Raw genomic sequence first — 112,291 nt, forward strand, 5'->3', positions numbered from 1 at the left:
TGAGGGTTATCGTCGCGGGGCAGCCGCGTCAGGATGGTCATCACCAGCGAACGGACGGACTCGACATGAGCGAGAACACAGGATCCGCGAAGAAGTCGCCGGCGATGTCACCGTCGGACGTTCCCGTCGAGGTGGCTCTCGAGAAAGCGACGGGTGCCCGCCGCGACGAAGCCGACGAGCTGCTCGAGCTGTTCGGCGAGATCACGGGCGAGCCGCCGGTGGTCTGGGCCGGTCGCATCGTCGGCTTCGGGACATACGAGTACCGCTACGAGAGCGGGCACAGTGGACAAGCGCCTCTCCTCGCCTTCGCCTCGGGCGCGGCGCACCACACGATCTACTTCCTCACCGATTTCACGACGCGGTGGCCCGATCTTCTCGACCGACTGGGCAAGCACCGCGCCAGCAAGGCGTGCCTGTACGTGACGCGACTGTCGGGTGTCGACCGCGACGTGCTCCGCGAGCTGCTCGAACTCTCGCTCGCGGCGACCGGGGTGTCGGAGGCGCAAGGATCTCATCCCCCCGCTCCGCGCGTCGAGGCCGCAGGCTCTCAACCGCCCGCGAGAGATGGCGCCGCGGCATCCAGATGACGGCGTGACGCGGCGATCGCGAGCCGCGCGTGCTCCTTCGCTCCGACCTGGGCGACGAGGGTCGCACGGGGGATCTCGAGCGCCAGGGGCAGGTTCGGTGGAAGCGCGTCGAGGATGCCGGCGATGTCGAGGTCGCCTTCGCCCGGAAACAGCCGTTCGAACCGGGCCGTGTGGATGAGCCCTTCGGTCGTTGTGGGGATCTCTCCGGGTGCGTCGCACACGTGCACGTAGTGGAACCACTCGCGCGGCAGCGCGCGCAACTCGTCGAGCGTCGATCCGGATCGCCAGAAGTGCAGCGCATCGATGAGGAGCCCCGCGTTCGGCTGATCAGCGGCGCGCAGCACGCGAACGGCCTCAGAGAGGTTCGGCGTCTCGGTCCACGAGGGGAACTCCAGATCGAGCGTGAGCCCGAGGGGTCGCGCGAGCTCGCACAACTCGGCGAATCGGTCGGACTTGCGCGCGAAATCGGCGTCGGGGAGCTGCGTGATGACGTGGCGGGCGCCGAGCTCGGCGCCCGCTTCGAGAAAGCGCAGGTAGTCGCGTGGGCTGTCACTCGAGGTCATGCGGGCGAGCTCGATGTCGAGCACTTCGACCCCCATGGCCGCCAGGTGCGTCTTCGTGGCCCGCATCAGCTTCGGGTCGTACGAGAGGGGGTAGTTGGGCTCTTGCGCCGTCACCTTCGTCATGCGCAGGCCGACGTAGCGGTAACCGGCGGCGGCCGCTGCGTCGACGAGTTCGGGTGGCGTCAGGCTCAGCGCGGTCAGGTGCGCGAGCGAGTAGTCGTAGCGGTGGTCGGTCGGAACCTCCGATGACGTGACCTCGAGCATCCGCATCCGCTGGCGGCGATGGGCCGACATGCGGAGGGGGACGCTGTGCGGATCACCGAAGCCGTCGTAACCGTCGATGCGCTGCACGATCTCGAAGAAGACCCGCGATCCCACCATCTCGGTGAAGAAGTGCAGGTACTCGCCGTGTCGATCGCGGTCGTAGACGATGTCGTTCTCGCGAAGCACGGCGATCATGTCAGCCGGAAGGCCGACCCGCGCCTCGAGATCGTCGTAGTAGTTGCCGGGGATGCGCAGGATCGATGCTCCACTGTCGTGCAGCGCCCGCGCACACGCGACGACGTCGTCGGTGCGGAACGCGATCGACTGCGGGCTCGAGATGCTCGGAGCCCAGTCCCCGCGGCGCAGCGGAGATGTGCTCAGCGCGATTCGAACGCGGTGAGCCGGGTCGGTCGCAGTCCACCGGTGCACGACGCCGAACGGCGCATTGACCTCGGTCGGCTCACCCGCCGACAGGCCCAGCACGGTACGGAGGAAGAGAGTCGACGGCTCGAAGTCGTCGACGGAGTCCGTCATCGACACATGATCGATGTCGTGCAGGAGCGGTGACGTCGATGCGGAAGCGCCCGTCGGCTCGAAATCTGCGAGCCAATCCCCCTCGCAGAAGAACAGCGCCGTGCCGTCGGGAGTGGCGACGGAGTTCAGGTCGGCTTCGCCCTCGCCGAGCTTGCGGGCGAGCTTGGGCGCGAGCAGGCTCTGCGCTCGCCGGAAGGACGCGCGCGCGTCTGACGTGTCGACCCCCAGCGCGATGATCGACGCCGTCGCGGGGTCGATCGATCGGTCGGGCGCGAGGTCGAGAAGGACGCGCGCGTCTCCCTGCTCCCACAGCTCGACAGGCTTCGAGCGGTGCTGCCCGGTGTGGGTGAAGCCCAGCCTGCCCAGCAGGCGCGCGAGGAGGGGGCGCGACAGCGCATCGACCGCGAACTCGACGAACGCGTACCCGTCGAGGCGCGGAGCAGGTGGAAGGGTGCTCGATGCGGACCGGAGGGCGGCCGGGCCGCGCTCCCCCACAGCTTCGGCCAGCGCACGCACCGACCGCATGGCATCGATCGCGGCGTGGCGTGGATCTTCCTGCTGATAGACGTCGTTGAACACCTCGAGCGCGATCGAGCCTCGATACCTCTTCACCGCGAGCTGCTCGAGGAATCCGTGGACATCGAGCACGCCCTGCCCCGGGAACACCCGTGAGTGCAGACTCCATTCGCGCACGTCCATGCCGACGCGCGGCGCGTCGGCGAGCTGCACATGGAAGATCTTCGCGGGATCGAAGGCGGCAAGCTCCACCTGCGGATCGTTGGCGTGCGAGAGCACGTGGAAGCTGTCCAGGCACATTCCGAGAGCGGCATGATCGGCCCGCCGGACGATGCGCCACGCGTGCTCGTGCGTGCGGACGCGGCCCCACGGCACCGCCTCGAGCGCGAGTCGAACACCTCGCTGCGCGGCCAGGTCGGCGATGCGCGACAGCTGCTCCGCGGCGAGCTCGTCGTCGTCGATTCCGTCGTCCGAGGTCGTCGAGCAGCAGACGAGCACGCGCGCGCCGAGCTCGCTCACCAGATCGAGCTTGCGTTCGGCGTGGCGCAGGCGGGCATCGAACAGGCCGGGCCGGACGGCTTCAACATGCAGCGGCTGGTATACATCGATCGAGAGACCGAGGTCCGCGGCCTCTTCGGCGACGCGACGGGGCGACCACGGTGACACGAGGAGGTCGTATTCGAGCAGTTCCACCCCACCGAATCCGGCCGCGACGGCAGCCCGCATCTTGTCCTGGAGCGTGCCCGCCAGCGACACCGTGGAGATCGAGACAGAAGACTCGTCACTCATGGGCGTCACCGGTCATCCGACGTGAGCTGGGCATGTCACGAGGTCGCGACGTGTTCGATCTTCTCGTCAGGCGAGTAGATGTCGAGGATGTTCCAGTGGCCGGTCGTCGGTGTGGGGACGTTGACCATCGAAACGTCGATCACGACGGGACCCTCATGCGCGATCGCACGCTCGAGCGCCGGTCTGAACTCCGCGGCTGACTCGACCTTGATGCCCGTGACGCCGTATGCCCGCGCGATCGCTGCGAAGTCGGTATACATGGGGTCGTCCGCCGTGCCGAAGACCGTTCCGTACGTCGTGCCGAACGCCGCCTTCTCGAGCCCGGCGATCGTCCCATACGCGTTGTTGTTCATCACGACCCACACGACGGGCGTGTTGTGCTCGCGGGCCGTCGCCAGGACGGAGGGATTCTGCCCGAAGCCGCCGTCGCCGACGAGAGAGACGACGACGCGGTCGGGGCAGGCCATCTTGGCTCCGACGGCGGCCGGACCGCCGAACCCCATCGTCGCGAACCCGCCGGGTGTCAGGATCGAACCGGGCGTCAGGATGTCGAACTGCTGACCGACGCCGTTCTTGTTCCAGCCGACGTCGGTCGTGATGATCGCGTCGGCGGGCAGCACGGCGCGCGCCTCGGCCAGGATGCGCTCGGGCCGCATGGGCCACGCCTCCGACACCTGCGCCGCCGCATTGCGGCTCTTGAGATCGTCGCGATTCGCGGCGATCCTGCCGATCAGCTCGGCGCGATCGATCGTTTCGGGAGCGAGCCGGCGCGCGATGCGCACGAGCGTCTTGAGCGCGGACTTCATGTCGGCGAGCGCGCCGATCTCGAGCGGATAATTGCGCCCCAGCTCGGCGGGATCGATGTCGATCTGCATCAGCTTGGTCTTCGGGATGTCGAATGTGTACTCGGGATACCACGAGCTCGAGTCCGCTTCGGCGAAGCGCGTGCCGAGAGCGAGGATCCAGTCGGCCGTTCGGGTCATCTCGTTCGTGAACGCCGTACCCCAGAATCCGGTCATGCCCAGCACGAGCGGATTGTCGTCGGGGACAGCGCCCTTGCCCATCAGGCTGTGCGACACGGGCAGCGAGAGCAGCTCGGCGAACTCCAGCAGCTCGTCGGTCGCGTCGGCGCTGATCACGCCGCCGCCGACGTAGAGCACGGGGTTCTCCGCCTCCAGCAGATTGCGCACGATCTGTTCGGCGACCTCTTCGTCGAGACCGGGCTTCGCGAGCGTGCGCGTATTGCTGATCGCCTTGTCGAACGTCGCGACGTCGACCTCGGCCGAGAAGACATCCATCGGCACATCGACCAGGACGGGGCCGGGTCGCCCGCTCTCCGCAAGCGTGAACGCCTTGTCGAGCACTTCGGCCATGAGGTGCGGCTGGTCGACCCGCCACGCCCGCTTCACGAACGGGCGGTAGATCTCGTATTGGGCCGCGTCCGCGTGGAGATTGACCTCCTGATGCGGATGCTTCCCGTAATAGTGCGTCGGGATGTCGCCGGCGATGACGACCATCGGAATCGAATCGAGTGCGGCGTTCGCCACCCCCGTCGCGGCGTTCGTCAGGCCCGGCCCGAGGTGCGACAGCACGACACCTGTCCGCTTGCCCGCTCGCGCGTAGCCGTCGGCGGCGTGCGAGGCGATCTGCTCGTGACGCACATTGATGAAGGAGATCTGCTCGCTCTTTTCGAGGGCAGCCAGAAGTGCGATGTTGGTGTGCCCGCACAACCCGAACACGTGCTCGACGGCACGCGCCTCCAAGTACCTGATGATCTGGTTCGACACCAGGTCTTTCATGTCGTTCTCCTTCATTGGTCGGTCTCTTTCGGGACGGCGCGTCGGGCCGGTCCGGTGTAGGTGTATCCGAGTGATTTCGGCAAGGGTCCCTTGATCCGTCCGCCCTGCGTCATCTGCTCGTAGGCATGCGCGAGGATGCCGACCGACCGCGCCAAGATGAAGACACCTCGACCCAGCTCCGGCGGAAGACCGAGCTCGCAGTAGATGACGGCGGTCACTCCGTCGACGTTCATGGGGATGCGTCGTGTCCGGCCGTGGCTGATCTCGTCTTCGACGGCCCGGCCGATCTCGGCGAACCGCCCATCGATCTCGCCCTGCGCGACGGCGTCGTCGACGAGCGAGAGAAGGCGCGGAGTGCGCGGGTCGAGGGGGTGGAAACGGTGCCCGAACCCCGGCACGTACGTGAGTCCCGCGTCGCGGTGTCGCTGCAGAACGCGGCGCGTCGCTTCGCGGACGTCGCCCGCGCTGTCGAGCTCGGCGTCGATCTCGAGGTAGATCTCCATGCACTGCTGTCCGGGTCCGCCGTGGATGTCGTCGAGAACGTTGATCGCCGACGCCATCGCGCCGTTCACGGGCGCTCCGCACGTCGTCGCCATCCGCGCGATCGCGATCGACGGCGCCTGCGGACCGTGATCGACGGATGCCACGAGTGCGGCCTCGAACAGCGCAGCGCGAGCCCGAGTGGGCAGTTCGCCCTGAACCATGAGCCAGATGGTGTCGACGAAGCCGGCGTTGCCGATCAGGTCCTGAATGGGATACCCGCGCAGCGCGATCTCGCCGGGATGGATGTCGATGATGTCGGTATGCCACCACCCGCGCGCTTCGGCGACGAGGGCCTCGGCGGATTCGCCCGTGGTCGACTCATCGATCGTGCTCACCGAGCGACCGCTGACGGTTCGGCCGCTTCGAGAGCAGCGTCGTAGAAGTCACCGAAGAGCTCCTCGTCTGAGGGCCGGTCTTCGGCGATGACCCGAGAGACCCAGGTCGTGTTCATGTAGTGCTTCAACGACACGTTCTCGGACGTGATGTTGCCGCCCCACGTGCCGCACCCCATCGACGAGGTCATCGGCATCCCATTCGTGAACGCACCGGCGTTCGCCTTCGAGTTGGGCTGCCGCACCATGATGCGCGAGACCGGCATGTGCCGGGCGAAATAGTCGACGTGGGCGTCGTCCTTCGACGCGATGCCGCACGAGTGACCCTTGCCGCCGATGTCGTAGAGGCGCTTGGCGACCTCGACTCCGTCTTCGAAGCTCCCCTCGTATGCGTGGACCGCCATGAGCGTCGTCAGCTTCTCTTTGCAGAACGGCCGGTCATCGGCGATGCCGTCGCCCTCGACGAGGATGAACTTCGTGCTCGCCGGCACCTCGAACCCGGCGGCTCGGGCGAGCGCCTGCGGGGACACCGCGACGGTGTCGGCGAGGCGGTGGCCTTCGTCATCCCACATCACCGCCTGCAACGCAGCCCGCTGGTCGGCGGTCGCGAGGTGACCGCCTTCGTCCTGCAGTGCGGCGAGCATGTCCTGGTACCGCGACGCGGGCACGAGGACGTTTCCGTCTGCCGAACAGCCCGAGCCGAAGTCCGATGTCTTGGAGAGCATGCAGTTGCGCGCCGTCTCTTTCAGATCGGCCGTCTCATCGACGAACTCGGTGGCATTGCCGGCGCCGACGCCGTAGGCGGGAGTACCCGAGCTGTACGCGGCGCGCACGAGACCCTGTCCGCCGGTCGCGATGACCAGATCGGAGCGGCGCATGATCTCCTGCGATGCGGTGAGGCTCGGCAGCGTGATGCACTGCAGGATGTCGGCGGGAGCGCCTTCTGCCTCGAGCGCTTCGCGCATGAGACGCACGGTCTCGAAGGTGGTGTCCTTCGAGCGCGGATGCGGCGAGAAGACGACGACATTGCGCGCCTTGACGGCGTAGATCGCGTTCCCCGCGGGAGTGAGATCGGGGTTCGTCGTCGGCACGACGCACCCGATCACTCCGACGGGCTTGCCGTACTTGACGAGACCGCGCTCTTCGTCGGTTTCGATGATGCCGACGGAGGGGCTGCGCAACGCGTCGCGAAGGACACCGCGGATCTTCATGCGCTTGTTCATGCGGCTGTCGAAATCGCCGAGGCCGGACTCTTCGATCCCCATGTCGACGAGTCGGTGAAACGACGAGCGATTCGCGACGGCCCAGGCGATGGCCTGAATGAGGCGATCGACGCGCGCTTGATCGTACGTCTCGATGACGGCGAGCGCCGCCTGTGCCCGCGCGAACACCTCATCGAGTTCTCGAGTCTGTTCGCTCGTGAGGGTTTTGGATGCTGATGCAGCCATGACAACTCCGTCCAGGGCTAGGTGCCGGTCGTCGCATGCTAAGCAGGCGCACTGATCCCGACCAACCGTTGTCCCACTGAGCAGAAAGGCAACGCGGTGTACCACTCGATGGGCCGATCGGTTGCCCCCTCGGAGCGGGCGGTCTAGCGTCCGGAGCGCTGACCGGCGCCGATGCCTCCAGTTCGGCACTTCGGTCGGCATACCCCCAGGGACGTGAGGCGGGCACGCACCGCCCTCCGTCTGATCGATGACGATCAAGGAGCACGCACATGCGCAAGACATTGAGAAAGAGGCTGGCAGTAGTGGGGGTGGGCGCGCTCGCGCTGACCCTCGCTGTCGCCGCCTCACCCGCCACAGCGGTGGGAACGGGTTCAGACCCCGTTCCCCCCGCCGGTCTGACCGGCCTCGAACCCACGGGTGTCGACATGCCCACGGTCGGCGGAAACCTCGGAAACCAGCACTACTCCGGACTGACGCAGATCAATAAAGACAACCTCGACCAGCTCGCGCCGGCGTGGCGCACGCACGTGTCGGCTGTTGCACCGGCGACCAACCACACCGGACAGCAGACGACCCCCATCGTCGTGGGAGGCGTGATCTACCTGGACACGCCCCAGGGCGGCGTGATCGCCGTGGACGGCGCATCCGGCGACCCGATCTGGAAATGGAACGGTGGCGGCTTCGGGCTGTCCGGAACGCGTCGCGGCGTCTCGGCCGGCGACGGCAAGATCTTCACGTTGGCAAGCGGCAGCAACATCATCGCGCTCGACCAGGAGACGGGCGAGCAGGTGTGGGCAGTCCCGGCGCGGGGCCCGGAAGGCCAAAGCCTCGGCGGGTTCGGCAAGGTCGCGACCGTCTACAACAACGGCATCGTCTACGCCCACGCGGCGGACGGCAACCGCGGAGCGGTCGCCGCATTCGATGCCGATGACGGATCGTATCTCTGGCACTTCTTCGGCGGGCCGCAGCGCGGTGAAGAGTTCACCGGCCTCGACGGGATCACCTTCGACGCGTCCGAGACGTGGGGCCCCGTCCTGGACAACGGCACGGACTGCGCCGCTGTGGCCGGTGCCGCTCCCTGGATGCACGGCTCGGTGGATCCCGAGCTGAACATGTACTACATGACCTTCGGCAACGCCCGCAGCTGCACCTCGTCGCAGAACGGCTCGCAGCGTCCTGGAGACAACCTGTTCTCGAGCACGATGGTTGCCGTGGATGCCACGACCGGCGCGTACAAGTGGCACTACCAGTCGATCCGCCACGACGTGTGGGACATGGACAACGTCCACCCGCCGACGCTCGCGGACATCGAGGTCGACGGCGTCGAGCGCAAGGTGGCGTTCTACGGCAGCAAGTCGGGTCACCAGTTCGTGATCGACCGCACGAACGGCCAGCCGGTCACCCCCACGATCGACAAGCCCATGATCGTCGACTCGCGCCAGAACCAGCCTGACACGCAGCCGTTCCCGGTAGAGCGTCAGCTGCCGGAGTGCGTCGTGTGGGAGAAGCTCGATGCCGACAACGTGCCCGGCAACCCGTGGCGCGCGGTGCCGAACTACAACGGCTACCAGGCCGACGCCGAGGGCAACCTCGTCTTCAACCCGGACAGCTACGTCGCCGCCGATGAGCCGTTCCTCACGTACCCCGAGGGTCACTCAGGGCACCGCGAGGGCTGCATGTACGACCCGCAGTGGGATATGCCGATCCTCTCGACGACGAGCCAGAACGGCGGCGGCGACTGGTCGAACCAGTCGTACAGCCACAGCACGAACATGGTGTACTTCCCGTACGGCACGAACCCCGTCGCTCACTACAACGGAGCCGGCTCGAACGGACTCCGCGCGATGGGTCAGTACCAGACCGGCGGCATCCTCGCCTATGACGCCTCGACGGGCAAGGTCGTGTGGACGAACCACCTCGGGACCGACATGTCGCACGGCCAAGGGCCGCTGACGACGGCATCGGACCTGCTCGTGGTCGGGCAGATCGACGGCCGCGCCCTGATCATGGATGCCGTCAACGGTGACGTCCTCTGGGACTTCCAGACGGGGTCGGGCATCGCTGCCGCTCCGGTCACCTACGAGGTCGACGGCGAGCAGTACATCGCCGTGTTCGCCGCCGGGTCGACGAACCCGTACGGCGGATCGGTCACGCAGGGCGACTCGCTGTGGGCCTTCAAGCTCAACGGTGCCTACACGAACGCGACGGGAAGCCAGGAGGGGCCGAACACCTCTCCCTTGACCATGCGTCGCCCCGTGAGCGGTTCCGCCGTCGCGGGCGAGACGGTCGACAACACCGTTCTGCTCGCGCGCAGCAGCCGCACGGCGGACACGGCAGCGGCGCAGGACAGCGTCGCGACGAACGCCATGCAGCCCACGCACCTGCGGGTGCCGGTCGGCACGACGGTCACCTTCCGCAACCCCGGGGCCGAGACGTTCCCGAACTTCCCCAACCTGAAGGAGCACTGCGCGACGCAGTACTTCGAGGGTGAGTTCAACGCCAGGCTGCAGCCGGGCGAGACGTACCAGCACACCTTCACACGTGCCGGTGAGTACTTCTTCAACGACTGCACCGACCCGCGCCCGACCGGCAAGATCGAGGTCGTCCTCGCACCGCAGGATCAGCCGGGCGCTCTGCGATTCACTCCGGGTCACCTGCGATTCGGCACACCCTCGGGCGTGTTCTCGCAGGTCGACGGGACGATCGACGCACAGTTCGACCTGCCCGCCGGGTACACGTACGACAGCGCGGCCGAGCTCATCACTCCGCTGTCGGCGACGCCCGTCGAGCCGTCCGACGTCACGGCCGAACCGAGCCGCGTCACGCTGCAGTTCGATGCGGCCGACGTCGACAACAACGTCCCGGCCGGCGCAGTCGACCTCACGGTGCGATTGAACGTCCTGAACGCCGACGGTGAGCAGGAACAGCTCACCTCGACGGCCACGGTGACCGTCTCGAAGGGTGTCGCAGCGCATACGACACCTCGCACGCTCGCGGGCAAGGCGTACGTGTCGGTGACCGCGACGAACTACACGGGCGCAGCCGCGGACATCACGGTGACGACAGAGTTCGGCAAGAAGGTCTTCCCGAACGTCGCTCCCGGAAAGTCGGTCGCCGTGTCGTTCAACACGCGAGCGACGTCTGTTCCGGCCGGCGAGGCCACGATCACATCGACGACGATCGTCGACGGTGAGTCCGTGACCGAGACGAGAACGGCGCCGTACCGGGCTATTCCCGCGGGCGGCTGACACCGGGCGTGTGGGGTGCGAGCACCCGGCTCGCACCCCACACGTCACCCGAGCCTCGGTCACACGATCGAGGCAGAAGCGATCACACAGAAAGAGATTCAATGATGAAGAGATCAACCCTCACCCGCGCGGGCGGCATCGCGTTCGGCGCGCTGCTGCTGGCGTCAGCCGGCACGGCTGTCGCGACCGCTGACGAGATCGACGATGGCACCGTCGACATCAACGTCGAGATCACCGACCGCTACCCGTCGGGCGTGCTGGCTCTCTCGGTCGCGGCGAACGACACCGCGCTCGAAGAGGTCGACTCGGGCGACCCGCTGGTCCGCGAGTTCACCGGCGTCCTCCCGACCGTGACCGTCACCGACACGCGCAGCACTGTTCCCGACAGCCCGTGGTTCGTCCTCGGCACGGCGAGCGCTTTCGTCTCGGGCGACGACTCGATCTCGGCCGACCATCTCGGGTGGTCGCCCGCTCTGGCCGCGGACTACGGCACAGCGATCGAGGTCGGCGGCGACATCGAAGGTGTCCTGGACGACGAGGACAGCGAAGGCCTCGCCTACGCTGACGGCGAGCTGCTCTACCTGAACACCGACCAGGTAGCGACATACGACCAGGGTTCGTGGTCGGCCAACGCAGCCCTCAACCTCAAGGTCGCCGCCGAGAACGCGGCATCCGGTTCCTACACCTCGGTGCTCACCCTCTCGCTCTTCGAGTAGGACTGTCGAACCCCGACGAGGCGGGGGATGCCGGCACGACCGGCGTCCCCCGCCTTTCGCTCGTCATCTGCGGCACCCGGACGTGCAGAGGATGTCCCATTCGGCGAAACTCGACTTTGCGCGGCCACCTGCGCAGACCAGAGTCGCAGGGGCAGTGAGCGCGGTGCCCGACCCGCAGCAACAGAGAGGTTGACCATGCAGCCCGAACGAGTGGCGACGACGCCATGACGACGAACGGTCCCGAGGAGGTCACTCCCGACGACCCGGCCGCAGCCGCGAGCGCGGAGGAACTCGGCGAGTCGATCTTCCCGCCCACGCGAACGTTCTTCATGGAGCCCGACCTCAACAAGGGCGTACCGCCCGACCCGTGGTTCATCAGGGCGCTCTCCGGTGTCGAGATCGCCGTCGGCGTCACCCTGTTCGCGTTCGTCATCTTCGGCACCATGTACCAGGTCGTCGGGCGCTACTTCCCCCAGATCGGCTGGGTCGGCTCGGGCGAACTCGCACTGCTGTCCATGATCGCGCTCACCTTCACGATGGCCGGCTACCTCGTGGGTCGGAACGGACACATCGTGCTCGAGATCTTCGACCAGTTGCTGGCGGGAAAATGGCTCTTCACCGCGTTGCGAATGATCTCGGCCGTCATCATGGTGGCCGTCTGCCTCGCGCTGACCTATGAGGCGTACGTCAAGCTCGAAACCGAGTGGGTCCGCCTCAGCGCCGCCATGAACCTGCCCCTCGGCATCCTCTACATCTTCGCGCTGGTCGGCTTCGCCTCGGCCGCCGTGCAGTCCGCATACAAGATTCGTTACGCAAACCGCCCCGAGCGCCAGCTCGACATCGGTGAGATGGAAGGCTGATCGATGGAACTCTGGCTCTACATTCTGCTCTTCGTCGCGCTCTTGCTGCTGCGCGTCCCGGTCGCGTTCGCGATGATCGGGTCGAGCATGCTGTACTTCTACACGAACGGTCTCTCCGCCGGGTATGCCCTCTCGTCGACCGTCAACGGCATCAACAGCTTCCCCCTGCTCGCGGTCCCGCTGTTCATCTTCGTGGGGTCGATCGCCAACAATCTCGGCATCGCCACCCGGCTCTACGACCTGGCGCGCGCGCTCCTGGCGCGGCTTCCCGGCAACCTCGCCTACGTGAACCTCGGCACGGCGATCGGCTTCTCGTGGATCAGCGGATCGGCCCTCGCCGATGCCGCATCGACGAGTAAGGTGCAGATCCCGCAGATGCTCAAGGCCGGGTATCCCTACGGGTTCTCGTCAGGTCTGACCGCATCGGCGTCGCTCATGAGCACGATCATGCCGCCCAGCATCCCGGCCGTGCTCTTCGCCGCGACGGCATCGATCTCGACGGGGGCGCTGTTCGCCGGCTCGATCATCCCGGCCGTGCTCATGGCCCTCGGGTTCGCCATCTACATCTTCATCTGGGTGCGCCTGCACCCCAAGATCGCCGTGAAGAGCACGTTCGACGGCAAACTGCTCGGCAAGGCGACCGTTCGTGTCATCGGGCCCGCGATGCTGCCGGTCATCATCCTCGGCGGAATCTTCAGCGGAATGTTCACACCGACCGAGAGCGCAGGCATCGCGTGCGTCTACATGCTGCTGCTCGGTCTCATCTATCGCACGCTCACGTGGCAGGTGTTCTGGAAGTCGTCGAAGGAGACGATCATCATCTCCGGCGGCATCCTTCTGATCCTGGGAGCTTCGAACCTCATGGGTCAGGTGCTCGCCCGCGAGCAGGTGTCGCGCAACCTCGGCGAGTGGCTCGTCAGCTTCACCGACAACCCGCTGGTGTTCCTGCTGATCCTCAACGTGCTGCTGATCCTGCTGGGCATCCCGCTCGAAGCCCCGCCGGTCATCCTGGTGCTCGTGCCGATCCTGATGCCCATCGTCGCCCAGTTCGGCATCGACCCCCTGCAGCTGGGCGTCGTCATGATCCTGAACCTCATGATCGGCTCTCTGACACCACCGGTCGGTGCCGTGCTGTTCGTCGTCGGGTCGATCACGCGCAGACCGATGGGCGAGCTGTTCCGCGGCGTCCTGCCGTTCCTCATCCCCCTCGGTACCGTTCTGCTCCTTCTGACGCTCTTCCCGGGCATCATCACGTTCCTGCCGTCGCTGATGGGACTGTGACCCCGCGTCGCGCCTCGGAAAGGACTCGTCGATGGCGAGAAAGCTGTTCGTCCTGAACGGCCCGAACCTCAACATGATGGGACTGCGTCAACCGGAGCTGTACGGCACGGCGACGCTCGATGATGTTCGGGCTCTCTGCGAACGGGTCACGGACGAGCTGGGATTCGACCTGTTCTTCGCCCAGTCCAATGCCGAGCACGAGCTCGTCGAATGGGTGCACGAGGCGTTTCGCCAGGACGCGGTCGTCGTCATCAACCCCGCCGGCTTCAGCTTCACGTCGATCCCGCTCTTGGATGCGCTGCGGATGCTCTCGACGCCGATCGTGGAGCTGCACATCACCAACATCCTGGCACGGGAGTACGAGCCGTCTCTGGTCTCGAAGGTGGCTCACGCGGTCCTCGCAGGAGCCGGCATCTACGGCTACGAGCTCGCGGTCCGCGCCGCCCACCGCCTGTCGGCGGACGAGGGTCTGGCGCGATGACGACGCGCGATGTTCCACTCGCCGGGACATATGTTTGTCACCGCGGTGAAGTCCGTCAGAGTCGGCACTGCCACCAACCGAACCTTGGCATTCCGGTCGAGTCGAGCAGTGCCCGAAAGTCCTTTCGTCGACCGATTGTCATGACCCGGTGACGAGTGTCTACAACCCGTACGACGACGTGCGAAGCCAGAGGAGAATCCCATGAGCACAGCCCATTCAATGCGTCGCAGCATGTTCGCAGCGACGGCGCTGGCAGCGACGGCGCTGATCGTCGCCGGTTGTTCCGGCGGCGGAACGCCGAGCGGCTCGGCCAGCGAACCCGCGGCAGACCAGGACAACCCGGTCACGCTGACCGTCGCGACGAGCCAGAACGAGCAGACGCCGAACTACTTCTGCGGAGTCGAGCTGCTCAAGGAGCGCCTCGAGGACGCTGACATCGGCTTCACCGTCGACCTCTACCCCGCGAGCCAGCTCGGCCCCGACGCCGACCGCTTCCCGCTCGTTCAAGCGGGCGACATCGACATCGATCTGCAGGGTGCGTCGGCCCTGAGCGCGACGTACGAGCCGATCGGCGTCATCGACGCGGCCTACGCGTTCAACGACATCGACCACGCTTTCCAGTGGATCGACGAAGGGTCCGACGAGCTCTTCACGAACTTCCACGACGCAACGGGCGTCCGGGTCGTGGACGGCTGGTTCTTCGGCAACCGCACGCTGACGACGAAGGACGTCGAGGTCCGCAGCCCCGACGACCTCGCCGGGGTCCCCATCCGCTTCCCCAACTCGCCGCAGTTCCTCGCGAACGCGGAAGCGCTGGGTGTCACCAACCCCGTCTCGGTCGCTGTCGAAGAGGTCTACTCGGCGCTGCAGCAGGGCATCGCGGTCGGACAGGAGAACCCGATCGTCGCGACCCACTCGTCGAGCTACGACGAGGTCCTCGACACCATCGTGCTGAACGACCACAACGCGGGCATCCACTGGCTCATCGTCAGCGACAAGACCTACGACAAGATGAACGACGAGCAGGCCGCGCTGCTCGAGCAGACCATCCACGAGATCCGCCCCGAGAACCGTGACTGCGTCGAGACGGAGACCGAAGAGATCCTCGACACCTACCGCGGCGATGACACCTACACCGTCATCGAGCGGGAAGAGATCGACATCGACGCCTTCATCACGAAGGCCGAGGAGTACTTCGAGAACCGTTACCAAGGCGACAACCTCACCGCCTACCAGGCCATCCGCGACATGGCGGGCTGACACGACACATCGCACGGTGATGGGGCGGGTGCATTGCGCACCCGCCCCATCACTTTTCGTCCTCAGTGCGCGGCGACCGTCGCGAGTCGGCGACTCAGCGTGAGCGCCGCGGCACGAACGGCCGGAACCACCGAATCGATGAGGAACTCGCCCGTCGGGCCGGCGACCGAGATCGCCGCCACCGGGATCCCGGCCGCACCGAGCACGGGACTGGCCGTGCCGGTCACCCCGGGCACGTACTCTTCATGATCGGTCGCTGCACCGCGGTGGCGAACACCAGCCAAGTCACGCAGGAGCGTCGGCTCGTCGGTGATCGTCTGCGGCGTCCGCGGCTCGAACCCCGCCGCGACGACGCGTGAGACGACGTCTCGCCGCGAGACGGCGAGGACGGCTTTACCCATCGCGGTGGCGTACGCGGGAAGGCGTGCGCCCACCCGCAGCGGGGGCGGCAACGTCATCGATGCTCCCGGCAGAACGGCGATGACGACGACGTCCGCGCCATCGAGGACACCGAGGTTCACCGTCTGGCCCGTGACATCCCGCAGCTCTCGCAGGACCGGAAGCGCCTGCCGGCGCAGCACGCGCGGCTGCTGCACCGTCTGCCCGAGCTCGAACAGCCGGACCCCGAGGTAGAGCTTGTCGCCGTCACGGTCCAAGAACCGCTGCTCGACGAGGTCGGCGGCGATCCGCGACACCGTGGACTTCGGCAGCCCCGCCCGACGCGCGAGCTCTGAGACTCCCAATCCCTCATCGTGCTCGCCGAACGCGTCGAGCACCGCCGACAGCCGGTCGAGCACGCTGACAGAGACGGTCCAGTCGGCTGTGCGCACGGTCTACGCCGCCGCCAGACGCCGGGCGATGGAGGTGCCGGCGGCGCGGATGAGCGGCGCCGCCTGTTCCGGGTCCATCGATCCACTCGGACCGGCGATCGACACGGCGCCGATGACCGCGTGGCCTGTCGACAGCACCGGACTGGCGACGGCCGTGATTCCGGGGTAGGACATCTGAGCGTCCACCGCCACCACCGCGGTGCGCACGTGCGCGAGCTCATCGCGGAAGACCTCGGCGTCGACGTCGCCCAGCGTCGCGCTGATCCGGTCGAGGACCGCGACGTCTCCGCAGAAGGCGAGATACGCCTTTCCACTGGCGGTCGTGAGAGCGGGCGAGCGCATTCCGGCGCGTGTGGGGAGCATGGACAGCTGTCCCGCCACCGCGATCGACACCATGTCGGTGCCCTGCTGAACCCACAGCCCGACACGTTCACCGGTCGTGGTGCTCAACCGGCGCAGAACGGGCGCGGCCGCGTTGATCAGTCGCCGCGGCAGGTTCGCTCGCGATCCCAGCTCGAACAGGCGCAGTCCCAGTGTGACGCCGGCATCGGTGCGCTCGAGATATCTGTGATCGGCGAGATCGGCGACCAGTCGCGACACCGTCGATTTCGGAAGGCCCGTGCGACCCGCGATATCGGTGATCGAGATCGAGCCATCGCCGTCTTTGACGGCGTCGAGGATCGCGAAGATCCGGTCGAGCACGGCGACGGGCGCCGTGACGGCGCTGGGGGTGGTGTTCCATTCGGCGAGACTCGACATCGAGCGTCCCCTTCTACGCAGTTGAATCATCGGTGATTCTCCTCGCCTCTCGAATGTACTAATCAGTACGTTTGGGCACAAGGGCTCGTCCCGGTACACACAACGGAGGCGCGGAATGCGTTACCTGATCGGCCTCATCGGCGAGGGCATCTCGGCCTCCCTGACCCCGAGAATGCACGAAGCCGAGGGCAGGCTTCTCGGCTTCGACTACGAATATCGCGTCTTCGATGTGCTGAAGCCTGCGTACATCGATGAGCACCTCGGCGGACTGCTCTCCGCCGCGCGCGCCCAGGGATTCTCGGCCGTCAACATCACGCACCCGTTCAAGCAGCGGGTGCTCGCCCTGGTCGATCACCTCGACGAGCATGCGGCGGCGCTCCAGGCCGTCAATCTCGTCGTCTTCGATGAGGGCCGCCTCGTGGGCTACAACACCGACTGGAGAGGCTTCGGCTTCGGTCTCGAGACCGGGCTTCCCGGCGCATCTCTGGACCGTGTCGTACAGGTCGGCTGCGGCGGCGCGGGGGCCGCAACCGCATACTCCCTGCTCGCCCGCGGCGCCGCGCGAGTGGACCTGCACGACGCCGACCCTCGACGGGCCGAGGATCTCGCCCGACGTCTGGGCGCGCATTACAGCGAGCAGCAGGTCTCCGCTCTTGCCTCGGACGACCTGGCGGCGGCGCTCTCCTCCGCCAGCGGCGTCGTGCATGCGACTCCCATGGGCATGGTGCATCATCCCGGTGTAGCCGTCGATCTCGACGCGCTCGGGTCAGGCGCGTGGGTATCCGACATCGTCTATCGTCCCTTGGAGACTGAATTGCTTCGACAGGCGCGGCGTCGGGGTCACCCGACGATCGATGGCGGTCGAATGGCCGTCGGGCAGGCATACGTCAGCCTTCAGATCATCACCGGCGCCGAGCCTGACATCGACCGGATGCAACGCCACTTCCGCGCCCTCGTGAGGGCCGAAGAACAGTCAGGAGGAGCCGGCTTCGATGATCGATCACACAGGTGAGGCGAAGTCTGCGGTCACAACGACTCGGGCCGTGCGTACGCGTGCAGACATCCTGCGGGCCGCGACGTCGGAATTCGCCTCCAAGGGATACACCGGCGCACGTGTCGACGAGATCGCGGAGCGCACGCGCACGACGAAGCGGATGATCTACTACTACTTCGGATCGAAGGAGGGCCTGTATGTCGAGGTGCTCGAGCAGGTCTACGCGCAGATCCGCCGCGTCGAGAAGGGTGTCGACATCGACCGCCTCGCTCCCGACGAGGCTCTGCGCGCCATCGCAGAGGTCACCTACGACCACCACACGACGCATCGCGAGTTCATCCAGCTCGTGAGCATCGAGAACATCCACCGCGCAGAGCACCTCGCCCGGTCGAGCACGATCCTGCGCGAGAACAAGACGGCGATCACCCTGCTCGAGCAGGTGATCGGTCGCGGGGTGCGCGAGGGGACCTTCCGCGACGATGTCGATGCGATCGACGTGCACATGATGATCAGCGCCTATGCGTGCTTCCACGTCGCCAACCGGCACACGTTCAACGCCGTCTTCCAACGCGACATGCTGGATCCCGCACTGCAGGAGTCGCATCGACGCCTCATCGGCGACATGATCGTCGCAACCATGACATCACGCCGCGAGATGCCCTGACGCTCGCGCGATCAGCGCGGCGGCGCCGAGAGGCGGCGGCAGAGGGCCGCTGCCGCCCCTCTCAGGACAGGTGCGATGCCCTCGATGTCGAACTCGTCGGCGAGTCCCGACACCGAAAGCGCCGCCGCAAGCCTCCCCGGAGCAGTGAACACGGGAACCGCGATGCCGGCGGCATCCGAAGCGAACTCGCGCTGCTCGATCGCGAGCGCACCGGCGCGAATGTCGGTCAGCTGCCGACGCAGCCTCGCGTCGTCGGTGATCGTGTACGGCGTCAGTGACGCCAGCCCGGCGGCGAACGCATCCTCGACGACCTGCGGGGGCGCATACGCCAGAACGGCCTTGCCGAGGGCCGTGGCATGCAGGGGCAGTCGCACTCCCATTCCGACGCGCGAGAGTGCGTCGGTGCGTCCGCGCACCGCTGCGACGCACACGAGTTCCCGTCCGTCGGGAATCGCGAGGTGGACGTTCTCGCGCGTCTTGTCGCGCAGCTGCACCAGGATCGGCAACGCGACCATTCGCAGTTCCCGCGGTTCGCGGGCGAGCTGTCCCAGCTCGAACACGCGCAGACCCAGATGAATGCGCCGCCCATCACGTTCGAGGTAGCGCTGCTGCACGAGCGTCGCGACGAGGCGTGACACGGTCGATTTCGGGAGTCCTGACCGGCGGGCGAGGTCGGACAGCGCGATGCCACGGTCATCATGGTCGAACGCCTGCAGGATCTGGGTCATCCGATCGAGGACACTCACGGTGTCGTCGGCGGATGGGCCCGTCATCCTCCCGCCAGCGATGCCAGCCGGCGGGTGAGCACGAGCGCTGCGTGCCGCACGAGGGGGGCGATGCGCTCGAGGTTCATGTCGTTCACGGGTCCGGCCGCCGAAATGGCCGCGACGGGCAGACGGTCGGGTGAGAGGACGGGGCTGGCGATCCCGACGACGCCGGGGAACGTTTCGCAGTGGTCGACGGCGATCGCATCGGATCGGATGCTCGGAAACTCCCGCTCGAGACTGTGGCGTCGTCGCACGTCCAGATCGACCATGACCTGGGTCAGGGACAGGTCATCTTCAGAGAACGCCAGCACGGCCTTTCCGAGCGCCGTCGTCGCCGAAGGCACGCGCACGCCCGCCCGGGACGGTGCCGGAACGAGGCGTCCCCTCACCGAGATCACCGAGAGCATGTCGCAGCCCTCGTGCACGGCGACATTCAGGTGCTCGCCCGTCGCGTTGTAGAGCTCGGCCAGAACCGGCATCGCCGCCCTGCTGAGTCGACGCGGTGTGAGCGCCTGGGCGCCGAGCTCGAACAGCCGCAGGCCGATCTCGACCTTCCCGCCATCGCGAGTGAGGTACCGCTGGCGCACGAGATCACCGACGAGACGCGACACCGTCGATTTCGGGATGCCTGTCGTCATTGCGAGCCGGGTGATGGTGCTGGAGCCCTCTGCCTCGCGCACGGCGTTGAGAATTGCGAGGATGCGATCAAGCACCGACACGCGCTCGCCTCCGGGAGCGGAACGCATGTCTGAAGTATCCGCCGGGGCTGGAGACCAGGCAAGGCGCGTCCGCTCGAGCATCGGAATGTTCCCGCTGAGTGGGACGCACGAAGGTCCGGGCAGTCACCAGACCTGCCCGGACCTCCGTGTGCGTCAGCGGACGAGCCGCATCACCGTCACGCGGTGCAGAAGGGCTTGACGCCCATCGTGCTTTCGATGCCCGCGACGACGTGCTGCTTGAAGAACTCGTCACCGGCCAGTTCCGCATCCGTCCACGCGGCGACATCGTGTCCCAGCGTCGTCAGCCACGACTTCGCACCGTCGTAGTACTGGCACCAGCTGACGGGGTGGAAGTCGCCGTGACCGTTGCCCCGCACCTCACTGGTGTCCCGGTCGACCTTCAGGAGGAAGTTCACGTTCGTCGGGAACGGGTCGAGGTTGTACCACTCGTCCTTGAACGCCCAGGTGGCCGGCATGAACGACGTCGACACGTCGCGGTTGTTGAGCACCTCGACCGTTCCGTCACGGTTCGGCCCGTGGTTGCGGAAGTTCGCGTTGCCGAGGAGTCCCTCATAGTAGGGCCAGTCGTACTCCGCACCGAAGGCGTTGTGGATGCCGACGAAGCCGCCGCCGCCGTTGAGGTAGGCCGTGAGCTGGGCCTGAGCGGCGTCGTTGAACGTGTCGCGGTTTCCGCTGAGGTTGATCACCGTGTGATACCGCTCGAGGTCCTTGAACTCCGCCAGATCCTCGGTGTAGTCCACCGCGATCCCCCGCTCTTCGACCCACGACTTCAACGCGGCCTGCGCCACGTTGTTGGCAGCCAGCGGCGGGTTCAGGCCTGCCGGCAGTGCCGTGCCGAGGTGCGCGTGACGGGGACCGGCGGTGCGGCTCCAGATCAGGACGCGCTTCTGCTCGCCCTCGGTCCAGCCATTTCCGCCCTCACTGTTGAAGCACTCGACATCGGTGCCGCGGCACACGCCGTAGTAACCCTCGTAGGGCGTCGTCGTCGTCGCGGTGAACGCTTCACCGTCGCGCTCCCCCGTCGAGGTGGCCGTCACCGTGCCCGCGAGCAGCGGCAGCGACCGCGAGTTGAACGACACCGACACCGTCTGGCCGGGCTTGACGTTCGTGAACGTCTTCTTGCCGAACTCGTTCGTCGAGGTGTTGGTGGAGTTCGCGGCGGAGAGGTTGATCGTCACGGGAACGTCGGAGGGGTTGCGAACCGACGCCGACACGTACACGTTCTTGCCGAGCACGCGTTCGGTCGTCGTCACTTCGGGCTCGTCCGAGGCCGGGGCGCAGAAGTCCGACACGCCCATCGTGCTCTCGATGCCCGCGACGACGTGCTGCTTGAAGAACTCGTCACCGACGAGTTCCGCATCCGTCCAGGCGGCGACATCGTGACCCAGCGTCGTGAGCCACGACTTCGACCCGTCGTAGTACTGGCACCAGCTGACGGGGTGGAAGTCACTGTGACCGGCGTCGCGCACCTGGCTCGTGGCCTTGTCGACCTTGAGCAGGAAGTTCACGTTCGTCGGGAACGGAGTGAGGTTATACCACTCGTCTTTGAACTCCCAGGTCTCCGGCATGAACGAGGTCGACACGTCCTTGTCGTTGACGACCTCGACCGTGCCGTTGCGGTTCGGACCGTGGTTGGAGAAGTTCGCGTTGCCGAGGAGTCCCTCGTAGTAGGGCCAGTCGTACTCCGCGCCGAAGGCGTTGTGGATGCCGACGAAGCCGCCGCCCCCGTTGAGGTACGCGGTCAGTTCGTCCTGAGCGGCGGGGTTGAACGTGTCGCGGTTGCCGCTGAGGTTGATGACCGTGTGGTACCGCTCGAGGTCCTTGAACTCCGCCAGATCCTCGGTGTAGTCCACCGCGATCCCACGCTCCTCGACCCATGACTTCAGGGCAGCCTGCGCGACGTTGTTCGCGCCCAGCGGCGGGTTCAGCCCCGGGGGCAGCGCCGTACCCAGGTGTGCGTGACGGGGACCGGCAGTGCGGCTCCAGATCAGGACCCGCTTCTGCTCACCCTCGACCCACCCATTGCCGCCGTCGGTGTTGAAGCACTCGGGATCGATGCCACGACACACCCCGTAATAGGGGTCGACGGCAGGCTCAGACGAGGGACTGCTCGCCGCCGCCGCTCCGCCGGTCAATAGACCGGCCCCGAGGGTCGCCGCAGCGAGAAGCGCGACCCCCGAGAGTTTGAGGGATTTCATGTGATCTCCTTTGATCGATCGGGCTGACGCCTCGGGCGCGTCCTGCGCTGGGCCCAGGCTCGACGCGAGAGTATGACGCGCCGCGCGAGGCTGGCAAAGGTCGTTCCACCCAGTAAGCCGACGGGATGCGTCGTCCCCGGCGTTCAGGCTCCCGCGTGTGCCCGCCGGCGATCCGCACGGAATCGCTCGAGATCGACGACTTGGCGCGTCGTGGCCGAATGGTGCACGGCTTCGATCAGCGCGAGGGTGCGCGCGGCATCCTTGGCCGAGACGAGGGGCTCCGCGACTCCGTGCGCGACGTCGATGAAGTGGTCGAGCTGCGCGTCGAAGGTGTTCTTCGGCTCGACGGGGAGGAACGTGCGCGACAGCGGAGAGTGCCAGTTCGGTGAGACGTCCGCTCCGTACGAGTACTGCGCGAGATCGGGCACCGACAAGGCTCCGGTCGTTCCTGTGACGCGATATGCCACACCGCCGGGCAGGAAGGGGAACTGCTTCGACTCCTCGGTGGACTGATCCCAACCCCACGGAGAGACGCCGGCATCCGTCGCGAGGAAACTGCCGAGCGCGCCGTTCTCGAATCGCACGGTCACCGAGGCGGAGTCCTCCACGTCGAGTCCGCGTGTCGCCGAGCTCAGCATCGCGTGCACCTCGACGATCTCGCCGCACACGTGACGCAGCAGGTCGAGATCATGCACGAGGTTGATGAACGTGACGCCCGCGCCGGGGCGGCGGTGCCATTCGATGTCGGTGAAGTACTCGTCTTCCTTCCGGGCCGCCCACATCCCGCTCACCCCGACGAGGTCGCCGACGGCCCCGCCCCTCAGAGCATCGCGGGCACGGGTGATGGCCGGATGATGCCGACGGTGGTGGCCGACGAGGAGCCGTGCCTGGGTACGTTCGACCGCCTCGATCAGGCGGAGCGACTCGACATAGCTCGTCGCGACAGGCTTCTCGAGCAGAACGGCCGCTCCCCGCTCGATGCACGCGATGGCGGAGTCGACGTGGAACCGGTTCGGAGTGACGAGGATGACGGCCTCGACATCGGCGTTGCCGAGCAGTCCCTCGAGATCGCGGTAGGCCGCGCATCCGACGTCATCGAGGTCGGCGACCGGATCGGCGACCGCGACGAGCTCTGCCCGCTGCGAGCGGCGCACGAAGTCGATGTGCTGGCGGCCCATGAATCCGACCCCCGCAATGCCGATGCGCAGGGGAGATGGTGGGGTCGTTGTGCTCATGGCAGCTCCTCTATCCAGCAGATTCCGTCAGGGTTGCGACCGACGGCGATCTCGCGCGTCACCTCACCCCGGTCCAGGTCGACTTCGACGACGACGTCGTCGTGCTGACAGGCCGAGTAGGCACGGCGAGTGTGCGGGTCGAGCACGACCATCTGGGGACCTCGCGGCACGGCGACAACGCGCTCGATCTGGCCGGAGACGGGGTCGAGCACCGCGATCGCGTTGTCCCGCCGCAGCGCGATGACGATCGCTCCGCTCTTCGTCATCGCGGCGCCGAACCCGATTCCCGGCAGGTCGATCCAGTCGCGCACTTCGGCCGACGCGGTGTCGACGACCGCGAGACGCGGACGGTGCTGGTCGGCACTGTATGCGGTGCACCCGTCGGGCGAGAGCACGATGCGGTTGATGCGTTCGGCGACCGGAACGACGGCGCGCAGCCTGCGATTCTCGAGATCGAGGATGCTGATGCTTCCGGGTTCGACGTTGGCCGTGCACCCGATCGTGGAATCGGCCGAGAGCGCGAGCATGTGAGCTTGCGGTGCGCCCGTCGGGATGCGGTCCCTGACCGCGAGGGTGTCTGCGTCGAGGGCGAGCACCTCGTTGCCGGTCTCGGCCGTGACGTACAGTGTCGAGCCGGCGAACTGCGGACAGTGCGGGCGCACGGGCGCACCGAGGTCGACCGCGGCCACGCGCGTGCGCGCGGCGAGGTCGATGACGTCGACGGTTCGACCATCGGTGCCCGCTACGCCGACACCCGCGTTGCCGTAGATCGGGACCACCGCCCGGCGGCCGTCGGGAGCGACGGCGACTTCGTGCCCCGTCGTCCCGCTGAGTGGAACAGCGGCGACCATCCGCTCCGAGGACAGGTCGACGAACCCCAGGGTCTCGTCGTCTTTGTTGACGACGAGGATGGCACCGGCGCGCGGGGAGGAACTGCTCATCGCCGCGGAATCACGCGGGTACGATCGGCGCGCCGGCGGGTGGAGCGACGTCTCATGGCACTCGTCCTCTCGAGCTCGGGGGTGCTCCGCACGATAGCGCCGCAGCCACCCCTACCCGCGCCGCGGCAGGCGAGCGGCGTGTCCGGCATCCTCGCGAAGCGTCCGCCGCTGCGCCCCGTGACCCAGGGTCGGCGACAGCACGATGACGCCGAAGCGTCGGCGATCATCGTGCTGCCCCGTCGCCCAACTGGCCTGCTCGCGAACCGCGCGCAGCCTCGACCTCGGCTAGGACCGCGAGCCGCTCAGTTGTAGAGCATTCCGCCGTCGACGAGAAGCACCTGACCGGTGACGTAGTCCGAGTCGGGGCCGGCGAAGAACGACACGACCTTCGCGACGTCCTCGGGGGTCTCGATGCGGCCGAGCGCGATGCCCTCCACGTTCTCCTTGAGGTTCTGGCCGAGCGGCTTGCCGTTGATCTTGCTGAGCTCGGCGTCGATGAGCTCCCACATGCCGGTGCCGACGATGCCGGGCGCGTAGGCGTTCACCGTGATGCCCTTCGGAGCGAGCTCCTGCGCGGCCGCCTGGGTGAACCCGCGAACGGCGAACTTCGAGGCCGAGTACGCGCTGAGAATGGGGAACCCCTGGATCGCCGCGATGGATGCCGCGGAGATGATCTTTCCACCGTGACCGAGCTGTTCGAACTTCGCTGCGGCTGCCTGGATGCCCCAGACCACACTGTCGACGTTGATCCGGAAGATCTGATCGAGCTCTTCGGCGGTGATCTCGAGGAGGGGCTTGATCTGAGCGATGCCGGCGTTGTTGACGATCACATCGAACCCGCCGAGCTGGTCGGCGGCGGCGTCGACAGCGGCAAAGACCTGGTCGCGCTTCGACACGTCTGCAGCGACGAAGATCGCCTTTCGGCCCAGCTGCTCGATTTCGGCGACGACCGAATCACCCTTCTCGCGCTGCGGCTCGATGTCGGCGACGGCGATGTCGAAGCCGTCGGCGGCGAGACGAAGCGCGATGCCGCGCCCGATCCCCTGTCCGGCTCCGGTGACCAGTGCAACCTTGTCCTGAATAGCCATTCTCGTACTCCTTTTCAGATGCGAACGGACGCCCAGCAGATTGGATGTTCGCGGGCCTGGCGCGTCGTACAGTGCAGGGCCAGCAGAAGTGGCTGCCCGCCTCTTACTTCAACACAGCGAATCGATTTGTATTCCTTCGCATGCAATTCCGGGCACTCGATCACCGCCCATGCCGATGACGGTCTTGTACGTTCAGGCGCCGCCCGCGTCCATCCCTGAGCCGACAACGCGTGATGCGGGGTCGCGTCTGGTCGAGGCCGCGAGTAGCGGCCTTTGAGGTGACCTTTCGCTCGGGCGACTGCCATTCCTTCCTTGGTGCGCATGCTGATCAGGTCGCGTTCGAACTCGGCGACCATGGCGAGTACGTTGAACAGCAGCCGACCCACTGGGTCTGTGGGGTCGTACCTGCTGCCGCCGAGGTTGAGCGCGACGCCTTTCGTCGTCAACTCGTCGGCGATGTCGCGTGCGTCCTTCACAGAACGGGCGAGCCGGTCGAGCTTGGTGACGACGAGCGTGTCACCTGTCCGGACGGCGGCGGGCGCTTCGCGCAGTCCGGGCCTGGCCGGTTGGTGCCTGTCAGTCCGTGATCGGGTAGATGTTCGAATCGGGGACTCCCAGCCGTAGCAGCGCGTCGCGCTGCGAGGTGAGTCCTGATCGGTGGAGACCCTGGCATAGCCAATCTGTATTCGGTTCATGCCGCCGACGGTGCCACCGTCACGGCAGAGGCGCACCCGGGTTGGATCCATATACGGGCAGTGCCCACTGAGGGGCGTTTGCGTGCACCGAGCCGATCGTCGCGCTAATACTCAGAGGCCGTGGCCGCTCGACGTTCGGAGACCAGGTGAGTGACCTGCGTCACGAACTCTGCGGCGATCTCGGCGTCGCTGGCCGACCATCCCAGGGAAAACGGGTGGACGGTCTCGTCTTGATAGGTTCGCCCGCGGTACTCATAGATGAAGATGCTCGGGTACTCGGGTTTCACGGACAACTTGAGCTCATAGCTCCAGTCGACGTCTGGGAGGTGGTAGGCGTTCCAGGCGACGCCCTTTGATCCGCTGTGCGACTCCCAACCGACGACGAGCCCAGCGTTCTTGAGTTGTGTATCGATCAGCGGCTCTAGCCTTCTGATGCGAGCGCGAAGCGTTCGCTCGACGTTGCTCCGTGCCGTCAGGAACTGACTGACAGCCTCCCCGTGTTCCTCAAGCAGCGCTCGCCATTCATCGATGCGTGCTGCCTCGACTGTGTTGTCCGTCATGCTCCACCCTTCAGTTCGAGCTTCCATGAATTGCTGCAACAGATCGAGGCTCCGCCGTTGATCGGTGTCGACAGGGCTGAGCAGGTGATCGACGAGGTCCGTTGAGGAGCGGATCTGGGCGCGTAGTTCCGCGTAGGTGATTGAGCGAGAGTGCCAGGAAGCTTGCGACTCCGGAGCAACGCGGTGTTCAGGCGCGAGCGTCGCCACCAGCGCTGCGTCGACGCCCTCCTCGGAGAGGGCGCGCCGGGCGTAGGCATCGAGGGGATTATTGAGTTTGTGACCGATCTTGTTCTCGACAACGACTGCCAAGCCGCTCGTCCGGTTTACGGCGAGGACGTCGATGTAGTCGACCTGGCTGCCCAGCTCCCACTCGTCGGATCCAAGGTGGCTTCCGGCGTCGAATGGGACTCCGGTTCTGCCGCGGGCGCCGACGAGATCGGCACCATCCAAAAGAGCAAGCAGCGCGTCGATGACCAGCGACCCGAGGCCGTGCCGCTCGTTCGGGTCAAGGAAGAAGAGCAGGGTCATGTCTACCCGCGTCTCTCGCCAGCCCTCCCGAAGGATGTCGTAGACATTCACAGGTCGGGCTGGCGGCGTCGTTACCCCCAAAGGAACGGTGAGGAACGAGATGTCAAGCGCCACAAGACCACCGTATCCAGTTGGGTCAACGAGCGTGCCGCTCGCGATCCCCGTACGGACGGTGCACGCAGAGGGCGCCGCCGATTCACTTGATTCAGATAGCTGATATCGCGCGAATGCCGGATGCCGGATGCAGCTGGAGGGCTAGCGCGGCTCGAGGCGTCGTGCGTTCTCATCGCGCACCATGGATGGCAGCACAAAGAGATCGACGAGTAGCCAGATTCCGCCTGCGATGAGAAGCGGGACACCGACAGCGACGCCGACCAGGAACCATCCTGCCCACCAGATGCATAGCAGCGCGATCGCGGAACCGATTCGACCGAGGTAGAACCGATGCGCGGCGAATCCACCGAGCAGAAAGAAGAAGAGGTACGCGATACCCACTTCCTTCTGCGGCTGGGCTGTTTGCGGCGCAAAGGGACCCCACGACCTGCCGTCCCACCATTGGAGGAGACCTGTCGGACCCGGATACCAGCCTGCGGGCTGAGCAAACGAACCGGCCTGCGGTTGTACATAGGCGGGAGGCAGTTGTTGTGGAGGGATCACGACTGTAGGTGCAGGAAGCGTGGGAGACAGAGCCGCCCACTCCGCCTCCGGGGTCGGGGCGCCGATGACATCGGTCGTCCACTCGTATCCGTTCCAGTAACGTTTCCCGCCGCTGGCCACGGAGTACCAGCCTGGCGTTGCCGCCGGAGCGTCGTTGGACATCCAGTTCCTCCCCAGAACAGACCCGATGCTGCTCAACATAACGCGACGTACGCGGGAGTGAAGCTCCCGCGACCTGCCGCATCTCAGATGTCGGAGGTGTGCGGCACAATCGTCTAGATCGGCGATTCGCCGTGGGACTACTACTTGGGGGACTTATCATGCGCCCGTCTCGGCGACGGAATTCACATGATCGGTAGCGCCACATACTCGTGCGCACCCGGCTCGTTCTACGTCAACTACGTTCGCTAGATCCGGGCGCAAGTCGGTCTGCCGGCGCCCGGAGAACGGTCCCTCACCGCACACGGACCGGGCTAATGACGATCGTCTCTACGGGAGCAGATCCAGCATCTGGGGTCGGGCCTTCATCGCGTGGATCACGAGTTCGTTGCCGCTGTCGAAGACGAGCACGACGAGCTCAAGAAACCGTCCTTGCGCGTCGAAGCCGAGCCGTAGTTGACGGACAGGTGAGCCTTCGTCGAGATCGTCGATCCACAGCGGCCACGACGCCGCCTGGATGATGTCCTCCGTTGCGATGCCGTGCTTGAGAGCGGAGTCGTGGACCTTCACGCGGCGTACGCGGCGATTGCTTCGCGGATGAGCTCCGAGCGGGACTTGTGCTCGCGTTCAGCGCGGGCATCAAGAGCGGCGAGCTCGTCGGCGGTGAGTCGGAGCGCGACGACCTGGGCGGGCGCCGCTCCTCGGCCGGGTCGTCCGCGTCCTCGCCGTTTGAGAACCTCGACGTCGTAGCCGGCCTCAGCCTCGGCCGCCCACGCCGCGATCTGCTCCTCCGTCACTGGAGCCCCGTTGATCGTCTCTTCGCCACCCATAGCGGAATCGTATTACGAAATTACGATCGCGTCCACCGCTGCACGCGCGCCGGTCCCCGCACGAACGCGAGAGCGCACCGCTCAGACGACGCTGGACGCGGCGCGGCGCCCTCACAACGGACAACTACTGCTGTTCCATCTCCACAGTCATCGTCACACCCATCGCGGCTAGTTCGTACTTGAGCTTCCCACCCTCGTACGTGAACGTCTTCGTCGAGTCACCGGAGGCGAGAATTGCCGTGTCGGTCTGGCTGGTGTCGTTCACCGAGTCCCACGTGTACATGTCGGTGGCCTCCATCGGCGCGTTGTACGTTCCCGCCCAGTACAGGGCGGTGGTCGACTCGGCTTCGTTGACCCAATTGATGACGATCTCGTCGCCAGAGATGGTGGCTTCCTGGTACGAGTCCTCCGAGCTTGAGTTCGTCTGCGTCCATTCGCCGGTGAGATCCAACGGCTGCGCGGGCTCTTCGACGGCCGACTGCGGCGCTTCCCGCTCGGTCGAGGTCGTGGTGCCGGCGCTTGAGGAGCATCCGGCGAGGAGCAGAAGCGCGGCCAGTGCGGCCCCTGCTGAGGCAAGGCGGAGGTTCATGCTCGAAGCCTATTGGACTGTCTGCCACGGCCCACCCTGCTGAACCGCCCAGGCAGGGTCCCCCAGCGCGCCGAGAAGTGCCTCCCTCGAGATGATGTCGTCGTAGGCCGCGCGCGAGTCCTTCGAGGCCAATCACATTGATGCCGGGTAGGACAAGCGACAGCAAGTCTTCCGCTCGCGCGTTCGAGATGCATGACCAGTTGACATGACTAACCACAGGGTTAGGCTACTAACCATGAGGTCAGCAAGCGTCACTACCGAACCCCGACCGGCGACCGGCGACCAAGTCATCACGGGCGCGCCCGACACCACGCCCGACCACCTGTCGCGCCCGGCCCGCCCACGCCGCCGGCGGTGGCCCCGCGTGCTGCTCGCTCTCGCTCTCGTCGTCGCGGGGATGATCATGGGCGGCGTCCTGTTCGACGGTGGCGCACCGGTCGGCCACTTCCGCAGCGCCGACGGACACGACGCCTACCTCGCGGCCTACGACGCCGCCCTGGCCGAGGGCCCCGCCGTGTCGGAGGCGGTCTCGGTTCCCACTTCCGCCGGCGACGTGCACGTGTTGCGCTACGACGCGACCGACCCGTCCGCGCAGGACGCCGATCCGCTCCTTCTCCTCCCCGGTACTCAGTCCGGGGCGCCCATGTGGGTCGACAACGTTCCGGCGCTGAGCGCCGAGCGCCCCGTCTACGTGATCGACCTGCTCGGCCAGCCGGGACGCAGCATCCCCTCACGCCCGATCGAGACGCACGAAGACGACGCGCGCTGGCTGGCCGAGGTCGTCGATTCGCTCCCCGGGGAGCCTGTCGTCATGGGTCACTCGCTCGGCGGGTGGATCGCCATGAACCTCGCCGTCCACGAGCCCGACGCCGCCGACCGCGTCATCGTGATCGACCCCGTGCAGACGTTCGGCGACCTCTCGCTTGCCGCCGTCGTGCGATCGCTTCCGGCATCCGTGCCCTGGACGCCTCGCAGCTGGCGCGACGACTTCGCGAGCTGGACCGCGAACGACGCCCCCGTCGAGGACGAGCCGGTCGCCGACATGATCGAAGCGGGGATGCAGCACTACGCACTCGGTGCGCCGGCTCCGGCCCGTTTCTCCGACAAGCAGCTCGCCGCCGTGGACGCGCGCGTGCTCGTGATCATGGCCGGGGAGTCGCGGATGCACGACGCCGCCGCGGCGGGCGAGACGGCCGAGCGCGTGCTCGCCGACGGCACCGTCCTCACCTACGACGGGGCGTCGCACGCGATCACGGGCGAAGAGCCCGACCGCATCGCGCGCGACGTGGAGGCGTTCCTGGACCAGGATTGAGGAATGCCCACACGATCCCGCAGCGTGCGCGAAGCCGCCGGCCGGCCGCCCACCGCGGCCGAGCTGGCGCGCCGCCGCGAAATCCTCGACGCCACGATCGCCGTGATCGCACGCGGCGGCTGGGCCGCCTGCACGCTGCAGAGCGTCGCCGACGAGATCGGCGTGACCAAGGCCGCGGTCATCTACCACGTGGGCACCAAGGCCGGGCTCGTCGAGCAGGCGTACTCGTTCGTGATCACCGCCTTCACCGAGGCTGTGCAGGCGCGGGTGGAAGCGGCGACCGATCCAAGCGACGCGCTCGTGCGGTTCGCCCACGCGCACCTCGACTACATGCGCGACCACCGCGACCACGCTCGGGTCATCGCGGAGGCCCTCGACGACGCGCATCCGAACGAGCTTGACGACCGCCCCACCTCGCCAGACCGCGCGCTTCCCGTAATCGCCCTGATCGAGGCGGCGCGCGCCGCCGACACCTCCCCCGCGCCACAGGAGGGCCCCCGCGTCGTCGCGACCGCGCTCGGCGGCATGATCGATGCGGCGGTCGCGGCCTGGCTGCAAGATCCCGCCTTCGACCTCGACGCAGCAAAGCGGCTGCTGACGACCTTCCTCGCCGCCGCAGTCTGAGCGCGGCGGCAAGGTCATCGATGCGCTCCGCGTGCCGGCCCGCGCGGCGTACCGGCCTTTAGCGCGGCCGAAATGCGCGATAGGCGTAGCTCCCCGATCACCACGCCGTCCGCTGTGATCAACTCCAGCGGTGCACGCATTCAGGTGGTTTGTCGGGCGCCGACTGTAGGTTCGTCGCATGGTCTTTGCGAACGTCGGAACACTCGACGCGGCCCCTGGCAAGCGCGACGAACTCGTCGCTCACTTGATACGGAGGAGCAGCGTCCTTTCGGAAGTCGGCTGTATCGCGTACGAGGTGGGTACCAACGATGCCGAGCCCGACACGGTGTTTGTCGTTGAGCTCTGGAAGGATGCCGCTGCCCATCAGGCGTCCCTTGCACTTCCCGAGGTCGCAGAAGCCATTGCGGAAGCACGCCCACTCCTGTCCGGGGTCTTCGGGGGATTCCACTTCGAAGTGGTTGGCTCGCCGCTACGCGACTGACTCCCGACTGCCCGCCGCCCGGTCGTCTGCCGAGCGCAATTCACTTGTCGTTCCGGGGCGCCAACATGGGCGTTGTGTCAACATCGATCTATGAGTTCGCGCCAAGGTCTCTCCGCCGGAGAAGTCATCTTCGTAATCTTGGGTGGCATCTCGATCGTTGGCGCGGGCGTCTGGCTCTACGCCATCGTGAGCGGCGGAGCAGCTGGCTGGTGGGGATTCGTGGGATGTCTGGGCACAGCTGTTGCCATGGCGATCCTCTTTATCAACGGGCGGCGCGAGCGTCGTAACAAGAGTTCAGCGGGACGGAGCAGGGATCAGAAGAAGCGCCGGGGCTAGCCCACAGTCCCACAAACGCGGGCCATCTTGATCGACGTTGCTCGCGGGGGCGAGTCATCACGGCGCGGCAACCGGATCGTGTCTTGCTTCAAGGAGAGCTTCGTCGCTCAGGAGCCCGAGCTCGCGAGCGGGTCGCCAAGCGTGCGACGTAGAGCCGAGAATCGGCTCGGGACCGGTGAAGACCGAAGCCGGTGCGCACCGATGCCTCGTCAGGCCTCCAGGAGCCCGGCGGCGAGGGTGGCGCCAAGGTCGGCGGCGGCCTCGAGATACGAGGTGTCTGCGTCCCCCGTGAACACGAGTGGGGCGGCGGCGAGCCGCAGACCGTAACCCGTCGTGATCGTGCGCATCGCTTGCTCGGCGCCGGTCGTATCGTGGCCGCCGTGGATCCAGTAGCCGAAGGGTCGGCTCGCGATCACCTCGCGCGTCTCGTAGTACGTCGTGTCGAAGAAGTGCTTCAGCGCACCCGACAGGTAGCCGAAGTTCGCGGTCGTGCCGAACACGTAGCCGTCGGCGGCCAGCACGTCGTCGACCGTCGCCTCGAGTGCAGGACGCTCGACCACCGCCACACTCATGAGGTCCTCGTGCTGAGCTCCCGCGAGCACGGCATCGGCGATCGCCCGCACCCGCGCGGTCGGCGAGTGATGCACGATGAGGAGGCGAGGCACGGCGACCAGTATGCCCGTTGTGTGCGTGGTGAATTCAGGGCGGGCCGGGAATCTGCAACAGGTCGGCGTCGCGCGTCACGGCGGCTTGGCCCTGATCAGACAGCAAGTGTTTCGATGATGACTTCGATCCGCAGCGACGGCCAGTTGACCTAAATGTTGCATCTGACCGCGGCACCGATGTCGAGATGAGTTCGGATGCGGTCCTCCACCGCACGCGAATCCGTGGGAATGCCGATCGTCTCTACGGGAGCAGATCCAGCATCTGGGGCCGGGCCTTCATCGCGTGAATCACGAGTTCGTTGCCGCTGTCGAAGACGAGCACGACGAGCTCAAGAAACCGTCCTTGCGCGTCGAAGCCGAGCCGTAGTTGACGGACAGGTGAGCCTTCGTCGAGATCGTCGATCCACAGCGGCCACGACGCCGCCTGGATGATGTCCTCCGTTGCGATGCCGTGCTTGAGAGCGGAGTCGTGGACCTTCACGCGGCGTACGCGGCGATTGCTTCGCGGATGAGCTCCGAGCGGGACTTGTGCTCGCGTTCAGCGCGGGCATCAAGAGCGGCGAGCTCGTCGGCGGTGAGTCGGAGCGCGACGACCTGGGCGGGCGCCGCTCCTCGGCCGGGTCGTCCGCGTCCTCGCCGTTTGAGAACCTCGACGTCGTAGCCGGCCTCAGCCTCGGCCGCCCACGCCGCGATCTGCTCCTCCGTCACTGGAGCCCCGTTGATCATCTCTTCGCCACCCATAGCGGAATCGTAATACGAAATTACGAATCGGGTCTACCACTGCACGCGCGCCGGTCCGCCAGTGCACGGCTAACAAGGGCGCACTGGCAGGGCACGGCCGTGAGTGCGCACCACGTGCGGCGAGGCGCGGGGTTACGCGGCCTGCACGGGACTAGGCTTCCGGTGACTTCGTCACGCGTAGCGCCTCCAGCCGGAAGCCTAGTCCCGTGCAGGTTGGGTTCTAGATATAGCTGTAGAAATTGCATTTGCAAGTGCAAACTTCTATGGTGGATCCAACGACGTATCCCACCACTAGGCGTCGTACGCATGGGAGTCCATCATGACCGTGCTCTTGACGAATGGAACAGTCCTCGTCGACGAGACGCTGCGCGCGCAAGCATCCGAGCTTGTGCGGCAGGCGCACGACCGAAGCTTTAGAGGCGTCAAGCTGGTGACCGACGATGGCTCGGAGGTTGAGCTGTCCGAAGACCTCGGAGCCTTTGTTGGGCACGTGCTTGAGGGCCTTGCCCGCGGCCCGGTGTCTGTGACCACTCTTCCCGATGAGTTGACGACGACTGTTGCGGCGGAACTTATCGGAGTCTCGCGCCCGACGCTAATGAAGCTGGTTCGCGACGGAGAGTTGACGGCCAAGAAGGTTGGCAGCCACACGCGGCTCAGCACGACTGATGTCTTGGCGTTCCGCAAGACACGCGCGCGTTCGCGTCGAGCCGCTTTTGCAGCACTCCGCGCGTTGGACGACGAGTTTGGCGAGGACTAAGGTCGCTCCTCAGTAGTCTGAATGCGTGCTCCAACGCGTGTTCGTCGACTCCAACGTGCTCGCGTCCCGCACGCAGTATGACTGGCTCTTCATGTTGCGTAACGAGACCGACAGTATGTTTCAGCTGCATTCGTCGTTCGACGTCTTGGTGGAAGCGGTTCGGGTGTGGCGCAGACGAAATCCGACCGCGCGCGGGGCATCATCGAAGCGACGGTTTGACCACCTACTCGCGAACCTTGATGAAGTCGTCGACGATTTCGACGCCGACATTGACTTCGACGGTGAGGACCCAGGCGACATTCACGTCAACGCGGCGGCGGTCGCCAGCGGCGCCCACAAGCTGCTGACCATGAATGGACGAGACTTTGGCGATCCCGATCTCCTTCAATACGAGATCTATAGGCCGGATCAGTTCTTCTGCCTGGTGGACGACGGCGCCGACGCGTGCGTCCGCCGCGTGACGATGGAGCAGGTCAATTACTGGAAGAGGCAACGAGAAAGGGGGCGTTCAACGAAGCCCCTGGCGGACGCACTGAGGGATGCTGGCTGCCCCACTTTTGCGACACGGGTGTCCAGGCATCTGCGCGTGCTCGGCGGTCAGTAGTTCGCAGGTTGAACGCGACATGGCTTCCGCGCGAGATCAGTGACCGCGCGTCGAGGCGGAATCAACAAGCACGGGTTCGCATCGTTACTGCATAGCTCTGCCGAGCGCGCGACTGCCGCGTCGCTCCGGCCCGCTCGACGGCGCTGCCTCGCACCGACCGTACGCCGGTCCCTCAGCGGACGCCAACCAGCGCTCGTCTGGATCGAGGTCGTCCCTGAGCTACTCGCGAGGTCTCCGGCCGACCACCCGACCTGCGAGGAAGGCGAGCGCAACCAGCGCCAGAGCGAAGATGACCCATCCTGCGACAGCGATGCGCGAGAGGATCACTGCTGATCCGCCCGGGGAGAAGGTCGCGTCGGTCAAAGGCTGGTAGGCGAACCAACCGAATGAGGCGACCCCCGTTGGTGTGAACATTCCGATCACGATCATGGTTGCGCCTACGAGCGCGATCAGCGCCGCACCTCCCCAGAGGAGCACCGCTCGACTACGTCTGCCCGCCACACCTTGACACTAGCGAGCCGCGCAATGAGGACAGGTCGCTTGCGGGTCCTCCAAGAGGCCGGCAACGTCGCAGACCGGATCTCGGAGAGCGGAACCGGCCGATACCAGGCACAACAGGCGAGCGCCGGGGATCCTTCCCCGGGATGACCGCCGCCCGCGACCCCCACGCGTTGTCTCAGCGAGGTAGTACGGCCCCAGAGCGTCGCCCCGAGGTTCGAATGTGAGGTCAGGCGACAGGTTGTGCTGTATGACGCGAGCGTGAACAACAGCGCGCCGGGACACTCCACGCGCCTCTCGGTGGTCAGCCGCCCACAGGCCGGTCTGACCACCGCGACGCTTGTCGATTCCGAGGCTGATCCGGCCGTAGCTACCGGTGCCGTGCGAAGGCGGTTCTCGTTGGACCCGCCCGCAAAGATGCCCGGTGAAGGCCCGTCAAATGCAACAGCGAAGCGCATCCGCGATTGGACATCTTCAACCGATGCCTAAATCAGCTGCTCGCTGCTGCTACCCGAAGTCGCCCGGTGCCATGTCGGCAAAGCGCGAGAAGTGGCCTTGGAAGGCGACCGTGATCGTGTCGGTGGGGCCGTTACGGTGCTTGGCGACGATGAGGTCGGCCTCGCCGGCACGTGGGCTGTCCTTCTCGTAGGCGGCCTCGCGGTGCAGGAGGACGACCATATCGGCGTCCTGCTCGATCGAGCCTGACTCACGCAGGTCGGACAAGGCGGGCTTCTTATCGGAGCGCTGCTCGGCACCACGGTTCAGCTGCGAGAGGGCCACGACCGGCACACCGAGCTCTTTCGCGAGGAGCTTGAGCGCGCGTGAGAACTCCGAGACCTCTTGCTGGCGCGACTCGACGCGCTTGCCCGACGTCATTAGCTGCAGGTAGTCGATGACGACCATCTTGAGCCCGACGCGCTGCTTGAGACGGCGGCACTTCGCGCGAATCTCGACGAGAGTCATATTCGGGGAGTCATCGATGTAGAGCGGCGCATCGTTGATGCGACCCCGTGTCGCGGCGATCGTCGTCCAGTCGCGCGAATCGAGCGTGCCCTTGCGCATCGCCTGCAACGGGATCGCGCCCTCGGCGCTCATGAGACGCATGGCGATTTCGCTGCGACCCATCTCGAGCGAGAACAGGATGGTCGGCATGTCGTGCTTGATCGCCGCAGAACGCGCAAAATCCAGAGCGAGCGTCGATTTTCCCATAGCAGGGCGCGCCGCGATGATGATCATCTGTCCGGGGTGCAGCCCGTTCGTCAACTGGTCGAGACCTGCGAACCCCGTCGGGATGCCGGTCATCTGACCGTCGCGCCCGCGGGCGGCCTCGATCTCATCGACAGCCGCATCGACGGCGATCGTGAGCGGGACGTAGTCTTCGGCCACCTCGGCGCCGGTCACCGAATAGATCTCGGCCTGCGCGCTGTTGACGACGTCGACGGCTTCGCCCTGACCCGAGTAGCCCATCTGCACGATGCGGGTGCCGGCCTGCACGAGGCGGCGCAGGAGCGCTCGCTCGGACACGATCGAGGCGTAGTACCCGGCGTTCGCGGCCGTCGGCACGATCGACGTGAGGGTGTGCAGGTAGTCGGCGCCGCCGGCGCGCTGGAGCTCACCGGTCTTGATCAACTCGTCGGTCACGGCGACGACGTCGGTCGGCTCGCCGTGCGAGTAGAGCGTGAGAATCGCTTCGAAGATCAGCTCATGCTTGGGGATGTAGAAGTCGGCGCCGCGCAACGTCTCGATGACATCGGCGACGGCATCCTTCGACAGCAGCATGCCGCCCAGCGCGCTCTGTTCTGCGAGCAGGTCGTGCGGCGGGGTGCGCTCATGCTCACGGGGGCCCCCGAGACGTTCCTCGGAGATGTCCGCGATCGACATGCGCTCCCCCTTCTGCGCAAGATCGCGCGTCGTCCCCAGATGGCCGCTCACCACGCTAGGGAGGGCCTCCGACACTCGCAAACCAGCCTGTGGATAACTGTGTGGAGAGTCAGCGTGAAACGCCGACGCACCTGTGCACAAGTCCTGTGGATAAGATCACCACCCTCTCGCATGGTCGTCCAATAAATGCCCATTGACCTGGGCTTACCAAATCCACACCCTGTGGATAAGGATGTGGTTTAAGTAGGCGTTGAAGGTTGCGAGGTTGTACACAGATCACCCCGGATCGCAACTCGAAGACGCGCCGGGTCAGACGGGATTTTTCGGCGCGCACAGCACGCGCCACTCGCAGACACCACGCGCACGAATCGTGCACGCCATGGACAGCTGCCGCACTCTGGAGTACCGTCGGACATCCAGGCACCCTCAGACGCGTTCAACCGGACGCGCAACGTTCTTATCTCGGGAGATGAACGTGGAGACCGTTACCTGGAGTGAGCCGCGAAGGCTCGCTCGCGCAGCGCTGATGGGCATCAGCGTGGCGTTCGCGGGCACCGTGGTCTCTGTGATCCTCGGGCTCGGCGCATCCGATGCGCACGCGGCCACCGATGACGAACGCGGTCTGACGGGTGCCGTGACCGGACTCATCGGCGGCACGACCGATCTGCTCGGAGCGACTGTATCGAGCGTGACCTCGACGGCATCCAACGCCGTCGAGGCGATCGTGGACGTTGCACCCGAGCCCGTGCAGAAACCTCTTCAGACGGTGGGCGAGGTGATCGATTCGGCGGTCAGCACGGTCACGACGCCCGTGCAGCAGGTCGTCTCCGGCGGCGTGGTGAGCGCCGTGACCGCGCCGGTCGTCGAGGTGCTGACCGAAGTTCCCGTCGTCGGCGCCGTCGTGTCGGGCCTCGGCGTCGACGACGTCGTCACGAGCATCGGCGCCGGCATCGACGACACCCTCGCAAACACGGTCGATGCCGTCTCGGACGTCGGCGCGATTCTCGTGCCCGCCCCGACGTCGCTCTCGCTCGACGAGGTCGAGCCCGCCGCATCCGTCTCGGATGCCGTGAACGCTTCCGGCGCACTGACCGCTCCGGCCCACCACCTCACCTCGATCGTGCCCGCAGCCGGCACGGTCGACGCGCTCGTTCGGCACGCGGCATCCGCGCAGCCCTTCTCGCCACCACCGTCGACCTCGTCGGCCGTGTCGTCGGTGACGGACGGCGGCCTCGCCGTGCCCGTGTTCGCGGGTGACCCCTGCCCTTCTCTCGCCACTACTTCGGGACCCGCCGGTGCGGGTTCCGGCGCCTGGGCGCTTGCCGCCCTCCTGCCTCTCGCCGCACACCGTGCCTGGGTGCGCCGAGCCGGGCCGGGGGACGACGACGCGCCGCCGGCGCCCGCAGACCCCACCGACGCTTCCCCCGATTGAGTCGAGCTCTGCCGCCCTCGGCGGCGAGCATCCTCGCGCGCATCTTGCGTGCACCATTCGACTCAATCGAAAGAAGACATCATGAACACCCTCATCAAGCGCGCCCTGTGGGGCACGCTCCTCGCCGGCGGCATCACGCTGCTCGGCGCAACGGCCGCCCACGCGGCCGAGACGACGGGAGAGGACGGACTGCTCTCGGGCACGCAAGCCCTCGTCGACATCTCGCTCCCCATCACGATCGACGGCACGTCGCTCTCGCTTCTCGGCGACGCGACGAGTTCGGGTGCGACGGCCCCCGCTCCGGCCGCTGCCGAGCCCGTCGCGGCCTCGACGAGCGGTTCGGATGCCGCGGCATCAGGCACGCAGGCCCTCGTGTCCGTCGACGTTCCGGTGACGATCTCGGGCAACGCGATCTCGGTGATCGGCGACAGCGGATCGACGGGGTCAGAGCCCACAGTCGAACCCGAGGTGGCGGAATCCGCTCCGGCAGCACCCGCTGCATCGGAGACGACGAGCGGTGACGACGGGATACTGTCCGGAACGCAGGGCATCGTCTCGCTCGATCTGCCGATCGACGTCACCGGCAACGCCATCTCGGTCCTCGGTGACAGCTGGTCCGACACCACCACGGCACCCGCCGCACCGGCCACGACCGACACCACACCCGCGGCAACCACCGACGGAAACGACGGCATCGCCTCCGGCACCCAGGTCATCGCATCGGTCACCGCGCCGATAGACGTCACCGGCAACGCCATCTCCGTCCTCGGCGACAGCTGGTCCGACACCACGACGGCACCCGCACCGGCGATGACCGACACGGCACCCGCCACACCGGGCATGACCGACACCGCACCCGCCGCGACCACCGACGGAAACGACGGCATCGCCTCCGGCACCCAGGTCATCGCACCGGTCACCGCACCGATCGACGTCACCGGCAACGCCATCTCGGTCCTCGGTGACAGCTGGTCCGACACCACCACGGCACCCGCCACACCGGGCATGACCGACACCGCACCCGCCGCGACCACCGACGGAAACGACGGCATCGCCTCCGGCACCCAGATCGTCGCACCGGTCACCGCGCCGATAGACGTCACCGGCAACGCCATCTCCGTCCTCGGCGACAGCTGGTCGACCGGTTCGGCGGCCTCCGACGTGGGCACCTCCACGGGAACGGCCCCGATGCCGATGACGTCAGGGCTCGACTCGGTGCTCAGCGGGACACAGCTCGTCGCGCCGATCGCGCTGCCGATCACGCTCGGCGGCAACGCGATCTCGGTCGTCGGTGACAGCACGTCGGACACTCCGTCGACGCCGACCGACCCGGGAACGCCTGGCACCCCCGGCACACCCGGAACGCCCGGAACCCCCGGCACCCCCGGTACGCCGGGAACACCCGGTACGCCCGGAACGCCCGGAGCGCCCGGAACCCCGGGTAACCCGGGAACACCTGGCACCGCTGGCACGGCCAGTACGCCCGTCGTAGGCGCGGCGGCTGCGGCCGACGGCCACATGCTCGCCGAGACGGGCGGCGGGTCGCTGCTGCCCTTCGCGGGCGCAGCGTTCGCGCTCTTCGCCGCGGGAGGCATGCTCCTCGCCGCGCGTCGTCGCAGCGCCTGAGTCGTGAGGGCGGGCCGACCCCAGCGGCCCTCCCTCCACACCTCGTCCGCGGAGTACGGGACCGTGCCTGGACCGTGCTCCGCGGCCGACGGACCGGGCGGGCGTCGCTCTCAGGGGGAGAAGCGGCGCCCGCCCCTCGTCATGTCCGGAAACGACGGATGCCGCGGACCCGATGGGCCCGCGGCATCCGTTCTACGCTTCGACCCTTCGACAAGCTCAGGGACCGGAGACAAGCTCTCGACCCTTCGACAAGCTCAGGGACCGGAGACAAGCTCAGGGAGCGGAGAGTGCTACTTGGCTGCGACCACCTGGAGGGTGATCACGGCGGTGAGGTCGTCACGCAGGCGGATCGTCGCCTCGTGCTGGCCCACCGACTTGATCGCCGAGGTGATGTGGATCTTGCGCTTGTCGAGGTCACCGAGACCGGCGGCCTTGACGGCGTCTGCGACGTCACCCGTCTTGACCGAGCCGAACAGTCGACCTTCGGCGCCGGCCTTGACGGGCAGGCGCACCGTGTTGGACTCAAGGGCGTCCTTGAGCGCGACGGCCTCTTCGTGGTCGTGGATCGCGCGCGACTCACGGGCCGCGCGAATCGACGCGACCTGCTTCTCGCCACCGCGGCTCCACGCCACAGCGAAGCCCTGGGGGATGAGGTAGTTGCGGGCGAACCCGTTCTTGACCTCGACCACGTCACCGGCGCTACCGAGCCCGGCGACCTCATTCGTGAGAATCAGCTTTGCCATCGGATGCCCCTTAGCGGCCAGCGCCGGCGTAAGGCAGGAGCGCCATTTCGCGCGCGTTCTTGATCGCCTTGGCGATCAGACGCTGCTCCTGCACCGAGACACCGGTGATACGACGGGCACGGATCTTGCCGCGCTCCGAGATGAACTTGCGAAGAGTGGCGACGTCCTTGTAGTCAATGACGCCGACACGGATCGACTTCGCGGGGGCCGCGTTCTTCGCGCCCTTCCGCGGCTTCCGGCGATCGCCGGTTGCCTTTCCAGCCATGGTGTTTCCTTTACAGAGTGAGAAAAGTTGTTGCCGTGACCCGGTCTCGACGCTCTAGCGAGCTCAGGGACCGGAGGTCGGCATCAGAACGGGGTGTCGTCGCCGTAGGACGCACCGGGCGTCGCCCAGGCGTCTCCACCGCCGGCGTTGGAGGAACCGGGGGTAGCCCACGGCTCCTCTGCCACCTGCGCGGGACGCGACTGTCCGCCGCCACCGCCGCCGCCGAAGTTGCCTCCGCCGCCACCGCCGCTCGCGGCGCGCGTGACCTGAGCCGTCGCATAACGCAGCGACGGTCCGATCTCGTCGACCTCGAGCTCGATCGCGGTGCGGTTGTTGCCCTCGCGATCCTGGTAGCTGCGCTGCTTCAGGCGGCCGGTCGCGACGACCCGCATGCCCTTGGTCAGCGAACCGGCCACGTGCTCGGCGAACTCGCGCCACACACTCGCGCGGAGGAACAGCGCTTCGCCGTCCTTCCACTCGTTGGTCTGGCGGTCGTAGTTGCGCGGCGTCGACGCGATCGTGAAGTTCGCGACGGGGAGCCCGTTCTGCGTGTACCGCAGTTCGGGGTCTGCCGTGAGGTTGCCCACGACGGTGATGATCGTCTCGCCGGCCATGTCGTTACGCCTTCGCAGCCTTGGCGGGAGCGGCAGCCTTCGCGGGAGCAGCAGCCTTCGCGGGAGCAGCGACCTTGGCGGGAGCAGCAGCCTTGCGGGCGGCCTTCTCGTCGGCGCGCTGCTTCTCGGAGGCGACCATCGCGATGGCCTCTTCAGCGCGGAGGACCTTCGTGCGCATGATGCGCTCGTCGAGCTTGAGCTGGCGGTCCAGCTCGTGCGTGGCCTCGCTCGTGGCGGTGAAGTTGACGACGGCGTAGACGCCTTCGGTGTGCTTCTGGATCTCGTAGGCGAGACGGCGGCGACCCCAGATGTCGACGTTGTCGACAGAGCCACCGTCGTTCGTGATGACCTTGAGGAACTTCTCGAGGTTCGGAGCGACCTGGCGCTCGTCGATCTCGGGGTTCAGGATCACCATGAGCTCGTACTGGTGTGTGTGCGTCACTAACCCACCTCCTTCGGACTAGAACGGCTGCGGGGAATCTCCCCACAGCAGGAGGGTGTGGTGCACGTCATCCGGCTTACCGCGCATCGAACGCGAACGGACAACCCTCCTATGATACCGGATGCCGCGGCGCGGCGTGGTGCGCGCTCTTCGGCACGCTCAGGGATCGAGTCAGGGGGCTCGGCGTCGGCGGGTAGCGTGGGCTCGGCATGACCCAGGGGAGGACGGATGTCGCTGCATCAGGAACAGGGGTCGACCTCGTTCGACCCGCGCCCTCTCGTCGAGCCCGTCGACCGCGCCGACGTGCGCGCGTTCACGCAGCGGCTGCGCGCGACCGGGGCGCTGCGCGGCAGCGGAATCGGCAACGTGATCGGCGTCGTCGTCCTCATCGCCGTAGCGATCATGATCCTGATCTCGGTGTCGACGGCCGCGACCGCCTTCCTCACGGCGGCCGTCTCGGGCACAGCGCCGCCGTGGTTCGTCGCGATCGGTGCGACGATCTTCATCCTCTTCGTGCTGGGCATTCTGGCGGCGGTCATCACGGCGGTCGTCCGTGCGGTCGGCGGAGGAGCGGCGACCCGACGGTTCAGGCTCGACCGCTTCGCGCAGGCGAACGGCATGGGCTACCTGCCGACGCTCGCGAACCCGCGCCTGCCCGGGATGATCTTCGGCCTCGGCTCGTCGAGACAGAGCCTCGACCTCGTGCGCGGCACGCGCCCGAGGTTCGTCGAGTTCGCGAACTACCGGTACACGACCGGTTCCGGCAAGAACCGCACGACGCACTCGTGGGGCTACGTCGCCGTCAAGCTCGACGTGCCCCTCCCCCACATCGTGCTCGACGCCCTCGGCAACAACGGCCTGTTCGGATCGAACCTTCCGACCTCGTTCGACCGGGATCAGCGGCTCAGCCTCGAGGGTGACTTCGATCGCTACTTCTCGCTGTACTGCCCCACCGGGTACGAGCGCGACGCGCTCTATCTGTTCACGCCCGACATCATGGCGCGGTTCATCGACAACGCCGCGGCCCTCGATGTCGAGATCGTCGACGACTGGCTGTTCCTCTACGCCAAGCGCGACTTCTCGACCCTCGACCCCGCGACCTGGAGCTGGCTGTTCTCGGTCGTAGGCGCCCTGCTCGACAAGCTCGCACAGTGGGAGCGCTGGCGCGACGACCGGCTGACCGCTCCGGCCACGACGCATGAGGGACTGCCCTTCGCCGCGCCGTCGACCGCGCTGCGCCCGCCCCCGGGCGTGGCCGCGCCGGGTCGCCGGCTGAAGCGCGGCATCCCCTGGGCGGTCGTCATCGTCGTGGGCATCATGCTGCTGATGTGGTCGCTGCCGCAGATCATGGGCTTCGTCTGGTCGATCCTCGGACGCTGAGTCTCACCCGATTCCGAAGTGCTGCAGCTCGGGCCCGTCCAGCATCCTCGAGCGCACGATGAAGCGCATGCCGGTCGGAGACTCGACGCTGAACCCCGCACCCCGACCTGGCACGACGTCGATCGTGAGGTGCGTGAACTTCCAGTACTCGAACTGCGCTTCCGAGATGTACACCTCGATGGCCCCGTCGAGCCCGACGTCGAGATCGCCCAGCAGCACGTCGGACGGACCCGTGATGAACATGCCGACGGGATAGCACATGGGCGCGCTGCCGTCGCAGCATCCACCCGACTGATGGAACATGAGCGGACCGTGCTGCGTCGTCAGTTCACGCAGCAGCGCGGCTGCGGCATCCGTGACGGCCACGCGGCTGTGGGTGACCATGAGTGTTCTCCGTTCGCCGAGGGGGAAGTCAGAGAGGCGGAGTGAGACGCGAACGTCTGGGGAACGTCGTGGTGCGTCTCACCCCGCCACCCGATGCGCGGGTGCCCCTGGCTCACCCGGCTATCGAGCCGTCCCTCCAACCGGCTGGGGTCCGGTGGCAGCGGAGGGACGAGTCGGATCAGAAGAAGCCCATCGCGCCCTCGGCGTACGACACGAGCAGGTTCTTCGTCTGCTGGTAGTGGTCGAGCATCTTGAGGTGGTTCTCGCGACCGATGCCGGACTGCTTGTACCCGCCGAACGCGGCGTGCGCCGGGTACTGGTGGTACGTGTTCGTCCAGACGCGTCCGGCTTCGATGGCGCGTCCCGCCTTGTAGGCGATGTCTCCCGAACGGCTCCACACCCCGGCACCGAGGCCGTAGAGGGTGTCGTTCGCGATCGAGATGCCGTCGTCGAAGTCGTCGAAGGACGTCACCGAGACGACGGGGCCGAAGATCTCCTCCTGGAAGATCCGCATGTCGTTCGTGCCCTCGAACACGGTCGGTGCGACGTAGTACCCCCCGCTGAGGTCGCCGCCCAGGTCGACCCGCTCGCCACCGGCGAGCAGCTTCGCGCCACCGGCCTTGCCGATGTCGATGTACGACAGGATCTTCTCGAGCTGATCATTGGATGCCTGTGCGCCGATCATCGTCGCCGGGTCGAGCGGATTGCCCTGCACGATCTTGGACACCCGATCGAGCGCGTCGCCCATGAATCCGTCGTAGATCGAGCGCTGGATGAGAGCGCGCGAGGGGCACGTGCACACTTCGCCCTGATTGAGCGCGAAGAGCGTGAAGCCCTCGAGCGCCTTGTCGTAGTAGGCGTCATCGGTCGAGCGGGCGACGTCTTCGAAGAACACGTTGGCGCTCTTGCCTCCGAGCTCGAGCGTCACGGGAATGAGGTTCTGCGACGCGTACTGCATGATGAGCCGGCCCGTCGTGGTCTCACCCGTGAACGCGACCTTGCGGATGCGCTTGTGCTGCGCGAGCGGCGCCCCCGCCTCGATGCCGAAGCCGTTGACGATGTTGACGACCCCCGCGGGCAGCAGATCGCCGATGATCTCGAACAGGAACAGCAGCGACGCGGGCGTCTGCTCGGCGGGCTTGAGCACGACGCAGTTGCCGGCGGCGAGCGCGGGAGCGAGCTTCCACGTCGCCATGAGGATCGGGAAGTTCCACGGGATGATCTGCCCGACGACACCGAGCGGCTCGTGGAAGTGGTAGGCGACGGTGTCCTCGTCGAGCTGGCTGAGCGTGCCCTCCTGCGCGCGCAGCACGCCGGCGAAGTAGCGGAAGTGATCGACCGCGAGCGGGATGTCGGCGGCAAGTGTCTCTCGGACGGGCTTGCCGTTCTCCCAGGTCTCGGCGACCGCGATCTTCTCGAGGTTCGCCTCGATGCGGTCGGCGATCTTGTTGAGGATGACGGCGCGCTCGGCCGGCGTCGTGCGCTTCCACGACTCGAACGCCTTCCACGCGACGTCGACGGCGCGGTCGATGTCTTCGACGGTGCCGCGGCCGACCTCGGTGAACGGCTTGCCGTTGATGGGCGAGATGTTCTCGAAGTACTGGCCCTTGACGGGTTCGACGAACTCGCCGCCGATGTAGTGGCCGTATCGCGGGCGGTACTCGGCGACCGAGCCGCGCTGGCCGGGAGCGGCGTAGACGCTCGAGACGCTTTCTTCGACGATGGTCATGACGTGGTCTCCTTCGACGGTTTCGCGACGTCGGTGTCGCGTGGGAACGACGGTAGGCGCCGCAACGTTGCAAACCGTTGCGCGGGGGATGCGGCGCCCGCGCGGGCTCACCGCCGGGTCAGGACTCGAGTCGGTCGAGGCGGGCGACGAGGTGGGCCCGCTTGGGCGAACGGGCGGGGAGCATCTGCAGACACAGGCGGAGGAGCTCGACGTCGTCGGGCGCGGTGTCGGCGTAGGCGAGCAGGACGTCGAGGGATGCCTCGGCCATGAGCGCCTCACGCAACGTCGTGCGCACCGTGTCGCGGAACTCCTCGACGCCGGGCGCCGTCGAATCCGGCAGCACGTCGCCGCGGTAGGCGGCGAGCGCGACGCGATGCGCACCCCGGTCGAGCAGCGACAGCACGTGGTGCGCGTCGGTCTCGAGGGGAACCGTGAGCCGATACGGGCGCGACGCGGGTGCGAGCTGCGGCGCCGTGCGTTCGAGCACCTTGCGCAGGCGCACGAGCTCGGGTCGCACGGTGTCGGCGGCGGACGGGTCGCCGTAGACCAGCTCGCCGAGCCGGTCGGCGGACAGCCCGCGGCGGTGAACGGCGAGCATGAGCAGGATCTCGGCGTGCCGCGCTCCGAGCTCGCTCACCGTCTCGACACCCTCGCCCGCGAGCTCGAGCAGCGCCCGGTCTCGGCCGAGCACCCGAAGCGTCGCCCGCGTCATCTCGGGGCGACGCGACGGCTTCGCGGGCGGAGCGGACTCGGCCCGAGCGCGCAGTCGCGTGACGAGCAGTTCGGCCTCGATCGCGCGGGCGGTCGCGGCGACGAGCAGCTGGGCCTGCGCCGTCGCGGCGGGCGACTCCCCGGTCACGTCGACGACGCCGAGGATGCGACGCGTCTCCGGATCAGTGACGGGAGCAGCGGTGCAGGACCACGGCTGCACGAGCCGGTTGAAGTGCTCGGCCCCGCGGATCTGCACCGAGCGCCCCAGCGCGAGCGCCGTGCCGGGGGCGGAGGTTCCGACGGCGTCTTCGGACCAGTTCGCGCCGGGCACGAAGCCCACATCGCCCGTCAGGCGCCGCACGGCCCGGTCGCCCTCGACCCAGAGCAGCCGACCCGCGGCATCCCCCATCGCGACGACGACCCCGGAATCCTCGGCGCCTCCGGGAAGCAGGAGTCCGCGCACGATGTCGACCGCAGCGGCCAGCGGATGCTCCCGGCGGTACGTGTCGATGACGTCGGCACCGAGTTCGAGAGGCGGCAGGCTCTCGACGCCGACGAGGGAGGCGATCGAGCGGCGCCACGAGTCGCGCACGAGCGGCCGGACATTCTGCAGCCGCTCGTCGGCTTCATTGCCCGCAACGAGCTCGTCGTGGGCGCGCTCAATCAGAAGGCGCGCGCCCTCCGGTGAGACGTCGCGCTGCGGGGACCATGGCGAGGACATGGGGCTCCGATCGACGCCTGACCAGTGTAGGTCGACGGCGCGCCGCACGGGAGGGTCTGCTCAGGCGCGGTCGGCCCACCACGCGCGCAGGCGCCGCTCGGCTTCGTCTTCGCCCAGCACGCCCTCGTCGAGCCGCAGGTCGAGGAGGAACCGATAGGCCTCGCCCACTTCGCGCCCGGGGGTGAGGCCGAGGATCGCCTGGATCTGATTGCCGTCGAGGTCGGGGCGGATCGCCTCGAGCTCCTCCTGCGCCGAGAGCTCGGCGATCCGGCGCTCGATGTCGTCGTAGGCGTTGCGCAACCGCGTCGCCTTGCGCCGGTTGCGGGTCGTGACGTCGGCACGAGTGAGGATGTGCAGGCGCTCGAGCTGCGAGCCCGCGTCGCGCACGTACCGCCGGACGGCGGAGTCGGTCCATGCCCCCTCGGCGTAGCCGAAGAACCGCAGGTGCTGCTCGATGAGCTGCGTCACGGCCGAAATCGTGTCCGAGTCGAACCGCAGCGCCTGCAGTCGTTTGCGCGCGAGCCGGGCGCCCTTGACGTCATGGTGGTGGAACGTGACGCCGCCGCCGGGCTCGAGCCGCCGGGTCGCCGGCTTGCCGATGTCGTGCAGCAGCGCCGCGAGCCGCAGCGCGACGTCGGGGGCGGCATCCGGGTGCCGCTCGTGCTCGAGGTCGATCGTCTGCTGCAGCACCGTGAGGGAGTGCTCGTAGACGTCCTTGTGATGGTGGTGCTCGTCGACCTCGAGCTGCAGGGCCGGGATCTCGGGGAGGAACTCGCCCATGAGGCCGGTCTCGACGAGCAGCCGGATGCCGCGTGTCGGATCGTCGGTCTGCAGCAGCCGCACGAGCTCGCTCTGGATCCGCTCGGGGCTCACGATCTCGAGGGTGGCGCGCAGCTCGGTGATCGCCTCGACCGTCGCGGGGTCGACCTCGAAGCCGAGCTGCGACGAGAACCGCGCGGCACGCAGCATGCGCAGCGGGTCGTCGCCGAAGCTCACGTGCGGGTCGGCCGGTGTGCGCAGCACGCCGCGCACGAGGTCTTCGACGCCGCCCGTCGGATCGACGAGCGTCTGCGACGGCACGCGCAGCGCCATGGCGTTGACGGTGAAGTCGCGGCGACCGAGGTCGGCCTCGATCGTGTCGCCGAATTCGACGGTGGGCTTGCGGGTCACGCCGTCGTAGCTGTCGGCCCGATAGGTCGTGACTTCGACCTGGGCCCCCGCGCCTCGAGGCTCCGCGGAGCGCGAACGCGATCCGTGGAGAAGGAGTGGGGAGGCGCCAGCGACCTTCGCACCGATCGTGCCGAAGGCACGGCCGATGTCCCACTGCGCCGTGCTGATGGGCTTGATGATCCGCAGGATGTCGTCGGGCCGCGCGTTCGTCGTGAAATCGAGGTCGTGGGTCTCGCGGCCCAGCAGCGCGTCGCGCACCGGGCCGCCGACGATCGCGAGGTCGAACCCGGCGTCGGCGAAGGCGCGCGCGAGCGTCGCGACGACGGGAGACTCCGCGAGCGCGGCCAGGCGCGCGACGCCGTCGGCCATATTCAGCATGGGTTCGAGCCTACCGAGCGCTGTGGGGCGGATCCGGCGTCCACTTCTCCGGACGGATCGTCGGTTCCCGCTCCCCTGCCCCCGAAACGCCGTTTCTGTCCGGAGAACTCGACGCCCCACCGACGAGACTCAGGAATCCGGTGAACACGAGTTCGCGCACGCGGGGCAGCAGGTCGGCGCGCAGCGCGACGGCATCGACCTCGAGCAGCTCCGCGATGGCGTCGATCAGCACGCCGAGCGGCAGGTCGCCGTCGCACGCGCCGACGAGCGCCGCCAGACCCGGGTCGACCGACAGCGACCGGCCGAACCTCGCACCCTGGCGCAGCTCGATGACGGTCGGCGCCTCGGCTCCCGGCAGCTGGTGCCGGGCCTCGGTGACATCGGCCGCGACGAGCGCGACGCAGGCGGCCAGCGCCGCATCGTCGAGCCGCGCGAGCGCGTCATGCGCATCGAGCGCGTCGGCGAGATGCCGCCCGAGCCCGCCGTCGGGCAGCGCCTGGGTCACCCGCTCGTACCGTGACAGCGTCGCCTCGCCCGCCGCCGGGCGCCGCAGCAAGACGTAGCCGAAGCCGATCGATGACACGGCGCGGGCGTCGAAGTCCTCGAGCCAGGCGTCGATGAGCCGCGCGTACTCGGGCGTTCCGGGCAGGGTGCCGCCGTCGCGCACCCACAGCTCGGCGTACGACAGCGGGTCGAGCTGCTCACGCTCGACGACCCACGCGTCGAGGGCGACCGGCGCCGCCGCGACCCACTCCCGAACGCGCTCGAGACCGTCGACGCCGTCGCGGGTCTCCCAGTTGCCGAGCAGCTGCGCGACACCGCCGGGCGAAAGGTGGGCCCCGACGCCCGAGACGACGGCCGCGACGAGCCCGTCACCCGTGAAACCGGCGTCGCGGTACTCGTAGGCGGGCACGCCCGCGACACGCGGCGTGATGACGAAGGGCGGGTTGGACACGATCCGGTCGAACTGCTCGCCCGCGACGGGCGCGAAGAGGCTGCCGTGCCGCGTCTCGATGCCGTCGACGCCGCACAGCGCGGCGTTCAGGCGCGTGAACCGCAGGGCGCGCTCCGAGATGTCGGTCGCCACGACGCGATCCACGGCGCGACGTGCCCGCAGCGACTGGATGCCGCACCCGCTGCCGAGATCGAGGCCCCGCTCGGCGGGCGTCGGCAGCTGCAGCGACGCGAGCGTCAACGACGCGCCGCCGACCCCGAGCACGTGGTCTTCGGGCAGCGCACCCTGCAGGGCGCTCTCGTCGAGGTCGCTCGCGACCCACCATTCCCCGTCGCCGCGCTCGTCCGCGAACGACTGCGGACGCACGATCGCCACCGGTTCGATCTCGTCCCCGGACACGACGGCGAGACCGAGGGCGACGAGACCCGTGCGCCCCGTGCGCGGAAGGCTCCGATCGACGGATGCCGCGGGTTGCGGCATCCCGAGCACCAAAAGTCGTCCCAGCACGGAGAGGGGGTCGTCGCGGCCGGTGAGCGCGCGCAGCGCCGGTGAGCGCAGGCCGCGCGCGATCGCCGTGTCGGCGGTCTCACCCCACGCGGCGCGCAGCGCGGCCGACGTGAAGCCGGCGTCGCGCAGGTCGTCGGCGAGCGCGCGGCACAGGGCAGGATCGGGCTCGGGAAGCAAGGGTCGAGAGGTCACGTCCTCCATTCAACCGCGTGCGCTGTCGGAGGTCTCCGAGGGGCGGACCGTAGAATCTGTTCGGTCGTGCGGTCCGCAATCGCACAGGAGCGAACCCAGAGCAATGATCGACACCCCCCTGAGGAAGAGCCGGCCCCGGCGCGCGCTGTCGATCCTCACGGCGCTGACGGTCGCCCTCGGGCTCGGGATGCCGCTTCCCGCGGCCGCCGACGCACCGAGCCCGTCGCCCACGCCCACCGCCACGGATGCGGCGCCGACCGGCACGACCTCGTTCACGCTCGCGCCGCTGCGCAACGGCATCCTGAACGCCGGCGAGACGCTCACGGTGTCGGTCACGCTGCACAACGACACGACGGCGGGGATCGCCGCGACACCCGTGACCCTCGCGCTCGGCACCGCTCCGCTCGCGGGGCGCGCCGAGCTGACGGCGTGGCTCGCGGGCTCGTCCGATGTCACGACGAGCGCCGTCGCCACCGGCACGATCGACCCCGTCTCCGCCGGCGAGCAGCAGACCACGGCGATCCTCGTGCCGCCCGAGACCCCCGAACTCGTCGAGCTGCGACCGGGCGTGTATCCGCTCGAGGCCGCGTACGACTCGCCCGACGGCGCCGTGGTGTCGACGAGCGTCATCGTCGTGCCCGCACCCGACCGACCGCTCAGCGCGTCGTTCATCGTGCCGATCACGGTCGACGCGCGCGCCGACGCGCTGCTGACGGCGAGCGAGCTCGAGCGACTCACGGCGCCTGACGGAGAGCTGACGAGCCAGCTCGAGGGCGTCTCGGGCACGAGCGCGATCCTCGCGGTCGACCCCGCGATCCCGGCCGCGATCCGCGTGCTCGGAATCGCCGCTCCGGAGAGTGCGACGAGCTGGCTGGAGAGTCTCGAGGCCCTCGGCAACACGCGCTTCGCGCTGCAGTTCGGCGACGCCGACCCGGCCGTGCAGCTCGAAGCGGGGCTCTCGCGCCCGCTCGAGCCCACGTCGTTCGCGGCCTCGATGACGGCGGCCGACTTTCCGCCCGTCGCCGAACCCACGCCGACGCTGCCCGTGGCACCGACGCCGGCCCCGACCGAGCCGGCCGACCCGCAGGCCCCCGTCTACCCCACGGTCGACGACCTGGTCGCGATCGGGACGGTCCGCGGCACGGTGTACTGGCCCGACGCCGGCAGCATCACGCGCGACGCCGTCGCGAAGCTCGGAGCCCTCGACGACGGCGCTGCGCTGACCGTCGTGCCCTCGACGGCGACGACCGCCGGCGCGAAGGGCGACGCGGTCGGCGCCCGCGCAGCCACGGGCGACGCGGGGCTGCTCGTCACCGACGCCGAGATCTCGCGTCTGCTCTCGCAGGCCGCGGCGATCGACGAGTCGGCGCTGCGCGGCTCTCCCCTCGCCGCCGCGACGGGCTACCTCGCCTTCGCCGCCGCCGCCGATGCTCCCCTCCTCGTCGCTCTCGACCGCACGACCGCCCGGTCCTACATCGGGATCCGCACCGTCCTGAGCGCCGTCGCCGACTTCCCCGGCGTCATCACGCAGTCCCTCACGAGTGTCGCCGGCACGGCCGCCCAGGCGGTCGAGCTGGTCGACACCGAGCCTCCCTCCGAGCGCGTCGCCGCGGCATCCGCTCTCTTCGGCGACGAAGACGAGCTCGGCCGCTTCGCGACGATCCTCGACGATCCGGGTCTGCTGACCGGCATCGAGCGGGCCGAGATCCTGCAGCTGCTCGGCGTCGGCTGGGCCGCGCGGGCCGGCGACTTCACGACGGCGGTCGCGGAGCACCGCCTCGCGACGCGCGAGACGCTCGGGGCCGTGCGGCTGCTGCCCAACAAGACGATCAACCTCTTCGCCGCCGGCGCAGGCCTGCCGTTCACGGTGCGCAACGACCTTCCCTACGCCGTCAACCTCGTGCTCTACGCCAGTCCCAACGACCTGCGACTGAACGTGCGCCGCGCGAACGACATCGTCGCGACGCCGCAGAGCAACACGCGCGTGGAGGTTCCGGTCGAAGCGCGCGTCGGAAACGGCGAGGTCACCCTCGAGCTGCAGCTGCGCAGCCCCTCGTTCGTCGCGATCGGCCCATCCGAGCGGGTCGAGGTGAACGTGCGGGCGGAGTGGGAGACGGTCGGCCTCGTCGCGCTGGCCGTCATCGTCGGCGGACTCCTCGTGCTCGGTGTGCTGCGCACGATCCTGCGTGCTCGAGAGCGCCGCCGTGGCGAAACACCCTCGAGCGAGGATGCACCGTGAGCGTCGGCAGGGCGAGCGCCCTCATCGGCGCGGGCACCCTCGTCTCGCGCGTGACGGGCCTCATCCGCACGATCGTGCTCGTGACGGTGCTCGGTGCGGTCTTCAGCCGCGCGGGCGACGCCTTCGCGATCGCGAACCAGCTGCCCAACACGATCTACGAGATCATCTCGTACGGCCTGCTCACCGCCGTCATCGTGCCGCAGATCGTGCGCGCCAGTGCGCACGCCGACGGGGGTCGCACGTTCATCTCGAAGCTGTTCACGCTCGGCACCGTCGTGCTGCTCGTGACGAGCGCCGTGGCGACGCTGTGCGCTCCCCTGCTGGTCGAGTTCTTCGCCCCGGGGTTCGCGCCCGATCAGAAGGCGCTCGCGACGGTGCTGGCCTACTGGTGCCTGCCGCAGATCTTCTTCTACGGCCTCTACGCCCTCGTGGGCGAAGCGCTCAACGCCCGCAAGGTCTACGGGCCCTTCACCTGGGCGCCGATCGTCAACAACGTCGTGTCCATCGCCGGCTTCGGGCTCATCGGCGTGGTCTTCGGCACGGAGCTGACCGCGGTGTCCGACTGGACACCGACGATGGTCACGGCACTCGGGGCCACCGCGACCGGCGGGATCGTCATCCAAGCGCTCGTGCTGCTCTTCTTCTGGCGGCGCACAGGACTGCACCTGCGGCCGGACTTCCGGTGGCGTGGCGTCGGCCTCGGTCACATCGGACGCCTCGCGGGATGGACCTTCGCGATGGTCGTCGTCCGCACGCTCGCCGGGCTCGTGCAGACCCGCGTCATCACCGAGGCATCGGGCGACGGACCGTCCGCGTTCGCGATGGCCAACGCGTGGCTCGTCTTCATGCTGCCGTACTCGATCATCGTCATGTCGATCGGGACGCCGTACTTCACCCGCCTCTCCGAGCACGCGCACGCCGGACGCGACGACGACGTGCGAACCGACCTGTCGGCCAGCATCCGTGTCACGGGGATGCTCATCACGATCGCCGCCGCAGCCCTCATCGCCGCCGCCGTTCCCGCGACCCGGGTCTTCGCCGACAGTGCCGGGGCGGCCGTCGCTGCGGCTCCCGTCCTCGTGGCCTACCTCGTGGGGCTGATCCCGCTCTCGGTGCTGTTCGTCGTGCAACGTGCCTTCTATGCCTACAACGACACCCGCACGCCGTTCGTGTTCACGGTCATCCAGTGCGGGCTCTTCGTGATCCTCGTGCTCGTCGCGCAGGCGACGCTGCCGCTCGCGCAGCTTGCCGCGGGAGTCGCGCTCGGCCAGTCGATCTCGACGCTCGTGCAGGTCGTCATCGCCACGACCCTCCTGCGGCGGCGGCTGGGTGCGCTCGGCGCGGGCGCGTGGTTCGTCGCGTACGGGCGCTTCCTCATCGCCGCCGTCCCCGCCGCCGCGGCGGGGTGGCTGACCTTCCTGCTGCTCGGCGGCGATGCCGGCTGGGCCGTCGCCGACAAGCTGCTCGGCGCCGTCGCGACGGCACTCATCGGTCTGGTCTCGTTCGCGGTGTATGTCGGGGTGCTCGCACTGCTGCGCGCGCCCGAGCTGCGCCCCGCTCTGGATCTCGCACGCCGCGTCATCCCCCGCCGTCGCTGATCGCCGCGGGTCCCGCCGGCGGTGGAATGCGGCGTGGTTAGCATGGGTTGATGTCAGCGGATGCCGCAGCATCCGTCATCGAGAAGGAGTCTTCGTGCGTCACGTCATCGTCATCGGTTCCGGACCGGCCGGATACACCGCCGCCATCTACGCGGCGCGGGCCAATCTCGAGCCGCTCGTCGTGGCGAGCTCGGTCGAGGCCGGTGGTGAGCTCATGAACACGACCGATGTCGAGAACTTCCCCGGTTTCCCCGAGGGGATCATGGGCCCCGACCTGATGGCGAAGATGCAGGCGCAGGCGGAACGGTTCGGCGCAGAGGTGCTGTACGACGATGTCGTGTCGCTCGATGTCGACGGACCTGTCAAGCGCGTGGTCCTGGGCTCGGGTGGCGTGCACGAGGCGGAGTCGATCGTGTTCGCGACCGGTTCGGCGCCGCGCAAGATCGGGATCGAAGGCGAAGCCCGTCTCGCCGGCCGTGGAGTGTCGTACTGCGCGACCTGTGACGGGTTCTTCTTCCGCGAGCGCACGATCGCCGTCGTCGGCGGAGGCGACTCGGCGATGGAGGAAGCCACGTTCCTCACCAAGTTCGCCTCGAAGGTCTACGTCATCCACCGCCGCGACGAGCTGCGCGCATCGAAGATCATGCAGGACCGCGCCTTCGCCAACGACAAGATCGAGTTCGTGTGGAACAGCGAAGTCGCCGACATCCTCGGTGAGGACGCCGTCACGGGCGTCGTGCTGAGCGACACCCGCACGGGTGAGACGCGCGAGCTCGCGCTCGACGGCGTCTTCGTCGCGATCGGCAACGACCCGCGCACGCACCTCGTGCACGGCAAGCTCGACCTCACCCCCGAAGGCACGGTGTGGGTCGACGGTCGCACCTCACGCACCTCGGTGCCGGGCATCTTCGCCGCCGGCGACGTCATCGACCCCACGTACCGGCAGGCCGTCACGGCCGCGGGCAGCGGCACCGTGGCCGCGCTCGACGTCGAGCACTACCTCGCCGCACTCGGCGAGGCGGGGACTCCGGCCGCCGAATCCTCCCCCATCGACGGGCTCGCCGACGTCGGCGTCGCCTGACACCCTCGGAACAAACCCGGCGTCTCGCACGTTTCCCCCATCCAGAGACGTCCCACAGAAGGAGATACACATGACCGCCAAGGCGACGACGTCGGCCACCTGGGAGCAGGACGTGCTCCAGGCCGAAGGACCCGTGCTCGTGGACTTCTGGGCCGCATGGTGTGGACCGTGTCGCATGGTCGCTCCCGTTCTCGACGAGATCCAGGCCGAGAACCCCGACAAGATCACGATCCTCAAGCTCAACGTCGACGAGAACCCTGATCTCGCGATGAAGTACCAGATCACCTCGATCCCGGCGATGAAGGTCTTCAACAAGGGCGAGGTCGAGGCGACCATCGTCGGCGCCAAGCCGAAGTTCGCGCTCGAGCAGGACCTCGCCAAGTACATCGGCTGACACCTAGCATCCGAAGCCCCCGGTGATGTTTTCCTACGTCATCGGGGGTTTCGTGTTCTATGAGGCGTCTGCGCGCACCGTGGCATCCCAGAGGCGGTGCGTATTGGCGTCACCGAGCAGCCGCCAGACCGCGGGCGTCAGCTGCGGATAGTCCTCGGCGATCTGACGCAGCACGCGGTAGTGCCGGGCAGCCGTCGGACGCACGCCGCCGTCGGCCTCGATGTTCTCGGCACGCAGCGTGAACACGACGAGCTCGTCGACCGTCGGCAAGTCCTCCATGAACTCCCACGGGTCTTCACCGGAACGCAGACGCTCGTCGATGACGACGGAAAGTTCGTCGGTCGCCTCGGCACGCAGCAGTTCCAAGCTCGCTCGGCGCCGGGGCGTCTGGTCGTCGTTCCTCACCTATCCAGGGTACGTCGGTACGGCGACGCGGGTGCCGACGCCGACCGGGATGTTCTCGAGGCGGATGCCGCGTGCTCGACGCTTCGTCAGCTCGCGCCGAACGGCGTCTCGCCGAGTTCCTCGAGGATGCGGTTGAGATCCTGGATGCTGGCGAAATCAATGCTGATCTGGCCTTTTCGGGCGCCTAGTGCGATCTTGACGCGCGTATTGAGGCGATCCCCGAGCCGTCCCGCGAGGTCGTCGAGGTGTGCGCGCCGGGACCCGGCCTGCGGCTTCGGACGGCGTGTGCCGGCGGCATCCGTCATCTTCGCGGCAGCTTCGGCGGCGCGCACGGAGAGGTCCTCGTTGACGATCTTGTCGGCCAGCCGCTGCATCGCGTCGGTGTCGTCGACCGACAGGATCGCGCGGGCATGACCGGCCGTGAGCACGCCGGCGGCGACGCGCTGCTGGACGGGCACGGGAAGCTTGAGCAGGCGGATCGTGTTGCTGATCTGCGGGCGGGAACGGCCGATCCGGCTCGCGAGCTCCTCTTGCGTGATCCCGAAGTCGGCGAGGAGCTGTTCATAGGCCGAGGCCTCTTCGAGCGGGTTCAGTTCGGAGCGGTGAAGGTTCTCGAGCAGAGCGTCGCGCAGCAGGTGCTCGTCGGAGGTCTCGCGGATGACGGCGGGGATCGACTCGAGGCCCGCCTCGCGGGCGGCGCGGGTGCGGCGCTCGCCCATGATGAGCTCGTACGTGCCCTCACCCGTGTCGCGCACGACGACGGGCTGCAGTACGCCGAACTCGCGAACGCTGTGCACGAGCTCGGCGAGGTCGTCGGCATCGAAGTGCGTGCGCGGCTGGCGCGGGTTCGGAACGATCGTGTGCGGATCGATGTGCGCGAGGTGCGCGCCGGGGACCGCGACGAGCTCAGGCGACGTGGGAGCCGCTGTCGTCGTGGTCGCGTCGTCGGGCGATGCGGCGCCTTCGGGCGAAGGAGTCCCTTCTGACGGGGTCCCCCGCGGGAAGAACACGTCGGCGGGACGAGCCTCAGTGGGTTCGCTGGTGGGAATGAGGGCGCCGATGCCGCGACCGAGGCCTGTGCGCTTCGCCATCAGGACTCCTCTTCTTCTCGTGGGGGTTGAGGGGCGCCGTCGCGCCGGATGATCTCGACAGCGGCTTCGCGGTAGGCGACCGCGCCGGCGGATTGGCCGTCGTAGGCGATGACCGTCTGTCCGAAGCTCGGCGCTTCCGAAACACGCACCGAACGTGGGATGACGGTGTCGAGCACCTCGTTCGGAAAGTGCTGTCGTACTTCTTCGGCGACCTGCTGAGCGAGCCGGGTGCGCCCGTCGTACATGGTGAGCATGATCGTCGACAGGTTCAGACGCGGATTGAGGTGCTTCTGGATCATCTGGACCGTGCCGAGCAGCTGGCTCAGGCCTTCCAGCGCGTAGTACTCGCACTGGATCGGGATGAGCAGCTCGGTGGCGGCGGTGAAGGCGTTGATCGTGAGCAGACCGAGCGAGGGCGGGCAGTCGATGAGCACGAAATCGAGGCGATGCTCCTCGCTCGCGAGGTAGCTGTCGAGCGCGGTGCGCAGGCGATGTTCGCGGGCGACCTGCGAGACGAGCTCGATTTCGGCACCCGCGAGGTGGATCGTGCTGGGGGCGCAGAACAGTCGGGGTGATTCGGGGCTCGTCTGGATGACGTCGGCGAGCGGAAACTCGTCGATCAGGACGTCGTAGATGCTCGGAATCTCCGCGCTATGAGGGACGCCGAGCGCTGTCGATGCGTTCCCCTGCGGGTCCAGGTCGATCACGAGCACGCGGGCGCCGGCAGCCGCGAGCGCGGCGGCGACATTGACCGTCGTGGTGGTCTTTCCCACCCCGCCCTTCTGGTTCGAGATCGTCAGGACGCGCGTGCGACCACTGAACTGAACTTCCGCGCTCTCGAGGACTCGTCGACGGGCATTGAGATCCGCGAGTTCCCGGGCGATCGGCGAGTCGTCGAGGCTGAAAGAGGATGCCGTCGGCGCCGGTTCGTCGGGATGTTCCACGTGAAACGGTCTCCTGGATGGGGTCGTCGGACAACGCATCCCACTCTAACCTGCCCCCTCCCCACGCGGTGCTTCCGCGCAGGTGTGATGATCTCGATACGCGCCTCCGGCGCTACTCGACCACGACCAACCCCCGGTGGTCGAGTAGGCGGCCCCGCCGCCGTATCGAGACCCCCCACATTTCACGTGAAACACCCGCACCCCGATCTCGATACGCGCCTCCGCACTACTCGATCACCGGAGCTCCGCCCCGCAACACCGCGGTGGTCGAGTAGGCGGCCCCGCCGCCGTATCGAAACCCCCACGTTTCACGTGAAACAAGAGATCTCGATACGCGCCTCCGGCGCTACTCGATCACCGAGGGGCGGCGGCGCTTCTTGCTCAGCTCCGGAAGCCGTTCGGCGCGTTCCTTCACGAGGGCCAAACGCTTCGCGCGACCCCAGTTTTGAACTTGCTTCTCGCGGCGGAACGCGTCTTCTACTCGCTCGTACTCTTCGAAGTACAGCAGCCTGACCGGCAGGCGACATCGCGTGTACGCCGATCCCTCGCCATTGTTGTGTTCCCACAGACGCCGCTCTAGATCACGGGTGCTGCCGACGTAGGTAGTTCGGTCGCTGCACTCGAGGATGTACATGTATGCCATCGGTCCACGTTGACGTACGCGTGCGACTCTCAAGCACCACGGTCGGGCATTCGTGGTGAATGCCTGACGGACATGCTCTGTGGAGGACGCGTATGGACATGATCTCGATACGCGCCGGAGGCGCTACTCGATCACCGAGACCGACGCACCCACCGATGGTCGAGTAGTCGGCGAAGCCGGCGTATCGAGACCAGTTCGCCGCAGAGATCGCGTTTCACGTGAAACGAGTGAAGATCTCGATACGCGCCGAAGGCGCTACTCGATCACCGGGTACGTGCAGCTATCCGGTGGTCGAGTAGACGGCGAAGCCGGCGTATCGAGACCAGTTCGCCGCAGAGATCGCGTTTCACGTGAAACGAGTGAAGATCTCGATACGCGCCGGAGGCGCTACTCGATCACCGGGTACGTGCGGCTATCCGGTGGTCGAGTAGACGGCGAAGCCGGAGTATCGAGACCAGTTCGCCGCTGAGAGCGTGTTTCACGTGAAACGTGGGGAGGATCTCGATACGCGCCGGAGGCGCTACTCGATCACCGGGGTTCGGCGTCTCACCGGGGTTCTGCGTCCCCACCGGTGGGGAGTAGACGGCGAAGCCGGCGTATCGAGACCAGTTCGCCGCTGAGAGCGTGTTTCACGTGAAACGTGGGGAGGATCTCGATACGCGCCGGAGGCGCTACTCGATCACCGGGCAGGCGCACCCCACCGGTGGTCGAGTAGGCGGCGAAGCCGGCGTATCGAGACCACGAACCTCACCACGCGGGTGTTTCACGTGAAACGTGGTGGATCTCGATACGCGCCGGGGGCGCTACTCGATCACCGGGGTCTGGCGCACCCCACCGGTGGGGAGTAGACGGCGAAGCCGGGAGGATCTCGATACGCGCCGGAGGCGCTACTCGATCACCGGGACCGCGCGCCCACCCGGTGGTCGAGTAGACGGCGAAGCCGGCGTATCGAGACCACGCGCCGCAGGCGCTACTCGATCACCGGCGTCCGGAGGTCAGCGAACGGTGGCGCGGACGACGCGGGTCGGTTCGTCCAGGAGGTCGGCGCCGACGATCTCAACGCGCACGTCGGTCACGTGGAATCGGCGCAGCTGCTTCTGAGCCGCGTCGATCTCTCCCGGCGCGGAAGCTCCCTTGAGGAGGATCAGTTCACCGCCGTCCTTAACAAGAGGTGCGGTGATCGGCACGAGGGTGCGCAGCGCACTGACGGCTCGCGCGGTGACGACATCCAGCACGCCGCGATCCCAGTCCTCTGCCCGCGTGCGCAGCACTTCGACGTTGTCGAGGCCGAGGTCGGCTACCTGTTCCGTCAACCAGGCGACGCGTCGCTCCATCGGCTCGATCAGCACGAACTCGACGTCAGGACGCGCAATAGCCAGGACGAGCCCGGGCAGTCCCGCACCTGATCCGACGTCTCCGACGCGCCCAGAGAAAAGGGGAGCAACCACCGCACTGTTCAGAATGTGCCGCGACCACAACCGCGGCGGTTCGAGAGGACCGATGAGCCCGCGTTCTTCGCCGTGACGCCCCAGGGAATCGGCGAACCGGCGCGCCAGGTCGATGCGGTCGCCGAAGATCTCCGTGGCTGCGGCCGGTTCGATCTCGATGTCACTCATGAATGTTTCACGTGAAACGCGTCAGGCGCGCCGGATCACGGTGTGACGATCCGCGGCCTCGCCGTAGGACTCCGACACGAATCCCCGTTCCGCCACGACGTCGTGCACGAGCTTGCGCTCATAGCTCGACATCGCCGGCAGGGATGCCTGGGATGCGCCCTCGTCGAGCCGCTCGATCGCCCGGTCGACGAGCGCCTCGAGCTCGCGCTGGCGCGCATCACGGGATCCGCCGATGTCGAGGATCAGGCGTGAGAACCGACCGGTCTGGTTCTGCACGACGATGCGGGTGAGTTCTTGCAGCGCGTGCACCGTGTCGGGGTCGGACAAGAGGTCCACCGAGCCACCCTCCGGCGGCTCCACCGAGACATAGGCTCGACCGGACCGAACGTCGAGGTCGAGATCGCCGTCGATGTCAGCGATATCGAGGAGGCCCTCGATGAAGTCGGCGGCGATGTCGCCTTCCTGTTCGAGCTGCTCGACCGTCGCCGGCGCGCGCTCAGGCCGTTCCTCGGCGGAGACGTCGGGGGAGATGCTCATGGTGTCCTCGTTATCGTTCTGGTTCGGGTGTCAGCTTTTGCCGTCAGCGTCCGGCTTCTTCTGCGGTCCGGCACCGCCCTGCTTCTTCTTGGCACGCTGCTTGCTGACGGGCTGCTGGCGCTTCGGGGCCGCGGCACGAGCGCGCTCGGCCTCTTCGAGCAGACGCTGCTGCTCTGCGAGGTACTTCTCCATCGGGACGACCTTGCCCGACGAATCGATCGCCTTGCCCTTGCGAGCGAGCCGCTCTTCGCGTGCCTTGGCGGCATCCGAACCGGGAGTGGGCATTTCGCGGATGACGAGGAACTGCTGGCCCATCGTCCACAGGTTCGACACGAACCAGTAGATGACGACACCGAGCGGGAAGAACACACCCGAGAAGACGAACGCGAACGGCAGCACCCAGAGCATGATCTTCTGCATCTGGTAGGCCTGGCCGGTCTTGGCCTCGGGCGACAGGTTCTTCGAGATGATCTGCAGCTGCGTGAAGAACTGCGACCCGATCATGAGCACGACGAGGATCACGAGGATCACGATCGCGACGGTGTTGCTGCTCTCGACGGCGTTGATCAGCGTCTCGTGCAGGGATGCCACACCGAAGAGCTTCGCGTCATAGAACTCCTGTGTGAGCTCTGTGTTGAGCAGCCCGACACCGCTGAAGTTCGGATTGTCGCGGATCTTCTGCACATCGTTCAGCACGCTGAACAGGGCGAAGAAGACCGGCATCTGCACGAGCAGCGGCAGACAGCTCGACACGGGTGTCGTGCCGTGCTTCTTGTAGAGGGCCATCGTCTCGCGACTCATCGCCTCGCGGGAGAGCTGATCGCGCTTCCCGCGGTATTTCTCCTGAACTTTCCGCAGTTCAGGAGCGATTTCCATCATCTTCCGCTGGCTCTTGATCTGCTTGACGAAAAGCGGGATCATCGCCGAGCGCACGACGATGACGAGACCGACGATCGACAGAACCCAGGTGATGCCCTCTGCGGCAGGAAGCCCGGCCGCCGTGAACAGCCAGTGCCATCCGACGAGGACGAGCTCGACGAGCCATTTCAGCGGCCACAGGATGGTCCCGATGAGGTCGAATCCGCCTCCACCCGCGTCCGGGGCGGGTGTCGAGGCAAGCAGAAGATCCATACGGCGGATCAATCCTTTCCGGTGGGGACAGGCACGACGAACCCGTGAGGGGTCAGCGCGTGACGAAAGCTCGAATGGGCCGGAACGTCATCGACGCCCCCGACGGCCCACGGGTGGCAACGTGCGAGACGGGCGGCGGTCAGCGCCGCACCCTTGAGCGCACCGTGCTGCTGGACGGCGCCGACGGCATAGGCCGAGCACGACGGATAGTACTTGCAGACGTCGCCGTAGAGGTGCGAGATCGTCGCGCGGTAGCCGTGCAACAGCCCGAGCACGAGGTTGCGCGGAGCAAGCGGGATGGAAGGCAGCAGATCGGATGCCGCCCATCGGGCATCGCCGAGAGCATAGGCCGGAAGGACGCTCATGCTGCCGCCCGACGCGAGAGGCAGCGGACGACCTCGTCGCGCAGCTCACCGAAATCGGCCGTCGCCGCGCTCGGCAGCGCACGGATCACGATCTCGGCACCGGGCCGGACCGACGGCAGCGCTCCGGCACAGACGGCTTTGAGCCGACGGCGGACGGTGTTGCGCACAACGGCGGAGCCGACCTGGCGACTCACGATGAAACCGAAGCGAGCCGCGGAATCATCGGCCGAACCGCCGACGTACGTCACGGTGTGCTCGCCGACGCACCGTCGGCCCCGACGGACGACGGCCTTGTACTCCGCTCCGCGAGTGAGTCGGTTCGGCCTCGCCAGCAACGTGCTGGGTCAGGCGGAGAGCTCGGTGCGGCCCTTGCCGCGACGTGCCGCGAGGATCGCGCGGCCGGCGCGGGTGCGCATGCGGGCACGGAAGCCGTGCTTCTTGGCGCGGCGGCGGTTGTTGGGCTGGAACGTGCGCTTGCTCATGAGATCACTCCGGATGAGGTGGTCCGCGGGCTCCACGTGGATACGTCGAGGGCCGAAGACGACGATGAGGGGACCAGCCCCGAAGGGCATAAGTCAACCGGCTAAGGCTACGTGCATCGTCGTCAGAACTCAAACCGAACCCGGAACGGGTCATTATCCCCATTTCCCGCTCGGACCCTGGCAAAGACACGCCGCTCCTCCCTACAGTGGAGTTTGCTCCCGGGTCGCACCGTGACTAGCGTTGCTCCGGCAGTTATCCACAGGCGGTTCGCGATGAATCCGCGGCATCCGGTGGAATCATCAACACCCCGGGGGGGCTATGTCAGCGCACGAGAATCCAGATGTTCCTGTCTGGTCCGCTGTGCTGGATGTCCTTCGCACCGACGATCGCATCACCCCCCAGCTCGAGGGCTTCCTGAACCTCGCCGTGCCGCAGGGCGTCATGGCCGGCACCCTCTATCTCGATGTGCCCAACGACCTGACCGCGGCACAGTTCACCAAGCGCATGCGCGGTCCCGTGCTCGAGGCGATCGCCACCGCCTCGCCCCAGGGCGAAGTCACGCAGTTCCGCGTCGTCGTCAATCCCGATCTCGTCGATGCCCACCTCACCGTGCCGATCCCGATCCACACCGAGTCGCCGATCGCGTCCGCGCCGGCTCCGCGCTCCCCGATCGAAGACGTGCCGGATGCCGCGCCCGGCGTCACCCGCAGCGACACCCGCCTGAACCCGAAGTACACGTTCGACAGTTTCGTCATCGGGCAGTCCAACCGTTTCGCCCACGCCGCCGCCGTCGCCGTCGCCGAAGCCCCGGCCAAGGCCTACAACCCGCTCTTCATCTACGGTGACTCCGGACTCGGGAAGACGCACCTGCTGCACGCCATCGGCGACTACGCGATCAGCCTCTATGCCGGAATCAAGGTGCGCTACGTCTCGAGCGAAGAGTTCACGAACGATTTCATCAACTCGATCGCGAACAACCGCGGCTCGGCCTTCCAGGCGCGTTACCGCGAGGTCGACATCCTCCTGATCGACGACATCCAGTTCCTGCAGGGCCGCGCCGAGACGCAGGAAGCGTTCTTCCACACGTTCAACACGCTGCACGACCACAACAAGCAGGTCGTGATCACGAGCGATGTGCCGCCGAAGCACCTGACCGGATTCGAAGACCGCATGCGCAGCCGCTTCGAGTGGGGCCTGATCACCGACGTGCAGGCACCCGACCTCGAGACCCGCATCGCGATCCTCCGCAAGAAGGCCCAGTCCGAGCGACTGCACATCCCCGACGAAGTGCTCGAGTACATCGCGACCGTCGTCTCATCGAACATCCGCGAGCTCGAGGGAGCGCTCATCCGCGTCTCCGCCTTCGCGAGCCTCAATCGCTCGACCCTCGACATGTCTCTCGCCCAGACCGTGCTGCGCGACATCATCGATCAGGACGACGCCAACGTCATCTCACCGACGGACATCATCACGGCCACCGCGCAGTACTTCAAGCTCACGGTCGACGATCTGTACGGTTCAAGCCGCTCCCAATCCATCGCGACGGCCCGTCAGATCGCGATGTACCTGTGTCGCGAGCGCACGAGCCTGTCTCTTCCCAAGATCGGGCAGCTCTTTGGCAATCGCGATCACACGACCGTGATGTACGCATACAAGAAGATCAGCGAGCTCATGAAAGAGCGCCGCTCCATCTTCAATCAGGTGTCCGAGATCACGTCGCAGCTCGGTCGCGGCGGACGCTGATCCGTCGGTTTGACATGGGGCCCGCAAGGGCTCATCATGCGGGTTCTGCACATGTGGATAACCTGGGGATAACTTCGCCGGACTGTCGAATTCGTGTGCACGATCGGCACAGCGCATGTGGATGAACACCGTCACCGACGAGATGCGCTCCCGCAGTCATCCGCAGCCGTTCCACATCTCACACGGATGTAGTTTCCATGTCCCGAAAGGTATCCCCAGAGTTATCCACAGTTTCCACAGCGGTTAACACCATGACAGTGAATGACATAGAGATCCCGGTCCGATCACCTCAAGGGGAAAACTTCGACCGGATCCGATCTCGCCGATGACAGACTCCGGCATGACCAGTCGAGGGCACTAGCATGAGTACTCCCAACAAGATCGAGGGAGCATTCGTGAAGTTCCACGTCAATCGCGATGTGTTCAGCGAGGCCGTGTCGTTCGTCGTCAAGCTCCTGCCGCAGCGCAATCCGCAGCCGATCCTCGCGGGCGTGCTGATCGAAGCGTCCGATGCAGGGCTCTCGCTGTCGGCCTTCGACTACGAAGCATCCGCTCGCACGACGATCGAAGCGACCATCGACGAACCCGGCACGATCCTCGTGCACGGCCGGCTGCTCTCCGAGATCGCCAGCCGTCTGCCCAACGCGCCGATCCAGATCGAAGTCGACGACGACGGCATCCTGCTCACGTGCGGCTCCGCGCGATTCACCCTCTCGTCGATGCCGGTGCAGGAATACCCCGCGATCCCCGAAGTCACCGGTGACTCGGGTGTCGTTCCCGGTGAGGACTTCGCGACGGCCATCGCTCAGGTCGCTTTCGCCGCATCGCGCGACGACGTCACGCCCGTGCTCACGGGGGTTCAGCTCGAGGTGTCGGGAACGACATTGAGCCTCGTCGCAACGGACCGCTACCGCGTCGCCCTGCGTGAGATCCCGTGGGACGGCGGCACGACGGCCTCCGATGAACCCGTCACGGCCCTCGTGCCTGCGCGCACCCTCACCGAGGTCGGCAAGACCTTCGCGCACTCCGGTGAGATCCGTGTCGCGTTCTCGGGATCCGGCGATCGCGAGATCATCGCGTTCACATCGGGCAACAAGACCGTGACGTCGCTGCTCATCAAGGGCAACTTCCCGCCGGTGCGGCGACTTTTCCCGGATGCCACCGAGCATCACGCCGTCGTCAACACCGCCGATCTCGCCGAGGCGGTCCGTCGTGTGTCGCTCGTGCTGGATCGCTCGGCCCCGCTGCGGTTCACCTTCACGACCGACACCGTGTCGATGGATGCGTCGGGCACCGAGCAGGCGCGGGCATCGGAGTCCGTCGATGCCAACCTCATCGGCGACGAGGTCACCCTCGGACTCAACCCGCAATACCTGCTCGAGTCGCTCGGCGCCGTGCGCAGCGAGTTCGCGCGCGTGACCTTCACCTCGAGCGACAACGCCAACAAGCTCAGCCCGATCCTCATCACGCCGCAGACCTCGGTCGACAAGTCGGGCGAGGACTCGTTCAAGTACCTGCTGCAGCCGAACCTGCTGCTGCGCTGACCTCGCCCCGCGGTCCGTGAGTTCGCTCACGGCCCCTGAGTTCATCGAAGGGTCGCGGTCCTGGACGATCCTTCGGCAGGCTCAGGGACCGCGTCGATCCCACCGCGGAGGCGAGGAGCCTGTCAGGGGCCGTCGTTAGGCTGGCGGAGTGATCGTGGAACAGCTCAGCCTCGTCGACTTCCGCAACTATGCGGCCGCCGACGTCGCGCTCGTGCCCGGTCCCAACGTTTTCGTCGGGCGCAACGGTCAGGGAAAGACGAACCTCGCCGAAGCGATCGCGTTCTTGGCGACGCTCGGCTCCCACCGCGTGTCGAACGACGCCCCCATGGTGCGAGACGGAGCGGATGCCGCGATCGTTCGCGCCCGATTGGCTCACGGTGAGCGAAGCGTGCTGCTCGAAGTGCAGATCAACAGGCAGGGCGCGAACAAGGCGCGGGTCAACGGAGCATCCGTCAAGCCCACCGAACTCCCGCGGTACGCGCAGGTCGTGCTGTTCGCCCCCGAAGACCTGCAGATCGTGCGCGGTGACCCCTCATCGCGGCGGCGCTTCGCCGATCAGCTGCTCGTGCAGCGCTCGCCCCGCATGGCCGGTGTCCTCTCCGACTACGAGCGAGTGCTCAAGCAGCGCACCGCGCTGCTGAAATCCGCGCGTGCCCGCGGCATCCGAGGCGACGCACTGTCGACGCTCGAAGTGTGGGACGACAAACTCGTCATGCTCGGGGCAGACGTCATCCGCGCCCGAAGAGACCTCGCCGAAGATCTCCGCGGTCCGCTCATCGCGGCCTACACCGCCATCGCCGGGGCCGATCACCGCCCCGAGGTGGCGTGGGCGCTGTCGATCGGCGGCGGAGATCCTGAAGAGGGCATCGACGCCGCGGCATCCGATGATCCGGCTCGCGCACTCGAAGACCAGTTCCGGGTCGCCCTCGCCGCGAAGCGCGCGACCGAACTCGAGCGTGGACTGACTCTCGTGGGACCGCACCGCGACGACCTGCTGCTGCGGCTGCGCGGACTTCCGGTCAAGGGCTACGCCTCGCACGGGGAGTCGTGGTCGATCGCCCTCGCGCTGAGACTGGCGTCGGCCGAACTGCTGCGCGCCGAATCGCGACTCGGCGACCCCGTGCTGATCCTCGACGACGTCTTCGCCGAGCTGGATGCGGATCGGCGTGCCCGGCTCGCCGCGCTCGTCGGCGACTTCGAGCAGGTCGTCGTGACGGCCGCCGTCGACGCGGATGTGCCCTCCGCGCTGCGTGCGCGGGTCGTGCGTGTCGAGGCGGGCAGGATCCTGGAGACGACCGATGTCTGAGCCGGTCGAGGTTCCCGAGACGGTCGCCACCTACCTGCGGCTTCGCGGACTCGAGCCTTCTGCCCGCACGTTCCGGCGCAAGAAGCGCCGCTCGGGCGACGACGAGCACGAGCCGTTCACGCCCGGCCGCGACCCGCACGGTCTCGGTGACGTGCTCTCGGCCATGACGCGTGAGGCCGGATGGGATTCGCAGCTGGCACGCGAAGACGTCGTGCGCGCGTGGGATGAAGTGGCCGGCGCCGACACGGCTCGTCACACCCGGCCCGTCGCCTTTCAAGAGGGCACGCTCACGGTCCAGGCCGATTCCACGGCGTGGGCGAAGCAGCTTCAGCTCATGCGCTCGCACATCCTCTCCGAGATCGTGCGCAGGTTCCCCGAGGCCCGTGTCACTGCCATCCGCTTCTTGGGGCCGGACGTCCCCTCGTGGAAATGGGGCCCGAGAGCCATTCCAGGCCGCGGTCCGCGCGATACCTACGGCTGAGCCATGCCGATAGGTGGCTGATCCGTTTTCATCGCGCCAGACGGGCGCAGAACGGGCGGCGACGGCTCGAAGACGATAGACTGACGGGTGCCCTCGCCATCGATCTGGAGTGCTTGAACCCAATGACGTCTGAGAATCCCGAACGCGCAGTGGAAACGACCGGATCAGAAGCGCGCGGCGGGGTCGCCGGAGAGTACGGCGCAGATGAGATCCAGGTTCTCGAGGGCCTCGAGGCGGTGCGCAAGCGCCCCGGCATGTACATCGGCTCGACGGGACCGCGCGGCCTGCACCACCTCGTCTACGAGATCGTCGACAACTCCGTCGATGAGGCGCTCGCCGGTCACTGCGACACGATCACGATCACGATCCTCCCCGACGGCGCGGTGCGTGTCGTCGACAACGGTCGCGGCATCCCCGTGGACATGCACCGCACCGAAGGCAAGTCCACCGTCGAGGTCGTCCTCACGGTGCTGCACGCCGGCGGAAAGTTCGGCGGCGGCGGGTACGCCGTCTCGGGTGGTCTGCACGGCGTCGGATCGTCGGTCGTGAACGCGCTGTCGACACGACTCGACGTCGAGGTGAGGCGCCAGGGCTACGTGTGGCGGCAGTCCTTCGAGGGCGGCGGCATTCCGCAGGCCCCGCTGGAACGCGGCGAAGAGAGCACGGAGACGGGCACGACGATCACGTTCTGGCCCGACGACACGATCTTCGAGACGACCGACTTCGAGTACGAAACGCTGCGCACCCGGTTCCAGCAGATGGCGTTCCTCAACAAGGGTCTGCGCATCGATCTGCGCGACGAGCGTCCGTCCTCGGCCTACGAGGAGGAGACGGAGCCGGGCGAGGTCGTGCTGCAGCAGCCCAACGACAGCTTCCTCTACGAGCGCGGACTCGTCGACTACGTCGAATACCTCAACCACGTGCGCAAGGCCGAGCACGTCAACGACGACATCATCGCCTTCGAGTCCGAGGACGGCAATCGCAAGATCGCCCTCGAAGTGGCGATGCAGTGGACGACGAGCTACACCGAGAACGTCTTCACGTACGCCAACACGATCAACACGCACGAGGGCGGCACTCACGAAGAGGGCTTCCGCGCGGCGCTCACGACGCTCGTGAACAAGTACGCCCGCGCGCAGAACCTGCTCAAAGAGAAGGATGAGAACCTCTCGGGCGACGACGTGCGCGAAGGGCTGACGGCCGTCATCTCGATCAAGCTGTCCGAGCCCCAGTTCGAAGGCCAGACCAAGACCAAGCTCGGCAACACCGAAGCCAAGGCCTTCGTGCAGAAGGTCGTCGGCGATCAGCTCGGCGACTGGTTCGGCCGCAACCCCGTGCAGGCGAAGAACGTCGTGCGCAAGGCGATCGATGCGGCGTCGGCCCGGATGGCGGCGCGCAAGGCGCGCGAGACGGCGCGACGCAAGAGCGTCTTCGAGTCGGCGGCGATGCCCGACAAGCTCAAGGACTGCTCGAGCAAGGACCCGTCGATCAGCGAGATCTTCCTCGTCGAGGGAGACTCCGCCGGCGGCTCGGCCGTGCAGGGGCGCGACCCGCACACGCAGGCGATCCTCGCGCTGCGCGGAAAGATCCTCAACGTCGAGCGTGCGCGCCTCGACCGGGCGCTGGGCAACAGAGAAGTCCAAGCCATGATCCAGGCCTTCGGCACGGGCATCGGCGAGGACTTCGACATCGAGAAGGCGCGCTACCACAAGATCGTGCTGATGGCCGATGCCGACGTCGACGGCCAGCACATCACGACGCTGCTGCTGACGATGCTGTTCCGCTACATGCGCGGGCTCATCGAGGCCGGGTTCGTCTATCTCGCTCAGCCGCCGCTGTACCGCATCAAGTGGTCGAATCAGCCGCACGAGTACGTTTTCAGCGACCGGGAGCGTGATGCCCTTCTCGCCGATGGAATCGCTCTGGGCAAGCGCATCCCCAAGGACAATGCGATCCAACGGTACAAGGGTCTGGGCGAGATGAACGCCAAGGAACTGTGGGAGACCACGATGGACCCGACGACTCGCACGCTCAAGCAGGTGACGATCGACGACGCGGCCGCGGCCGACGAGATCTTCACGATCCTGATGGGCGAAGACGTCGAATCGCGCCGCGGATTCATCCAGCGCAACGCCAAGGACGTCCGCTTCCTCGACATCTGACCCTGCACCAGGCTCAGCGACCGGTTTACAGAGAAGAACGAGAATGACTGACGAAACTTCGACAGGCGCAGCTTCCGAACGCCCCGTGCCGGTGCACGACCACGGCAAGATCGACCAGGTCGATCTGCAGTCCGAGATGCAGCGCAGCTACCTCGACTACGCGATGAGCGTCATCGTCGGGCGCGCGCTGCCCGACGTCCGCGACGGACTCAAGCCCGTGCACCGCCGTGTGATCTACGGCATGTACGACGGCGGCTTCCGGCCTGACCGCTCGTTCTCGAAGTGCGCGCGCGTCGTCGGCGAGGTGATGGGTCAGTACCACCCGCACGGTGACTCGCCGATCTACGACGCACTCGTGCGTCTCGTGCAGCCGTGGTCGCTGCGCTACCCGCTCGCGCTCGGGCAGGGCAACTTCGGATCGCCGGGCAACCAAGGCGCCGCGGCGCCGCGGTACACCGAGACGAAGATGGCTCCGCTCGCGCTCGAGATGGTGCGCGACATCGAAGAAGACACCGTCGATTTCCAGGACAACTACGACGGTCAGACGCAGGAGCCCACCGTCCTTCCGGCGCGGTTCCCGAACCTGCTGGTGAACGGCTCGGTCGGCATCGCGGTTGGTATGGCGACGAACATCCCGCCACACAACCTGCGCGAGGTGTCCTCCGGTGCGCTGTGGGCGCTGGAGAATCCGGATGCCACGCGCGAAGAGCTGCTCGAAGCGCTCATGGAGCGCATCCCGGGCCCCGACTTCCCGACGGCGGCGCAGATCCTCGGCACGCGCGGCATCAAGGAGGCGTACCGCACGGGCCGCGGGTCGATCACGATGCGGGCCGTCGTCTCGATCGAAGAGCTCCAGGGGCGCACGTGCCTCGTCATCACCGAGCTGCCCTACCAGGTCAACCCCGACAACGTCGCGATCAAGATCAGCGATCTCGCGCGCGAGGGCAAGATCACGGGAATCGCCGACATCCGCGACGAGACGTCCGATCGCACGGGGCAGCGCCTCGTCATCGTGCTCAAGCGCGACGCCGTGGCGAAGGTCGTGCTCAACAATCTGTACAAGCACACGCAGCTGCAGGACAACTTCGGTGCGAACATGCTCGCGATCGTCGACGGCGTGCCGCGCACCCTGCCGCTCGACGGGTTCATCTCGCACTGGATCGATCACCAGATCGAAGTCATCGTGCGCCGCACGACGTTCCGCCTGGCCAAGGCCGAGCGTCGCATGCACATCCTGCTCGGATACCTGAAGGCGCTCGACGCCCTCGACGAGGTCATCGCCCTCATCCGTCGCTCGCCCACCGTCGACGAAGCGCGCGAGGGCCTGAAGGCGCTGCTCGACATCGACGACGACCAGGCGCAGGCGATCCTCGAGATGCAGCTGCGACGCCTGGCGGCGCTCGAGCGTCAGAAGATCATCGACGAGGCGAACGAGCTCGAACTGCAGATCGCCGACTTCAAGGACATCCTCGCGACGCCGGCCCGCCAGCGCACGATCGTGCACGAGGAGCTCACCGACATCGTCGCCAAGTTCGGCGACGATCGGCGCACCGAGATCCTGCACGGATTCGACGGCGACATGTCGATCGAAGACCTCATCCCCGAAGAGGAGATGGTCGTCACCGTCACGCGCGACGGATACGTCAAGCGCACGCGCAGCGACAACTATCGCTCGCAGCACCGTGGCGGCAAGGGCGTCAAGGGCGCGCAGCTGCGCGCCGACGACGTCGTCGAGCACTTCTTCGTCACGACGACGCACCACTGGCTGCTGTTCTTCACGACGAAGGGCCGGGTCTACCGGGCCAAGACGTACGAGATCGCCGAGGCCGGCCGCGACGCGAAGGGCCAGCACGTCGCGAACCTGCTCGCGCTCCAGCCGGGTGAGGAGATCGCGCAGATCCTCGACATCCGCGACTACCAGGTCGCCACGTACCTCGTCCTGGCGACGCGGGGCGGGCTCGTGAAGAAGACGCGCCTGGAGGAGTACGACACGAACCGTCAGGGCGGGATCATCGCGATCAAGCTGCGTTCCGACGGTTCGGACGACATCGACGACGACGACGAAGACGACGCGGTTCCGACGACGAACGGATCCGACGAGCTCGTCAGCGCTCTGCTCGTCGACGAGGGCGACGACATCCTGCTGATCAGCCGGCACGGCATGTCGCTGCGATTCTCGGCGACCGACGAGGCGCTGCGTCCGATGGGACGCTCGACGTCGGGCGTCAAGGGAATGTCGTTCCGCGAGGGCGATTCCCTACTGTCGGCGTCGGTCGCCGCCGACGACGGATTCGTGTTCGTCGTGACCGAGGGCGGCTACGCCAAGCGCACCGCGGTCGACCAGTATCGCGTGCAGGGTCGTGGCGGGCTGGGCATCAAGGTGGCCAAGCTCAACGACGATCGCGGCGATCTCGCGGGCGGTCTCATCGTCTCGGAGGACGACGAGGTCTTGGTGGTTCTTGCCAGCGGCAAGGTGGTACGCTCTGCCGTGGCCGAGGTCCCCGCCAAGGGCCGCGACACGATGGGTGTCGTGTTCGCCCGCTCCGCCGCCGACGATCGCATCCTCGCGATCGCACGGAATGGTGAACGAGGTCTGGCCGACGACGCCGAGGCAGCCGAGCCGGCGAACGAATCCGCCGACGATCCCGCTGTCTCGCCTGAGATCCCCGAAGAGAGTACTGACGCATGAGCACGGTAGCCGACAAGCTCGCGAAGAAGTCCAGCCGCAAGACCAGCGCGAAGCAGGTGCGCCTGCGGCTCGTGTACGTCGACTTCTGGTCGGCGGTCAAGCTGTCGTTCCTGGCGGCGATCGCGATCGCCGTCGTGACGGTCGTGTCGTTCGTGCTGATCTTCCTCGTCGTGCAGACGACGGGCCTCATCGACCGGGCCGACGAGTTCTTCGCGGGCTTCTCGGACGGCAGCTTCCTGCTGTCGACGTTCGTGAGCCTGCCGCAGGTTCTCGCCTTCTCGGCGATCGTGGCGATCCTCAATCTCGTCGTGGTCACGGTGCTCGGTGCCGTGTTCGCCGGGATCTACAATCTCGCCGTCAAGGTGACGGGCGGACTCCTCGTCGGCTTCACGTCGAACTGAGGGTCCGTCGATTCGTGAAAACGGCACGGTTCCGGTAACCTCTTGGAGGTTGACCGTGCATTACGAGTCACGATCGGGGCTATAGCTCAGGCGGTTAGAGCGCTTCACTGATAATGAAGAGGTCCCAGGTTCAAGTCCTGGTAGCCCCACACACAAAGCCCCGGGGCCTTAGCTCAGTTGGTAGAGCGCCTGCTTTGCAAGCAGGATGTCAGGAGTTCGAATCTCCTAGGCTCCACAAGATGCGAGAAGGACCGTCCCGAAAGGGGCGGTCCTTCTCGCATGATGATGCTGGATTCGAACGAGGCTGCGGAGCGGCCGTTCGATGGGCCCCGGCGGAGTATGCCGGGGACTCCTAGGCTCCACAAGATGAGAAGCGCCGCCCCTCGGGGCGGCGCTTCTCGCTTAGGGTGAAGCATGGACATGCGGGTAGCCGCGTACGCGATCATCGTCGATCCCGATGACCGGGTGCTCCTCGCCCACTGGATCGAGGGGCGCCGCGGCGCCTGGACGCTGCCCGGCGGCGGACTCGAGAGCGGCGAGAACCCCGAAGACGCCGCGCGCCGCGAAGTCCACGAAGAGACGGGCTATCACGTCGCGCTCGATGGGCTGCTCGGCATCCATTCGCGGGTCATCCCCGCGCGCCGGCGGCTGAGCACCTCGTCGTCGCCGCTGCACACGTTGCGCATCGTCTATCGCGCGCACATCATCGGCGGAGAGCTGCGAAACGAGGTCGGCGGCTCCACGGATCGCGCTGAGTGGTTCGCGCTCGCGGACGTGCCATCGCTGCAACACGTCAAGCTGGTCGACATCGGCCTCGAGATGGCCGGTGTCCTCTGACGGGATGCCGCTAGCCGGCCTCGCTCGAGATGTCGGCGATCGTTGCGTCGAACGCGGCGATGAGGGCGTCTGCGTCGACGAACAGGCTGTAGCCGTGCGCGCCGGCACCCATCGCGATTCGGCGGCCGACGATGCTCTCGTCGGCGAAGACGGGCCAGTCGCCCTGGGCGCCGATGGGCACGATGGTGCCGCGCTCGTAGCCCGTCGCTGCGAGTGCGACGTCAGGGTCGGGGAGCGCGAGCTTGTTGACGCCCACGACCGCCCGCAGCTTCGGCCACGAGATCGACCGATCGCCCGGCACGAGCGCGTAGAGGAACTCCGGCGTGTTCCCCGAGCCTGTCGCGGCTTCTGAGCCGGTCGCGCTCCCTGAGCCGGTCGCGCTCCCTGAGCCTGTCGCGTTCCCTGAGCCTGTCGCGTTCCCTGAGCCTGTCGCGTTCCCTGAGCCTGTCGCGTTCCCTGAGCCTGTCGCGTTCCCTGAGCCTGTCGAAGGGCGCTTGACGACGAGCGTCTTGACGATGTCGGCCGGCTTCACACCGAGCAGCGCCGCCGCCTCGGGCAGGCTCTTCGCGGCGGGCCGCTCGCGCAGCTCGATTTCGAGCCCGCGAGCGGATGCCGCCTCTCGAACCCGCGCGAGCGGATCGGTCACGCGTCGGGCGCGCGCAGCGGGTCGTCGGCCACCCACAGTTCGTCGTCGGCGCGCAGCGTCTGCCACGCGGCGTACAGCACGCCTGCCGCCGCGGCGACACCCAGGATGATGGCGATGACGCCGCCGGCGCCCATGCCCTTCTTCTTCGGCTCGAGGGCGCTCACGCCCGCCGAGAGGCGACGCGACACCTTCTTCGCGTACTTGTCGGCCTTCTTCGAGTACTTGCCCGAGTCGGGAAGCGCGAATCCGCGGCCGGCCGCGAGGCGAGCGCGCGTTTCGTTGGCGGCATCCCATGCGGACAGCGCCGAACCCACGACCGCACCCGCGGCGGGGACGACATTGTGCTCGAGCACGTTCTTGGACAGCTTGACGCCGCGGTCGACGTAGGGCGCCGCGTACTTCTCATATCCGGCCTGCACCTGCGGTGCGACCTGCTCACGGCCGAAGTGTCCCAGCTGTCGTCCGGCCTCGCGAGCGACGTCGGACGCCTGCCCGACGAGCACCTGCTGCGACTCCCACAGGGCGTTTGCCTGCGACTGAAGCTTTCGTAGTTCCTTCTTGCGCTTGCGGCTGAGGCTCACGGGGATCCTCCCTCTCGACGGGGTCGGTGGTTTCTCCATCTTGCCAGACGGTACCCGGGCAGGGAGAAAGAGCTTGTCAAGTTGTCTGCGAGAATGTACGACATGCCCCAGCACTCCGCCGTTGCCACGATCCACACCAACCACGGCGACATCGTCGTCAACCTGTTCGGCGACCACGCGCCGCGCACGGTCAAGAACTTCGTCGGTCTCGCCGACGGAACCGGTTCGTGGACCGACCCGGCGACGGGCAAGCCCGGTGAGGGGCCGCTGTACAACGGTGTCATCTTCCACCGCATCATCCCGAACTTCATGATCCAGGGCGGCGACCCGCTCGGACAGGGTGTGGGTGGCCCTGGCTACAACTTCGACGACGAGATCAACGGCGAGCTGAACTTCAACGAGCCCTACATCCTCGCGATGGCCAACGCCGGCCTTCGCCGCAACGCCATCACGGGCAAGCCCGAGGGCACCAACGGATCGCAGTTCTTCATCACGACCGACCCGACGCCGTGGCTGCAGGGCAAGCACACGATCTTCGGCGAGGTCGCCGACGCCGACTCGCGCGCGGTCGTCGACGCGATCGCCGCTGTGCCGACGGGTGCGGGCGACCGTCCCGTCGAGCCCGTGGTCATCGAGTCGATCGACATCCAGGCCGTCTGACGCCGCGCACCTCCACCCCGTGACCTCGGCGGACTTCGCGAGCAACCGCGACAACTTCTGCTACCGGCATCCTGACCGGCAGAGCTTCGTGCTCTGCCAGCGATGCCTGCGCACGATCTGTCCCGAGTGCCAGACGCCCGCCGCCGTAGGCGTGGTCTGCCCCGAGTGCATGAAGGCGCAGCAGTCCGCCCAGACGACCGCGCAGCGCAAGGCCGAACGACGCTGGACCCGGTCACGACCGGTCGTCGTCAGCGACACGCGGCCGCTCGCGACCTACGCGATCATCGGGATCACCGCGATCGCGTACATCGTGTCGCTCATCCCCGGGTTCGGTCGCACGGTCGAGAACTTTTTGCTGTTCTGGGCCCCGACGCTGTACCCCCCGCTCACGGGAACGTTCGAGCCGTGGCGCATCCTGACCGTCGCGCTCGTGCACTCGGGCTTCTGGCACATCGGGCTCAATATGCTGGCGCTGTGGCTCATCGGCCGCAGCCTCGAGCCGCTTCTCGGCAGGGGACGGTTCGTCGCCCTCTACCTGTTGAGCACGGCAGGAGGATCGGTCGCCGTCACGCTGCTGTCGTTCGGCACGCCCGTCGTCGGGGCGTCGGGTGCGATCTTCGGCCTGTTCGGGGCGCTGATCGTGATCGGCCGGCATATCGGGCTCAATATCGCCGGGATCGCGGTGATCCTCGGCGTGAACCTCGCGATCGGGTTCATCCCCGGATTCAACGTGTCGTGGCAGGCGCACGTGGGTGGCCTCGTGGTCGGACTGCTCGTGGGGTTCATCTTCACGCGTACTCGAGCGCAGCGGCAGCAGAAGACGCAGCTCTTGCTGCTCGGCGCCGTCGGCGCGGGGCTCGTGCTGCTGCTGGTCGTACCGGTCTTCACGGTGCTGCCGCCGTACATCGGCCTCTGATCCGAGGAACTACACCGGTGTGATTCATCCCCACCTGTGGATGAACCTGTGGATAACTTCCCCGCGGCGCGCAAAAACCACCGGCGCGCGCACATCGCGGGCGCCGGTGGCGGAGTGTGTGAGACGGGCGGCTAGCGCCAGCGCGTCGTCATGAGGAAGCCGAGGAACGCGATGCCGAAGCCGATCACGAGGTTCCAGCCCTGGATACCCGGAATCGGGTACTGCATGCCGCTGAGGTAGAAGACGAGCACCCAGACGAGTCCCGCGAGCATCAGCCCGATCATGATCGGCTTGAACCACACGGGGTTGGGGGCCGCTTCGCCCTCTGCGCGTTCGATCAACGCGTCGTCATCTTTGCCGGATCGTGCCATGTCCGCCAGTCTAGCTGCCAGGCTCGCTTCAGCATGTTCTCACTACACTTCGAGTGTGCAGCAAGCCACACTGACGACAGCGGGAGCGCCCCCGACCCGTCGCTCCGCGCGACCGCGCCGCCGCGTGTCGGTCGCCGGGGTCATCGGGGAACTGCTCATCACCGCCGGTGTCATCACCCTGCTCTACGTCGTGTGGCAGCTGTGGGTGGGCGACATGATCTACGGCGCGCAGCGCAACGCGACCGGCAACGAGACGATCACGCGGTGGGCGCAGGAGTATGTGCCGCCGGCGGACCGGCCCGATGAGGAGCCGATCGCCGAGACGTTCGAGCCGATCATCCTGCCCGAACCGGCCGACACCGAGGTCTTCGGCGTCATGCGGGTGCCCCGCTTCGGAGCGGACTACGCCGTCGAGATGGCCGGCGGCGTCACGCGCCCCGGCACACTCGACCCGATCGGCATCGGGCACTACCCTGGGTCGCCCATGCCCGGCGAGGTCGGCAACTTCGCCCTGGCCGGTCACCGCACGACGTGGGGCAAGCCCTTCAACCAGGTTGCCGAGCTGCGTATCGACGACCCCATCGTCGTCGAGACCGCCGACGGCTGGTACACGTACCGCTTCCGCACCCTCCAGTACGTCCGCCCGGATGAGGTCGATGTGCTGCTGCCCGTGCCGCAGGAGCTCGACGTCGAAGCGACGACGAGCTACATCACGCTGACGAGCTGCAGCCCCATGTTCTCGATGGCCGAACGCATCGTGGCGTACGGCGTCTTCGAGTCGTTCACGCCCCGCGACGCGGGAGCGCCCTCCGCACTGAACGAAGGAGCCTGATGTACGCCGCACTGTGGCGGGCCCTCCCCGGACCCTGGTGGGTGCGCCTGCTCATCCTCCTCGTCGCCGTCGCGGCGATCCTCTACGGCCTGGCGTTCTACGCCTTCCCGTGGATCAGCCAGTTCGTCAACCCGCAAGAGGTCACCGTCCAGTGACGCCGGTGCTCGTCGTGGACAATCACGACAGCTTCGTCCACACCCTCGTCGGCTATCTGCACGAGCTCGGCGCGTCCACCGAGCTGATCGAGGCCGACGAGATCCGGGATGCCGCGGGCACGGTGTCCGCCTTCGCGGGCGTGCTCGTCTCACCCGGCCCGGGCACACCGGCCGCCGCCGGGGCGTCGATCGCCGTCGTGCGGGCGGCGGCACGTCGCGGCATCCCTCTTCTGGGCGTCTGTCTCGGGCACCAGGCGATCGGCGAGGCCTTCGGCGCGCGTGTCGCCGAGGCGCCTGAGCTGATGCACGGCACGACGTCGCTCGTGCACCACGACGGCTCGGCGCTGTACGCCGGTCTGGCCGATCCGTTCGTCGCGACGCGCTACCACTCGCTCGCGATCGTCCCCGAGACGCTGCCCCGCGACCTCGTCGTCACGAGCCGCACCGATTCGGGCGTCATCATGGGCGTCGCGCATCGGACGGCACCCGTGCAGGGCGTGCAGTTCCACCCCGAGAGCGTGCTGACCGAGGGGGGGCACCGGCTGCTGGGCAATTGGCTCGCACAGGTCGGATACGCGGATGCCGCGGCTCGCGGCGCGACGCTGCACCCGCGTCGCTGAGGGTCAGCCGTTCACGATCCCGAGCAGTACACCAGCGTCACGGCGGACCGCACGGGAACGTCACCGGGCGCGAGTGACTGCGATCGGACGGTGGGCGGCGAGTCGGCGGGACACGTCGTGTCCTCCTGCGACCCGACCTCGAGACCGAGGTCGGCGAGCTGACGGCTCGCGGCATCCACGGTGTATCCCGTCACATCGATGAGCGTCACGCGCCCCGACGCGACGACGAGGTTCACCGCCGTGCCCTTGGGGATCTCGGTCTCGGCGCTTCGGTCGGCCGACATCACGATCCCGGCCGACAGGGTCGGGTCGTTGCGCTGGGTCACGGTGCCGAGCGTGAGGCCGGCCGCGTCGAGGGCCGCGACGGCGGCGTCTTGCCCGAGCCCTTCGAGCACGGGAACGGTCGACATCTCCTGGCCCGACGAGACGTAGACACGGATCTCCTGTTCGGGCGACACCGACTCACCCGCTTGCGGATCGGTGCGGATCACGATGCCCTCGGCGACGTCGGGGTTCGGCTCGTCGACGCGGAACGAGATGAGGTCCTCATCGCCCAGGTCGCGCGCCGCGCGCTCGTAGGTCACGCCCGTGACATCGGGCACGATGCGCGCGATCGACGGCACATCTCCGCCGTCGGGCTTGATCGTGAGCACCCAGAAGAGCACCGCCGCGAGCAGCACGGCGATGAGGGCGACGCCCGACCAGATCCACGCGACCGGCGGCCCCGCCTGCGTGCGCTTCATCGTCGTGTCCGTGCTCAGCTGCCGCAGCGACCGGGCCGTCTCCGCGGCCTGCCGCGGGTTGGGCCCGTACAGCTCGCTCGTGAGCGCGTTCATCTGGCGCTTCGTGGGGGCGTTGCCGTCGACGGTCGCGTCGAGGGCCTCGCGGAAGCCCGCGGCGTCCTGGTAGCGCTGGAAGGGATCCTTCGCGAGGGCGCGCAGCGCGACGGCGTCGAGCGCGCGCGGCACCGTCTCGTTGAACTCCGACGGCGGAACGGGCGCTTCACTGACGTGCTGGTAGGCGACGGCGACGGGGGATTCGCCGCGGAACGGCGGACGACCCGCGAGCAGCTCGTACAGCACGACGCCGGCCGAGTACAGATCGGCGCGCGCGTCGACGGGCTCGCCCTTCGCCTGCTCGGGGGAGAAGTAGGCAGCCGTTCCGAGGATCGCGGTCGTCTCGGCGACCGTCGACGAGCCGTCGGACACGGCGCGGGCGATGCCGAAGTCCATGACCTTGACCTGCCCGGCATCGGTCACCATGACGTTGCCCGGCTTGATGTCGCGGTGCACGACACCCGCGCGGTGGGAGTACTCGAGCGCTTCGAGGATGCCGTCCATGTAGCGCACGGTGTCGGTCTCGGGCACGGGTCCGCGCGCGATGATGTCTTTCAGCAGGGCGCCTTTGACCAGCTCCATGACGATGAACGGAACGGGCCGGACCGAGCCGTCGGGCTGGGTCTCGGAGTCTTCGCCCGCGTCGAAGACCCGCACGATCGCGGGATGCGCCATGCGCGACGCCGCCTGCGCCTCGAGGCGGAAGCGGGTGCGGAAGGCGTTGTCGTTCGCGAGATCGCGCGCGAGAACTTTGATCGCGACCTCGCGGCCGAGCGTCAGATCGTATCCGCGGTAGACGCTCGCCATGCCGCCGCGCCCGATGAGCTCGTCGATACGGTAGCGTCCCGACAGCACACGCGGCTCAGCAGACACTTGACTCCCTGATTCGGACCTTCAGCCAGAATAGTCGAGCCGGTGCCCTCACTCCTGCTCTTCGTCGGTGGGATCGGGGTCCGGTACGGGCGGCGCCTGGATCGCGGCACTCACTTCTTGCGAGGCGCCGGTCGTGCGCTCACCGGCGGTTCCGCCCGTGCACGTGACGGTGTAGGTCACGAGCAGGGTCGAGCCGGCGGCACCGGTCACCTGCAGGTCGGCGGAACGCTCGTTCGCGCCGAACCACGCGCTGGACTGGCCCGAGGCGGGGAACACTCCCTGCGTCGCGGTGAACTGGTATCCGCTCACGTTGCCCGTGCCCGAGGGGCAGCTGTAGCCGTCCCATCCGATCTGCACCGTGCTGCCCGCTTCGGCCGTTCCCGAGATCCGCGCCGCGGCCGGCGTGCCCATGGGCACCTGACCGGCGTACCGGGTGAGCGTGATGACCCGGTCGAACGGGACGTTGCCCATGGGGTCGACCTGGTAGACCAGGCCGACGCTCGCTTCGTCGGGCGCGGAGTCGCCGTCGACGCAGCTCACGCCGAAGCCGAGGTCGTCGAGGATCGCCGTCGCCGCTTCGCAGGTCTGGCCCGTGAGGTCAGCCGCAACGACGTTCGCCGACGTCGGCTCGGGGGTCGGCGTGTTCGCCGGAGTCGAGCGCGTCGGCGAGGGCGACGAACTCGTCGGCTCGGGTGCAGGCTCCTGATTCGCGACGAGACCCCAGATCGTGGCGCCGAGCACGAGCACGAGCAGCGCGATGAGCGCGACGAGCGGCCACGTCCACGGGCTGCGCTTGCGCTTCTCGGTGTCTTCGCCCTCGACGGCGTCTTCTTCTGTCGGAGCGGCCAGCAACCGCGTCTCGGCCGAAGTGTCGGTGCCGAGCAGCTGCGTCATGTCGTCGCCGACCGAGGTGCCCGCCGCGATCGCCGGCACGGCCGCGGCCGCGGCGACGACATCACCGCGGCGCAGGGCGGTCGCGGCACGCGCGACGGCGGCCGACGACGCCGGGCGGTCTTCGGGCTTCTTCGCGATCATCGCCATGACGAGGTTCTGCACCGGCACGGCGACGGTCGGCGGCAGCGGGGGCGGCTGCTCGTTGATCTGGGCCATCGCTATCGCGACCTGCGACTCGCCCGTGAAGGGGCGCTTGCCGGCGAGGCATTCGTAGGCGACGATGCCGAGCGAGTACGTGTCGGTCGCGGGGGACGCCGGGTGGCCCGACGCCTGCTCGGGCGAGAGGTACTGCACGGTCCCCATGACCTGGCCGGTCGCCGTCAGCGGCACCTGGTCGGCGATGCGCGCGATGCCGAAGTCGGTGATCTTGACGCGGCCGTCGGGCGTGATGAGCAGGTTGCCGGGCTTGATGTCGCGGTGCACGAGGCCGGCGGCGTGCGCTGCCTGCAGCGCGGCCGAGGTCTGCGCGACGATGTCGAGCGTCTTGTCGGTCGAGAGCGAGCCGTCGCGCTCGATGATCGTCGAGAGCGCCTCGCCGGGCACGAGCTCCATGACGAGGAACGCGCTGCCGTTCTCTTCGCCGTAGTCGAAGACGCTCGCGATGCCCTCGTGGTTCACGAGGGCCGCGTGGCGGGCCTCAGCGCGGAAGCGCTCGAGGAAGCCCGGATCCCCCATGTACTCGTCTTTGAGGATCTTGATGGCGACGGTCCGTCCGATGACGTGGTCCGTCGCTTCCCAGACCTCGCCCATGCCGCCGATCGCGATCCGCGAATCGAGCTCGTAACGGCCACCGAACGTCACACCCTGTGTCGGTCTCATCTGCCCAGCACCGCCTCCATGACCTTCTTCGCAATGGGAGCCGCGATCGCGTTCCCGCTGCCCGACTGTCCTTGACCGCCGCCGTCTTCGACGACGACCGCAACGGCCACCCGCGGATCGTCCGCGGGCGCGAAGCCCGTGAACCACAGCGTGTAGGGCCTCGCCCCGTTCTCTGCCGTCCCGGTCTTCCCGGCCACTTCGACCCCGTCTATTCTTGCACCGCTCGCGACACCCTCACTGACATTGGCCACCATCAGCGCGACCATGTCCGCCGCGATGTCCTCGTCGAGAGCACGTCGGAACTCGGTGTTCTCGAATTCCTGCTGCACCGACAGGTCGGGTCCGATGATCCGATCCACCATGCGCGGGTTCATGACGATCCCCTCGTTGGCGATGCCCGCCGACACCATCGCCATCTGCAGCGGCGTCGCCGTGACGCGGCCCTGTCCGAAGCCCGTGAGCGCCGTCTGCGCGGCGTCGAGGATGCGCGGGTCGTCCTCGTTGGGCGGGTACGACGAGGGGGTCGAGACGAGGGGCATCGCGAACGACGAGTTGAATCCGTACTTCTCGGCTTCGGCGCGCATCGCCTCGTTGCCGAGCTCGACGGCGAGCTCGGCGAACGGGATGTTGCAGCTCAGCCGCAGCGCGTCGGCGATCGTGACCGTCTCGCCGGGACCGCACGTGCCGCCCGAGGCGTTGCGCACGGTGGCGGTGGACTGCGGCAGCTGATAGATCGCGGGGTTCGGCAGCGTCGATTCGGGCGTGTAGTCGCCCGACGCGAAGGCCGCCGAGGCGGTGACGAGCTTGAAGGTGGATGCCGGTGCGTTCAGGTCGCCCGCGATCGCGCGGTTCGACAGCGGCTTGCCCGGATCGGCGACGAGCTCCGCATACACGTCGTCGACCTCGCCGGCGTTGTGCGAGGCCAGCAGGTTCGTGTCGTAGCTGGGGCTCGTGACCATCGCGAGGATGCGGCCGGTCGAGGGCTCGATCGCGATGATCCCGCCCTGCAGGTCGCCGAGCGCTTCGTACGCGGCCGCTTGGACGGCGGCATCCATCGACAGCGCGACGTCGGAGCCGCGGGGCGGCTGTCCCGAGATGATGCGATCCAGGCGCGAGAGGAACTGCGAACCGGCCGTGCCGCTGAGCTCCTGGTTCATCGCGGCCTCGATGCCCGTCGATGAGCCGAGGACGGGGTTGATGTAGCCGGTGACGGGCGCCCACATGGCGGCATCCGTGTAGACGCGCTGCCAGCTGTACAGGTCGCCCGAGGGCACCGATCGGGCGATCGCCGATCCGCTCGCGATGATGGCGCCGCGCTGCACCTCGTACGAGTCGTACAGCGCACGGCGGTTCGCGGCGTTCTCGGCGAGCTCGTCGGCCTGGACGATCTGGATCCAGCTCGTCGAGGCGAACAGCCCCACGAACATGAGCAGCATCAGGATGCTGAGCCGGCGCAGTTCTTTCGTCACAGGTCGCACCCCCTCGGTACACGACGCCCACTGGTGCCTGAGGAGGTCGCGAAGCGACCGTATCGACGGGTCGTCACCCGATCACCACCCTCGGCCGGGAGCGCACGGAGTCCGAGATGCGCAGCAGCAGGGCGACGATGATCCAGTTCGCGATGAGCGAGGACCCGCCCGCCGCGAGGAAGGGCGTCGTGAGGCCCGTGAGCGGAATGAGACGCGTCACGCCGCCGACCATGATGAACACCTGCAGCGCGATCGTGAAGGACAGCCCCGTCGCGAGCAGCTTGCCGAAGTCGTCTTGACCGGCGAGCCCGATGCGGATTCCGCGACTGGTGAAGACCATGTAGAGGCACAGGATCGCGAACACCCCCACGAGACCGAGTTCTTCGCCGAGCGCCGGCAGGATGTAGTCGCTCTCGGCGACGGGCGTGAGATACGGCCGTCCCTGGCCGAGTCCCGTGCCGACGAGCCCGCCCTGCGCGAGTCCGAAGATGCCGGTGACCAGCTGGAAGCTCGAGTTGTCCATGAGGTCGGGGTTGAAGGCATCCAACCAGATCGTGAAGCGTGTGCCGACGTACGGCAGCAGGCGGGATGCCACGAACGCGCCCGCCGCCGCCAGCACGACGCCGATGATGACCCAGCTCGTCTTGCCGGTTGCGACGTAGAGCATCGCGACGAACATGCCGAAGATGAGCAGGCCCGTGCCGAGGTCGCGCTGCATGACGATGATGCCGAGCGAGATGAGCCACAGCACGATGAGCGGACCGAGCTCGCGCGCGCGCGGCCACGTGACGCCGAGGAACCGCTTGCCGACCGAGGTCAGGCTCTCGCGTGTGCGCACGAGGTAGCCGGCGAAGAAGATCGCGAGGCAGATCTTCGCGAGTTCGCCGGGCTGGAAGGTGAACAGCCCCACGTCGACCCAGACGTCGGCGTTGCCGCCGCCGCTCAGTCCCGGCACGATCGGCAGGATGAGCAGCAGGATCGCGACGAACCCGAAGATGTACGTGTAGCGGAAGAGCACGCGGTAGTTGCGCAGCAGGATCACGACGGCGATCGCGAGCACGAGCGCGATCGCCGCCCACGCGAGCTGACGCGTCGAGAACGCGCCCCACCCAGTGCGGTCCCAGTGCAGATCGAGTCGATAGATCATGGCGAGCCCGAGGCCCGTCAGCAATGTGGCGATCGGCAGCACGAACGGGTCGGCGTCGCGGGCGCGCAGGCGCAGCACGATGTGGATCGCGAGCACGAGGACCGTCAGCACGCCGCAGTAGACGAGGAACGAGCTGTCGATCGTGCCCTGAGCACCCAGCTGCACGAGCGCGACGGCCGATCCGTTGATGACGAAGGCGAAGACGAGCAGTGCGAGCTCGCGGTTGCGCTGCATCTGCGGCACGCGGATGCGCCGCAGAGCCCGCACGACGGCGGTATCGGCGGTCACCGCCTGCGTGTCGGCGCTCATGGCGCGTCTCCTTCGGAAATCGTGATCGATGAGACGATGCTGCGTGCGCGGTCGAGCGAGTCGGCCGAGATCGTCTGCTCGATCCTTTCGCGCGTGAAGGCCGAGAGCGAGTCGAGCTCGATGCCGGTGTCTTCATAGGGCGTCGAGAGGGTGATCGGACCGATCGTCTGCTGGATGCCCCGGAAGATCACGACCGTGTCCTCGTCGGCCCCGACATAGAACCGCGTCTGCGTCCACTGGTAGGCGCCGAAGGTGCCGGCTGCGAGCAGCCCCAGCACGAGAACGAGGCCGACGATCCAGCCGAGCCGGCGGCGACGCGCACGACGGCGGTCCTCCTCGATGAGCTCTTCGAGGAACTCCGCCGCCGGTTCGAAGTGCGTCGGCTCGTTCGCCGCCTGGCGTCCCACGTGCAGCCAGCTCGTGCGTCCGGGGCGCGCGGCGGGCACCTCGATGCCGATCGGGTTCGACGCCGACCCCACGATCGTGGCGGTTCCCGAGAAGAGCGGATGCTGCCCCCCCACGTCGACGAGCACGATCGTGACGTTGTCGGGCGCTCCGCCGTCGAGCGCCTGCTTGAGCAGCTGATCCGCCGTGCGGCCGGGGGCATGACCGAGACCGAGCACTTTGGCCAGGTGCGCGTCGTCGACGACGCCGGACAGACCGTCCGAGCAGAGCAGCCAGCGGTCGCCCGGCAGCGTCGGCATGACGAAGGTGTCGATCTCCGGCTCGGTCGCCATGTCGCCGAGCACGCGCATGAGCACGGAGCGACGCGGGTGGTAGCGGGCCTCTTCGGGCGTGATGCGCCCCGAGTCCACGAGTCTCTGCACGAACGTGTGGTCGGTCGTGATCTGGGTGAGCGCGCCGTCGCGATACAGGTAGATGCGCGAATCGCCGATGTGCGCGATGACGGCGTAGTCGTCGACCATGACGAGCGCACTCACGGTCGTGCCCATGCCGGCGAGCTCGGGGCGCACGTGCACCGTGTCGATGAGCTCGACCGCGGTGTCGGCGATCGCTTCGCGCAGGGCCTCCTCGGCCTCGGGCGGAGAGGTGAACGGCTGGTCGACGGCCTCAAGCCGGGCGACGGCGAGGCTCGACGCGACGTCTCCTCCGGCGTGACCGCCCATGCCGTCGGCGACGACGAACAGGTTCGGTCCGGCGTAACCGGAGTCCTGGTTGTTGGAGCGCACCTTGCCGGTGTGCGAGATCGCGGTGCTCGAGCCTTGGAAGACCATGCGCTCGGAGACTACTTCCTCAGCTCGAACGTCGTCGCGCCGACCTTGATGGGCGCGCCGAGCGTCACCGGCACCGGGGTCGTGACGCGATTGCCGTCGTGCCAGGTGCCGTTGGTCGAGTCGAGGTCCTGCAGCATCCACTGGTCGCCCCACAGCACGAGACGCGCGTGGTGACTCGACGTGTAGTCGTCGCGCACGACGAGGCCCGATTCGCTCGACCGGCCGATCGTGAGCGGTTCGGACCCGAGGGCGAGCTCGAGGCCGGCCTTGGGTCCGCTCGTGATGACGATGCGTTCCGCTGTTTCGGTCGTGGCGGGGCCGCCCTGGGACGGCCGGCCCTTCGCGGGAGGGGGAACGGGGGCGGTGACCTGTGCCGCGGCCGGCGGGGCACCCGCGGCCATTGCGGCCTCGGGCATCTTCCGCACCTTGACCCCGAAAAGATCGGCCCGCAGCGAGTACACGACGGCGAAGACGAAGAACCAGAGCAGAAGGAGGAAGCCGATGCGCAACAGCAGCAGGGTCAGTTCGCTCACGGCAGCGGTCCCTGTTCTCTCACGTCGAAGGCGCGTGTGACATCGCGCGGGGGCGTCGACGTCGTCGGCGGTGTCGCCTGCGCGACCACGCGGAACACGATATCGGTTCGCCCGATCCGCACGGTCGAGTCCGGCGTCAGCGCGGCTTCGGTCACCTTGTGACCGTTGAGCAGGGTGCCGTTGGTCGACTTCAGATCGCGCACCATCGCGCGCTCGCCGTCCCACAGGATCTCGACGTGCTTGCGGCTCGTCCCCGTGTCGGAGATCGTGATGTCGGCGTCGCTGCCGCGGCCGATGACCGTGCGGGACTTCGTCAGGGGATGACGGCGTCCGTCGATGTCGAGCACGCCGCGCCACGCGACCCGCCCCTGCGCCGTCGAAGACTCGACACGCAGGGTTCCGGTCGACTGATGGTCGTCGCGCTCGAGAGTGATCGAGACCGGGCCGGCGAAGGAGTATCCCTGCTTCTTCGCGTGCTTCTGCACGAGTGCCTGCAGCTCGTCGTCGAGCGATGCCCCCAGCGCCGCCATCTTGTCTTCGTCGGTCGGCGCGAGGTGCACGGCGAACGTGTTGGGGGCGAGGATGCGGTCGCGACTGACCACGGCCGCCTTTTTGTCGAGCTCGCTGCGCAGTGCGGAGGCGATCTCGACCGGCTGGATGCCGCTGCGGAAGGTCTTCGCGAACGCGCTGTTCACGGCGCGCTCGAGACCCTTCTCGAAGCTGTCAAGTAGTCCCACGGAGCTCCTCGGACGGGGGTGCTTGGTTGCTACATGCTAGTTGCACACGCTGGAGGTTCCCGGATTCGACCGGATTCCGGGGGCGCGTGGTGCGCGTGATATCCTCGCTGAGTTGAGTGTGACGTCTTCGGATGATGCATCTCGCGCGAGTGGCGGAATAGGCAGACGCGCTGGCTTCAGGTGCCAGTGCCCGAAAGGGCGTGGGGGTTCAACTCCCCCCTCGCGCACGAAATGGAATGGCCCCCGAAAGGGGGCTTTTCCATTTCTTCGCCCGGTGTCCCTACATCCACTTCTGTCGTTTGAAGATGAGGTACAGCACCAGCGCGAACGCGACCATGCCGCCGATGGCGAGGGGGTAGCCGAAGGTCCAGTGCAGCTCGGGCATGCTGTCGAAGTTCATGCCGTAGACCGCGCCGATCAGCGTCGGTGCGAAGAGGATCGCGGCCCAGCCGGAGATCTTCTTCATGTCCTCGTTCTGTCGCTGTGCGACGAGGGTGCCGTTGACGGTGAGGATCTGCGAGAGCGATTCGCGGAGTTCGCCGACGTGCGCGTCCGCGCGGCTGAGATGGTCTGCGACATCCTGCAGATAGGTCTTCAGCGGTTCGGGGATGCCGTAGTGGTCGAAGCCCCTCTGCAGCGCGGCGAGGACTTCGACGAGTCCGGACGTCGCCTGCTGAAGGTCGATGACCTCCTCGCTCAACCGGTAGATGCGTTCGGTGACGGAGGCGTCCCCGCTGAAGACCTGGCGCTCGATCTGGGCCTTGTCGATGGCGAGACCGCGCAGCACGGGGGTGTAGCCGTCGACGATGGCGTCGAGCAGACGATAGACGACGGCCTCCGGGCCGTGGTGCAGCAGGTGCTCGTCGTCGAGAAGCGCGTGGCCGCCATGCTCGGCGGTTCCCGAGGCGCCGTCGGCATCGAGCCCGTCGATCCAGCGGCCGTCCTGGCAGAACACGGCGACCGCCTTGGGTCGGAGGAGGATGTGGAACTCGGCGAAGTCGACATCCTCCGTCGCGTCGATGTACCACGCTGATCGGACGACGAGGAACAGCGCATCATCGTGCCGCTCGATCTTCGGCCGTTGTCCCGCCTGAAGGAGGTCCTCGACGAGCAGCGGATGGAGCCGCCAGCTGGTCGCGAGCTCCGCGATGTCTTCGGCTGTCGGCTTCGGGTACAGCAGGAGTGCCGTCCGATTCGCGTGCCCGTCGATGTACTCCTGGGCGTCTGCGACGCTCGTGTCGCTCGGGGCCCGCACGAGGTGCCCGTCATCGACATAGCGGGTGTGGCGCGTCGTGCTCAGGCCATGCGCGGGCGAAGTGGTGGGGGCTCGGTGCCGGAAGACGCCGGGACGGCGGTGATGCGCTTCATCTTGCCGTGGTTGCACCATTCCTGGCCCCTTCCCTCCTCCCGAGTATGTCGCACGCGGCATCGACCACCCTGGCGGGCGCCGGTCAGACGCCGTCGAGGGTCGGGGGGAGGACGAAGAGGATCTCTTCGGCGTCGCGGTCGAGGGCGGGCGCGCGCGTGATCGTGCGCGAGACCTCGGTGAAGCCGTTGCGCTCCAGCACGGCGACGGCGCCGGCGTTGTGCGCAGCGACGCGGGCGAACAGCGGACGCAGCGGTTCGCGTGAGACGAGGATGCGCAGCGCTTCGGATGCCACCCCTCTTCCCCACGCGTGACGCGCGGTCCAGAAGGTGACCTCGCGCTCGCCGTCGACGGTGAAGGCCGCCACCGTGCCGGCGAAGCCGCCGTTCTCGGTCACGACGGCCAAGAGCACATCGTCGGCGGCGCGTTCGCGAGCGATCCACGCGTCGAACGCGGCGCGGTCCTCCGGGTCCTCCGCGGTGAAGGCCGCGAGGGCGGCACCCTCGGGGTCGCTCATCATCGTGAAGACGGCGTCGAGGTCGTCGTCGTCGAGATCACGCAGCTCGATGTGGTTCACGGCCCCACCGTATCCAGCGTCGCGCCTTACGAGAACCCGTGCAGCTCTCGCACGAGCGATTCGGCGAGAACGCCGTCGCGCGCGGCGATCGCCTCTCGCAGCCTCTCGTACGACGCCGTGCGCTCGACGGGGCATGCGATGAACGGATGCCACGCCGCGAGGTTTCGCCGGATGACCGTCTCCGCCTCGCGCAGCACGGTGAGGAAGACGACGTTCCCGGTGGCCGTGACGACGAACTGGAAGAAAGCCGTCGTGGCGTGCATGACGCCCGCGTGATCGTCGGCCCGCGACGCCGACACGACGTCGCCCACCAGACCGACGGCGCTCGCGAGCGCGTCGTCGTCGATCCGGCCGAGCGCGATCCGCAGGCAGTTTCCGAGCATGTAGGCGACGAACTCGTCGGTGTCCCCGAGGAACTCCGGATCGGGCACGGAGACGCGTGTGTAGCGGTTCGGTGCGATCTCGACGAGACCGATGCGCTCGAGGCGTTGCAGCGCTTCGCGCACGGGGGTCCGCGAGACACCGAGGCTCCCGGCGAGCTCCTGATCGCGCAACCGTTGACCCGGTCGGAGGGTGCCGTCGAGGATCGCCTCGCTGAGGGTCGCGTAGACCTCATCGCCGAGCACCGTTGCGCGCGGGCGGAGCGGAAGCAGAGGGGTGGCCATCACTGCGCCAAGTGTACGTCCGGTGCGCGGGGAGGGCGCCGCTTCTGCAGCGCCGGTAAATCGGTAGAGTGTGGATGTCGCGCTTCGGCGTGACGTATCCGGGGGGATCCGTCGACGCCCGGGCTTTGAGCTCCGCTCGGCCCGGGCGTCCGATGGCGTCTGCAACATTTGTGTCACGCTAATCCCGCGTGTCGGCGCTCTTCGTTAGCGTGTCAATCGACCCGCGCAGGTCGCGCGAGCACGCAAGGAACGGCATTTCATGAGCACGCAAGGTACTGTCAAGTGGTTCAACTCGGAGAAGGGCTTCGGCTTCATCGCTCCCGACGAGGGCGGCGCTGACGTCTTCGCGCACTACACCGCCATCGAGTCGAGCGGCTACCGTTCGCTCGAGGAGAACCAGCGCGTCGAGTTCGAGATCGCGCAGGGCCCCAAGGGCCTGCAGGCGGAGAACATCCGCCCCGTCTGACTCGCGGATGCGCGGCGCGGCGATGTCGCGCCGCGCATCCTCAGACGATGTTCACGTGCTGCGGTCTCCGCGCACGAGTTCCAGGCCTGCTCCTGCGAACTGGCGCAGTGTCGCGTCGGGGAGGAAGGCGCGGGTCAGGCCCGCGCCGATGCGGGTGAGGTCGCTCTCGTCACGGAACAGCAGGTGCATCGTCTCGTAGCGCGGGTGGAACTTCTCCTTGAACCGGTGCAGCGAGCGAAAACCGTACACCGGCTCGAGTGCCTCAGCGAGACGTTCGGACAGCACGGCGATGGCGCCGGCATCCGGCGGATAATCGTGAGCGAGCGGCGCTCCCGACAGTGACATGATCTCGGCGCCCTCTTCGGAGAAGAGCTTCGCCGACGCGCCGATCAAGAATTCCATGACGGGACCGAAGCCGCCCTCACGGCGTCGCATGAGGTCGAGCGTCCAGCCGCGCACGCGTCCGTCATCCCCGTATACGGGCAGCCACGAGAGGAACCCGTCGACGTCGCCCTGCGGGGACATCGCGAGCGCGACGCGCACTTCGGGATCCTCGGCCTCGGTGAGGGTTCCGAGCGTGAAGCCCATCTCGGGAAGTCCCTTGTCGCCGACCCACATCTCCGAGATCGCGCGGAGCTGCTGGCGGATGCCCCACGGCTCGTCGACGAGTCGCGTCATCCGGAAGGTGATCTCCTCGCGCTCGGCGCGGTTCAGCGCGCCGCGCACGGCGGCCCAGGCCTTGCCCGTGAACGCGAGACCGGGAAGATCGACGATCGTGTCGTCGGCGACGACGAGGCTGCGCCATCCCTCGGGCACGGCGTCGCGCGTCGCGTCGCTCGCGCTGAAGAAGCAGGGCGCGAGGCCCGCCGCTTCCGCCGCGGCGATGAACTCGCGGACGCTCTCGGGTCGGGATGCCACCGGGCCGAGCGGATCCGCGAGGGCGAGGGCGACGCCGGCGCGGCGCTGGTACGCCACGATTCCGCGCGACGTTCGGGCGTAGGTGTTGCCGTCCCACGTCGTCATCCAGGAGAGGGTCCCCCCGCCGTGTGTGCGGAGCATCTCCTTCACGTCGTCGACGTCGGGCGCCGGTGCCTGTCCGATCCGCGACGTGCGGCGGGAGCGGAAGGCGCCGCGCACGGAGATCAGATAGACGAGCAGAAGCAGCCAGAGGATGCCGCTTGCGAGGGCCAGTTCGGTCTCGGCGTCGATGAGGCCTTCGATGTGCGCCTGCGTCGTGATGATGATCGCGACGAGCACGAGGGCGCCGACGAGGATGTTGAACGTCGCCAGAACGAGACTGAGGATCCACGCCCAGCGGCGGCCCCTGCGCAGGAAGTGGGCGATGACGCCGATCACCACGACGTCGATCGCGACGTCGATGAACCCGCCCGACGCGGGTTCCGTGCCGCCGAAAGGCCCGTTCGTGGGCACGAGCAGCGTGATGATCTCGATCGTGCCGAGCACGATGACCGCGATGAAGGCGACGAGCCGCTGCTCGCGCACGGTCTGCCGCTGCAGGCGCAGCGAGCGGTCGGCGAACAGCACGAGAAGAACCGCGAGAGTGTGCTCGAGGTCGGCCAGATTTCCCCAGAACAGCATCGCGACGAAGATGAACGACAGCAGCACGAGCCACCCCCGTACGCGCCACGGCGGTGCGAACAGGCCGATCGCCGCCGCGATGCACGCCATCGTGCCCCCGGATGCACCGACGTCGGTCAGCGCAGCCTCGGTCTGCGCCCATTCCCACTGTGCGAAGGAGAAGAGCCACAGCAGCAGCGCCGAGGCGAAGATGGCGAAGAGCTGACCGACCCAGAAGTACGCGAGCGCGACGACGGACCCGCGCTTGTACTCCAGGTACGCCATGCCCCAGAAGCCGCCGATCGTGAAGAGGTACACCCAGGGCTGATTGACGAAGAACGTGCCCGTCAGCGGCGTCCACCACAGCCCCTCGCTGAAGGCCGGCAGGCCATAGCCGACGCGCTCGAACAGGGCCGTGTCTTCGAACGGCGACCACAGGCCCGCGAAGACCACGCCGACCGCGAGGATCAGCCCGATGAGCGTCAGCGTCGCCGGAATGCGCCGGACGAACGTGAGGACGAGCGTCAGCGGAGTCGTTCTCGTAGCGGCATCCATGCCTTCACGATAGCGAGCGGGGCGCGGACGCCCCGGCGAGCCGATCGTGATCGGCGAGGGCCTTGGCGTCTTTGGCGTCGCGCATCGCGCGGCGCGCGGCGTCGAGCGCTGCGACCGGGTCGGCGGACTGTCGCGCGTTCGCGAGTTCGGCCTGTGCCGACAGCAGTCGTGTGCGGGCCTCCGCCCCGGCGCGGGCGCGCGTGACGGATGCTTCCGCTGCGACGAGCGCGGCGCGCGCGGCCGCGAGCGTCCCGGGCAGGGCGGTGCGAGCGCCGCGCAGCCGCTGCTGCGCCGTCCAGGCGTCGCCGAGGGCGAGGTCGAGCCGACCGCGCAGGCGCGCGATGGCGTCGACCGAACGGGTGGGGTGACGCGCGGCATCCGTCTCGAGGTCCGACAGCGCTGCGTCGATGGCGCGCAGTTCGGCTCCGAGCCGCGCGGCGGCGTCGGGGTCGAGGCGCACCCGCGTCGTCAGCGCACCGCGCACGGCGTTGCGGGCCGACTCGAACTCGCCGGGCAGGGCGAGCGCCGCCTGATGCACGAGCCGGTGCGATTCTTCGAGGGCGCGCGCGTCCGTCTCGGCGGCGCGCAGCCGGCGCTCGGCGGCGGCCAGATCGGCCAGGGCCGAACGGGTGGGGTCCTGCGCGTCCGCGGCGGCCCGGGCGAGCAGGTGCTCCACCTCGTCAGCGCCCTCGGTCGCCGCTCGGGCGGAGCGGGCCGCCGCCGCCCACTCGCCCTCGGCGAAACGGGCCGACAGGTCCGCGACGAGCGCATCGGGGTCACCCATCGTGGTGCGCAGCTCGCGCAGGCGTGCCCGCGCCGCCTCGACCTGGGTCTCGGCCGACACGTGCGCCTTCGTCCAGGCGGCGTGGTCGGCGCGAGCCGCCTCGACGCCCGCGAGAGCCGCCGTCGCACGGCGCTCGATCCGTGTCGCGGCCCGGCGCATCTCGTCGGGGGCGACCGTGTCGCCGGTGAGCGCGCGGTATTCCTCGAACGATGCGTCGCGCACGTGCTGCGCAGTCATGCGCGCTCGCCGCAGTGAGGCCGGCGCGCCTCCGCCGTACAGCGCGCCCGACAGGCCCACCTCGAGATCGAGCTCGTCGACGGCATCGTCGAGCCGGACCAGCACCGCGCCCGCCCGTCCGCGCACCTGTTCGGCGGCAGCGCGGGCTCGCGGCGACCGCTGCGCGCGCCGCAGGGCCCACGCGGCGGCGACGACGCCGAGCGCCGCGGCCCCGAACACGACGAGGGCGGGGATCATCCAGCCCAGCGGCTCAGTCATCGGCGGAGTCGACCAGAAGCAGGGCGCGCAGTGCCGCGACATCGTCGACGACCTTTGCCGCGCCGTCGGCCTCGTGCGGCCAGCTGAAGCCCCAGCGCACGAAGATGACCGGCACGTCGTGGTCGGCTGCGCCCTCGATGTCGTGGTGCCGATCGCCGATGAGCACGGGACGGCTCGTGTCGACGCCGAGCTCTCGCAGGCGCCGCAGGGCTTCGCCCACGACGTCCGACTTCGTCGCGAGCGTGCGTTCATCGGGCGTCGCGCCGACGAGGGTGCGCACGTGCGAGGCGAGGCCGAAGTGCTCCATGAGCGCGATGACCTGGATCTCGGGCTTGGATGACGCGGTGGCCTGCGGGACGCCGATCGCTGCGAGGTCGGCGATCAGCTCGGCCATGCCGGGGATGAGCGTGGCGCCCGAGGTGTAGCCCTCGCGGTGCGCCAGCTCCCGGTAGAACTCGACGGCCTCTGCGGCTTCGGCGGGGCTCATGCCGACGTTGTCCTGGAACGAGTCGAACTGCGGCGGACCGATCCAATGCGCGAGCTCGTCGCGCGTCGGGGGTGTGCGACCGAAGTGCTCGAGCGTGATCGTGAGCCGGCGCAGGATGCCCTCGGACGCGTCCACGATGGTTCCGTCGACGTCCCACAGGACGCAGCTCCACGGTGGTCGGCTCGGCATACGAACCACCCTAGGTGTCAGAACAACCGGGGTGCGCCGGACTCGATGCCCTTCATGCCCTCGTAGTCCAGCGTGACGCAGCGGATGCCGCGGTCGGTGGCGAGCACGCGGGCCTGCGGCTTGATCTCCTGCGCCGCGAAGACGCCCGACACGGGGGCGAGGTGCGGGTCGCGTCCGAGCAGCTCGAGGTAGCGCGTCAGCTGTTCGACCCCGTCGATGTCGCCGCGGCGCTTGACCTCGACCGCGATCGTGCCGCCGGCGGGATCGCGCAGCAGAAGATCGACGGGGCCGATCGCGGTGGGGAACTCGCGCCGCACGAGCGACACGCCGTCGCCGAGGACATCGACCTGTTCGGCGAGCAGGCGCTGCAGGTCTGCTTCGACGCCGTCCTTCTGCAGCCCCGGATCGATGCCGAGTTCGTGCGACGAGTCGTGCACGATCTCGTAGATGCGCACGAGTAGCGAGTCACCCGACTTGGCGTGCGTGACGCGCCAGTGCTCGAGCACGCCCGCGCTCGCCGAGTCCTCGTCGGGGATCTCGACCGTCAGGGCGCACGGCGGCGACATCCAGTTGAGCGGCTTGTACGAGCCGCCGTCCGAGTGCACGAGCAGCGAGCCGTCGCCCTTGTGCACGAGCAGGCGCGTCGCGAGGGGCAGGTGCGCGTTGAGTCGACCGGTGTAATCCACGGAGCAGCGGGCAATGACAAGACGCACCCGACGAGCCTAATGCCGCTGCCGGCGGGGTTCGTCAGACGCCGATCCCGTCGAACAGTCCGAGTTCGACGGCGGCGCTGCGCGCGACGAGAAAGCCGAGGATCCCGATGATCCACGCCGTCGCGCTCGCCGCGGGGGCGGCCGAGGCCTGACCCCGCGGGCACCGGCGGCCGCGGCCGCGCCGACCCGGGGGATGCGCCGTCAGTGCCCGGCGCCGACCCGCGACCCGGCGATGGGCTTGGCGGCACCCGAGGCGAGGCCCGACAGAACGATGAGTCCGACGAGGATCCACAGGGTCGGCAGCAGGCCGACCTGATGACTGATCCAGCCGAGCACGGGCGGCCCGCAGAGGAAGGCCACGTAGCCGATCGTCGCGGCCGCGCTCACCGACGCCGCCGCCCTGGTGGGGTCGTCAGCCGCCGCAGACATGCCGAGGGGGAAGCCGAGCGACGCACCGATGCCCCACAGCGCGACGCCGACGAGGGCGAGCGGCAGGTTCGGGGCGAGGATGAACAGGGTGAGCCCGCCGGCCGCGGCGATGGCGAGGATGCGCAGCGTCCAGACCCGCCCGAAGCGGTCGACGAGCGGACCGCCCACGGCGCGCACGACCGTCATCGCGACCGAGAACACTGTGAGGGCGATCGCGCCCTGCGCCTCGGTGCCGGCGTGCCCGTCGACGACGGCGAGGGGCAGCCAGTCGTTGGCGCCGCCCTCGGCGAAGGCCATGCCGAGCATGATGAGTCCGATGAAGTAGATGCGCGGCTCGCGCCAGACGGCCAGGGCCGCGGTGAGCCGTTCGCGGCGCGACCCGCGCGCGTCGTCGGCGCCGACGACCTCGCCGCGCGTGCGCCGCGGGACGAATCGCACGGCGACGGCGGCCGTGGCGACGACGATCGCCCCGAGGCTCCACAGGTGCGCGGCGACACCGACCCCCCACGCGGTCATGCCGACGCCGATGCCGGCTCCAGCGACCGTGCCGAGACTGAACAGCGCGTGGAACAGCGGCATCATGGTGCGCCCGAGCCCCTGCTCGTTGGCGGCGCCCTCGACGTTCATCATGATGTCGGTGGCGGCCATGCCGAAGCCCATCACCGCGAGCCCGACCGCCGTGACGGAGTAGGAGGGCACGACGTCGACCCCCACTCCCACGATGGCCAGGCCCACCCCGAAGGTCACGAGACCGGCGAGCAGGCCGCGGCGCGCGCCCCACTGCGCCAGCACGAGGTTGGCGAGCGAGAGTCCGACGAGCGACGCGGCGCCCAGGACGAACAGCAGGATGCCGACCTGGAAGTCGTTGATCGCCAGCCCTGCCTTGACCGACGGGATGCGCGATGCCCACGTGGCGAACCCGAGCCCCGTCGCGAAGAAGATCGCGAAGATCGCGTTGCGCCAGTTGACCAGTTCGCGACGGGCGGGCGTGATCTTCATCGGAATACTGTATCGAATCGTTTCGACGCGAGGGGGCGTCAGGCTACGATCGGTCGGACATGAGCACGCGTCGCCCGACCATCGCCGACGTCGCGCGCGAGGCAGGCGTCTCGCCGTCGACGGCCTCGGTCGTGTTCAGCGGCAAGACCCCCGTCTCGGACGCCACCCGCGGACGCGTGCTCGATGCGGCAGAGCGACTCGGGTACACCGGACCCGACCCGCGGGCGGCCTCGCTGCGCACGGGGCGCTCGGGCATCGTCGGCGTCGTCTTCGAAGAGCATCTGGGCACGGCGTTCCTCGATCCGGTCAAGACCCTCACGATGGACGGCCTGGCCGACGGCGTGGCGGGGCTCGGCGCGGGACTGCTGCTGCTGCGCGATCACGCCGATCCCGCTGCCGTCGGACCGTCGCTCACGACGGCGCCGATCGACGCGGCCGTCCTGATCGGCTGCAGCGGGCTGCTGCGGGAATCCCTCGACGTCGTCCGCTCCCGCGGCATCCCGGTCGTCGTGATCGAGGGCGATGCCGGCGCGGGGGTGCCGCGCATCGGGCTCGACGATCGCGAGGCGCAGCGCCACGCCGCGAGCCACGTGCGCGGCCTCGGCCACACCGACGTCCGGATCGTCACGCTCCCCGTCCGACCCGGGTGGACCGGCGGCTGGATCGCGCCCGACATCCGCATCGTGATCGAGGTGACGCGGGACCGTCTCGCCGGTGCGCGCGACGTGTTCCCGGATGCCGCCGCCTACTCGGCAGCAGCGAGCTCGATCGACGAGGGGCTCGTGGCCGGGAGGGCGATCTTCGCCGACGCGCGGCCGACCGCCGTCATCGCGCAGAGCGATCTTCTCGCGGCGGGCATCATCCGTGCCGCCGAGGAAGCGGGGCTGCGCGTGCCGGAGGACGTCAGCGTGACGGGCTTCGACGGGATCGTGGTCGACGGGCTCGCGCCCTACGTGCTCACCACGCTCGTTCAGCCGGCGACCGAGAAGGGGCGCAGCGCCGGACGCGCCGTCGCCGCTCTGCTCGAGGGCCGCGAGGCGGCATCCCTGCGCTTCACCTGCGTGTTCCGCGAAGGGAACACGACCGCGATCGCGCGGGCCTGAATCGCACAATGCGGTTCGGGGACGAATCTCGCGCCGTTAGACTTGACCGACACTTCGATCGCCCCAGCCGCCCGCGGGAACACCCCGCCCGACGACTCTGAGGAGGGCCGCCCTTGCTGCTCATCCTCGGCGCGTTCGCGATCGTCCCGATTCTGCTGCCGTGGCTCGTGCACCGCATCGGTCCCCGCGCGTTCTTCGCTGCGGCGCTGTTGCCGACCGGCGCGTTCGTCCACGCGGCGCTGCAGGCGCCGACGGTGCTCGCCGGAGGAATTCCGTTCGAGGCATACGACTGGATCCCGTCGCTCGGGATCGTCCTGTCGTTGCGGATGGACACCCTCTCGTGGGTCATGACGCTCATCGTGACGGGCGTCGGCGCGCTCGTGATGTTCTACTGCCGGTGGTACTTCGCGGGCAAGAGCGAGGGCCTCGGCCAGTTCTGCGCCGTCCTGCTCGCGTTCGCCGGAGCGATGTACGGGCTCGTGCTCACGGACGATCTCGTCGTGCTCGTGATGTTCTGGGAGCTCACGAGCGTGCTGTCCTACCTGCTGATCGGCTACTACAACAGGCGCGGTGCGAGCCGTCGAGCCGCCCTGCAGGCGCTGCTGGTGACGACGCTCGGCGGGCTGGTCATGCTGATCGGCGTCGTGCTGCTGGTCGTCCACGCCGGGACCTCGAGCATCTCTCTGATCCTCGCCGAGGCGCCCACCGGCGCCCTCGTGAACACGGCGCTCGTGCTGATCCTCGTCGGCGCGCTGAGCAAGTCCGCGATCTTCCCGTTCCACTTCTGGCTGCCCGGCGCCATGGCCGCCCCGACGCCGGTCAGCGCCTACCTGCACGCGGCGGCGATGGTGAAGGCGGGCATCTACCTCATCGCCCTGTTCGCGCCGATCTTCGCGATGGCTCCGACGTGGCGCCCGATCGTCATCAGCCTGGGCGTGTTCACGATGCTGCTCGGCGGCATCCAGGCGCTGCGCGAGACCGACCTCAAGCGCATCCTCGCGTTCGGCACGGTGAGCCAGCTGGGACTGCTGACGCTCGTGCTCGGCTACGGCACGCGGGATGCGGCGCTGGCAGGCCTCGCCCTGCTCATCAGCCACGCCCTGTTCAAGTCGTCGCTGTTCCTCATCGTCGGCGTGATCGATCGACAGCTGTCGACGCGCGACATCCGCGAACTGAGCGGTGTCGGCCGCCAGGCGCCCGCGCTCGCGACCGCCGCGATCGTCGCGGTCTCGTCGATGGTCGGCATGGTCCCCACGATCGGCTTCGTCTCGAAAGAGGGCGCGCTCGCGGGCCTGCTCTACGAGGCGACGGCGGGAGAGGCGTGGGGCATCGTCGCCCTCGTGGGCATGTCACTGGGCTCCGCCGTCACCGCCGCCTACGGCATCCGCTTCATCTGGGGCGCGTTCTGGACGAAGAAGGAGCCCGTGTCCGTTCCGGCGGACGCCGATGGTCCGCGCGGGGCCTCGCGGAGCGCACGCCGCTCCGACGCCGTCGCGATGCCGCGTACGGAGTGGCCCCATCCGCCGGTCGGCTTCGTGCTCGCTCCAGCTCTCCTTGCCGCGCTGACGCTCATCACCGGCCTGGCGGCACCGTTCCTCGACCTCGCCCTGTCGGGCTACGCCGATCTGGCGCCGCGGGCGACACCGGGGATCACACCGCCCGCGGACGTCGCGCACCTCGCCCTGTGGCACGGCTTCGAACCGGCGCTGTGGATCTCGATCGGCACGCTCGTGTTCGGGTTCCTGCTGTTCTGGGTCACCAAGCGCGGATGGACGCGACGGGTGCTGCCCTTCACGGCGGCCGACGTCTACAACGGCGTGCTGCGCGGTGTCGCACGACTGTCTGTGCTGACGACGAGCCTGACCCAGCGGGGATCCCTTCCCGTGTACGTCGGCACGATCTTCGTCGTGCTCATCGCCGCCGAGACGACGGCGCTCGTCATGGGCGGGGACTGGGTCATCAGCATCGACGGGTGGCACACGCCGATGCAGCTCGTCGTCGCGCCCCTCATGATCATCGCCGGCATCATCGCGGTGCGCGCCCGCAAGCGGTACACGGGCGTCGTTCTCGTCTCGGTCACCGGCTTCGGCATGGTCCTGCTGTTCGGCACGAGCGGTGCTCCCGATCTCGCCCTGACCCAGATCCTCGTCGAGACGGTGACCCTCATCGCCTTCGCCCTCGTGCTGCGACGCATCCCCTCGCGCATGGGCGAGCACAACGCCTCGGTGCAGCCGGTGATCCGTGCGGTCCTGGCCATCGCGGTCGGTCTCACGATGGCCGCGGTCGCACTCATCGCGACCGGCGCGCGCGACTACCTGCCCATCTCGACCGAGTTCCCCGACCTCGCGTACGACATCGGTCACGGTCAGAACGTCGTCAACGTCGCCCTCGTCGATCTGCGCGGGTGGGACACGATGGGCGAACTGTCGGTGCTCATCCTCGCCGCGACCGGTGTGGCATCCCTCGTCTTCGTGACGCACCGCGCCGACACGCTCTCGCTCGTGACGGCGCTGCCCGCGTTCTCGAATCGCACACGCCGCCCGCTCGTCGAGACGGACGAGGGCGTTCGTCCGCGCACGGCGGCGACGTCGGGCCGGCGCCAGGCGTGGCTCGTCGGCGGGCAGCGAGTCAAGCCCGAGGACCGGTCGATGATGCTCGAGGTCATCGTGAGGATCCTCTTCCACACGATCATCATCGTGTCGCTGTACCTGCTGTTCGCCGGTCACAACCTTCCGGGCGGCGGGTTCGCCGGTGGGCTCGTGGCGGGCATGGCGCTCGTCATGCGGTACGTCGCCGGCGGGCGCTACGAACTGGGTGCCGCGGCGCCCACCGACGCCGGGCGACTGCTCGGCATCGGGATGACGCTCGCCGTGGGGTGCGCCATCGTGCCGCTGTTCTTCGGTCAGGCGCCCCTGACGAGCACCATCTTCGAAGCCGACGTGGTGCTGTTCGGCCACATCGAGTTCGTCACGTCGACGCTCTTCGACGTCGGGGTCTATCTCGTGGTGATCGGACTCGTGCTCGACGTGCTGCGCAGCCTCGGCGCCGAGGTCGACCGCCAGCTGCAGGCCCTTCGACCGGCTCAGGGACCGGGTGGACCGGCTCAGGGACCGCGCGCGCAGGGGGTGAACGCCTGATGGGCAACTCCGGTGGCTATGACGTGAGCCTCGTGCTCATCGTCATCATGGCGGCGCTGTTCGCGTGCGGTGTGTACGCGATGCTCGAGCGCAGCCTGACGCGCGTGCTCATCGGCTTCCTGCTGCTGGGGAACGCGGCGAACCTGCTGCTTCTCATCGTGATGGGAAGGCCCGGCGCCGCACCGTTCTACGGTGCCGCCGATTCGGCCGACGAGATGTCGGACCCGCTGCCGCAGGCCCTCACGCTGACCGCCATCGTCATCACGTTCGCCGTCTCGGCCTTCCTCCTCGCCCTCATCTACCGGTCGTGGCAGCTCGGCCAGGCCGACACGGTGCAAGACGACGAGGCCGACGTCGAGGTGCGCGAACGCAGCGCCGCTGCCGAGGACGTGCTCGACGACGAGACCGAGATCGAGGACGAAGACGACGACGTGACCACCGACTTCATCGGCACCGACACGGCGCCCATCACGGTGCTCGGCAGTCGCGATGTGCCGGGGCTGAACGACGACGCCCCGCTCAACCGGCCGGGCCGTCGCCCGACGGGAGGTGACGGCGAATGAGCGCCCTCGTCCCCCTCCTGGTGACACTGCCCCTGCTCGGGGCGGCCGTCGCGCTCATCGCCGGTCGTCATCGCAAGACGCAGGTCGTCGTGTCGATCGTGACGTTCACGCTCGTCTTCGCCATCGCCGCCGTGCTGTTGGTCACCGTCGACCTGACCGACCAGCCGATCGCCGTGTCGGTGGGCGGCTGGCCGATCCCGTTCGGGATCGTGCTCTACGTCGACACGCTCGCCGCCCTGCTCGTGGCCATCTCGAGCCTGGTTCTGCTGGCGGTCCTGCTCTTCTCGGTCGGCCAGGGCGCCGCCGACAACGACGACGACACTCCCGTCTCGATCTTCCACCCGTCGTACCTGATCCTCGGCGCCGGCATCTTCAACGCCTTCATCGCCGGGGACCTGTTCAACCTCTACGTCGGCTTCGAGATCCTGCTCGTCGCGTCGTACGTGCTCATCACGCTCGGCTCGACCGAGTCGCGGATCCGCACGGGCGTCGTCTACATCGTCGTCTCGCTCGTCTCGTCGATCCTCTTCCTCGCCGCGATCGCGATGATCTACGGCGCCCTCGGCACGGTGAACATGGTGCAGATCGCCGAGCGGATGGGGGAGCTCCCACAGGAGACGCAGCTCGTGCTGCACCTGCTGCTGCTCGTGGCGTTCAGCATCAAGGCCGCCGTCTTCCCGCTGTCGTTCTGGCTGCCCGACTCGTATCCGACCGCCCCCGCGCCCGTGACGGCCGTCTTCGCGGGTCTGCTCACGAAAGTGGGCGTCTACGCGCTCATCCGCACGGAGACGCTGCTGTTCCGCGACAACGACGTCAACGTGCTGCTGCTGATCGTGGCGCTGCTCACGATGATCATCGGCGTCCTGGGCGCGCTCGCGCAGGCCGAGCTGAAACGCATCCTGTCGTTCACGCTCGTGAGCCATATCGGCTACATGATCTTCGGCCTCGCGATAGCGACGCCACTGGCGATCGGCGCGACGATCTACTACATCGTCCACCACATCGTCGTGCAGACGACCCTGTTCCTCGCGGTCGGACTCATCGAACGCCGGGCGGGGAGCACGTCGATCCTGCGCGTCAAGGGGCTCATGCGCGCGGCACCCGTCATCGCAGTGCTCTACTTCATCCCCGCCGTCAACCTGGGCGGTCTGCCGCCGTTCTCGGGCTTCATCGGCAAGTTCGCCCTCTTCGACGCCGCCGCGCAGGTGGGCACACCCCTCATGATGATGCTGATCGTGAGCGGCGTCGTGACGAGCCTGCTCACGCTCTACGCCCTCATGCGTGCGTGGAACCTCGCCTTCTGGCGCGAAGACGACGAGTTCGCCGAAGCCGAGGTCGAAGCCCGGGTGTCCTACCTCGGCGGTGCGCCGGCCGCGAAGCTGCAGACCGAGCGGCGCGTCATCCCGCGGATCATGACGACGGCGACGGCCGGCATGGTCGCCGTCACGGTCGCGCTGACGGTGTTCGCCGGACCGCTGTACGCGCTGTGCGCCCGCGCGGGAGAGCAGCTGATGGGCACCGTGACGATCGTCGAGCTGAGCGAGGAGGCGCAGCAGTGAGCCCCGACTCCCGTCCCGCCTCCGTGCTCTTCCAGCTCTGGCGCCAACTGCCCTTCTTCATCTGGCTCATCGCCCTGTGGATGCTGCTGTGGGGCCAGTTCACGTGGGTCTCGTTCGTCACCGGGCTCGTGGCGGCGATCGTCGTCACGCGGGCATTCCGCCTGCCGCCGGTCGAGCTGTCCGGACGCATCAACCTCTGGTACGGCCTCGTCTTCGTCGTGTCGTTCGTGATCGCCGTCGTCGCCGGCTCGCTCATCGTCGCGTGGCAGGTGATCGACCCGCGCCGCCAGCCGGGGGCCGCGATCATCGCGGTGCCGATGGTCGTCGACGACGACCTCATCATGACGCACACGGCCGTCACGTGCTCGCTCATTCCGGGGTCGCTCATCATCGACGCCGACCGCGATCGCGGCATCCTCTATCTGCACGTCATCGGGGTCCGCAGCGCCGCCGACGTCGAGAAGCAGCGTCAGGACGTGTACGCCTGGGAGCGCCGCATCGTCAAGGCCGTGGGATCCCGTGCGCAGGTCGAGAAGATCCGGGATGCCGCCCGCCCGACCCCGATCGGAGGCACCGTATGAACGCCCTCCTCATCCTCATCTACGTCATCTTCGCCGTGTCGGCCCTGCTGACGCTGTGGCGCGTCATCGTCGGACCGTCGATCCTGGACCGAGCCGTCGCATCCGACGTGCTCATGACCCTCGTCATGTGCATGCTCGGCGCGGACATGGCGATCAACCAGCACACGCGCACGCTTCCCGTGCTGCTCATCATCGCCGCCGTGGGCGTGTTCGGCTCCATCGCGATCGCGCGGTTCGTCGCGAGAAGGGACGGACAGAGCTCATGACCGGCGACCAGTGGCTCGACATCGCGGTGTTCGTGCTGATCCTCATCGGTGCGCTCCTGTGCCTCACCGCGGCGATCGGCATCCTGCGGTTCCGCGATGTGCCCACGCGACTGCACGCCGCGACCAAGCCGCAGGTGCTCGGCCTCATCCTCATCTGCCTCGCGATCGCCCTGTCGCTGCGCTCGTGGCCCGTCGTGGCCTTCCTCGCGCCGATCGTGCTGATCCAGCTCGCGACGGCGCCCCTGTCGGCGCACATGGTCGCGCGCCAGGCCTACCGCAACGGCACGATCGCGCAGCGCTCGCTGTACACCGACGAGCTCGCCGAGTCGCGGCAGACGCCGCCGGCCGCGGGAGGCTGACCGGCGGCATCCGTCACGCGGCAGGTGTCAGCGTGAGGGTGTGCGTCGCTGCGGCGTCGACGGCATCGGGGCTGAACGCCCACGGCGTCAGGGCGACCTGCTGCCAGGCCGCGGTCTGATCGACGTAGTTCGGGTGGAACGCGTGTCCGCTCGCGCCGGTCAGGTGGTTCCACCGCGAGGCGTCGAAGTCGTCGAGGTCGATCACCATGCGCATCGAGGGCACCGTCACGGTCGCGAAGTCGACGCCGAGATCCCAGCCCGTCGCATTGACGACCGACGCGCCGCCGCCCACGGGGTAGGGCCCGCGGTTGAACAGCATCTCGATCGGCGCGATGCCCGACGAGCCGAACGTCTCGCTGCGCAGCGGGAGCGCGTGCAGGGCTCCCCAGTTCCAGCGCGACGGGTTGTCGGTCTGCAGTTCGACCAGGCGCTCGTACGCGTCCTCGGCCGTGCGCGTGAGCATCGCCGTGCGGGTCGAGACGTCGAGGGCGTCGTTCTGCCACCACTCGGACTGCGGATCCCGCAGGATCTCGTCGACGAGCAGGAACAGCCGGCCCTGACCGGCGACGGGAAGGTCGTCGTCGCGCCCGCGCACGAACAGGTTCTGCACGAGTTCGTCCCACAGCACGTTCGCGTAGGCGGCGGCCGCCGAGTCGGCGTCGTTCTGGGCGTCCCACGAGCGCATCAGCTCGAGGGCGGCATCGGGTCCCTCACGGCCCGTCGACAGGTCGTGGAACGCGGCGGCGAGACGCTTGCCCATGAAGAACTCGTTGTCGGCCTGGATGCTGCGCATGTCTTCGAGCGTCAGCTCGCTCTCGGCCGATTTGCGCTCGATGAGGTGTGTGATGCGGGCCGCACGCCAGCCGTAGTCCCAGTCGCGCGTGAGGAAGTACTCGTAGTCGTCGTCGACGACGGCGTTGTTGGCCGTCACGATGTAGCCCTCGGGCGGATTGAAGACGACGGGCAGGTCCTCGAACGGGATGTAGCCCTGCCAGTCGTAGGCCGAGTCCCACCCCGGCTGCGGGAGCCAGCCGTCACCCGCGCCGCGGATGGGCAGGCGGCCGGGCGTCTGGTAACCGATGTTGCCGTCGACGTCGGCGTAGACGAGGTTCTGGGCCGGCACGTCGAAGAGCGATGCCGCGCGGCGGAACTGCTCGAAGTCCTGGGCGAGGTTGAGCTCGAAGATCGCCGTCGCCGTCGTGCCCGGGCTCAGCGCGGTCCACTCCAGCGAGACGGCGTACTCGCCGTCGGGTGCATCCGTCGGTGCCGCGCCGTCGCCGACACGGGGGTCGGTGGCGATGCCGGTGAAGTCGTCGGTCAGGCCCGACACGATCGGTCCGTGCCCCGTCGAGCGGATGACGAGCTCGACGTCGTCTCCGCCGGCGACCTCGATGGTCTCGGTGCGCTCCTCGAGGGGGAGGAGCTCGCCGTCGCGCCAGTACTGATCGCCCTCGATCTTCTCGATGAACAGGTCGGCGACGTCGGTCGTGAGGTTCGTGAAGCCCCACGCGATGCGATCGTTGTGCCCGATGATGACCCCCGGCACGCCGGAGAAGCCGAAGCCGGCGACGTCGAACGGGCAGTCGACGGTGACCGTGTCGCAGCGCAGTGCGATCTGGTGCCACACGCTCGGCAGCGCGGCACCGAGGTGGGGGTCGTTGGCCAGCAGCGGCATGCCGCTCTCGGTGAGTTCGCCCGAGACGACCCACGAGTTCGAGCCGATCCCCTCGCCCGTGTCGCCGACGAGCGCCGCGACGGCCTCGACGACGCCGTCGACTTCGGTCCACTGCACCGATGCCGTCGCGATCGCGACCGCGTCGTCGGCATCGGCGGTCGGGGCCGGAACCTCGGAGATCGTGGGCACGATCACGGGATTGCGGTCGAACGGATAGCCGGGGTAGAGCTCGACCAGCTGCTCGTCGTCGAGCTCGGTCGCCAGGAGCGCGCGTGTCGTCTCGTCCTCGAGGTTCGAGCGGAGGTCCCAGGCCATGGCCTTGAGCCACGCGACCGAGTCGGCCGGGGTCCACGGCTCGATCTCGTAGTCGGGGTTCTGCAGTCCGAGCACGGCGTACTCGAACGACGCGTCGGCGCCGTCGTTGTCGGCGAGGTAGGCGTTGACGCCCTCGGCATAGGCGTCGTAATAGCTGCGCGTGGTCTCATCGAGCGCGTCGACCTCTTGCTCGGCGATCGCACGCCAGCCGAGGGTGCGCAGGAATCTGTCGGTGCCCAGCTGCGACTCGCCGAACAGCTCGGCGACGCGTCCGCTCGTGACGTGCCGGCGGAAGTCCATCTCCCAGAAGCGGTCCTGCGCGTGCACGTAGCCCTGCGCGAAGAGCAGGTCGTCGGTGCTCGAGGCGGTGATGACGGGGATACCCAGGTCATCGCGCTGCACCGTGACGTCGGCGGCGATGCCGGGCACCTCGATGACACCGTCGCGCTGGGGGAACGAGCGCTGGATCGTCCACACGAGCGCTCCCGCCGCGATGAGGGCGATGATCGTCACGCCGGCGATGACGCCGAAGACGCTCCTGCCGACGATGCGACCGACGGGTCGACGTCGCTTCGCGGGCTCGGGCACGCCGTCGTCGGAAACGACGGGGTCACTGACGGTACTCGTCATCGAAGGCTCTCCACGGCTCGGGCAGCAGGTACGCCGTGTCATCCACGACGAGCCTCGGTGCCACCTTTCGGGTCGGTGTCACCGTCGAGAATCGTAACCCCACCGACGCGAGGCGTCGAATAATCCGGATGAATTGTGCAAAGTGGTGCTCAGCGCACCCGACCCTGCGATTCCTCCGGAGCTATCGACGCCGTCTCGGTGTCAGTCCGTGCCGAAGTCGAACGCGGCGCCCTCCGACACCGCGTCGGTCGCGTCGGCGAGCTCTTCGCTCGCGGCGTCGTGCTCTTCGACGTGCTCGGTGATCTCGCCCGCTTCACCGGCGTGCACGCGGCCCACCAGGGCGCCGGTCGCGCCGCCGATGAGGCCCATGCCGGCGTACTGCTCGAGCCGCGAGCGCGAGTCGGCGATGTCGAGGTTGCGCATCGTGAGCTGGCCGATGCGGTCGGTCGGGCCGAACGCCGCGTCGCCGACGCGCTCCATTGAGAGCTTCTCGGGCCCGTACGACATCATCGGGGCGGTCGTGTCGAGGATCGTCCAGTCGTCGCCGCGGCGCAGGCGCAGCGTCACGGTGCCCGTGATGGTCGACCCGACCCACTTCTGGATCGACTCGCGCAGCATGAGCGACTGCGGCTCGAGCCAGCGGCCCTCGTACATCAGGCGGCCGAGTCGGCGACCCTGCTCGTGGTACGTCGCGAGGGTGTCCTCGTTGAGGATGCTGTTGACCAGGCGCTCGTAGGCGATGAACAGCAGCGCCATGCCCGGGGCCTCGTAGATGCCGCGCGACTTCGCCTCGATGACGCGGTTCTCGATCTGGTCGCTCATGCCGAGGCCGTGGCGGCCGCCGATGCGGTTCGCCTCGAGCACGAGTTCGACGGGGTCGGAGTAGGTCGCGCCGTTGAGTGCGACAGGGCGCCCCTGCTCGAACTCGACCGTGACGTCTTCCGTCTCGATCTCGACGGCGGGGTCCCAGTAGCGCACGCCCATGATGGGCTCGACGGTCTCGAGCGACACGTCGAGGTGCTCGAGGGTCTTCGCCTCGTGCGTCGCACCCCAGATGTTGGCGTCGGTCGAGTACGCCTTCTCGGCGGAGTCACGGTACGGGAACCCGTGCTCGACGAGCCATTCGCTCATCTCCTGCCGGCCGCCGAGCTCGGTCACGAAGTCGGCGTCGAGCCACGGCTTGTAGATGCGCAGCGCGGGGTTGGCGAGCAGGCCGTACCGGTAGAAGCGCTCGATGTCGTTGCCCTTGTAGGTCGACCCGTCGCCCCAGATGTCGACGCCGTCCTCTTTCATGGCGCGCACGAGCAGCGTCCCGGTCACGGCGCGACCGAGCGGCGTCGTGTTGAAGTAGGTCTTGCCGCCCGAGCGGATGTGGAACGCGCCGCACGCGAGGGCGACGAAGCCCTCTTCGACGAGTGCGGTCTTGCAGTCGACGATCCGCGCGATCTCGGCGCCGTACTCGAGGGCCCGGCCGGGGATCGCCTCGATGTCGTCTTCGTCGGGCTGGCCGAGGTCACCCGTGTAGGTGCAGGGGACGGCGCCCTTGTCGCGCATCCACGCGACGGCGACGGACGTGTCGAGCCCTCCCGAGAAGGCGATGCCGACGCGCTCGCCGACGGGCAGGGACTGAAGGACCTTCGACATGTCTCTGATTCTAGTGAGCAACCAGGATCCCGCCGTGTCGTGGGCAGGTTCGCTCGTCTGCGGCAGAGTAGGGGCCATGAGCACCAGAGTGAACGTCGACAACTTCGTGCGCGCAGAGACCGCACGCATGTTCCATGACATCCAACGCGATGCCGGTGGTGTCAACGTGTTCCGCCACAACCGCGAGCCGGCGCCCATCGACCAGCAGACCGTCGTGCGGCTCAATCGCGACACGCTCTACAGCTTCGCCGTCGTGGACCTGGCAGGCGGCGCAGCGCTGGAGATTCCGGATGCCGCGGGTCGCTACCTGCCGGTCATGGTGCTCGATGAGGGGCACTTCGTGCGGGCCGCGCTGCACGATGCCGGCACATATGACCTCGCCGCCATCGCCCCGAACGCCGAGTACGTGCTCGTCGCGGTGCGCGCGCTCGTCGACCCCCTCGATCCCGATGACGTCGCCGCCGTCGCCGCGCTGCAGGACGAGATCTCGCTGTCGGCGGGCTCGTCGCGTCCGTTCACGCTGCCGGACTATGACACCGCCTCGTTCACCGCGACGCGCGGCGCGCTGCTGCAGCTGGCGGGGGGGCTCCAGGGCTTCGACCGCATGTTCGGCACCGAGGACGAGGTCGACGCCGTTCGCCACCTGATCGGTGCGGCCGCCGGCTGGGGCGGGCTGCCCACGAGCGAAGCGTCCTACATCGGCGTCGACCCGCAGCGCCCCGTCGGTCGCTACGACCTCGTCCTGCGGGACGTCCCGGTCGATGCGTTCTGGTCGGTGTCCGTCTACAACGCCGCGGGCTACTTCGAGCCCAATCCGGAGGGCAAGTACACCGTCAACTCCGTCACGGGCGTGCCCGACGAAGACGGAGCGATCACCGTACGATTCACGCCTCCCGGCGAGGCGGAGGAGCCCAACAGCATCCCCCTGCCCGACGGATGGAACTTCCTGGTGCGCCTCTATCGCCCCCGCGAGGCGTTCGTCGACGGCAGCTGGACGCTCCCGGAACTCGTGGCTCGCTGATCGACATCACCGAGCCGGTGCCGTTCCTCGGCCCGGCGGCGATCAGCCGAGGGTGACGCCCGTGATCGTCACGGTCGTGGCCGGCGCTCCATCCGGCGCCCCGTCGGCCGTGCCCGCTGCCGCGACGGCCTGCACGACCTCGAGTCCCTCGGGGGAGAGCTCGCCGAAGACCGTGTACGACGGCGGCAGAGCCGTGTCCTCGTAGACGAGGAAGAACTGCGAGCCGTTCGTGTCGGGCCCCGCGTTGGCCATGGCGATCGTGCCGGCGGGATAGGTCTCGCTGCCGTCGAGCTCGTCGGCGTAGCTGTAGCCGGGGCCGCCGCGTCCGGTGCCGGAGGGGTCTCCGCACTGCAGCACGAAGATGCCCGTCGTCGTGAGGCGGTGGCACGACGAGTCGTCGTAGTAGCCCTGCTCCGCGAGCGAGACGAAGCTTCCGACGGTGCACGGCGTGCGATCCGCGTCGAGCGTGAGCGGGATGTCGCCCGCCGAGGTCTGCAGGGTGGCGTCGACGATGCCCGCGACAGCGGGTTCGGCATCCGGCGCCGTCACGTCGCGTACGGCGCCGGAGTTCTCGACGTACTCGCAGCCCTGCGCCTCGGCGGGGGCGGGCGCGGAGGGTTCGGTCGTCGCGCCGGGCGAAGCCGGAGTCGAGCAGCTGGCGAGCAGCGTGAGGGCGAGGAGGGGGACAGCGATGAGACGTTTACGCACGCGTCCAGCGTAGGGGGACGGGGCCGCGGCCGCGTCCGATCACGAGGCGGCCGCGCGTGCGCCCGCCTCTCGGGAGCGTGCGCGCCGCCGCCCGATCCACACGACGCCGAGCCCGACGATCATGATTCCGATCGCGATGCCGATGATGTAGAGCGCCACACCGACGTAGCCGTTCTCGAAATTGTGCGGATCGAGGAACGGATAGGGGTACCACCACGGGTCGCCCGTCGCGGGCGCCGTGATGAGAGGCCCGCGCACGAGGGTGTAGATCACCCAGACGAGCGGGAAAGCGGCAACGGCCCACACGGTGCTCCATGCGAGTGCACGCCGCTTCGGCGCCAGGACGAGGTCCAGCAGCAGCACGATCGGGATGACGACGTGGAGCACCTCGTTCGACCACGCGACCGTCACGCCCTGGTCGAGGGCGACCCCACGCAGGAGCGTGTTGTAGACGATGCCGGTGATCACCATGTAGGTCGTGGCGCACGCGAGCAGGATCGCGAACCAGCGCGGTTCCGCGGCGGCGGCGCGGCCCCTCCCCAACGCCCACATGCCGCCGATCGCGAGTGCGATCGCCGCGATGAGGTTCGATTCGATCGTGAAGTAGCTCAGGAAGTTCGCGACGACGGTCGGGACATCCCCCGCGTGACCCGACGTCGTCTCGTTGGCCCGCGCGACGGTGCGAGTCAACTGTGCGACGATCGCCGCGACGCCGAGCGCGGCGGCGAGGATCCGCACGAGCGACCACGACAGAACCCAGGCGGAGGAGCGGAGCATCCGCTCAACATAGCGGGGCCGTGTCCCGTGCCGTCGATAGGATGGGACATCACCGTCCGATAACGGGGGAGTAGCCCATGCCAGGCATCGTGATCGTCGGAGTCCAGTGGGGAGACGAGGGCAAGGGCAAGGCCACCGACCTGCTCGGAGAACGCACCGACTGGGTCGTCAAGTTCAACGGCGGGAACAACGCCGGCCACACGGTCGTGATCGGCGACGAGAAGTACGCGCTGCACCTGCTGCCATCGGGCATCCTCTCTCCCGGTGTCAACGCCGTCATCGGCAACGGCGTCGTCGTCGACCTCGAGGTGCTCTTCGCCGAGCTCGAGGCGCTGCGCGCTCGCGGCGTCGACACGTCGCGCCTCAGGCTGAGCGCGAACGCGCACATCATCACGCAGTACCACCGCACGCTCGACAAGGTCACCGAGCGCTTCCTCGGAAAGCGTCAGATCGGCACGACCGGGCGCGGGATCGGTCCGACCTACGCCGACAAGATCAACCGCGTGGGCATCCGCGTGCAGGACCTCTTCGACGAGAACATCCTGCGGCAGAAGGTCGAGGGTGCCCTCGACCAGAAGAACCACCTGCTCGTCAAGGTGTTCAACCGCCGCGCCATCACGGTCGACGAGGTCGTCGACGACCTGCTGTCGTACGCCGATCGCGT

The 112,291-nt window shown here is 67.9% G+C and carries 108 protein-coding genes and 3 tRNA genes (1 of these 111 cut by a window edge); 47 read left to right on the forward strand and 64 right to left on the reverse strand.

Annotated elements, in window-relative coordinates:
- Positions 1-65 precede the first annotated feature (65 nt).
- Positions 66-587 (forward strand): DUF1801 domain-containing protein, encoded by a 522-nt coding sequence (locus tag ACWICD_RS05835; protein ID WP_376129001.1) that lies wholly within the window; start codon positions 66-68, stop codon positions 585-587.
- Here ACWICD_RS05835 and ACWICD_RS05840 read toward each other — a convergent pair.
- Genes ACWICD_RS05840 through ACWICD_RS05855 form a run of 4 tightly spaced genes read right to left on the reverse strand, consistent with a single transcriptional unit; the run spans position 548 to position 7,375 of the window.
- Entirely contained in the window at positions 548-3,253 is a 2,706-nt protein-coding gene (locus tag ACWICD_RS05840) for a TIM barrel protein (protein ID WP_376129065.1), read from the reverse strand. The genes ACWICD_RS05835 and ACWICD_RS05840 overlap by 40 nt on opposite strands.
- Before the next feature lie 35 nt (positions 3,254-3,288).
- Positions 3,289-5,052, reverse strand: a complete 1,764-nt coding sequence (locus ACWICD_RS05845; RefSeq protein ID WP_376129003.1) for a thiamine pyrophosphate-binding protein — start codon at positions 5,050-5,052, stop codon at positions 3,289-3,291.
- A gap of 11 nt (positions 5,053-5,063) precedes the next feature.
- Positions 5,064-5,930 carry a citryl-CoA lyase gene (locus ACWICD_RS05850; RefSeq protein ID WP_454139618.1) on the reverse strand — a complete coding sequence of 289 codons (867 nt, stop codon included), beginning with the start codon at positions 5,928-5,930 and terminating at the stop codon, positions 5,064-5,066.
- Positions 5,927-7,375, reverse strand: coding sequence for an aldehyde dehydrogenase family protein (locus ACWICD_RS05855; protein ID WP_376129006.1), 1,449 nt, complete (start codon positions 7,373-7,375; stop codon positions 5,927-5,929). The genes ACWICD_RS05850 and ACWICD_RS05855 overlap by 4 nt, the downstream gene beginning before the upstream one ends.
- A gap of 269 nt (positions 7,376-7,644) precedes the next feature.
- On the opposite strand from ACWICD_RS05855, the gene ACWICD_RS05860 reads away from it, so the two are divergent.
- The 6 genes from ACWICD_RS05860 (at position 7,645) to dctP (ending at position 15,221) form a co-directional block, all read left to right on the forward strand.
- On the forward strand, positions 7,645-10,623 hold the full coding sequence (locus ACWICD_RS05860) for an outer membrane protein assembly factor BamB family protein (protein WP_454139619.1): 2,979 nt from the start codon (positions 7,645-7,647) through the stop codon (positions 10,621-10,623).
- 101 nt (positions 10,624-10,724) lie between these two features.
- Positions 10,725-11,339 (forward strand): hypothetical protein, encoded by a 615-nt coding sequence (locus tag ACWICD_RS05865; protein ID WP_376129009.1) that lies wholly within the window; start codon positions 10,725-10,727, stop codon positions 11,337-11,339.
- Positions 11,340-11,563: 224 nt separating this feature from the next.
- The gene (locus ACWICD_RS05870; RefSeq protein WP_376129011.1) at positions 11,564-12,199 is read left to right on the forward strand and encodes a TRAP transporter small permease; all 636 of its coding nucleotides are present in this window, start codon (positions 11,564-11,566) and stop codon (positions 12,197-12,199) included.
- Between the two features lie 3 nt (positions 12,200-12,202).
- The gene (locus tag ACWICD_RS05875; protein WP_454139620.1) at positions 12,203-13,480 is read left to right on the forward strand and encodes a TRAP transporter large permease; all 1,278 of its coding nucleotides are present in this window, start codon (positions 12,203-12,205) and stop codon (positions 13,478-13,480) included.
- A gap of 31 nt (positions 13,481-13,511) precedes the next feature.
- Positions 13,512-13,961, forward strand: a complete 450-nt coding sequence (locus ACWICD_RS05880) for a type II 3-dehydroquinate dehydratase (RefSeq protein ID WP_376129015.1) — start codon at positions 13,512-13,514, stop codon at positions 13,959-13,961.
- Between the two features lie 201 nt (positions 13,962-14,162).
- Entirely contained in the window at positions 14,163-15,221 is a 1,059-nt protein-coding gene (gene dctP / locus ACWICD_RS05885; protein ID WP_376129016.1) for a TRAP transporter substrate-binding protein DctP, read from the forward strand.
- Between the two features lie 62 nt (positions 15,222-15,283).
- Here the strand turns inward: dctP and ACWICD_RS05890 are convergent, their stop codons facing one another.
- A complete protein-coding gene (locus tag ACWICD_RS05890; protein WP_454139621.1) occupies positions 15,284-16,051 on the reverse strand; it encodes an IclR family transcriptional regulator in 768 nt (255 codons plus the stop codon).
- 3 nt (positions 16,052-16,054) lie between these two features.
- Complete coding sequence (locus ACWICD_RS05895; protein WP_376129020.1) at positions 16,055-16,810, reverse strand: IclR family transcriptional regulator; 756 nt, start codon at positions 16,808-16,810, stop codon at positions 16,055-16,057.
- 115 nt (positions 16,811-16,925) lie between these two features.
- Here ACWICD_RS05895 and ACWICD_RS05900 point away from each other — a divergent pair, with 115 nt between their 5' ends.
- Both ACWICD_RS05900 and ACWICD_RS05905 read left to right on the forward strand, forming a co-directional pair.
- Positions 16,926-17,822: a shikimate dehydrogenase gene (locus tag ACWICD_RS05900; RefSeq protein WP_454139622.1), complete on the forward strand. Its 897-nt coding sequence runs from the start codon at positions 16,926-16,928 to the stop codon at positions 17,820-17,822.
- A 31-nt stretch (positions 17,823-17,853) separates the two neighbouring features.
- Positions 17,854-18,468 (forward strand): TetR/AcrR family transcriptional regulator, encoded by a 615-nt coding sequence (locus ACWICD_RS05905; protein WP_454139623.1) that lies wholly within the window; start codon positions 17,854-17,856, stop codon positions 18,466-18,468.
- An 11-nt stretch (positions 18,469-18,479) separates the two neighbouring features.
- Here ACWICD_RS05905 and ACWICD_RS05910 read toward each other — a convergent pair whose 3' ends face one another.
- The 12 genes from ACWICD_RS05910 to ACWICD_RS05965 all read right to left on the reverse strand — a co-directional run bounded on the left by ACWICD_RS05910 (position 18,480) and on the right by ACWICD_RS05965 (position 29,455).
- Positions 18,480-19,241, reverse strand: coding sequence for an IclR family transcriptional regulator (locus tag ACWICD_RS05910; RefSeq protein WP_376129025.1), 762 nt, complete (start codon positions 19,239-19,241; stop codon positions 18,480-18,482).
- Positions 19,238-19,981, reverse strand: coding sequence for an IclR family transcriptional regulator (locus ACWICD_RS05915; protein ID WP_376129027.1), 744 nt, complete (start codon positions 19,979-19,981; stop codon positions 19,238-19,240). Before ACWICD_RS05915 ends, ACWICD_RS05910 begins: the two co-directional genes overlap by 4 nt.
- Before the next feature lie 149 nt (positions 19,982-20,130).
- On the reverse strand, positions 20,131-22,173 hold the full coding sequence (locus ACWICD_RS05920) for a ThuA domain-containing protein (protein ID WP_454139624.1): 2,043 nt from the start codon (positions 22,171-22,173) through the stop codon (positions 20,131-20,133).
- Between the two features lie 143 nt (positions 22,174-22,316).
- Positions 22,317-23,408, reverse strand: coding sequence for a Gfo/Idh/MocA family protein (locus ACWICD_RS05925; protein ID WP_376129031.1), 1,092 nt, complete (start codon positions 23,406-23,408; stop codon positions 22,317-22,319).
- Positions 23,405-24,349 (reverse strand): YncE family protein, encoded by a 945-nt coding sequence (locus ACWICD_RS05930; protein ID WP_376129032.1) that lies wholly within the window; start codon positions 24,347-24,349, stop codon positions 23,405-23,407. Before ACWICD_RS05930 ends, ACWICD_RS05925 begins: the two co-directional genes overlap by 4 nt.
- A 302-nt stretch (positions 24,350-24,651) precedes the next feature.
- Positions 24,652-25,437: an acetoin reductase gene (locus ACWICD_RS05935; protein WP_376129034.1), complete on the reverse strand. Its 786-nt coding sequence runs from the start codon at positions 25,435-25,437 to the stop codon at positions 24,652-24,654.
- Between the two features lie 14 nt (positions 25,438-25,451).
- Positions 25,452-26,132, reverse strand: coding sequence for a recombinase family protein (locus ACWICD_RS05940; protein ID WP_376129035.1), 681 nt, complete (start codon positions 26,130-26,132; stop codon positions 25,452-25,454).
- A 104-nt stretch (positions 26,133-26,236) separates the two neighbouring features.
- Positions 26,237-27,334, reverse strand: coding sequence for a PD-(D/E)XK nuclease family protein (locus ACWICD_RS05945; RefSeq protein WP_376129036.1), 1,098 nt, complete (start codon positions 27,332-27,334; stop codon positions 26,237-26,239).
- Between the two features lie 141 nt (positions 27,335-27,475).
- Positions 27,476-28,039 carry a TM2 domain-containing protein gene (locus ACWICD_RS05950; protein WP_376129038.1) on the reverse strand — a complete coding sequence of 188 codons (564 nt, stop codon included), beginning with the start codon at positions 28,037-28,039 and terminating at the stop codon, positions 27,476-27,478.
- Positions 28,040-28,366: 327 nt separating this feature from the next.
- Positions 28,367-28,606 carry a toxin gene (locus ACWICD_RS05955; RefSeq protein WP_376129039.1) on the reverse strand — a complete coding sequence of 80 codons (240 nt, stop codon included), beginning with the start codon at positions 28,604-28,606 and terminating at the stop codon, positions 28,367-28,369.
- Positions 28,603-28,866: a ribbon-helix-helix domain-containing protein gene (locus ACWICD_RS05960; protein ID WP_376129041.1), complete on the reverse strand. Its 264-nt coding sequence runs from the start codon at positions 28,864-28,866 to the stop codon at positions 28,603-28,605. The genes ACWICD_RS05955 and ACWICD_RS05960 overlap by 4 nt, the downstream gene beginning before the upstream one ends.
- Positions 28,867-28,990: 124 nt before the next feature.
- Positions 28,991-29,455 carry a hypothetical protein gene (locus ACWICD_RS05965; protein ID WP_376129042.1) on the reverse strand — a complete coding sequence of 155 codons (465 nt, stop codon included), beginning with the start codon at positions 29,453-29,455 and terminating at the stop codon, positions 28,991-28,993.
- A 235-nt stretch (positions 29,456-29,690) separates the two neighbouring features.
- Here ACWICD_RS05965 and ACWICD_RS05970 point away from each other — a divergent pair, with 235 nt between their 5' ends.
- The 3 genes from ACWICD_RS05970 to ACWICD_RS05980 all read left to right on the forward strand — a co-directional run bounded on the left by ACWICD_RS05970 (position 29,691) and on the right by ACWICD_RS05980 (position 31,872).
- A complete protein-coding gene (locus ACWICD_RS05970; protein WP_376129044.1) occupies positions 29,691-30,767 on the forward strand; it encodes an alpha/beta fold hydrolase in 1,077 nt (358 codons plus the stop codon).
- Between the two features lie 24 nt (positions 30,768-30,791).
- Positions 30,792-31,391, forward strand: coding sequence for a TetR/AcrR family transcriptional regulator (locus ACWICD_RS05975; protein WP_376129046.1), 600 nt, complete (start codon positions 30,792-30,794; stop codon positions 31,389-31,391).
- Between the two features lie 178 nt (positions 31,392-31,569).
- Positions 31,570-31,872, forward strand: coding sequence for a putative quinol monooxygenase (locus tag ACWICD_RS05980; RefSeq protein ID WP_376129048.1), 303 nt, complete (start codon positions 31,570-31,572; stop codon positions 31,870-31,872).
- Positions 31,873-32,417: 545 nt separating this feature from the next.
- Here the strand turns inward: ACWICD_RS05980 and ACWICD_RS05985 are convergent.
- The 3 genes from ACWICD_RS05985 to ACWICD_RS05995 form a co-directional block, all read right to left on the reverse strand.
- Positions 32,418-32,873, reverse strand: coding sequence for a flavodoxin family protein (locus ACWICD_RS05985; RefSeq protein WP_376129050.1), 456 nt, complete (start codon positions 32,871-32,873; stop codon positions 32,418-32,420).
- A 241-nt stretch (positions 32,874-33,114) separates the two neighbouring features.
- Positions 33,115-33,354 carry a toxin gene (locus ACWICD_RS05990; protein ID WP_376129039.1) on the reverse strand — a complete coding sequence of 80 codons (240 nt, stop codon included), beginning with the start codon at positions 33,352-33,354 and terminating at the stop codon, positions 33,115-33,117.
- Entirely contained in the window at positions 33,351-33,614 is a 264-nt protein-coding gene (locus tag ACWICD_RS05995; protein WP_376129051.1) for a ribbon-helix-helix domain-containing protein, read from the reverse strand. The genes ACWICD_RS05990 and ACWICD_RS05995 overlap by 4 nt, the downstream gene beginning before the upstream one ends.
- Before the next feature lie 319 nt (positions 33,615-33,933).
- Here ACWICD_RS05995 and ACWICD_RS06000 point away from each other — a divergent pair, with 319 nt between their 5' ends.
- Both ACWICD_RS06000 and ACWICD_RS06005 read left to right on the forward strand, forming a co-directional pair.
- Positions 33,934-34,371, forward strand: coding sequence for a helix-turn-helix domain-containing protein (locus tag ACWICD_RS06000; protein ID WP_376129053.1), 438 nt, complete (start codon positions 33,934-33,936; stop codon positions 34,369-34,371).
- A gap of 25 nt (positions 34,372-34,396) precedes the next feature.
- Entirely contained in the window at positions 34,397-34,975 is a 579-nt protein-coding gene (locus tag ACWICD_RS06005; RefSeq protein WP_376129055.1) for a PIN domain-containing protein, read from the forward strand.
- 219 nt (positions 34,976-35,194) lie between these two features.
- Here the strand turns inward: ACWICD_RS06005 and ACWICD_RS06010 are convergent, their stop codons facing one another.
- Both ACWICD_RS06010 and dnaB read right to left on the reverse strand, forming a co-directional pair.
- Positions 35,195-35,404 carry a hypothetical protein gene (locus tag ACWICD_RS06010; protein WP_376129056.1) on the reverse strand — a complete coding sequence of 70 codons (210 nt, stop codon included), beginning with the start codon at positions 35,402-35,404 and terminating at the stop codon, positions 35,195-35,197.
- Between the two features lie 576 nt (positions 35,405-35,980).
- Positions 35,981-37,354, reverse strand: a complete 1,374-nt coding sequence (dnaB, locus tag ACWICD_RS06015; protein ID WP_376129058.1) for a replicative DNA helicase — start codon at positions 37,352-37,354, stop codon at positions 35,981-35,983.
- A gap of 526 nt (positions 37,355-37,880) precedes the next feature.
- On the opposite strand from dnaB, the gene ACWICD_RS06020 reads away from it, so the two are divergent.
- Together ACWICD_RS06020 and ACWICD_RS06025 are read left to right on the forward strand one after the other, a co-directional pair.
- Complete coding sequence (locus ACWICD_RS06020; RefSeq protein ID WP_454139625.1) at positions 37,881-38,786, forward strand: hypothetical protein; 906 nt, start codon at positions 37,881-37,883, stop codon at positions 38,784-38,786.
- A gap of 81 nt (positions 38,787-38,867) precedes the next feature.
- Entirely contained in the window at positions 38,868-40,412 is a 1,545-nt protein-coding gene (locus tag ACWICD_RS06025; RefSeq protein ID WP_454139627.1) for a chaplin family protein, read from the forward strand.
- Between the two features lie 290 nt (positions 40,413-40,702).
- On the opposite strand, the gene rplI is transcribed toward ACWICD_RS06025, so the two are convergent.
- The 4 genes from rplI to rpsF all read right to left on the reverse strand — a co-directional run bounded on the left by rplI (position 40,703) and on the right by rpsF (position 42,449).
- Positions 40,703-41,155, reverse strand: coding sequence for a 50S ribosomal protein L9 (rplI, locus tag ACWICD_RS06030; protein WP_376130124.1), 453 nt, complete (start codon positions 41,153-41,155; stop codon positions 40,703-40,705).
- Between the two features lie 10 nt (positions 41,156-41,165).
- Positions 41,166-41,420, reverse strand: coding sequence for a 30S ribosomal protein S18 (gene rpsR, locus ACWICD_RS06035; RefSeq protein ID WP_045276591.1), 255 nt, complete (start codon positions 41,418-41,420; stop codon positions 41,166-41,168).
- An 83-nt stretch (positions 41,421-41,503) separates the two neighbouring features.
- Positions 41,504-42,034, reverse strand: a complete 531-nt coding sequence (locus ACWICD_RS06040; RefSeq protein ID WP_454139628.1) for a single-stranded DNA-binding protein — start codon at positions 42,032-42,034, stop codon at positions 41,504-41,506.
- A 4-nt stretch (positions 42,035-42,038) separates the two neighbouring features.
- A complete protein-coding gene (gene rpsF, locus ACWICD_RS06045; RefSeq protein WP_376130208.1) occupies positions 42,039-42,449 on the reverse strand; it encodes a 30S ribosomal protein S6 in 411 nt (136 codons plus the stop codon).
- Positions 42,450-42,704: 255 nt separating this feature from the next.
- Between rpsF and ACWICD_RS06050 the strand changes: the two genes are divergently transcribed.
- Positions 42,705-43,856: a hypothetical protein gene (locus ACWICD_RS06050; RefSeq protein WP_454139629.1), complete on the forward strand. Its 1,152-nt coding sequence runs from the start codon at positions 42,705-42,707 to the stop codon at positions 43,854-43,856.
- A gap of 3 nt (positions 43,857-43,859) precedes the next feature.
- On the opposite strand, the gene ACWICD_RS06055 is transcribed toward ACWICD_RS06050, so the two are convergent.
- The 5 genes from ACWICD_RS06055 to ACWICD_RS06075 all read right to left on the reverse strand — a co-directional run bounded on the left by ACWICD_RS06055 (position 43,860) and on the right by ACWICD_RS06075 (position 50,612).
- Positions 43,860-44,240: a DUF779 domain-containing protein gene (locus ACWICD_RS06055; RefSeq protein WP_454139630.1), complete on the reverse strand. Its 381-nt coding sequence runs from the start codon at positions 44,238-44,240 to the stop codon at positions 43,860-43,862.
- A 178-nt stretch (positions 44,241-44,418) separates the two neighbouring features.
- A complete protein-coding gene (gene exaC, locus ACWICD_RS06060) occupies positions 44,419-45,969 on the reverse strand; it encodes an acetaldehyde dehydrogenase ExaC (protein WP_454139632.1) in 1,551 nt (516 codons plus the stop codon).
- Between the two features lie 118 nt (positions 45,970-46,087).
- Positions 46,088-47,401 (reverse strand): GAF domain-containing protein, encoded by a 1,314-nt coding sequence (locus tag ACWICD_RS06065; RefSeq protein WP_454139633.1) that lies wholly within the window; start codon positions 47,399-47,401, stop codon positions 46,088-46,090.
- A gap of 60 nt (positions 47,402-47,461) precedes the next feature.
- On the reverse strand, positions 47,462-48,949 hold the full coding sequence (locus ACWICD_RS06070) for a CCA tRNA nucleotidyltransferase (RefSeq protein WP_454139634.1): 1,488 nt from the start codon (positions 48,947-48,949) through the stop codon (positions 47,462-47,464).
- A 10-nt stretch (positions 48,950-48,959) separates the two neighbouring features.
- Positions 48,960-50,612, reverse strand: coding sequence for a DUF7059 domain-containing protein (locus ACWICD_RS06075; RefSeq protein ID WP_454139636.1), 1,653 nt, complete (start codon positions 50,610-50,612; stop codon positions 48,960-48,962).
- Between the two features lie 94 nt (positions 50,613-50,706).
- On the opposite strand from ACWICD_RS06075, the gene ACWICD_RS06080 reads away from it, so the two are divergent.
- The 4 genes from ACWICD_RS06080 to trxA all read left to right on the forward strand — a co-directional run bounded on the left by ACWICD_RS06080 (position 50,707) and on the right by trxA (position 55,915).
- Positions 50,707-52,842 carry a DUF6049 family protein gene (locus ACWICD_RS06080; RefSeq protein ID WP_454139638.1) on the forward strand — a complete coding sequence of 712 codons (2,136 nt, stop codon included), beginning with the start codon at positions 50,707-50,709 and terminating at the stop codon, positions 52,840-52,842.
- On the forward strand, positions 52,839-54,440 hold the full coding sequence (gene murJ / locus ACWICD_RS06085) for a murein biosynthesis integral membrane protein MurJ (RefSeq protein ID WP_454139639.1): 1,602 nt from the start codon (positions 52,839-52,841) through the stop codon (positions 54,438-54,440). Before ACWICD_RS06080 ends, murJ begins: the two co-directional genes overlap by 4 nt.
- Before the next feature lie 94 nt (positions 54,441-54,534).
- On the forward strand, positions 54,535-55,521 hold the full coding sequence (gene trxB / locus ACWICD_RS06090; RefSeq protein ID WP_454139641.1) for a thioredoxin-disulfide reductase: 987 nt from the start codon (positions 54,535-54,537) through the stop codon (positions 55,519-55,521).
- A gap of 70 nt (positions 55,522-55,591) precedes the next feature.
- A complete protein-coding gene (gene trxA, locus ACWICD_RS06095; protein ID WP_376130158.1) occupies positions 55,592-55,915 on the forward strand; it encodes a thioredoxin in 324 nt (107 codons plus the stop codon).
- Positions 55,916-55,972: 57 nt separating this feature from the next.
- Here the strand turns inward: trxA and ACWICD_RS06100 are convergent, their stop codons facing one another.
- The 10 genes from ACWICD_RS06100 to rpmH all read right to left on the reverse strand — a co-directional run bounded on the left by ACWICD_RS06100 (position 55,973) and on the right by rpmH (position 63,129).
- Positions 55,973-56,320, reverse strand: coding sequence for a tryptophan synthase subunit alpha (locus ACWICD_RS06100; RefSeq protein WP_376130161.1), 348 nt, complete (start codon positions 56,318-56,320; stop codon positions 55,973-55,975).
- Between the two features lie 86 nt (positions 56,321-56,406).
- The gene (locus tag ACWICD_RS06105) at positions 56,407-57,411 is read right to left on the reverse strand and encodes a ParB/RepB/Spo0J family partition protein (protein ID WP_454139642.1); all 1,005 of its coding nucleotides are present in this window, start codon (positions 57,409-57,411) and stop codon (positions 56,407-56,409) included.
- Positions 57,411-58,394 (reverse strand): ParA family protein, encoded by a 984-nt coding sequence (locus ACWICD_RS06110; RefSeq protein ID WP_454139644.1) that lies wholly within the window; start codon positions 58,392-58,394, stop codon positions 57,411-57,413. Before ACWICD_RS06110 ends, ACWICD_RS06105 begins: the two co-directional genes overlap by 1 nt.
- A gap of 307 nt (positions 58,395-58,701) precedes the next feature.
- Positions 58,702-58,998, reverse strand: a complete 297-nt coding sequence (locus tag ACWICD_RS06115; RefSeq protein WP_376130170.1) for a GIY-YIG nuclease family protein — start codon at positions 58,996-58,998, stop codon at positions 58,702-58,704.
- A gap of 995 nt (positions 58,999-59,993) precedes the next feature.
- On the reverse strand, positions 59,994-60,614 hold the full coding sequence (gene rsmG / locus ACWICD_RS06120) for a 16S rRNA (guanine(527)-N(7))-methyltransferase RsmG (RefSeq protein ID WP_454139646.1): 621 nt from the start codon (positions 60,612-60,614) through the stop codon (positions 59,994-59,996).
- 21 nt (positions 60,615-60,635) lie between these two features.
- On the reverse strand, positions 60,636-61,151 hold the full coding sequence (locus ACWICD_RS06125; RefSeq protein ID WP_376130176.1) for a Jag family protein: 516 nt from the start codon (positions 61,149-61,151) through the stop codon (positions 60,636-60,638).
- Between the two features lie 30 nt (positions 61,152-61,181).
- Positions 61,182-62,282: a membrane protein insertase YidC gene (gene yidC / locus ACWICD_RS06130; RefSeq protein ID WP_376130179.1), complete on the reverse strand. Its 1,101-nt coding sequence runs from the start codon at positions 62,280-62,282 to the stop codon at positions 61,182-61,184.
- 8 nt (positions 62,283-62,290) lie between these two features.
- Positions 62,291-62,647 (reverse strand): membrane protein insertion efficiency factor YidD, encoded by a 357-nt coding sequence (gene yidD / locus ACWICD_RS06135; RefSeq protein ID WP_376130182.1) that lies wholly within the window; start codon positions 62,645-62,647, stop codon positions 62,291-62,293.
- Positions 62,644-62,982 (reverse strand): ribonuclease P protein component, encoded by a 339-nt coding sequence (gene rnpA / locus ACWICD_RS06140; protein WP_376130185.1) that lies wholly within the window; start codon positions 62,980-62,982, stop codon positions 62,644-62,646. The genes yidD and rnpA overlap by 4 nt, the downstream gene beginning before the upstream one ends.
- A gap of 9 nt (positions 62,983-62,991) precedes the next feature.
- Positions 62,992-63,129: a 50S ribosomal protein L34 gene (gene rpmH / locus ACWICD_RS06145; protein ID WP_043595303.1), complete on the reverse strand. Its 138-nt coding sequence runs from the start codon at positions 63,127-63,129 to the stop codon at positions 62,992-62,994.
- 319 nt (positions 63,130-63,448) lie between these two features.
- On the opposite strand from rpmH, the gene dnaA reads away from it, so the two are divergent.
- The 10 genes from dnaA (at position 63,449) to ACWICD_RS06195 (ending at position 74,293) form a co-directional block, all read left to right on the forward strand.
- On the forward strand, positions 63,449-64,873 hold the full coding sequence (gene dnaA / locus ACWICD_RS06150) for a chromosomal replication initiator protein DnaA (protein ID WP_376130190.1): 1,425 nt from the start codon (positions 63,449-63,451) through the stop codon (positions 64,871-64,873).
- Between the two features lie 395 nt (positions 64,874-65,268).
- A complete protein-coding gene (gene dnaN / locus ACWICD_RS06155; RefSeq protein ID WP_454139750.1) occupies positions 65,269-66,417 on the forward strand; it encodes a DNA polymerase III subunit beta in 1,149 nt (382 codons plus the stop codon).
- A gap of 148 nt (positions 66,418-66,565) precedes the next feature.
- Positions 66,566-67,723, forward strand: coding sequence for a DNA replication/repair protein RecF (gene recF / locus ACWICD_RS06160; protein ID WP_454139647.1), 1,158 nt, complete (start codon positions 66,566-66,568; stop codon positions 67,721-67,723).
- Positions 67,716-68,204, forward strand: a complete 489-nt coding sequence (locus tag ACWICD_RS06165) for a DUF721 domain-containing protein (RefSeq protein ID WP_376130197.1) — start codon at positions 67,716-67,718, stop codon at positions 68,202-68,204. The genes recF and ACWICD_RS06165 overlap by 8 nt, the downstream gene beginning before the upstream one ends.
- A gap of 122 nt (positions 68,205-68,326) precedes the next feature.
- A complete protein-coding gene (gene gyrB, locus ACWICD_RS06170) occupies positions 68,327-70,366 on the forward strand; it encodes a DNA topoisomerase (ATP-hydrolyzing) subunit B (protein ID WP_376130200.1) in 2,040 nt (679 codons plus the stop codon).
- A gap of 43 nt (positions 70,367-70,409) precedes the next feature.
- Positions 70,410-73,055 (forward strand): DNA gyrase subunit A, encoded by a 2,646-nt coding sequence (gyrA, locus tag ACWICD_RS06175; protein ID WP_454139649.1) that lies wholly within the window; start codon positions 70,410-70,412, stop codon positions 73,053-73,055.
- Positions 73,052-73,456, forward strand: coding sequence for a DUF3566 domain-containing protein (locus tag ACWICD_RS06180; protein ID WP_376130205.1), 405 nt, complete (start codon positions 73,052-73,054; stop codon positions 73,454-73,456). Before gyrA ends, ACWICD_RS06180 begins: the two co-directional genes overlap by 4 nt.
- Before the next feature lie 75 nt (positions 73,457-73,531).
- Positions 73,532-73,605: transfer RNA gene (locus ACWICD_RS06185), tRNA-Ile, on the forward strand.
- A 13-nt stretch (positions 73,606-73,618) separates the two neighbouring features.
- A tRNA-Ala gene (locus ACWICD_RS06190) sits at positions 73,619-73,691 on the forward strand.
- A gap of 179 nt (positions 73,692-73,870) precedes the next feature.
- Positions 73,871-74,293: an NUDIX hydrolase gene (locus ACWICD_RS06195; protein WP_454139651.1), complete on the forward strand. Its 423-nt coding sequence runs from the start codon at positions 73,871-73,873 to the stop codon at positions 74,291-74,293.
- 10 nt (positions 74,294-74,303) lie between these two features.
- Here ACWICD_RS06195 and ACWICD_RS06200 read toward each other — a convergent pair whose 3' ends face one another.
- Positions 74,304-74,939, reverse strand: a complete 636-nt coding sequence (locus tag ACWICD_RS06200) for an aminoacyl-tRNA deacylase (RefSeq protein WP_454139652.1) — start codon at positions 74,937-74,939, stop codon at positions 74,304-74,306.
- Entirely contained in the window at positions 74,936-75,520 is a 585-nt protein-coding gene (locus tag ACWICD_RS06205) for a DNA helicase (RefSeq protein ID WP_376129363.1), read from the reverse strand. Before ACWICD_RS06205 ends, ACWICD_RS06200 begins: the two co-directional genes overlap by 4 nt.
- 102 nt (positions 75,521-75,622) lie before the next feature.
- Between ACWICD_RS06205 and ACWICD_RS06210 the strand changes: the two genes are divergently transcribed.
- Both ACWICD_RS06210 and ACWICD_RS06215 read left to right on the forward strand, forming a co-directional pair.
- Positions 75,623-76,180 (forward strand): peptidylprolyl isomerase, encoded by a 558-nt coding sequence (locus ACWICD_RS06210; RefSeq protein ID WP_376129361.1) that lies wholly within the window; start codon positions 75,623-75,625, stop codon positions 76,178-76,180.
- Between the two features lie 19 nt (positions 76,181-76,199).
- Positions 76,200-77,096 (forward strand): rhomboid family intramembrane serine protease, encoded by an 897-nt coding sequence (locus ACWICD_RS06215; protein WP_376129360.1) that lies wholly within the window; start codon positions 76,200-76,202, stop codon positions 77,094-77,096.
- 131 nt (positions 77,097-77,227) lie between these two features.
- On the opposite strand, the gene ACWICD_RS06220 is transcribed toward ACWICD_RS06215, so the two are convergent.
- A complete protein-coding gene (locus tag ACWICD_RS06220; protein ID WP_376129358.1) occupies positions 77,228-77,467 on the reverse strand; it encodes a cell division protein CrgA in 240 nt (79 codons plus the stop codon).
- Between the two features lie 55 nt (positions 77,468-77,522).
- Between ACWICD_RS06220 and ACWICD_RS06225 the strand changes: the two genes are divergently transcribed.
- From ACWICD_RS06225 to ACWICD_RS06235, 3 genes are read left to right on the forward strand one after another with little or no spacing between them, the layout of a single operon-like run.
- Positions 77,523-78,299, forward strand: a complete 777-nt coding sequence (locus tag ACWICD_RS06225) for a class E sortase (RefSeq protein ID WP_454139653.1) — start codon at positions 77,523-77,525, stop codon at positions 78,297-78,299.
- Complete coding sequence (locus ACWICD_RS06230) at positions 78,299-78,454, forward strand: hypothetical protein (protein ID WP_376129354.1); 156 nt, start codon at positions 78,299-78,301, stop codon at positions 78,452-78,454. The genes ACWICD_RS06225 and ACWICD_RS06230 overlap by 1 nt, the downstream gene beginning before the upstream one ends.
- Positions 78,451-79,074 carry an anthranilate synthase component II gene (locus tag ACWICD_RS06235; RefSeq protein WP_376129352.1) on the forward strand — a complete coding sequence of 208 codons (624 nt, stop codon included), beginning with the start codon at positions 78,451-78,453 and terminating at the stop codon, positions 79,072-79,074. The genes ACWICD_RS06230 and ACWICD_RS06235 overlap by 4 nt, the downstream gene beginning before the upstream one ends.
- An 11-nt stretch (positions 79,075-79,085) precedes the next feature.
- Here ACWICD_RS06235 and pknB read toward each other — a convergent pair whose 3' ends face one another.
- The 7 genes from pknB to ACWICD_RS06270 form a co-directional block, all read right to left on the reverse strand.
- Positions 79,086-80,783: a Stk1 family PASTA domain-containing Ser/Thr kinase gene (gene pknB, locus ACWICD_RS06240; protein WP_376129350.1), complete on the reverse strand. Its 1,698-nt coding sequence runs from the start codon at positions 80,781-80,783 to the stop codon at positions 79,086-79,088.
- A 48-nt stretch (positions 80,784-80,831) separates the two neighbouring features.
- The gene (locus ACWICD_RS06245) at positions 80,832-82,556 is read right to left on the reverse strand and encodes a serine/threonine-protein kinase (RefSeq protein WP_376129348.1); all 1,725 of its coding nucleotides are present in this window, start codon (positions 82,554-82,556) and stop codon (positions 80,832-80,834) included.
- Positions 82,553-84,025, reverse strand: coding sequence for a peptidoglycan D,D-transpeptidase FtsI family protein (locus ACWICD_RS06250; RefSeq protein ID WP_454139655.1), 1,473 nt, complete (start codon positions 84,023-84,025; stop codon positions 82,553-82,555). The genes ACWICD_RS06245 and ACWICD_RS06250 overlap by 4 nt, the downstream gene beginning before the upstream one ends.
- A gap of 73 nt (positions 84,026-84,098) precedes the next feature.
- The gene (locus ACWICD_RS06255; protein ID WP_376129344.1) at positions 84,099-85,481 is read right to left on the reverse strand and encodes an FtsW/RodA/SpoVE family cell cycle protein; all 1,383 of its coding nucleotides are present in this window, start codon (positions 85,479-85,481) and stop codon (positions 84,099-84,101) included.
- Positions 85,478-86,716 (reverse strand): PP2C family protein-serine/threonine phosphatase, encoded by a 1,239-nt coding sequence (locus ACWICD_RS06260; protein WP_376129343.1) that lies wholly within the window; start codon positions 86,714-86,716, stop codon positions 85,478-85,480. The genes ACWICD_RS06255 and ACWICD_RS06260 overlap by 4 nt, the downstream gene beginning before the upstream one ends.
- 11 nt (positions 86,717-86,727) lie before the next feature.
- Positions 86,728-87,249: an FHA domain-containing protein FhaB/FipA gene (locus tag ACWICD_RS06265; protein ID WP_376129342.1), complete on the reverse strand. Its 522-nt coding sequence runs from the start codon at positions 87,247-87,249 to the stop codon at positions 86,728-86,730.
- Complete coding sequence (locus ACWICD_RS06270; RefSeq protein WP_454139656.1) at positions 87,246-87,986, reverse strand: FhaA domain-containing protein; 741 nt, start codon at positions 87,984-87,986, stop codon at positions 87,246-87,248. Before ACWICD_RS06270 ends, ACWICD_RS06265 begins: the two co-directional genes overlap by 4 nt.
- Positions 87,987-88,129: 143 nt before the next feature.
- Here ACWICD_RS06270 and ACWICD_RS06275 point away from each other — a divergent pair.
- Positions 88,130-88,213: transfer RNA gene (locus ACWICD_RS06275), tRNA-Leu, on the forward strand.
- Positions 88,214-88,266: 53 nt separating this feature from the next.
- Here ACWICD_RS06275 and ACWICD_RS06280 read toward each other — a convergent pair.
- The 3 genes from ACWICD_RS06280 to ACWICD_RS06290 all read right to left on the reverse strand — a co-directional run bounded on the left by ACWICD_RS06280 (position 88,267) and on the right by ACWICD_RS06290 (position 90,594).
- Positions 88,267-89,373, reverse strand: coding sequence for a magnesium and cobalt transport protein CorA (locus ACWICD_RS06280; protein WP_454139657.1), 1,107 nt, complete (start codon positions 89,371-89,373; stop codon positions 88,267-88,269).
- Between the two features lie 64 nt (positions 89,374-89,437).
- Positions 89,438-89,929, reverse strand: a complete 492-nt coding sequence (locus ACWICD_RS06285; protein WP_454139659.1) for a GNAT family N-acetyltransferase — start codon at positions 89,927-89,929, stop codon at positions 89,438-89,440.
- A gap of 26 nt (positions 89,930-89,955) precedes the next feature.
- Entirely contained in the window at positions 89,956-90,594 is a 639-nt protein-coding gene (locus tag ACWICD_RS06290; protein WP_454139751.1) for a GntR family transcriptional regulator, read from the reverse strand.
- Positions 90,595-90,853: 259 nt separating this feature from the next.
- On the opposite strand from ACWICD_RS06290, the gene ACWICD_RS06295 reads away from it, so the two are divergent.
- Entirely contained in the window at positions 90,854-91,060 is a 207-nt protein-coding gene (locus ACWICD_RS06295) for a cold-shock protein (protein ID WP_376129336.1), read from the forward strand.
- 51 nt (positions 91,061-91,111) lie between these two features.
- On the opposite strand, the gene ACWICD_RS06300 is transcribed toward ACWICD_RS06295, so the two are convergent.
- From ACWICD_RS06300 to ACWICD_RS06320, 5 genes are all read right to left on the reverse strand, one after another.
- Positions 91,112-93,193 (reverse strand): bifunctional lysylphosphatidylglycerol flippase/synthetase MprF, encoded by a 2,082-nt coding sequence (locus ACWICD_RS06300; protein WP_454139660.1) that lies wholly within the window; start codon positions 93,191-93,193, stop codon positions 91,112-91,114.
- Between the two features lie 4 nt (positions 93,194-93,197).
- Entirely contained in the window at positions 93,198-94,472 is a 1,275-nt protein-coding gene (locus ACWICD_RS06305) for a hypothetical protein (protein ID WP_454139661.1), read from the reverse strand.
- The gene (locus ACWICD_RS06310; RefSeq protein ID WP_454139662.1) at positions 94,465-95,148 is read right to left on the reverse strand and encodes an HAD hydrolase-like protein; all 684 of its coding nucleotides are present in this window, start codon (positions 95,146-95,148) and stop codon (positions 94,465-94,467) included. The genes ACWICD_RS06305 and ACWICD_RS06310 overlap by 8 nt, the downstream gene beginning before the upstream one ends.
- Before the next feature lie 17 nt (positions 95,149-95,165).
- Positions 95,166-95,861, reverse strand: coding sequence for an endonuclease NucS (gene nucS / locus ACWICD_RS06315; protein ID WP_454139663.1), 696 nt, complete (start codon positions 95,859-95,861; stop codon positions 95,166-95,168).
- A 201-nt stretch (positions 95,862-96,062) separates the two neighbouring features.
- Entirely contained in the window at positions 96,063-97,289 is a 1,227-nt protein-coding gene (locus ACWICD_RS06320) for an MFS transporter (RefSeq protein WP_454139665.1), read from the reverse strand.
- Positions 97,290-97,348: 59 nt separating this feature from the next.
- On the opposite strand from ACWICD_RS06320, the gene ACWICD_RS06325 reads away from it, so the two are divergent.
- From ACWICD_RS06325 to mnhG, 7 genes are all read left to right on the forward strand, one after another.
- Positions 97,349-98,392: a LacI family DNA-binding transcriptional regulator gene (locus ACWICD_RS06325; protein WP_454139667.1), complete on the forward strand. Its 1,044-nt coding sequence runs from the start codon at positions 97,349-97,351 to the stop codon at positions 98,390-98,392.
- 113 nt (positions 98,393-98,505) lie between these two features.
- Entirely contained in the window at positions 98,506-101,529 is a 3,024-nt protein-coding gene (locus ACWICD_RS06330; protein WP_454139668.1) for a Na+/H+ antiporter subunit A, read from the forward strand.
- Complete coding sequence (locus ACWICD_RS06335) at positions 101,529-102,092, forward strand: Na(+)/H(+) antiporter subunit C (RefSeq protein WP_376129323.1); 564 nt, start codon at positions 101,529-101,531, stop codon at positions 102,090-102,092. Before ACWICD_RS06330 ends, ACWICD_RS06335 begins: the two co-directional genes overlap by 1 nt.
- Entirely contained in the window at positions 102,089-103,651 is a 1,563-nt protein-coding gene (locus ACWICD_RS06340) for a Na+/H+ antiporter subunit D (RefSeq protein WP_376129322.1), read from the forward strand. Before ACWICD_RS06335 ends, ACWICD_RS06340 begins: the two co-directional genes overlap by 4 nt.
- On the forward strand, positions 103,648-104,232 hold the full coding sequence (locus ACWICD_RS06345; RefSeq protein ID WP_376129320.1) for a Na+/H+ antiporter subunit E: 585 nt from the start codon (positions 103,648-103,650) through the stop codon (positions 104,230-104,232). Before ACWICD_RS06340 ends, ACWICD_RS06345 begins: the two co-directional genes overlap by 4 nt.
- Positions 104,229-104,498, forward strand: coding sequence for a monovalent cation/H+ antiporter complex subunit F (locus tag ACWICD_RS06350; protein WP_454139670.1), 270 nt, complete (start codon positions 104,229-104,231; stop codon positions 104,496-104,498). Before ACWICD_RS06345 ends, ACWICD_RS06350 begins: the two co-directional genes overlap by 4 nt.
- A complete protein-coding gene (gene mnhG, locus ACWICD_RS06355) occupies positions 104,495-104,857 on the forward strand; it encodes a monovalent cation/H(+) antiporter subunit G (protein ID WP_376129317.1) in 363 nt (120 codons plus the stop codon). The genes ACWICD_RS06350 and mnhG overlap by 4 nt, the downstream gene beginning before the upstream one ends.
- 13 nt (positions 104,858-104,870) lie before the next feature.
- Here mnhG and ACWICD_RS06360 read toward each other — a convergent pair whose 3' ends face one another.
- Both ACWICD_RS06360 and argG read right to left on the reverse strand, forming a co-directional pair.
- On the reverse strand, positions 104,871-107,477 hold the full coding sequence (locus tag ACWICD_RS06360; protein WP_454139672.1) for a penicillin acylase family protein: 2,607 nt from the start codon (positions 107,475-107,477) through the stop codon (positions 104,871-104,873).
- A gap of 201 nt (positions 107,478-107,678) precedes the next feature.
- Positions 107,679-109,121 carry an argininosuccinate synthase gene (argG, locus tag ACWICD_RS06365; RefSeq protein WP_454139674.1) on the reverse strand — a complete coding sequence of 481 codons (1,443 nt, stop codon included), beginning with the start codon at positions 109,119-109,121 and terminating at the stop codon, positions 107,679-107,681.
- A 76-nt stretch (positions 109,122-109,197) separates the two neighbouring features.
- Between argG and ACWICD_RS06370 the strand changes: the two genes are divergently transcribed.
- A complete protein-coding gene (locus ACWICD_RS06370; protein ID WP_454139675.1) occupies positions 109,198-110,142 on the forward strand; it encodes a DUF1254 domain-containing protein in 945 nt (314 codons plus the stop codon).
- A gap of 42 nt (positions 110,143-110,184) precedes the next feature.
- Here ACWICD_RS06370 and ACWICD_RS06375 read toward each other — a convergent pair whose 3' ends face one another.
- Together ACWICD_RS06375 and ACWICD_RS06380 are read right to left on the reverse strand one after the other, a co-directional pair.
- Entirely contained in the window at positions 110,185-110,850 is a 666-nt protein-coding gene (locus ACWICD_RS06375; protein WP_454139676.1) for a peptidylprolyl isomerase, read from the reverse strand.
- 39 nt (positions 110,851-110,889) lie between these two features.
- Entirely contained in the window at positions 110,890-111,627 is a 738-nt protein-coding gene (locus tag ACWICD_RS06380; protein ID WP_454139677.1) for a Pr6Pr family membrane protein, read from the reverse strand.
- Positions 111,628-111,704: 77 nt separating this feature from the next.
- Here ACWICD_RS06380 and ACWICD_RS06385 point away from each other — a divergent pair, with 77 nt between their 5' ends.
- Positions 111,705-112,291, forward strand: the 5' portion of a protein-coding gene (locus ACWICD_RS06385) for an adenylosuccinate synthase (RefSeq protein WP_454139678.1). It continues 700 nt past the right edge of the window; only the first 587 of its 1,287 coding nucleotides appear in the window; the start codon lies at positions 111,705-111,707; its stop codon lies beyond the right edge, outside the window.

The sequence above is a fragment of the Microbacterium sp. NPDC055357 genome (genome assembly GCF_053644835.1).

What these genes read in the sequence shown, in the direction of transcription:
- ACWICD_RS06325 (WP_454139667.1), top strand. Translation starts at nt 97,349, where the DNA reads ATGAGCACGCGTCGCCCGACCATCGCCGACGTCGCGCGCGAGGCAGGC.
- ACWICD_RS06010 (WP_376129056.1), bottom strand. Translation starts at nt 35,404, where the DNA reads ATGATCGTGATCGGAATGTTCACACCAACGGGGGTCGCCTCATTCGGT.
- ACWICD_RS06105 (WP_454139642.1), bottom strand. Translation starts at nt 57,411, where the DNA reads ATGGCGAAGCGCACAGGCCTCGGTCGCGGCATCGGCGCCCTCATTCCC.
- ACWICD_RS06125 (WP_376130176.1), bottom strand. Translation starts at nt 61,151, where the DNA reads ATGAGCATCTCCCCCGACGTCTCCGCCGAGGAACGGCCTGAGCGCGCG.
- ACWICD_RS06360 (WP_454139672.1), bottom strand. Translation starts at nt 107,477, where the DNA reads ATGACGAGTACCGTCAGTGACCCCGTCGTTTCCGACGACGGCGTGCCC.
- ACWICD_RS06065 (WP_454139633.1), bottom strand. Translation starts at nt 47,401, where the DNA reads ATGTCCTCGCCATGGTCCCCGCAGCGCGACGTCTCACCGGAGGGCGCG.
- ACWICD_RS05960 (WP_376129041.1), bottom strand. Translation starts at nt 28,866, where the DNA reads ATGGGTGGCGAAGAGACGATCAACGGGGCTCCAGTGACGGAGGAGCAG.
- ACWICD_RS05895 (WP_376129020.1), bottom strand. Translation starts at nt 16,810, where the DNA reads ATGTCGAGTCTCGCCGAATGGAACACCACCCCCAGCGCCGTCACGGCG.
- ACWICD_RS05865 (WP_376129009.1), top strand. Translation starts at nt 10,725, where the DNA reads ATGATGAAGAGATCAACCCTCACCCGCGCGGGCGGCATCGCGTTCGGC.
- ACWICD_RS06370 (WP_454139675.1), top strand. Translation starts at nt 109,198, where the DNA reads ATGAGCACCAGAGTGAACGTCGACAACTTCGTGCGCGCAGAGACCGCA.
- ACWICD_RS06115 (WP_376130170.1), bottom strand. Translation starts at nt 58,998, where the DNA reads ATGGCATACATGTACATCCTCGAGTGCAGCGACCGAACTACCTACGTC.
- ACWICD_RS06110 (WP_454139644.1), bottom strand. Translation starts at nt 58,394, where the DNA reads ATGCGTTGTCCGACGACCCCATCCAGGAGACCGTTTCACGTGGAACAT.
- ACWICD_RS06255 (WP_376129344.1), bottom strand. Translation starts at nt 85,481, where the DNA reads ATGAGCGCCGACACGCAGGCGGTGACCGCCGATACCGCCGTCGTGCGG.
- argG (WP_454139674.1), bottom strand. Translation starts at nt 109,121, where the DNA reads ATGTCGAAGGTCCTTCAGTCCCTGCCCGTCGGCGAGCGCGTCGGCATC.
- ACWICD_RS06050 (WP_454139629.1), top strand. Translation starts at nt 42,705, where the DNA reads ATGTCGCTGCATCAGGAACAGGGGTCGACCTCGTTCGACCCGCGCCCT.
- ACWICD_RS06305 (WP_454139661.1), bottom strand. Translation starts at nt 94,472, where the DNA reads ATGACTGAGCCGCTGGGCTGGATGATCCCCGCCCTCGTCGTGTTCGGG.
- rsmG (WP_454139646.1), bottom strand. Translation starts at nt 60,614, where the DNA reads ATGAGTGACATCGAGATCGAACCGGCCGCAGCCACGGAGATCTTCGGC.
- ACWICD_RS06300 (WP_454139660.1), bottom strand. Translation starts at nt 93,193, where the DNA reads ATGGATGCCGCTACGAGAACGACTCCGCTGACGCTCGTCCTCACGTTC.
- ACWICD_RS06380 (WP_454139677.1), bottom strand. Translation starts at nt 111,627, where the DNA reads ATGCTCCGCTCCTCCGCCTGGGTTCTGTCGTGGTCGCTCGTGCGGATC.
- ACWICD_RS05840 (WP_376129065.1), bottom strand. Translation starts at nt 3,253, where the DNA reads ATGAGTGACGAGTCTTCTGTCTCGATCTCCACGGTGTCGCTGGCGGGC.
- ACWICD_RS06335 (WP_376129323.1), top strand. Translation starts at nt 101,529, where the DNA reads ATGGGCAACTCCGGTGGCTATGACGTGAGCCTCGTGCTCATCGTCATC.
- ACWICD_RS05880 (WP_376129015.1), top strand. Translation starts at nt 13,512, where the DNA reads ATGGCGAGAAAGCTGTTCGTCCTGAACGGCCCGAACCTCAACATGATG.
- ACWICD_RS06280 (WP_454139657.1), bottom strand. Translation starts at nt 89,373, where the DNA reads ATGGTGCAACCACGGCAAGATGAAGCGCATCACCGCCGTCCCGGCGTC.
- ACWICD_RS06210 (WP_376129361.1), top strand. Translation starts at nt 75,623, where the DNA reads ATGCCCCAGCACTCCGCCGTTGCCACGATCCACACCAACCACGGCGAC.
- ACWICD_RS05915 (WP_376129027.1), bottom strand. Translation starts at nt 19,981, where the DNA reads ATGCGTTCCGCTCCCGGAGGCGAGCGCGTGTCGGTGCTTGATCGCATC.
- rplI (WP_376130124.1), bottom strand. Translation starts at nt 41,155, where the DNA reads ATGGCAAAGCTGATTCTCACGAATGAGGTCGCCGGGCTCGGTAGCGCC.
- ACWICD_RS06295 (WP_376129336.1), top strand. Translation starts at nt 90,854, where the DNA reads ATGAGCACGCAAGGTACTGTCAAGTGGTTCAACTCGGAGAAGGGCTTC.
- ACWICD_RS05970 (WP_376129044.1), top strand. Translation starts at nt 29,691, where the DNA reads ATGAGGTCAGCAAGCGTCACTACCGAACCCCGACCGGCGACCGGCGAC.
- ACWICD_RS06040 (WP_454139628.1), bottom strand. Translation starts at nt 42,034, where the DNA reads ATGGCCGGCGAGACGATCATCACCGTCGTGGGCAACCTCACGGCAGAC.
- ACWICD_RS05940 (WP_376129035.1), bottom strand. Translation starts at nt 26,132, where the DNA reads ATGAACCGAATACAGATTGGCTATGCCAGGGTCTCCACCGATCAGGAC.
- dnaB (WP_376129058.1), bottom strand. Translation starts at nt 37,354, where the DNA reads ATGTCGATCGCGGACATCTCCGAGGAACGTCTCGGGGGCCCCCGTGAG.
- ACWICD_RS06195 (WP_454139651.1), top strand. Translation starts at nt 73,871, where the DNA reads ATGGACATGCGGGTAGCCGCGTACGCGATCATCGTCGATCCCGATGAC.
- mnhG (WP_376129317.1), top strand. Translation starts at nt 104,495, where the DNA reads ATGACCGGCGACCAGTGGCTCGACATCGCGGTGTTCGTGCTGATCCTC.
- ACWICD_RS06350 (WP_454139670.1), top strand. Translation starts at nt 104,229, where the DNA reads ATGAACGCCCTCCTCATCCTCATCTACGTCATCTTCGCCGTGTCGGCC.
- ACWICD_RS05855 (WP_376129006.1), bottom strand. Translation starts at nt 7,375, where the DNA reads ATGGCTGCATCAGCATCCAAAACCCTCACGAGCGAACAGACTCGAGAA.
- ACWICD_RS06320 (WP_454139665.1), bottom strand. Translation starts at nt 97,289, where the DNA reads ATGAAGATCACGCCCGCCCGTCGCGAACTGGTCAACTGGCGCAACGCG.
- ACWICD_RS05900 (WP_454139622.1), top strand. Translation starts at nt 16,926, where the DNA reads ATGCGTTACCTGATCGGCCTCATCGGCGAGGGCATCTCGGCCTCCCTG.
- ACWICD_RS05860 (WP_454139619.1), top strand. Translation starts at nt 7,645, where the DNA reads ATGCGCAAGACATTGAGAAAGAGGCTGGCAGTAGTGGGGGTGGGCGCG.
- ACWICD_RS06260 (WP_376129343.1), bottom strand. Translation starts at nt 86,716, where the DNA reads ATGGTCTTCCAAGGCTCGAGCACCGCGATCTCGCACACCGGCAAGGTG.
- ACWICD_RS06310 (WP_454139662.1), bottom strand. Translation starts at nt 95,148, where the DNA reads ATGCCGAGCCGACCACCGTGGAGCTGCGTCCTGTGGGACGTCGACGGA.
- dctP (WP_376129016.1), top strand. Translation starts at nt 14,163, where the DNA reads ATGAGCACAGCCCATTCAATGCGTCGCAGCATGTTCGCAGCGACGGCG.
- dnaA (WP_376130190.1), top strand. Translation starts at nt 63,449, where the DNA reads ATGTCAGCGCACGAGAATCCAGATGTTCCTGTCTGGTCCGCTGTGCTG.
- ACWICD_RS06055 (WP_454139630.1), bottom strand. Translation starts at nt 44,240, where the DNA reads ATGGTCACCCACAGCCGCGTGGCCGTCACGGATGCCGCAGCCGCGCTG.
- ACWICD_RS05835 (WP_376129001.1), top strand. Translation starts at nt 66, where the DNA reads ATGAGCGAGAACACAGGATCCGCGAAGAAGTCGCCGGCGATGTCACCG.
- ACWICD_RS06230 (WP_376129354.1), top strand. Translation starts at nt 78,299, where the DNA reads ATGTACGCCGCACTGTGGCGGGCCCTCCCCGGACCCTGGTGGGTGCGC.
- gyrB (WP_376130200.1), top strand. Translation starts at nt 68,327, where the DNA reads ATGACGTCTGAGAATCCCGAACGCGCAGTGGAAACGACCGGATCAGAA.
- ACWICD_RS06070 (WP_454139634.1), bottom strand. Translation starts at nt 48,949, where the DNA reads ATGCTGAATATGGCCGACGGCGTCGCGCGCCTGGCCGCGCTCGCGGAG.
- yidD (WP_376130182.1), bottom strand. Translation starts at nt 62,647, where the DNA reads ATGAGCGTCCTTCCGGCCTATGCTCTCGGCGATGCCCGATGGGCGGCA.
- ACWICD_RS06080 (WP_454139638.1), top strand. Translation starts at nt 50,707, where the DNA reads ATGATCGACACCCCCCTGAGGAAGAGCCGGCCCCGGCGCGCGCTGTCG.
- ACWICD_RS06075 (WP_454139636.1), bottom strand. Translation starts at nt 50,612, where the DNA reads ATGGAGGACGTGACCTCTCGACCCTTGCTTCCCGAGCCCGATCCTGCC.
- ACWICD_RS05910 (WP_376129025.1), bottom strand. Translation starts at nt 19,241, where the DNA reads ATGACGGGCCCATCCGCCGACGACACCGTGAGTGTCCTCGATCGGATG.
- ACWICD_RS06020 (WP_454139625.1), top strand. Translation starts at nt 37,881, where the DNA reads ATGGGCATCAGCGTGGCGTTCGCGGGCACCGTGGTCTCTGTGATCCTC.
- ACWICD_RS06340 (WP_376129322.1), top strand. Translation starts at nt 102,089, where the DNA reads ATGAGCGCCCTCGTCCCCCTCCTGGTGACACTGCCCCTGCTCGGGGCG.
- gyrA (WP_454139649.1), top strand. Translation starts at nt 70,410, where the DNA reads ATGACTGACGAAACTTCGACAGGCGCAGCTTCCGAACGCCCCGTGCCG.
- trxA (WP_376130158.1), top strand. Translation starts at nt 55,592, where the DNA reads ATGACCGCCAAGGCGACGACGTCGGCCACCTGGGAGCAGGACGTGCTC.
- rpsR (WP_045276591.1), bottom strand. Translation starts at nt 41,420, where the DNA reads ATGGCTGGAAAGGCAACCGGCGATCGCCGGAAGCCGCGGAAGGGCGCG.
- ACWICD_RS06025 (WP_454139627.1), top strand. Translation starts at nt 38,868, where the DNA reads ATGAACACCCTCATCAAGCGCGCCCTGTGGGGCACGCTCCTCGCCGGC.
- ACWICD_RS05930 (WP_376129032.1), bottom strand. Translation starts at nt 24,349, where the DNA reads ATGAGCAGTTCCTCCCCGCGCGCCGGTGCCATCCTCGTCGTCAACAAA.
- ACWICD_RS05875 (WP_454139620.1), top strand. Translation starts at nt 12,203, where the DNA reads ATGGAACTCTGGCTCTACATTCTGCTCTTCGTCGCGCTCTTGCTGCTG.
- ACWICD_RS06165 (WP_376130197.1), top strand. Translation starts at nt 67,716, where the DNA reads ATGTCTGAGCCGGTCGAGGTTCCCGAGACGGTCGCCACCTACCTGCGG.
- ACWICD_RS06245 (WP_376129348.1), bottom strand. Translation starts at nt 82,556, where the DNA reads ATGAGACCGACACAGGGTGTGACGTTCGGTGGCCGTTACGAGCTCGAT.
- ACWICD_RS05920 (WP_454139624.1), bottom strand. Translation starts at nt 22,173, where the DNA reads ATGAAATCCCTCAAACTCTCGGGGGTCGCGCTTCTCGCTGCGGCGACC.
- ACWICD_RS05925 (WP_376129031.1), bottom strand. Translation starts at nt 23,408, where the DNA reads ATGAGCACAACGACCCCACCATCTCCCCTGCGCATCGGCATTGCGGGG.
- ACWICD_RS06290 (WP_454139751.1), bottom strand. Translation starts at nt 90,594, where the DNA reads ATGGCCACCCCTCTGCTTCCGCTCCGCCCGCGCGCAACGGTGCTCGGC.
- ACWICD_RS05845 (WP_376129003.1), bottom strand. Translation starts at nt 5,052, where the DNA reads ATGAAAGACCTGGTGTCGAACCAGATCATCAGGTACTTGGAGGCGCGT.
- yidC (WP_376130179.1), bottom strand. Translation starts at nt 62,282, where the DNA reads ATGGATCTTCTGCTTGCCTCGACACCCGCCCCGGACGCGGGTGGAGGC.
- ACWICD_RS06220 (WP_376129358.1), bottom strand. Translation starts at nt 77,467, where the DNA reads ATGGCACGATCCGGCAAAGATGACGACGCGTTGATCGAACGCGCAGAG.
- ACWICD_RS06180 (WP_376130205.1), top strand. Translation starts at nt 73,052, where the DNA reads ATGAGCACGGTAGCCGACAAGCTCGCGAAGAAGTCCAGCCGCAAGACC.
- ACWICD_RS05935 (WP_376129034.1), bottom strand. Translation starts at nt 25,437, where the DNA reads ATGGCTATTCAGGACAAGGTTGCACTGGTCACCGGAGCCGGACAGGGG.
- ACWICD_RS05965 (WP_376129042.1), bottom strand. Translation starts at nt 29,455, where the DNA reads ATGAACCTCCGCCTTGCCTCAGCAGGGGCCGCACTGGCCGCGCTTCTG.
- ACWICD_RS06000 (WP_376129053.1), top strand. Translation starts at nt 33,934, where the DNA reads ATGACCGTGCTCTTGACGAATGGAACAGTCCTCGTCGACGAGACGCTG.
- exaC (WP_454139632.1), bottom strand. Translation starts at nt 45,969, where the DNA reads ATGACCATCGTCGAAGAAAGCGTCTCGAGCGTCTACGCCGCTCCCGGC.
- rpsF (WP_376130208.1), bottom strand. Translation starts at nt 42,449, where the DNA reads ATGGTGATCCTGAACCCCGAGATCGACGAGCGCCAGGTCGCTCCGAAC.
- rpmH (WP_043595303.1), bottom strand. Translation starts at nt 63,129, where the DNA reads ATGAGCAAGCGCACGTTCCAGCCCAACAACCGCCGCCGCGCCAAGAAG.
- ACWICD_RS05980 (WP_376129048.1), top strand. Translation starts at nt 31,570, where the DNA reads ATGGTCTTTGCGAACGTCGGAACACTCGACGCGGCCCCTGGCAAGCGC.
- ACWICD_RS05870 (WP_376129011.1), top strand. Translation starts at nt 11,564, where the DNA reads ATGACGACGAACGGTCCCGAGGAGGTCACTCCCGACGACCCGGCCGCA.
- ACWICD_RS05950 (WP_376129038.1), bottom strand. Translation starts at nt 28,039, where the DNA reads ATGTCCAACGACGCTCCGGCGGCAACGCCAGGCTGGTACTCCGTGGCC.
- ACWICD_RS05995 (WP_376129051.1), bottom strand. Translation starts at nt 33,614, where the DNA reads ATGGGTGGCGAAGAGATGATCAACGGGGCTCCAGTGACGGAGGAGCAG.